Origin of the sequence: Tsukamurella strandjordii (assembly GCF_039525985.1) — a bacterium.
Lineage (GTDB): Bacteria > Actinomycetota > Actinomycetes > Mycobacteriales > Mycobacteriaceae > Tsukamurella > Tsukamurella strandjordii.
In genome coordinates this window covers 392,113-489,449 of record NZ_BAAAII010000002.1, presented here as the reverse complement: position 1 = coordinate 489,449, position 97,337 = coordinate 392,113, and the positions used below count along the sequence as shown (strand labels likewise).

General features: G+C 70.6%; 98 protein-coding genes and 1 pseudogene (1 of these 99 running past the window's edge). 50 read left to right on the top strand and 49 right to left on the bottom strand.

What is annotated here, in order from left to right; genetic code table 11:
• From ABD108_RS03150 to sdhC, 3 genes and pseudogenes are all read right to left on the bottom strand, one after another.
• A pseudogene (locus tag ABD108_RS03150) lies at nt 1-808 on the bottom strand (FAD-binding protein); the annotation flags it as partial.
• A 75-nt stretch (nt 809-883) separates the two neighbouring features.
• Nucleotides 884-1,351 carry a succinate dehydrogenase hydrophobic membrane anchor subunit gene (locus tag ABD108_RS03145; RefSeq protein ID WP_220656341.1) on the bottom strand — a complete coding sequence of 156 codons (468 nt, stop codon included), beginning with the start codon at nt 1,349-1,351 and terminating at the stop codon, nt 884-886.
• 11 nt (nt 1,352-1,362) lie between these two features.
• On the bottom strand, nt 1,363-1,767 hold the full coding sequence (gene sdhC, locus ABD108_RS03140; protein WP_220656340.1) for a succinate dehydrogenase, cytochrome b556 subunit: 405 nt from the start codon (nt 1,765-1,767) through the stop codon (nt 1,363-1,365).
• 242 nt (nt 1,768-2,009) lie between these two features.
• Here sdhC and ABD108_RS03135 point away from each other — a divergent pair, with 242 nt between their 5' ends.
• The gene (locus ABD108_RS03135; protein WP_305110000.1) at nt 2,010-2,411 is read left to right on the top strand and encodes a cytidine deaminase; all 402 of its coding nucleotides are present in this window, start codon (nt 2,010-2,012) and stop codon (nt 2,409-2,411) included.
• Nucleotides 2,408-3,718, top strand: coding sequence for a thymidine phosphorylase (locus ABD108_RS03130; protein ID WP_343929266.1), 1,311 nt, complete (start codon nt 2,408-2,410; stop codon nt 3,716-3,718). The genes ABD108_RS03135 and ABD108_RS03130 overlap by 4 nt, the downstream gene beginning before the upstream one ends.
• On the opposite strand, the gene ABD108_RS03125 is transcribed toward ABD108_RS03130, so the two are convergent.
• Complete coding sequence (locus ABD108_RS03125; protein ID WP_343929264.1) at nt 3,715-4,641, bottom strand: D-2-hydroxyacid dehydrogenase family protein; 927 nt, start codon at nt 4,639-4,641, stop codon at nt 3,715-3,717. The two genes, ABD108_RS03130 and ABD108_RS03125, sit on opposite strands and share 4 nt — an antisense overlap.
• Before the next feature lie 99 nt (nt 4,642-4,740).
• Between ABD108_RS03125 and ABD108_RS03120 the strand changes: the two genes are divergently transcribed.
• The 3 genes from ABD108_RS03120 to ABD108_RS03110 are packed head-to-tail and all read left to right on the top strand — an operon-like array spanning nt 4,741 to nt 7,790.
• Nucleotides 4,741-5,994, top strand: coding sequence for a sensor histidine kinase (locus ABD108_RS03120; protein WP_343929262.1), 1,254 nt, complete (start codon nt 4,741-4,743; stop codon nt 5,992-5,994).
• A gap of 24 nt (nt 5,995-6,018) precedes the next feature.
• Nucleotides 6,019-6,645: a response regulator transcription factor gene (locus ABD108_RS03115; protein ID WP_220656335.1), complete on the top strand. Its 627-nt coding sequence runs from the start codon at nt 6,019-6,021 to the stop codon at nt 6,643-6,645.
• A gap of 17 nt (nt 6,646-6,662) precedes the next feature.
• Nucleotides 6,663-7,790 (top strand): adenosine deaminase, encoded by a 1,128-nt coding sequence (locus ABD108_RS03110; protein WP_220656334.1) that lies wholly within the window; start codon nt 6,663-6,665, stop codon nt 7,788-7,790.
• Between the two features lie 3 nt (nt 7,791-7,793).
• Here ABD108_RS03110 and ABD108_RS03105 read toward each other — a convergent pair whose 3' ends face one another.
• From ABD108_RS03105 to ABD108_RS03095, 3 genes are read right to left on the bottom strand one after another with little or no spacing between them, the layout of a single operon-like run.
• Nucleotides 7,794-9,101 carry a primosomal protein gene (locus tag ABD108_RS03105; RefSeq protein WP_343929260.1) on the bottom strand — a complete coding sequence of 436 codons (1,308 nt, stop codon included), beginning with the start codon at nt 9,099-9,101 and terminating at the stop codon, nt 7,794-7,796.
• A gap of 26 nt (nt 9,102-9,127) precedes the next feature.
• Nucleotides 9,128-10,291 carry a C40 family peptidase gene (locus tag ABD108_RS03100; protein ID WP_343929258.1) on the bottom strand — a complete coding sequence of 388 codons (1,164 nt, stop codon included), beginning with the start codon at nt 10,289-10,291 and terminating at the stop codon, nt 9,128-9,130.
• Nucleotides 10,288-10,605, bottom strand: coding sequence for a hypothetical protein (locus ABD108_RS03095; protein ID WP_343929256.1), 318 nt, complete (start codon nt 10,603-10,605; stop codon nt 10,288-10,290). The genes ABD108_RS03100 and ABD108_RS03095 overlap by 4 nt, the downstream gene beginning before the upstream one ends.
• A gap of 63 nt (nt 10,606-10,668) precedes the next feature.
• Here ABD108_RS03095 and upp point away from each other — a divergent pair, with 63 nt between their 5' ends.
• Nucleotides 10,669-11,298, top strand: coding sequence for a uracil phosphoribosyltransferase (gene upp, locus ABD108_RS03090; protein ID WP_220656330.1), 630 nt, complete (start codon nt 10,669-10,671; stop codon nt 11,296-11,298).
• 4 nt (nt 11,299-11,302) lie between these two features.
• Here the strand turns inward: upp and ABD108_RS03085 are convergent, their stop codons facing one another.
• From ABD108_RS03085 to ABD108_RS03075, 3 genes are read right to left on the bottom strand one after another with little or no spacing between them, the layout of a single operon-like run.
• The gene (locus ABD108_RS03085; protein ID WP_220656329.1) at nt 11,303-11,842 is read right to left on the bottom strand and encodes a hypothetical protein; all 540 of its coding nucleotides are present in this window, start codon (nt 11,840-11,842) and stop codon (nt 11,303-11,305) included.
• A complete protein-coding gene (locus ABD108_RS03080) occupies nt 11,839-13,452 on the bottom strand; it encodes a phospho-sugar mutase (RefSeq protein ID WP_343929254.1) in 1,614 nt (537 codons plus the stop codon). The genes ABD108_RS03085 and ABD108_RS03080 overlap by 4 nt, the downstream gene beginning before the upstream one ends.
• Nucleotides 13,453-14,289 carry a purine-nucleoside phosphorylase gene (locus tag ABD108_RS03075; RefSeq protein ID WP_343929252.1) on the bottom strand — a complete coding sequence of 279 codons (837 nt, stop codon included), beginning with the start codon at nt 14,287-14,289 and terminating at the stop codon, nt 13,453-13,455. It abuts the gene before it with no gap.
• Nucleotides 14,290-14,321: 32 nt separating this feature from the next.
• Here ABD108_RS03075 and ABD108_RS03070 point away from each other — a divergent pair, with 32 nt between their 5' ends.
• The 3 genes from ABD108_RS03070 to ABD108_RS03060 are packed head-to-tail and all read left to right on the top strand — an operon-like array spanning nt 14,322 to nt 17,415.
• On the top strand, nt 14,322-15,032 hold the full coding sequence (locus ABD108_RS03070) for an enoyl-CoA hydratase/isomerase family protein (RefSeq protein ID WP_343929250.1): 711 nt from the start codon (nt 14,322-14,324) through the stop codon (nt 15,030-15,032).
• Nucleotides 15,033-15,034: 2 nt separating this feature from the next.
• Nucleotides 15,035-16,234: an amidohydrolase gene (locus tag ABD108_RS03065; RefSeq protein WP_374758677.1), complete on the top strand. Its 1,200-nt coding sequence runs from the start codon at nt 15,035-15,037 to the stop codon at nt 16,232-16,234.
• Nucleotides 16,231-17,415: an amidohydrolase gene (locus ABD108_RS03060; RefSeq protein WP_343929248.1), complete on the top strand. Its 1,185-nt coding sequence runs from the start codon at nt 16,231-16,233 to the stop codon at nt 17,413-17,415. The genes ABD108_RS03065 and ABD108_RS03060 overlap by 4 nt, the downstream gene beginning before the upstream one ends.
• A 167-nt stretch (nt 17,416-17,582) precedes the next feature.
• Here ABD108_RS03060 and ABD108_RS03055 read toward each other — a convergent pair whose 3' ends face one another.
• The gene (locus ABD108_RS03055) at nt 17,583-18,563 is read right to left on the bottom strand and encodes an ArsR/SmtB family transcription factor (RefSeq protein ID WP_343929246.1); all 981 of its coding nucleotides are present in this window, start codon (nt 18,561-18,563) and stop codon (nt 17,583-17,585) included.
• A gap of 55 nt (nt 18,564-18,618) precedes the next feature.
• On the opposite strand from ABD108_RS03055, the gene ABD108_RS03050 reads away from it, so the two are divergent.
• Both ABD108_RS03050 and ABD108_RS03045 read left to right on the top strand, forming a co-directional pair.
• Nucleotides 18,619-18,837: a hypothetical protein gene (locus ABD108_RS03050; protein WP_343929244.1), complete on the top strand. Its 219-nt coding sequence runs from the start codon at nt 18,619-18,621 to the stop codon at nt 18,835-18,837.
• Between the two features lie 69 nt (nt 18,838-18,906).
• Nucleotides 18,907-19,293, top strand: a complete 387-nt coding sequence (locus ABD108_RS03045; RefSeq protein ID WP_343929242.1) for a hypothetical protein — start codon at nt 18,907-18,909, stop codon at nt 19,291-19,293.
• Between the two features lie 43 nt (nt 19,294-19,336).
• Here ABD108_RS03045 and ABD108_RS03040 read toward each other — a convergent pair whose 3' ends face one another.
• Complete coding sequence (locus ABD108_RS03040) at nt 19,337-19,837, bottom strand: gamma-glutamylcyclotransferase family protein (RefSeq protein ID WP_343929240.1); 501 nt, start codon at nt 19,835-19,837, stop codon at nt 19,337-19,339.
• Nucleotides 19,838-19,926: 89 nt separating this feature from the next.
• On the opposite strand from ABD108_RS03040, the gene ABD108_RS03035 reads away from it, so the two are divergent.
• The 9 genes from ABD108_RS03035 to ABD108_RS02995 all read left to right on the top strand — a co-directional run bounded on the left by ABD108_RS03035 (nt 19,927) and on the right by ABD108_RS02995 (nt 29,364).
• Nucleotides 19,927-21,330, top strand: a complete 1,404-nt coding sequence (locus ABD108_RS03035) for an NAD(P)H-quinone dehydrogenase (protein ID WP_220656321.1) — start codon at nt 19,927-19,929, stop codon at nt 21,328-21,330.
• A gap of 6 nt (nt 21,331-21,336) precedes the next feature.
• On the top strand, nt 21,337-22,194 hold the full coding sequence (locus tag ABD108_RS03030) for an RNA polymerase sigma-70 factor (protein WP_343929238.1): 858 nt from the start codon (nt 21,337-21,339) through the stop codon (nt 22,192-22,194).
• A 78-nt stretch (nt 22,195-22,272) separates the two neighbouring features.
• On the top strand, nt 22,273-23,004 hold the full coding sequence (locus ABD108_RS03025) for an SDR family oxidoreductase (RefSeq protein WP_343929236.1): 732 nt from the start codon (nt 22,273-22,275) through the stop codon (nt 23,002-23,004).
• A 69-nt stretch (nt 23,005-23,073) separates the two neighbouring features.
• Nucleotides 23,074-24,237 carry an aminotransferase-like domain-containing protein gene (locus tag ABD108_RS03020; RefSeq protein WP_343929234.1) on the top strand — a complete coding sequence of 388 codons (1,164 nt, stop codon included), beginning with the start codon at nt 23,074-23,076 and terminating at the stop codon, nt 24,235-24,237.
• A gap of 99 nt (nt 24,238-24,336) precedes the next feature.
• Nucleotides 24,337-26,046: a sodium:solute symporter family protein gene (locus ABD108_RS03015; RefSeq protein WP_220656316.1), complete on the top strand. Its 1,710-nt coding sequence runs from the start codon at nt 24,337-24,339 to the stop codon at nt 26,044-26,046.
• A gap of 35 nt (nt 26,047-26,081) precedes the next feature.
• The gene (locus ABD108_RS03010) at nt 26,082-26,375 is read left to right on the top strand and encodes a hypothetical protein (RefSeq protein ID WP_220656315.1); all 294 of its coding nucleotides are present in this window, start codon (nt 26,082-26,084) and stop codon (nt 26,373-26,375) included.
• Nucleotides 26,376-26,381: 6 nt separating this feature from the next.
• Nucleotides 26,382-27,173 (top strand): DeoR/GlpR family DNA-binding transcription regulator, encoded by a 792-nt coding sequence (locus tag ABD108_RS03005; RefSeq protein WP_343929232.1) that lies wholly within the window; start codon nt 26,382-26,384, stop codon nt 27,171-27,173.
• The gene (gene galT / locus ABD108_RS03000; protein ID WP_343929230.1) at nt 27,173-28,273 is read left to right on the top strand and encodes a galactose-1-phosphate uridylyltransferase; all 1,101 of its coding nucleotides are present in this window, start codon (nt 27,173-27,175) and stop codon (nt 28,271-28,273) included. The genes ABD108_RS03005 and galT overlap by 1 nt, the downstream gene beginning before the upstream one ends.
• A complete protein-coding gene (locus tag ABD108_RS02995) occupies nt 28,270-29,364 on the top strand; it encodes a galactokinase (protein ID WP_343929228.1) in 1,095 nt (364 codons plus the stop codon). Before galT ends, ABD108_RS02995 begins: the two co-directional genes overlap by 4 nt.
• On the opposite strand, the gene ABD108_RS02990 is transcribed toward ABD108_RS02995, so the two are convergent.
• Together ABD108_RS02990 and glpK are read right to left on the bottom strand one after the other, a co-directional pair.
• Nucleotides 29,342-29,983, bottom strand: coding sequence for a hypothetical protein (locus ABD108_RS02990; protein WP_343929226.1), 642 nt, complete (start codon nt 29,981-29,983; stop codon nt 29,342-29,344). The two genes, ABD108_RS02995 and ABD108_RS02990, sit on opposite strands and share 23 nt — an antisense overlap.
• Before the next feature lie 43 nt (nt 29,984-30,026).
• Nucleotides 30,027-31,571: a glycerol kinase GlpK gene (gene glpK / locus ABD108_RS02985; protein ID WP_343929224.1), complete on the bottom strand. Its 1,545-nt coding sequence runs from the start codon at nt 31,569-31,571 to the stop codon at nt 30,027-30,029.
• A gap of 27 nt (nt 31,572-31,598) precedes the next feature.
• On the opposite strand from glpK, the gene ABD108_RS02980 reads away from it, so the two are divergent.
• The 7 genes from ABD108_RS02980 (at nt 31,599) to ABD108_RS02950 (ending at nt 37,425) form a co-directional block, all read left to right on the top strand.
• Nucleotides 31,599-33,398, top strand: coding sequence for a glycerol-3-phosphate dehydrogenase/oxidase (locus tag ABD108_RS02980; RefSeq protein ID WP_255585494.1), 1,800 nt, complete (start codon nt 31,599-31,601; stop codon nt 33,396-33,398).
• 26 nt (nt 33,399-33,424) lie between these two features.
• Nucleotides 33,425-33,844, top strand: coding sequence for a MarR family winged helix-turn-helix transcriptional regulator (locus tag ABD108_RS02975; RefSeq protein WP_220656310.1), 420 nt, complete (start codon nt 33,425-33,427; stop codon nt 33,842-33,844).
• 20 nt (nt 33,845-33,864) lie between these two features.
• On the top strand, nt 33,865-34,308 hold the full coding sequence (locus ABD108_RS02970) for a hypothetical protein (RefSeq protein WP_220656309.1): 444 nt from the start codon (nt 33,865-33,867) through the stop codon (nt 34,306-34,308).
• Entirely contained in the window at nt 34,305-34,574 is a 270-nt protein-coding gene (locus ABD108_RS02965; RefSeq protein ID WP_343929222.1) for a hypothetical protein, read from the top strand. Before ABD108_RS02970 ends, ABD108_RS02965 begins: the two co-directional genes overlap by 4 nt.
• 88 nt (nt 34,575-34,662) lie before the next feature.
• Nucleotides 34,663-35,658, top strand: coding sequence for a DUF418 domain-containing protein (locus tag ABD108_RS02960; protein ID WP_343929220.1), 996 nt, complete (start codon nt 34,663-34,665; stop codon nt 35,656-35,658).
• Nucleotides 35,655-36,782, top strand: a complete 1,128-nt coding sequence (locus ABD108_RS02955; protein ID WP_343929217.1) for a sensor histidine kinase — start codon at nt 35,655-35,657, stop codon at nt 36,780-36,782. Before ABD108_RS02960 ends, ABD108_RS02955 begins: the two co-directional genes overlap by 4 nt.
• A 1-nt stretch (nt 36,783) precedes the next feature.
• Nucleotides 36,784-37,425, top strand: coding sequence for a response regulator (locus ABD108_RS02950; RefSeq protein WP_220656305.1), 642 nt, complete (start codon nt 36,784-36,786; stop codon nt 37,423-37,425).
• A gap of 1 nt (nt 37,426) precedes the next feature.
• Here the strand turns inward: ABD108_RS02950 and ABD108_RS02945 are convergent, their stop codons facing one another.
• Both ABD108_RS02945 and ABD108_RS02940 read right to left on the bottom strand, forming a co-directional pair.
• Nucleotides 37,427-38,020 carry an META domain-containing protein gene (locus ABD108_RS02945; protein WP_343929215.1) on the bottom strand — a complete coding sequence of 198 codons (594 nt, stop codon included), beginning with the start codon at nt 38,018-38,020 and terminating at the stop codon, nt 37,427-37,429.
• A gap of 50 nt (nt 38,021-38,070) precedes the next feature.
• On the bottom strand, nt 38,071-39,591 hold the full coding sequence (locus tag ABD108_RS02940) for an MDR family MFS transporter (RefSeq protein ID WP_344186673.1): 1,521 nt from the start codon (nt 39,589-39,591) through the stop codon (nt 38,071-38,073).
• 179 nt (nt 39,592-39,770) lie between these two features.
• Here ABD108_RS02940 and ABD108_RS02935 point away from each other — a divergent pair, with 179 nt between their 5' ends.
• Nucleotides 39,771-40,214 (top strand): SRPBCC domain-containing protein, encoded by a 444-nt coding sequence (locus ABD108_RS02935; RefSeq protein ID WP_220656302.1) that lies wholly within the window; start codon nt 39,771-39,773, stop codon nt 40,212-40,214.
• A gap of 9 nt (nt 40,215-40,223) precedes the next feature.
• On the opposite strand, the gene ABD108_RS02930 is transcribed toward ABD108_RS02935, so the two are convergent.
• Nucleotides 40,224-40,613, bottom strand: a complete 390-nt coding sequence (locus tag ABD108_RS02930; protein ID WP_343929211.1) for a hotdog fold thioesterase — start codon at nt 40,611-40,613, stop codon at nt 40,224-40,226.
• Between the two features lie 23 nt (nt 40,614-40,636).
• Complete coding sequence (locus ABD108_RS02925) at nt 40,637-45,118, bottom strand: ATP-dependent helicase (RefSeq protein WP_343929209.1); 4,482 nt, start codon at nt 45,116-45,118, stop codon at nt 40,637-40,639.
• 173 nt (nt 45,119-45,291) lie between these two features.
• Here ABD108_RS02925 and ABD108_RS02920 point away from each other — a divergent pair, with 173 nt between their 5' ends.
• Together ABD108_RS02920 and ABD108_RS02915 are read left to right on the top strand one after the other, a co-directional pair.
• A complete protein-coding gene (locus ABD108_RS02920) occupies nt 45,292-46,716 on the top strand; it encodes a carboxylesterase/lipase family protein (protein ID WP_305109978.1) in 1,425 nt (474 codons plus the stop codon).
• A gap of 139 nt (nt 46,717-46,855) precedes the next feature.
• Nucleotides 46,856-47,473: an LGFP repeat-containing protein gene (locus ABD108_RS02915; protein WP_220656298.1), complete on the top strand. Its 618-nt coding sequence runs from the start codon at nt 46,856-46,858 to the stop codon at nt 47,471-47,473.
• Here ABD108_RS02915 and ABD108_RS02910 read toward each other — a convergent pair.
• From ABD108_RS02910 to ABD108_RS02900, 3 genes are read right to left on the bottom strand one after another with little or no spacing between them, the layout of a single operon-like run.
• Nucleotides 47,460-48,665 (bottom strand): low temperature requirement protein A, encoded by a 1,206-nt coding sequence (locus ABD108_RS02910; protein ID WP_343929207.1) that lies wholly within the window; start codon nt 48,663-48,665, stop codon nt 47,460-47,462. The two genes, ABD108_RS02915 and ABD108_RS02910, sit on opposite strands and share 14 nt — an antisense overlap.
• Complete coding sequence (locus ABD108_RS02905; protein ID WP_343929205.1) at nt 48,666-50,315, bottom strand: acyl-CoA dehydrogenase family protein; 1,650 nt, start codon at nt 50,313-50,315, stop codon at nt 48,666-48,668.
• A 21-nt stretch (nt 50,316-50,336) separates the two neighbouring features.
• Entirely contained in the window at nt 50,337-50,948 is a 612-nt protein-coding gene (locus ABD108_RS02900) for a TetR/AcrR family transcriptional regulator (protein WP_343929203.1), read from the bottom strand.
• A gap of 244 nt (nt 50,949-51,192) precedes the next feature.
• On the opposite strand from ABD108_RS02900, the gene ABD108_RS02895 reads away from it, so the two are divergent.
• Complete coding sequence (locus ABD108_RS02895) at nt 51,193-51,693, top strand: HAD family acid phosphatase (RefSeq protein WP_343929201.1); 501 nt, start codon at nt 51,193-51,195, stop codon at nt 51,691-51,693.
• A 37-nt stretch (nt 51,694-51,730) separates the two neighbouring features.
• Here the strand turns inward: ABD108_RS02895 and ABD108_RS02890 are convergent, their stop codons facing one another.
• Nucleotides 51,731-53,494: an N-acyl-D-amino-acid deacylase family protein gene (locus ABD108_RS02890; protein ID WP_343929199.1), complete on the bottom strand. Its 1,764-nt coding sequence runs from the start codon at nt 53,492-53,494 to the stop codon at nt 51,731-51,733.
• A 93-nt stretch (nt 53,495-53,587) separates the two neighbouring features.
• Complete coding sequence (locus tag ABD108_RS02885; RefSeq protein ID WP_220656293.1) at nt 53,588-54,139, bottom strand: NADPH-dependent FMN reductase; 552 nt, start codon at nt 54,137-54,139, stop codon at nt 53,588-53,590.
• A 123-nt stretch (nt 54,140-54,262) separates the two neighbouring features.
• Here ABD108_RS02885 and ABD108_RS02880 point away from each other — a divergent pair, with 123 nt between their 5' ends.
• The gene (locus ABD108_RS02880; protein WP_343929197.1) at nt 54,263-54,829 is read left to right on the top strand and encodes a helix-turn-helix domain-containing protein; all 567 of its coding nucleotides are present in this window, start codon (nt 54,263-54,265) and stop codon (nt 54,827-54,829) included.
• Nucleotides 54,830-55,042: 213 nt separating this feature from the next.
• Nucleotides 55,043-55,780: a nucleoside deaminase gene (locus ABD108_RS02875; RefSeq protein ID WP_343929195.1), complete on the top strand. Its 738-nt coding sequence runs from the start codon at nt 55,043-55,045 to the stop codon at nt 55,778-55,780.
• A gap of 39 nt (nt 55,781-55,819) precedes the next feature.
• Here the strand turns inward: ABD108_RS02875 and ABD108_RS02870 are convergent, their stop codons facing one another.
• The 15 genes from ABD108_RS02870 to ABD108_RS02800 form a co-directional block, all read right to left on the bottom strand.
• Nucleotides 55,820-56,224, bottom strand: coding sequence for a hypothetical protein (locus tag ABD108_RS02870; protein WP_305109968.1), 405 nt, complete (start codon nt 56,222-56,224; stop codon nt 55,820-55,822).
• 43 nt (nt 56,225-56,267) lie between these two features.
• Complete coding sequence (locus tag ABD108_RS02865; RefSeq protein ID WP_343929193.1) at nt 56,268-56,495, bottom strand: hypothetical protein; 228 nt, start codon at nt 56,493-56,495, stop codon at nt 56,268-56,270.
• A 16-nt stretch (nt 56,496-56,511) separates the two neighbouring features.
• Nucleotides 56,512-58,317, bottom strand: coding sequence for an acetyl/propionyl/methylcrotonyl-CoA carboxylase subunit alpha (locus tag ABD108_RS02860; RefSeq protein WP_305109967.1), 1,806 nt, complete (start codon nt 58,315-58,317; stop codon nt 56,512-56,514).
• Nucleotides 58,318-58,448: 131 nt separating this feature from the next.
• Nucleotides 58,449-59,891, bottom strand: coding sequence for a condensation domain-containing protein (locus tag ABD108_RS02855; RefSeq protein ID WP_220656287.1), 1,443 nt, complete (start codon nt 59,889-59,891; stop codon nt 58,449-58,451).
• Nucleotides 59,892-59,900: 9 nt separating this feature from the next.
• The gene (locus tag ABD108_RS02850) at nt 59,901-60,317 is read right to left on the bottom strand and encodes a SufE family protein (RefSeq protein WP_220656286.1); all 417 of its coding nucleotides are present in this window, start codon (nt 60,315-60,317) and stop codon (nt 59,901-59,903) included.
• Nucleotides 60,314-61,207, bottom strand: coding sequence for a sulfurtransferase (locus tag ABD108_RS02845; protein WP_220656285.1), 894 nt, complete (start codon nt 61,205-61,207; stop codon nt 60,314-60,316). The genes ABD108_RS02850 and ABD108_RS02845 overlap by 4 nt, the downstream gene beginning before the upstream one ends.
• Nucleotides 61,208-61,244: 37 nt before the next feature.
• Complete coding sequence (locus ABD108_RS02840) at nt 61,245-62,540, bottom strand: hypothetical protein (RefSeq protein ID WP_343929190.1); 1,296 nt, start codon at nt 62,538-62,540, stop codon at nt 61,245-61,247.
• The gene (locus tag ABD108_RS02835) at nt 62,537-63,796 is read right to left on the bottom strand and encodes a phthiocerol/phthiodiolone dimycocerosyl transferase family protein (protein ID WP_343929188.1); all 1,260 of its coding nucleotides are present in this window, start codon (nt 63,794-63,796) and stop codon (nt 62,537-62,539) included. The genes ABD108_RS02840 and ABD108_RS02835 overlap by 4 nt, the downstream gene beginning before the upstream one ends.
• Nucleotide 63,797: 1 nt before the next feature.
• Nucleotides 63,798-65,186: a glycosyltransferase gene (locus ABD108_RS02830; RefSeq protein ID WP_220656282.1), complete on the bottom strand. Its 1,389-nt coding sequence runs from the start codon at nt 65,184-65,186 to the stop codon at nt 63,798-63,800.
• Nucleotides 65,183-65,878, bottom strand: coding sequence for a VC0807 family protein (locus ABD108_RS02825; protein ID WP_220656281.1), 696 nt, complete (start codon nt 65,876-65,878; stop codon nt 65,183-65,185). Before ABD108_RS02825 ends, ABD108_RS02830 begins: the two co-directional genes overlap by 4 nt.
• Entirely contained in the window at nt 65,875-67,164 is a 1,290-nt protein-coding gene (locus ABD108_RS02820; RefSeq protein WP_343929186.1) for a phthiocerol/phthiodiolone dimycocerosyl transferase family protein, read from the bottom strand. Before ABD108_RS02820 ends, ABD108_RS02825 begins: the two co-directional genes overlap by 4 nt.
• Before the next feature lie 23 nt (nt 67,165-67,187).
• Nucleotides 67,188-68,459 (bottom strand): phthiocerol/phthiodiolone dimycocerosyl transferase family protein, encoded by a 1,272-nt coding sequence (locus ABD108_RS02815; RefSeq protein WP_305109963.1) that lies wholly within the window; start codon nt 68,457-68,459, stop codon nt 67,188-67,190.
• 291 nt (nt 68,460-68,750) lie between these two features.
• Nucleotides 68,751-69,395: a Maf family protein gene (locus ABD108_RS02810; RefSeq protein ID WP_343929691.1), complete on the bottom strand. Its 645-nt coding sequence runs from the start codon at nt 69,393-69,395 to the stop codon at nt 68,751-68,753.
• Nucleotides 69,396-69,409: 14 nt separating this feature from the next.
• Complete coding sequence (locus ABD108_RS02805; RefSeq protein WP_220656278.1) at nt 69,410-69,688, bottom strand: acyl-CoA carboxylase subunit epsilon; 279 nt, start codon at nt 69,686-69,688, stop codon at nt 69,410-69,412.
• Nucleotides 69,685-71,340 carry an acyl-CoA carboxylase subunit beta gene (locus ABD108_RS02800; RefSeq protein WP_220656277.1) on the bottom strand — a complete coding sequence of 552 codons (1,656 nt, stop codon included), beginning with the start codon at nt 71,338-71,340 and terminating at the stop codon, nt 69,685-69,687. Before ABD108_RS02800 ends, ABD108_RS02805 begins: the two co-directional genes overlap by 4 nt.
• Before the next feature lie 77 nt (nt 71,341-71,417).
• Here ABD108_RS02800 and ABD108_RS02795 point away from each other — a divergent pair, with 77 nt between their 5' ends.
• Genes ABD108_RS02795 through ABD108_RS02785 form a run of 3 tightly spaced genes read left to right on the top strand, consistent with a single transcriptional unit; the run spans nt 71,418 to nt 73,513 of the window.
• The gene (locus ABD108_RS02795; RefSeq protein ID WP_343929184.1) at nt 71,418-72,251 is read left to right on the top strand and encodes a biotin--[acetyl-CoA-carboxylase] ligase; all 834 of its coding nucleotides are present in this window, start codon (nt 71,418-71,420) and stop codon (nt 72,249-72,251) included.
• A 9-nt stretch (nt 72,252-72,260) separates the two neighbouring features.
• On the top strand, nt 72,261-72,809 hold the full coding sequence (locus tag ABD108_RS02790; protein WP_343929182.1) for a PH domain-containing protein: 549 nt from the start codon (nt 72,261-72,263) through the stop codon (nt 72,807-72,809).
• Between the two features lie 11 nt (nt 72,810-72,820).
• On the top strand, nt 72,821-73,513 hold the full coding sequence (locus ABD108_RS02785; protein ID WP_220656275.1) for a response regulator transcription factor: 693 nt from the start codon (nt 72,821-72,823) through the stop codon (nt 73,511-73,513).
• A 23-nt stretch (nt 73,514-73,536) separates the two neighbouring features.
• Here ABD108_RS02785 and ABD108_RS02780 read toward each other — a convergent pair whose 3' ends face one another.
• Entirely contained in the window at nt 73,537-74,832 is a 1,296-nt protein-coding gene (locus tag ABD108_RS02780; protein ID WP_343929180.1) for a sensor histidine kinase, read from the bottom strand.
• 27 nt (nt 74,833-74,859) lie between these two features.
• A complete protein-coding gene (locus ABD108_RS02775; RefSeq protein WP_220656273.1) occupies nt 74,860-75,414 on the bottom strand; it encodes a GtrA family protein in 555 nt (184 codons plus the stop codon).
• A gap of 107 nt (nt 75,415-75,521) precedes the next feature.
• Between ABD108_RS02775 and ABD108_RS02770 the strand changes: the two genes are divergently transcribed.
• The 3 genes from ABD108_RS02770 to ABD108_RS02760 are packed head-to-tail and all read left to right on the top strand — an operon-like array spanning nt 75,522 to nt 77,932.
• Complete coding sequence (locus tag ABD108_RS02770) at nt 75,522-76,736, top strand: 5-(carboxyamino)imidazole ribonucleotide synthase (RefSeq protein WP_343929178.1); 1,215 nt, start codon at nt 75,522-75,524, stop codon at nt 76,734-76,736.
• Nucleotides 76,729-77,256: a 5-(carboxyamino)imidazole ribonucleotide mutase gene (purE, locus tag ABD108_RS02765; RefSeq protein ID WP_343929176.1), complete on the top strand. Its 528-nt coding sequence runs from the start codon at nt 76,729-76,731 to the stop codon at nt 77,254-77,256. The genes ABD108_RS02770 and purE overlap by 8 nt, the downstream gene beginning before the upstream one ends.
• 19 nt (nt 77,257-77,275) lie before the next feature.
• Nucleotides 77,276-77,932 carry a dihydrofolate reductase family protein gene (locus ABD108_RS02760; protein ID WP_343929174.1) on the top strand — a complete coding sequence of 219 codons (657 nt, stop codon included), beginning with the start codon at nt 77,276-77,278 and terminating at the stop codon, nt 77,930-77,932.
• Here the strand turns inward: ABD108_RS02760 and ABD108_RS02755 are convergent.
• Entirely contained in the window at nt 77,913-78,821 is a 909-nt protein-coding gene (locus ABD108_RS02755; RefSeq protein ID WP_343929172.1) for an MBL fold metallo-hydrolase, read from the bottom strand. The two genes, ABD108_RS02760 and ABD108_RS02755, sit on opposite strands and share 20 nt — an antisense overlap.
• Before the next feature lie 47 nt (nt 78,822-78,868).
• Entirely contained in the window at nt 78,869-80,467 is a 1,599-nt protein-coding gene (locus ABD108_RS02750) for an HNH endonuclease signature motif containing protein (RefSeq protein WP_343929170.1), read from the bottom strand.
• A gap of 410 nt (nt 80,468-80,877) precedes the next feature.
• On the opposite strand from ABD108_RS02750, the gene ABD108_RS02745 reads away from it, so the two are divergent.
• Entirely contained in the window at nt 80,878-81,258 is a 381-nt protein-coding gene (locus tag ABD108_RS02745) for a helix-turn-helix domain-containing protein (protein WP_220656267.1), read from the top strand.
• Between the two features lie 4 nt (nt 81,259-81,262).
• Here the strand turns inward: ABD108_RS02745 and ABD108_RS02740 are convergent, their stop codons facing one another.
• The 3 genes from ABD108_RS02740 to ABD108_RS02730 are packed head-to-tail and all read right to left on the bottom strand — an operon-like array spanning nt 81,263 to nt 83,343.
• A complete protein-coding gene (locus tag ABD108_RS02740) occupies nt 81,263-81,862 on the bottom strand; it encodes a phosphatase PAP2 family protein (RefSeq protein ID WP_343929169.1) in 600 nt (199 codons plus the stop codon).
• Nucleotides 81,859-82,905 carry a hypothetical protein gene (locus ABD108_RS02735; RefSeq protein ID WP_343929168.1) on the bottom strand — a complete coding sequence of 349 codons (1,047 nt, stop codon included), beginning with the start codon at nt 82,903-82,905 and terminating at the stop codon, nt 81,859-81,861. Before ABD108_RS02735 ends, ABD108_RS02740 begins: the two co-directional genes overlap by 4 nt.
• A gap of 3 nt (nt 82,906-82,908) precedes the next feature.
• Nucleotides 82,909-83,343, bottom strand: a complete 435-nt coding sequence (locus ABD108_RS02730) for a DUF955 domain-containing protein (protein ID WP_343929167.1) — start codon at nt 83,341-83,343, stop codon at nt 82,909-82,911.
• A gap of 295 nt (nt 83,344-83,638) precedes the next feature.
• Between ABD108_RS02730 and ABD108_RS02725 the strand changes: the two genes are divergently transcribed.
• Both ABD108_RS02725 and ABD108_RS02720 read left to right on the top strand, forming a co-directional pair.
• A complete protein-coding gene (locus ABD108_RS02725; RefSeq protein WP_220656263.1) occupies nt 83,639-84,799 on the top strand; it encodes an acyl-CoA dehydrogenase in 1,161 nt (386 codons plus the stop codon).
• An 86-nt stretch (nt 84,800-84,885) separates the two neighbouring features.
• The gene (locus ABD108_RS02720) at nt 84,886-85,503 is read left to right on the top strand and encodes an AMIN-like domain-containing (lipo)protein (protein WP_343929166.1); all 618 of its coding nucleotides are present in this window, start codon (nt 84,886-84,888) and stop codon (nt 85,501-85,503) included.
• Between the two features lie 45 nt (nt 85,504-85,548).
• Here ABD108_RS02720 and ABD108_RS02715 read toward each other — a convergent pair whose 3' ends face one another.
• Both ABD108_RS02715 and ABD108_RS02710 read right to left on the bottom strand, forming a co-directional pair.
• On the bottom strand, nt 85,549-86,259 hold the full coding sequence (locus ABD108_RS02715) for a TIGR03089 family protein (protein WP_343929165.1): 711 nt from the start codon (nt 86,257-86,259) through the stop codon (nt 85,549-85,551).
• Nucleotides 86,247-87,935, bottom strand: coding sequence for an LCP family protein (locus ABD108_RS02710; protein WP_343929164.1), 1,689 nt, complete (start codon nt 87,933-87,935; stop codon nt 86,247-86,249). Before ABD108_RS02710 ends, ABD108_RS02715 begins: the two co-directional genes overlap by 13 nt.
• Before the next feature lie 132 nt (nt 87,936-88,067).
• Here ABD108_RS02710 and rfbD point away from each other — a divergent pair, with 132 nt between their 5' ends.
• Genes rfbD through ABD108_RS02690 form a run of 4 tightly spaced genes read left to right on the top strand, consistent with a single transcriptional unit; the run spans nt 88,068 to nt 91,793 of the window.
• On the top strand, nt 88,068-88,979 hold the full coding sequence (gene rfbD / locus ABD108_RS02705; RefSeq protein WP_425579755.1) for a dTDP-4-dehydrorhamnose reductase: 912 nt from the start codon (nt 88,068-88,070) through the stop codon (nt 88,977-88,979).
• A 4-nt stretch (nt 88,980-88,983) separates the two neighbouring features.
• Complete coding sequence (locus ABD108_RS02700) at nt 88,984-89,895, top strand: glycosyltransferase family 2 protein (RefSeq protein WP_220656259.1); 912 nt, start codon at nt 88,984-88,986, stop codon at nt 89,893-89,895.
• Entirely contained in the window at nt 89,896-90,987 is a 1,092-nt protein-coding gene (manB, locus tag ABD108_RS02695; protein ID WP_220656258.1) for a mannose-1-phosphate guanylyltransferase, read from the top strand.
• 14 nt (nt 90,988-91,001) lie between these two features.
• A complete protein-coding gene (locus tag ABD108_RS02690) occupies nt 91,002-91,793 on the top strand; it encodes an SGNH/GDSL hydrolase family protein (RefSeq protein ID WP_343929162.1) in 792 nt (263 codons plus the stop codon).
• A 16-nt stretch (nt 91,794-91,809) separates the two neighbouring features.
• Here ABD108_RS02690 and ABD108_RS02685 read toward each other — a convergent pair whose 3' ends face one another.
• Together ABD108_RS02685 and ABD108_RS02680 are read right to left on the bottom strand one after the other, a co-directional pair.
• Nucleotides 91,810-92,907 (bottom strand): hypothetical protein, encoded by a 1,098-nt coding sequence (locus ABD108_RS02685; RefSeq protein WP_343929161.1) that lies wholly within the window; start codon nt 92,905-92,907, stop codon nt 91,810-91,812.
• A gap of 625 nt (nt 92,908-93,532) precedes the next feature.
• Nucleotides 93,533-94,198, bottom strand: a complete 666-nt coding sequence (locus tag ABD108_RS02680; protein WP_425579754.1) for an O-methyltransferase — start codon at nt 94,196-94,198, stop codon at nt 93,533-93,535.
• A gap of 234 nt (nt 94,199-94,432) precedes the next feature.
• Between ABD108_RS02680 and sigE the strand changes: the two genes are divergently transcribed.
• The 4 genes from sigE to tatB form a co-directional block, all read left to right on the top strand.
• A complete protein-coding gene (sigE, locus tag ABD108_RS02675) occupies nt 94,433-95,086 on the top strand; it encodes an RNA polymerase sigma factor SigE (protein WP_220656255.1) in 654 nt (217 codons plus the stop codon).
• A gap of 119 nt (nt 95,087-95,205) precedes the next feature.
• Nucleotides 95,206-95,595, top strand: a complete 390-nt coding sequence (locus ABD108_RS02670; RefSeq protein ID WP_304941237.1) for an RNA polymerase subunit sigma-70 — start codon at nt 95,206-95,208, stop codon at nt 95,593-95,595.
• A gap of 9 nt (nt 95,596-95,604) precedes the next feature.
• Nucleotides 95,605-97,107, top strand: a complete 1,503-nt coding sequence (locus ABD108_RS02665) for a S1C family serine protease (RefSeq protein ID WP_305109946.1) — start codon at nt 95,605-95,607, stop codon at nt 97,105-97,107.
• A 25-nt stretch (nt 97,108-97,132) separates the two neighbouring features.
• On the top strand, nt 97,133-97,337 hold the 5' portion of the coding sequence (gene tatB, locus ABD108_RS02660) for a Sec-independent protein translocase protein TatB (protein ID WP_343929160.1). The gene runs 275 nt beyond the window's last position; 205 of the gene's 480 nt are visible here — the first part of the coding sequence; the start codon lies at nt 97,133-97,135; its stop codon lies beyond the right edge, outside the window.

Sequence of the window (97,337 nt, the reverse complement as noted above, 5' to 3'; positions counted from 1 at the left end):
CGCGGGGCGCGAGGTCCTTGATGGTGGGAGCGTAGCGCTCCATGAACCGCTCACCGTCGACGTTGCGGAGGATGCCGCCCTCGCCGCGGACGCCCTCGGTGATGAGGATGCCCAGGCCCGCGAGGCCCGTCGGATGGAACTGGTGGAACTCCATGTCCTCCAGGGGCAGGCCCTTGCGGAAGACGATGCCCATGCCGTCACCGGTGAGGGTGTGGGCGTTGGAGGTGGTCTTGTACATGCGGCCCGAGCCGCCGGTGGCGAAGATGATCGCCTTGGCGTGGAAGACGTGCAGCTCGCCGGTGGCCAGCTCGTAGGCCACGGCGCCGGTGGCGACGGGACCGTCCTCGGTCTCGGTGAGCGCGATGTCGAGCACGTAGAACTCGTTGAAGAACTCCACGTCGTGCTTGACGCAGTTCTGGTACAGCGTCTGCAGGATCATGTGGCCGGTGCGGTCCGCGGCGTAACAGGCGCGGCGCACGGGCGCCTTGCCGTGATCGCGGGTGTGACCGCCGAAGCGGCGCTGGTCGATCTTGCCCTCGGGGGTGCGGTTGAAGGGCAGGCCCATCTTCTCCAGATCGAGCACCGCGTCGATGGCCTCCTTGGCCATGATCTCCGCGGCGTCCTGGTCGACGATGTAGTCGCCGCCCTTGACCGTGTCGAAGGTGTGCCACTCCCAGTTGTCTTCCTCGACGTTCGCCAGGGAGGCGCACATGCCGCCCTGGGCGGCACCGGTGTGGGAGCGAGTGGGGTAGAGCTTGGTGAGCACCGCGGTGCGGGCGCGAGGGCCGGCCTCGATGGCCGCGCGCATACCGGCGCCGCCGGCGCCGATGATCACCACGTCGTAACGATGTTCCTGCATGATGCGGGTGAGTCCTTCCTGGCGCTACTGCGCGGTGGGCACGGAGGCCGGTTCGAACGTGAGCAGCGCGTACGAGCCGAGGCCGACCACGAGGATCATCGACAGGACGAGCAGTGCCTTGAGCCAGAACCGAGTGCGGTCCTTGCGGGCGTAGTCATCGATGATCACGCGCAGGCCGTTGCCGCCGTGCAGCTGCGCGAGCCACAGCATGGTGATGTCCCAGATCTGCCAGAACGGGCTGGCCCAGCGCTGGGCGACGAAGGCGGCGTTGATGCGGTGCACGCCCTCGCTGTCGAGCGCCAGCATGATGAAGACGTGGCCGAACACCAGCACCAGCAGCGCGATGCCCGAGAAGCGCATGAACAGCCACGCGTACTTCTCGAAGTTGCCGCCGGTGGGACGGTGCGGGGAGCGGGGGTTGTCGAGCGAAGCCGGGCGGTCGTACTGCTTGAGCAGCGTCTTCGCGAGCTTGGGCTCGTTCGCGGTGGTCATGTATCGGCCCCCTAGTTCGTGAACATGATGTAGAGGAGACGGGCCGCCATGCCGGCGCCGGTGATCAGGAAGACCACCCACACCGCGATCGACATGGCCTTCTGGTACTGCACGCCCTTGCTCCAGAAGTCCACCAGGATCACGCGGACGCCGTTGAGGGCGTGGAACAGGATGGCCATGACGAGGCCGATCTCGAGCAGACCGATGAGCGGCGTCTTGTACGTCTTGATGACGGCGTCGTAGGCCTCGGGATCGATGCGGATGACCGCCGTGTCGAGGACGTGGACGAACAGGAAGAAGAAGATGGTGACGCCGCTGATGCGGTGCAGCACCCAGTTCAACATTCCCGGGTCGCCCTTGTAGAGGGAGACGCGGCGCGGCTCCTTCGCCGCCACCACCTCAGTAGTACTGCTCATCGAGCCCTGCCTTCGACATCATCGTTGATGGACGCGGCGGGAATCGGCACCTCGGGCAGCTCGTCAGCCCGGACGGCGCCTCAATCCCGACGTGTACCTGAACCCACGCCTTGACCTTAAACCCACGGGAATGTGGAATCGAAACCACGGTCCCGATCCGTTGGGGCCGAATAGAATTAGTTAGGTTTGCCTGACATAAATTGATTCATCGTCAACAGTGTTTCGGAAGGGTGTGGTCCACGGTGCCGGAGATCGACTGGGAGACGTTGCGGCGCACCGCCGTCGAAGCCATGGGACGGGCCTACGCACCCTATTCCCACTATCCCGTGGGGGCCGCGGCTATCACCACCGACGGCCGGCTGGTGTCGGGTTGCAATGTGGAGAATGTCTCATACGGGCTCGGACTCTGCGCGGAGTGCGGACTCGTGAGTGCGCTTCACAATTCCGGCGGCGGCCGACTGCTCGCCTTCAGCTGTACCAACGCCAACGGCGACATCCTCATGCCGTGCGGCCGGTGCCGGCAACTGCTCTACGAACACGGCGGGGGAGAGCTTCTCGTCGATCACCGCTCCGGCCCCGTGCCGCTGAGCCGCCTGCTGCCCGATGCCTTCGGGCCCGACGATCTGGAAGAGGTCAACCGATGAGTTCCGATTCGACCGAGGTGTTCGACGCGGTATCCGTGATCGCCGCGAAGCGCGACGGGAAGGCCCTCACGGACGGCCAGATCGACTGGATCATCGATCGGTTCACCACCGGCGAGGTGGCGGACTACCAGATGTCGGCGCTCGCGATGGCGATCTTCCTCAACGGCATGGACCGCCGCGAGATCGCGCGCTGGACCGCGGCCATGATCGCCAGCGGTGAGCGCATGGACTTCTCCGGCCTGCGCCGCGACGGCGCGCCGCTGGCCACCACCGACAAGCACTCCACCGGCGGCGTGGGCGACAAGATCACCCTCCCGCTCACCCCGCTCGTCGCCTCCTACGGCGTCGCCGTTCCCCAGCTCTCCGGCCGCGGGCTCGGCCACACCGGCGGCACCCTCGACAAGCTGGAGGCCATCCCCGGCTGGCGCGCCGACCTCACCAACGAGCAGATGTTCGACCAGTTGGAGAAGGTGGGCGGCGTGATCTGCGCGGCCGGCTCCGGACTCGCGCCCGCCGATAAGAAGCTCTACGCACTGCGCGATGTGACCTCCACCGTGGAAGCCATCCCGCTGATCGCCAGCTCGATCATGAGCAAGAAGATCGCCGAGGGCACCGCGTCGCTGGTGCTCGATGTGAAGGTGGGCAAGGGTGCCTTCATGAAGACCCGCGAGCAGGCGCGCGAGCTCGCCGAGACCATGGTCGCGCTCGGCCACGACTCCGGCGTGGACACCGTCGCGCTGCTCACCGACATGTCCACCCCGCTCGGCCGCAGCGCCGGCAACGGCCTCGAGGTGGCCGAGTCGCTCGAGGTGCTGGCCGGGGGCGGACCGTCGGACGTGGTGGAGCTGACGCTGGCGCTCGCGAAGGAGATGCTCGCCCTCGCGGGCGTCGACGCCGACCCCGCCGAGCACCTCGCCAACGGGAAGGCCATGGACAGCTGGCGGGCGATGATCGCTGCGCAGGGCGGTGATCCCGATGCGCCGCTGCCCGTCGCGAAGCACACCCGCACCGTGGCCGCGCCGGCCTCCGGCGTGCTCACCGAGCTCGACGCGATGGGCGTCGGCATCGCGGCCTGGCGGCTCGGCGCCGGCCGGGAGCGGCAGGGCGAGCCCGTGCAGGCCGGGGCCGGCGTCACCTGGCATGCGAGCGTCGGCGACACCGTCACCGAGGGCGAGCCCCTGTTCACCCTGCACACCGACACCCCGGAGAAGTTCGACGGTGCGGTCGCCGCGCTCGACGGGGCCGCCGTCATCGGCGGGACCGCGAGCCCGCGGGGTTCGCTCGTGCTCGACCGGGTGACCGTCTAGGGATTCATGACGCGGACGGGCGTGCCCGCCAGGAAGGCGCGCACGTCCTCCGCGGCATCGCCGTAGAAGACCCGGTACTGCTGCTCGGTGACGTAGCCGATGTGCCCGGTGAGCACCGAATTCGGCAGCTCGCGCAGCGGATCGCCGGCGGGCAGGGGCTCGGCGTCGAAGACGTCCAGTGCGAGCCGGATGTCGCCGCGGCGGGCCGCTGCCGCCGCGGCGGCCGTGTCGAGCACGCCCGCCCGGGAGGTGTTGACCAGCAGCGCTCCCGGCCGCATCCGCGCGATGTCCTCGGCACCGACGATGCCGCGCGATCGCTCGGAGAGCACGTAGTGGATCGAGAGCACGTCGGCGCGCGCGAACAGCTCCTGCTTGCTCACCGCGGTCGCACCGGCCTCCGCGGCGCGCGCCGGGTCCAAGTTCGACGACCAGGCCAGCACCTCCATGCCGAAGGCCGCGCCCACCCGGGCCACACGCCGCCCGAGGTTGCCCAGCCCGACCAGGCCGAGCACCGCACCGTCGAGCTCGGTGCCGACGGTGCTCTGCCACCGTCCGGCCCGGATGTTGCCGTCCTCCTCCGGTACGTGCCGCAGCGCGGCGAGGATCAGCGCCCAGGTGTGCTCGGCCGCGGCGGCGGGACGGTACCCGGTGTGGCACACGGTGATCCCCGCCTCGGAGGCCGCTGCGAGATCGATCGCGGCGTTGCGCCGCCCGGTGGAGACCAGGAGCCTCAGATCGGGCAGCGCGCGCAGCACCTCCGCCGGGAACCGGGTGCGCTCGCGCATCGCCACCACCGCGCCGAACCCGGCGAGCTGTGCCGGCACATCGGTGAGCGGTTCGGTGAAGACGGTGACGTCGAGCCCGGAGAAATCGCCGTACCGCAGGGCCACGCCCTGGAAATCGTCGAGGATCGCGATGCGCATGTCCGTCACGCTAGCCGCCCGAGGGTAGTGCTGACACCACCCCGGATCGGGGCCCGCGCTCCCGTGTGCGGGGCTCGACGCCGCCCTAACGTCTCGGGCATGATCGAAACCGCCATGACCCCCACCGGCCCGTACCCGCCCGAAACACCCCGGCGTTCCGCGCTGTTCGCGCCGCTGCGGACCCCGAGTGAACTGCTGGGCTCGTCGGCCTCGTGGCGCGGGCTGGCGTACCTGATCTGCTCGCTGGCCATCGGCTGGGTGCTCTTCCTCCTGTACGTGGTGATCGTGCTGCTGCCGCTCGCACCGGTGTGGTCGTACTACACCGCGAAGCTGGAGCGATGGCGCGTGACGCTGATGCAGGCGGCGCCGATCGCCGACCCGCACCCGCCGCTCGACGGTTCGGTCACCGCGCGCGCCGGACACCGGCTCGGCGAGGCCGCGACCTGGCGCGAGGTGGTCTACGGGCTCATCCTGGCCGCCTTCGGACCGCTGATCTCGCTCGGCGTGATGGTCTACGGCGCCCTCGTCGGCGGATTGATCCTGGCGCCCTGGCTCGCGGAGACCGAGCAGTACAACGTCTTCGGTTGGACCATCGACAACCAGCTCAGCGCCCTCGCCCTGTGCGCGGTGGGGATCGCGCTCGGCGCCGTCGGCGTGTACGTCGCCTACGCGGTATCGGCCGTGAACGTGGCCCTCGCGCAGGCGCTGTTGAGCCCGCGCGAGGAGGAGCTGCGGCGGCTCGTCGCGCGGCTGCAGGCCTCGCGGGGCGTACTGGTGAACTCCTTCGAGGGGGAGCGGCGCCGCATCGAGCGCGACCTGCACGACGGCCCCCAGCAGGACCTCGTGAGCCTGTCGATGCAGCTGGGGATGCTGCAGCAGTCCGTGGAGGACGAGGCCGTGCGCGGCGAGGTGGCCCAGGCCCAGGCCCGCCTGGAACGCGCGATGGCCGGCCTGCGCGACACCGTCCGCGGCGTGCACCCGCAGGTGCTCGACGATGCCGGGGTCGAGGCCGCCTGCGCCGAGCTGGGTGGCCCGCTGCGCGTGGAGGTCATCGCCGGTGAGGGCTGGCCGCAGGGCCGGCGCCTGCCCACCGAGGTCGAGCGCGCCATGTACTACACGGCCAGTGAGGCCGTCACGAACGCGATCAAGCACGGCGGCGCGACCGCGGTGCGTATCGTCTTCACCGGTGAACCGCCCGCGATGACGGTGACCGACGACGGCTCCGGCGGCGCGGATGTGGCCGCGGGCACCGGGCTCGCAGGGCTGGTGGAGCGCGCCGAGTCGATGGGCGCCACCCTCACCGTCCTGAGCCCCGTGGGCGGCCCCACCACGCTGCACTGGTCCCTGCCCTGATCCGCTGCCGCTAGCCTGCAGGGCATGCGCATCGTGGTGGCCGAGGATTCCGTGCTGCTGGCCGAGGGGCTGCAACGCATCATCGAGCGGGCCGGTCACGAGGTGATCGGCCTGCTCGGCGACGCCGATGCGCTCCGGGCGGTGGACACCGGCACCGTCGACCTGGTGGTGACGGACGTGCGGATGCCGCCCGGCCACGGCGACGACGGCCTGCGCGCCGCACTGGAGCTGCGCTCCGCCCGCACCGAGCTTCCGGTGCTGGTGCTCTCGCAGTACGTGGCCGCCGCGTACGCCCGCCGCCTGCTGGACACCGGTGGCGCCGTGGGGTACCTGCTCAAGGAGCGAGTGGGCCGGGTCGGCGACTTCGTGCGCGCGCTGGACACCGTGGCCGCGGGTGGCGTGGTGGTCGATCCCGAGGTGGTGCAGAAGATGTTCACCACCACCGTGCTCGACCGCCTCACTCCGCGCGAGGGCGAGGTGCTCGGCCTGATGGCCGAGGGGCGCAGCAACGCCGAGATCGGCGCCGCCCTCGTGGTGTCCGATGCTGCGGTGGCCAAACACGTGGCGAACATCTTCGCCAAGCTCGACCTGCCCCCGGAGGAGGGGAACCGGCGGGTCCGGGCCATCCTCACCTACCTCGCGGAGCGCTAGCCGGGTAGCGTTGCGGCATGGCTAATCCGGTCGGACCCACCCCCATCGATCTGTCCTCCCTGCGCCGCGCGCCCAAGGTGCTGCTGCACGACCACCTGGACGGCGGGCTGCGGCCGCGCACCGTCCTGGAGCTGGCCGAGGAGACGGGCTACCAGAACCTCCCGGCGAGCACCGAACCCGAGCTGGCCACCTGGTTCCGTGAGGCGGCCGACTCCGGCTCGCTGGTGAAGTACCTCGAGACCTTCGAGCACACCGTCGGCGTGATGCAGACGCCGGAGGCGCTCGCCCGCGTGGCCCGCGAATGCGCGGAGGACCTCGCCGAGGACGGTGTGGTCTACGCCGAGGTGCGGTTCGCGCCCGAACAGCACACCGAGCGCGGCCTCTCCCTCGACGAGGTGATGGAGGCGGTGCTGTCCGGCTTCGCGCAGGGCGAGGCCGCCGCCCGCGAGGCCGGCCGGCCCATCGTGGTGCGCTGCCTGGTGACCGCGATGCGGCACGCCGCCCGCTCCCGGGAGATCGCCGAGCTCACCGTGCGCTGGCGCGACCGCGGCGCCGTGGGCTTCGACATCGCCGGTGCCGAGGCGGGCTTCCCGCCCAGCCGGCACCTCGACGCCTTCGAGTACATGCGGGATCACTCGGCGCCGTTCACCATTCACGCCGGTGAGGCCTTCGGTCTGCCGTCGATCCACGAGGCGTTGGCCTTCTGCGGCTGCGACCGGCTGGGACACGGCGTGCGGATCGTGGACGACATCACGCTCCCCGCGGGCGTCGGCCCCGATTCCAAGGACTTCTCCGGCGCCGAACTGGGCCTGGTGGCCGCGCGGGTGCGCGACGCCCGCATCCCGCTGGAGCTGTGCCCCAGCTCCAACGTGCAGACGGCGGCCGTCGCCTCGCTCGAACAGCATCCGTTCAACCTGCTGGCGCAGTTGCGATTCCGGGTGACCGTGAACACCGACAACCGGCTGATGAGCGACACCTCGATGAGCCGCGAGATGCTCAAGCTGGTGCAGACCTTCGGCTACGGCTGGTCGGACCTGCAGCGGTTCACCATCAACGCGATGAAGTCGGCCTTCCTGCCCTTCGACGAGCGGTTGGCCATCATCGACGATGTGATCAAGCCCGGCTACGCCGTGCTGATCGGCTAGCCGCTACTTCTTGGTGAGGCGGTCCTCGAGATCGTGCTCGAGGGCCCGCCACGCCTCCGCCTCGTTGTCGAACGGGCCCGACGGGGCCAGGCGCCGCGGCTGCGGATCCAGCGCGTAGGAGACGAAGAATCCGAGCGGGGTGGTGGGGCGCAGCGCGTCCCGCACCGAATCGTCGTCCGCGAAGTCGGCGGAATCGAGCAGCAGCTCGACCGCGAGGTCCAGCTGGTCGCGGTCGATGCGCCGCGGACCGTCGGCGATGTCCTCGCCGATGCCGGGCAGCACGTAGACGTTCTCGTCGAGCACGTCCACCTCCAGCGAACCGTCGGTGGCGGCCACCTGCACCTCGTCGAAGGTCGACACGGCCGACAGGTCGCTGTCCGCATCGTCCGCGAGGTAGCGGGCGAGCGCACCGGGAGAGTCGAAGACGTAGATCTTGCCCTTGCGGCCCAAGAAGATCGGGCTGTCGTCGAGGTAGCAGCGCAGCGTGTAGTACTCGCCGTCCGAGGTGATGATCTTGATCGGGTCGATCCCCACCTGGCCCCAGAACGAGTCGTCCTCCTCGAACTCCTCGTCGTCCTCGTCCTCGCCGTCGGCTTCGGCCTCGTCGGCCTCCGCCTCGTCGTCGAGATCGGTGTCCAGCTCGTCGTCGAGGGTGTCGAGGTCGTCGTCCTCGAGCTCGGCGTTGTCGGCGGCGAGGGCGGCGGCCTTCTCGGCGGCCACGGCCAGCTCCTGCTCCGCGGTATCGGTCGCCGAGGCGGCGACCTTCGGGGCGCTCACCACGGTCTCGATGGCATCGACCACGTCGTCCCACTTGCGGCTGATGATCTGGCCCACCTTGTGCCACATCTCAGCGCCCTCGCGGCCCTCGAAGTTGCGGGTGCCGATCCGGACGGTGCCCAGCACGGGGTTGCCGTTGAAGAACTTGGTGACATCGATCAGCTCGCACACCTCGCCGATGAGGCCCACGATCTCCAGGGTGTCCTCGAGCTCCGCGATCACCTCGGGAGTCGGCTCCTCGGCGGCCAGCTCGGGCACCGAGATCAGGTCGAAGCTGCGGTCCTCGCGGGGGAGGAAGGCCTCCGCGGGAAGCGTGGTGAGGGCCTCCCACGCCGGGTGATCATCGAGGTCGTTGGCCGCGCCGCTGCGGGCGAAGGCCACCAGCTCGGCCACGGAGGAGAAGCCGTACAGATCCTCGTCGAGACCGAGGAAGGCCTCCCATTCGTCCTCGCCGTCCCGCCAGCGGGGAGCCCACAGGGTGTACACCGGGCCGTCGGTGAGGCCGAGTTCGATCGGGACGATGTCAGACGCCATGGCGCCCACACTAGTGCACCGCACCGTCAGCCGGTGGGCCGCCAGAAGCCATGGAATCCCTGGCCGATGTTGTCGGTGCGGATCGAGGAGAGCTGCACCGGGTCTCCCGCCTCCACCATCATGCCGTTGCCCACCACCATGGCGACGTGGCCGTCCCACACCGCCAGATCTCCCGGCTGCAGATTCGATGCGCTGACCTGGGAGCCCACCACCTGGTCCACCGCGATCCGCGGCAGTTCGAGGCCCGCCTGCCGGTAGGCCCACTGGGTGAGGCCGCTGCAGTCCAATCCGACGCCCGGGGCGGTCCCGCCCCACGCATACGGGACTCCGATCTGCGTGAGCGCCGCCTGGACCGCCGCGGCGGCCTTCGCGTTCGGTGCCTTCACCACCGAGCCGTCGGGCAGCCGGATCGACACCCCGCCCTTCGCGTCGGTGGTGGTGGCGCTCCCCTTCGTGCTCTTCGCGCTGGTCGCCTGCGCCTTCGACCCGCTCGTGCCCCGGCCGGAGCCGCCCGACGATCCCGTGAGCGCGGCCGGCAGCGTGCTCAACCCGCCGCCCCCGGACGAACCGCCACCGCCGGTGCTCGCGCCGCCGCCGGGCGAGGCGGTGGCGGCAGGGGCGGTCCCGGTGGCCGAGGCCGGCGTGGTGGCCGCACCACCACCGTCGACGGTGCCGGGTGCGGTGGGCGTGCTGGATGCGAGTTCGTTGACCTTGCCGGTCTCGCCGTCGAGCTCGCCGCGCACCCGCTTGAGCACGTCGAGCGCCTGCTGCAGATGATCGGCGGCCAGCGTGAGCACGGCGATGAGCCCGGTGGGATTCGCCAGCGACGGATTCGCCGCCTCGGCCTGCTGGACGAAGGAGTCGAGGATCCGCTGGAGATCGGCCTGGCCGGTGCGCACCTTCTCGGCGGCCACCGTGACCGACTCCTTGAGCGCCCCGGTGTGCTGCGACAGGTCACCGGCCGAGATGCCCCCGGTGCCGATGGTGCGCTGCGCGGCGCCGGCGTCCACGCCCGTCCACGCCTGTCCCACCGAGACGTTCGTGGTGCGGGTCTGAGCGCTGATGCGGTCCAGCTCCGTCTGGATCGCCGTGATCGCCGCATCGACCCCGGCGGTGGTCAGATCACCCGTGCCGAAGGCGTCGAGGAGGGAACGCAGGGGCGCCGCGAGCGCCTGCACGATCCCGTTCACACCGCGTCGCCGATCACGCCGAGCAGCGATGCGGTCCCGCCGGCCTCGGTGGCCGCCGCCGAGGCCACCGTCTGCGCCGCACCCGCCGCGGCGGAGGCGTAGAACGCGGCCAACCGCGCCAACTCGGTATCGGTGGCCGCGACCGCGCCCAGCAGGCCGGCCAGGTAATCGCCGCCCACCACGCCGAACACCGGGGTGAGTGCGGCCCCCGTCGCCGCGCCCGCGCCAGTCACCGCGGTCACCGCCGTGGCGAGCGAGCCCAGCGCGCCGCCGGCGCTCACCACCGACGGCAGATCCATCTGGAATTCCTCCATGCCCGTACCCCCTCATCAATTGGACGGTCCAGATGCCCGCGGGGTTCCCGATACGCTTGCCCCATGCAGATCACCGTGGTCGACCACCCCCTGGCCGCCGTCCGGCTCACCGCCCTCCGCGCGGTCTCCACCGACAACGCGTCGTTCCGGGCCGCCCTCAAGGAACTCACGCAGATGCTGGTCTACGAGGCCATGCGCGATGCGGCCGTGGTCGCCGAGCCCGTGACCACCCCGCTGGAGGTGACCGACGGTGCGCGGCTCGCCGCACCCCCGCTGCTGGTACCGGTGCTGCGCGCCGGGCTCGGCATGGTGGACCAGGCGCACGCGATGCTGCCGGAATCGCAGGTGGGCTTCGTCGGGATGGGGCGCAACGAGGAGACGCACGTCCCCGAGCCCTACTTCCAGTCGCTGCCCGCCGACCTGGCCGGGCGCCCGGTGTTCGTGCTCGACCCGATGCTCGCCACCGGCGGCTCGATGGTGGAGACGCTGGGACTGCTCGCGCAGCGCGGCGCCACCGATGTGACCGCGGTGTGCGTGGTCGCGGCGCCCGAGGGCGTGCAGGCGCTCGCCGATTGCGGCCACCCGGTGCGGCTGGTGACGGCCGCCGTGGACCGCGGGCTCAACGAGAACGCGTACATCGTGCCGGGTCTCGGCGATGCGGGCGATCGCCAGTTCGGCCCCCGCTGGACCTGATGTCTCAGCCGGCCCAGAATCCGGTGGCCGGCTCGGTGAATTCGCCCGTGGCGGTGGAGATCACCAGCCCTTGCGGGGTGATGTTGATGGTGGCGTCCGGTGCGCGTGCCACCCAGCCGGGCCCGGCGGGCAGCACACCGTCGATGCGGGTGCCCACGCCGGTGTCGGAGCGCCAGCCCGCGTAGTACAGCGCATCGCCGCGGGCGCACACCACCGCCTGCGAGGTGGCGGTGAGCACGATCATCCGGGCGGGATCGGCATCCGCGCACCGGGCCGGTGTGCCGATGAATCCCTGCCGGTCGGTGCCCGGGACCGTGGGTGCGGGCGGCTCGGGGGTCGGCACGGCCGGGCTCGTCGACGCGGTCGACGGTGCCGCCTGCACGGCGGAGGACGACGACGGTGCCGCGGTCGGCGCGCTGTCCTCCCGACCGTTGACGAAGGCCGTCGCACCCGCGGCGGCGGCCACCACGATCAGCACGCCGACCACCACGGCCACCGCGATCACCCGGGTGCGGCCGGAGTCGGAACCGCGCGGCCCGCTCACGCGAGCTCCGCCCAGCCGCGCACGGTCTCCGTGACGGCGGACAGCCGCGCCCGCGCACCGTCGACCGCGGCATCGACCCGGTCGTCCGACACCGGCTCGACCACTTCCAGGTAGAACTTGGCCTTCGGCTCGGTTCCCGAGGGCCGCACGGTGACTCGCACCCCGTCGCCGCGGAAGACCAGGGCGTCGGTGGCCGGACGGGCCTGCTGCAGGTCCTCGCAGACGACCGGGGTTCCGGCCACCTCGGTGGGGGGATCGGCGCGCAGCCGGGCCATGATCGCGGCGATCCGCGAGACGTCCTCCACGCGCAGCGAGTACTGGCTGGTGAGGTACACGCCGTGCCGGCGGTACAGATCGTGCAGGGCGTCGAGCAGCCCGCGGCCGGCCGCCTTGAGCGACGCCGCGTAGGAGGCGGCGACCACGGCCGCCGAGATGCCGTCCTTATCGCGCACCGCGGCCGGGTCCACGCACAGGCCCAACGCTTCCTCGTACGCGAAGACCAGACCGGACCCGGCGCGAACCAGGTTCTTGAAGCCCGTCAGGGTGCGGGCGTACCGCGCTCCGTGGCTCTCCGCGATCGCGCCGAGCAGTTCGGAACTCACGATGGTCGTGGCCACCAGCGCATCCGACGGTGCGCCGGGCAGCGGCGAGGCGAGCAGGTGATCGCCGAGCAGCGAACCGGATTCATCGCCGGTGAGCATCCGCCAGCCGTCGGGGCCGCGCACGCCGAGGGCGCACCGGTCGGCGTCCGGGTCGAGCGCGACCGCGAGGTCGGCCTCCACCCGTTCCGCCAGCGCCAGCAGCAGGTCGGCCGCGCCCGGCTCCTCGGGATTGGGGAAGGTGACCGTGGGGAACTCGCCGTCCGGGACGAACTGCTCCTCGACCACGTGCACATCGTCGAAACCGCTGCGCCGCAGCGCCTCCACCGCGACCGCGCCGCCCACCCCGTGCATCGGCGTGAGTGCGATCCGCAGCGGCGCCGCCGGTGCGCCGGTGAGCGAGGCGACCCGGTCCAGGTACGCGGCGATCACCTCGGTGGCGCGCGGATCCTGCGGCACCGCAGCGCGTTCGATCGAGGATGCGCCGGGCGCACCGTCGATCAGCTTCTCGATCTCCGCATCCGCGGGTGCCACCAGCTGGGCGCCGCCGTCGAGGTACACCTTGTAGCCGTTGTCGGCGGGCGGATTGTGCGAGGCCGTGATCTGCACGCCCGCGACGGCGCCGAGCGCCTTGGTGGCGAACGAGACCCACGGCGTGGGACCGGGTTCGGGCAGCGCGACCACGGCGAAGCCCTGCGCCGCGAGCACCTCGGTGGCCGCCGCGAAGAAGGCCTCACTGCCGCGCCGGGCGTCCCGGCCCACCACCACGGTGCCGCCGCCCAGGCACTTGCCCTTGAGCCATTCGCCGAGTGCCCAGGTGGTCCGGGTGACCACCGCGACGTTCATCCCCGATGGTCCGCCGCGCACCGGCCCGCGCAGCCCGGCGGTGCCGAAGGTGAGCGGCGCGGCGAAGCGCTCCGCGAGCTCCTCGGCGCCGAGCGCCTCCAGCTCGGCACGGGTCTGCGGATCGGGGTCGGCGGCGATCCAGGCCAGTGCCTGCGGCGTGCTCACCTACATCGCCTCGATCACGTCGGCGAGCAGGCCACCCATGCGTGCCGCCGCCTCGCGGCCCGCCTCCAGTACTTCCTCGTGGTTGAGCGGTTCGCCCGTGATCCCCGCCGCCAGGTTGGTCACCAGCGAGATGCCCAGCACGGCCGCATCGGCCGCGCGGGCGGCGATCGTCTCGTGCACCGTCGACATCCCCACCAGATCGGCGCCCAGCGTGCGCAGCATCCGGATCTCGGCGGGCGTCTCGTAGTGCGGGCCGGGCAGACCCGCGTACACGCCCTCCTTCAGCGTCGGATCGACCGTGCGCGTCAACGCCCGCAGCGCGGGGGAGTAGGCGTCCACCAGGTTCACGAACTCCGCGCCGACGAGCGGCGAGCGGGCGGTGAGGTTCAGGTGGTCCTCGATGAGCACGGGCTCGCCGACGAACATGCCCTCGCGCAGACCGCCCGCGGCGTTGGTGAGGATCACCGTGGTCGCTCCGGCCGCGCAGGCCGTGCGCACCGGGTGCACCACGCGGGACAGGTCGTGGCCCTCGTAGGCGTGGGTGCGGCCCAGCAGCACCAGCACTCGCTTACCGCCCACGGCCAGCGCGATCGCGGTGCCCTTGTGACCGGCGGCGCTGGGCGGTGCGAAGTGGGGGAGATCCGCCATCGGGACGGACCCGATCGCGGTGCCGCGCGCCGTCAACGCCTCCGCCGCGGGCGCCCAGCCGGAGCCGAGCACCACCGCCACATCGAAGGGTTCACCGCCCGTGGCGGCGGTGAGCGCCGCGGCCGCTTCGCGGGCCGCAGCGGAGGGATCGTCGATGCCGGAGTCGCGTGCCGAGTGCAGTTGCGCCATGGCCCCAGATGCTAGCGGCTATCGTGATGTCCATGCCTTACGTCACGCGGACCGACGACGTCTTCACTCTGTTCCTGGGCGATGAGGGCGTCGAGCTCTCGGAGACCAACCCGGAGAACCGCTTCTCCCCGGACTGGGTCGATGCGGTGCACGCCCGCCTCGACGAGATCGAGGCGCAGGCGGCCGGGTCGCCGGCCGCGCTGGTCGTCACCGCCACCGGCAAGTTCTTCTCCAACGGTCTCGACGTGATGTACATCCTGGCCAACGTGGGTGAGCTCCCCGCCTACCTGGACCGGGTGCACACCGTGTTCAGCCGACTGCTCACCTTCCCGATGACCACCGTGGCCGCGGTGAACGGCCACGCCTTCGGTGCCGGCGCGATGCTCGCCCTCTCCTGCGATTTCACCGTGATGCGCGAGGATCGCGGATTCTTCTGTCTCCCCGAGGTGAGTCTCAAGATGGGCTTCACGGTGGGCATGGCCACGCTGCTCCGTTCGCGACTGCCGTACCAGACCGCCGTCGAGGCGATGACCACCGGACGGCGCTACGGCGGCGGCGACGCGGTGGCCGCGGGCATCGCCCAGGCGACCGCCTCGGAGGCCGAACTGCTGCATTCCGCGACGGCGCGCGCCGCCGCGAACGCCGCGGCCGACGGCCCCACGCTGAACAAGATCAAGAACGATCTGCATGCGCCGCTGATCGCCGATCTCGCGGTGCCCACGACCGAAGTCAAGTTCGGCTGACGGTGCCGGTGCCCGTCACCTCCACCCTCGCCCGCCTGACCGAGACGGTCGACGCCGCAGCGCCCGAACTGGTGGCGCTCAGCCATGCCGTCCACGCGCGGCCCGAGCTGGCCTTCGAGGAGCACTACGCCTCGGGACTGGTCGCGGATGCGCTCGCCGGGCACGGCTTCGCGGTGACCCGCGGCATCGCCGATCTCGAGACCGCCTTCGTCGCGCGCAGCGGCTCGGGGCCGCTCCGGGTGGCGGTGTTCGCCGAGTACGACGCCCTCCCCGGCATCGGTCATGCGTGCGGGCACAACATCATCGCCGCCGCGGGCGTCGGCGCGGGCCTCGCGCTCGCCTCCGTCGCCGACGAGCTCGGGCTCACCGTGGAGGTGTACGGGACTCCGGCGGAGGAGTCCGGCGCCGGCAAGGTACTCATGCTGCGGCGCGGCGCCTTCGACGGTGTCGCCTGCGCGGGGATGGTGCATCCCGCCCCCTTCGACGTGGTGCGCACGCGCACCCTGGCGCTCGCCGACCTCGCGATCGCCTTCACCGGACGCGAGGCGCACGCCTCCGCGGCCCCCTGGGCGGGACGCAATGCGGGCGACGCCGCGACCGTGGCCCAGGTGGCGCTGGGGCTCCTGCGCCAGCACCTGGAACCGGGCCAGCAACTGCACGGCTTCGTCAGCGAAGGCGGTACCGCGCCGAACGTGGTGCCCGCCGCGACCGAACTCCTGTACTACCTGCGCGCGGAGACCGCGGAATCCCTGGAGCGGCTGGCCGCGCGGGCGGACGACTGCTTCGCGGCGGGGGCGCTGGCCACCGGCTGCACCCACGAGGTCCGCGAGGTCTCGCCGAGCTACTCCGAGCTCCGCAGCGACGACGCCCTGGCCGACGCGTACCGTGCCGCGGCCATCGCGATCGGTCGCGATCCGGTGGCGCCCGAGTACGAGCGGGCGGTGCCCCTGGGGAGTACCGACATGGGCAATGTGAGCCACGCTGTACCGTCGATCCATCCGCTGATCGGCCTGGAGACCGACGGTGCCGTGACCCACCAGCCCGAATTCACGGCCGCCGCCGCGAGTCCCTCGGCCGACCGGGCCGTGCGCGACGGTGCGCTCGCCCTGGCCGCCGCCTTCGCCGCGGTCGCGGAGGACGAGACGGAGCGCGCACGGCTGCAGGACGGGGCCGAGCGCCGGGGAAGGAACGGCGGACAGTGAGCGGCACGACGGGCGCATCGGCCCGGGTCGACGAGTGGTTGCAGCGCAAGAGCGACTGGCTGCGGGACTTCCGCCGCGATCTGCACGCGCACCCCGAGCTGTCCTGGCGCGAGCAGCGCACCACGAAGGTCGTCTTCGAAGCACTCACGGCCGCGGGCCTGCACCCGCGCAAGCTCTCCACCACCGGGCTGGTGTGCGACCTCGGTCCCAGCACCGGCGAGCGGGTGGCGCTGCGCGCCGATATGGACGCGCTGCCCATCCACGAGGCCACCGGCCTGGACTTCCAGTCGGGCAATCCCGGTGTCTCGCACGCGTGCGGGCACGATGCGCACACCACGATCCTGCTGGGTACCGCGCTCGCGCTGGCCGAGGCCGATGCCGCCGGCGAGCTGGCGGTGGGGGTTCGGCTGATCTTCCAGCCCGCCGAGGAGGTCATGCCCGGCGGTGCGCTGTCCGCCGTCCGCGACGGCGTGATGGACGGTGTCTCGCGGATCTACGCGCTGCACTGCGACCCGCGGATCGAGGTGGGGAGGATCGGCGTGCGGTCGGGTGCCATCACCTCCGCCGCCGATCACGTCGAGGTGATCCTGCACTCACCGGGCGGTCACACGTCGCGTCCGCACCTGACCTCGGACCTCATCTACGGGATGGGCACCGTGATCACCGGGCTGCCGGGCGTGCTTTCGCGCCGGGTGGACCCGCGATCGGGCACGATCATGGTGTGGGGAGCGGCGAACGGTGGCTCCGCGCCCAACGCGATCCCGCAGATCGGTGCCCTGCACGGCACCGTGCGCACCGGGGAGCATCACATCTGGGCCACGCTGGAGCCGCTGGTCCGCGACATCATCGACGGGCTGCTCTCGCCGCTGCGGATCAAGTACGAGGTCAACTACACCCGCGGCGTGCCGCCGGTGATCAACGAGGAACGGGCCACTGCGATCCTGTCGGCGGCGGCGCTCGCCGTCTCGCCCGACGGCGTGACCGACACCCCGCAGTCCGGCGGCGGCGAGGACTTCTCCTGGTACCTGGAGGAGTCTCCCGGCGCCATGGCCCGGCTCGGCGTGTGGTCGGGCGAGGGACGCCAATACGACCTGCACCAGCCGGATTTCGTGCTCGACGAGCGCGCGCTGGAGATGGGTGTGAAGGTGCTCACCAACGTGGTCTTCGGCTCGGCGGAATAGCCGTCCGCGGAGTTCCGGGCGCGGCTTCGGAGCGCCCGGGGTGAGGGGCGTTCGTCCCCCGCGCGGCGCCGATCCGCGGTGAATTCACTCCGACCCTCATCGGAAGCACATCGTGCGGTGGGGGAGGCGAGGTTCCGTGGGGGAGGCCGTCGTCCCCCACGCGGCGATCATCGGCGGGTGACGAGGGCGTCCCCGATCGCGGTGCGCCGGTACAGGACCCGGCGGCCGTAGCGAGCACTGTCCACGATCCCGTTGGCGCTGAGCACCTTCAGGCTCTGCGAGATCGCCGACGGTGACACCCCCAGAACGCGAGCCAACTCACTGACCGCCGATGGTTCCTCCAGTGCCACCAGCAGGTCCGCCTTCGCCGCACCGATCAGCTTGCGCAGCGCGTCGGCGGCGACGGGCGGTGCGGATTCGGTGAGCGTCGCCGACCCGCGGGCCGGGTAGCCGATGTGCAGCGGTGCGGTCCGCGGATCGTGGGCGACCACCACTGCGCCGACGAAGACGCTGGGGATCAGGGTGAGACCTCGACCGTCGGAGGAGAACTCGCCCGATCCGTTCGAGCAGGCCAGATCCACACGGAGTTCTCCGGTGCGGCTCCATGCGACGTGCGGGGTCAGCGATTCGAAGAGTCGGGCCGGACCGCCCGCAGCGAGTTCGCGACCGCGGTAGGTGACATCGGCCTCGAGTATGCGCTCCAGGGTGGGCCAGATCGGCGCGATCGCAGCGCGGTAGTAGCAGTCGAGCGCATCGGCGATGGCGGCGGCGGGGTCCCTGTGCGTCAGTAGGGCTTCCAGCGCGGGTGACGGCGTGGTGGTCAGCTCCGCGAGCGCGGCGCGGGCGACCTCCGGTTCGGTCTGCGCGATCAAGCGCACATGCTCGTCGAAGGAGGGCCGCGGGTCGGACGTGGGTATCGGCGTGAGGAAATCGGGGATCTGCTTGCCGGACGGCGACACCAGCGCATCGATGGTGGCGTGGTCGAACCGGGCGCGCTGGGCGAGTGACTCCTCCCGCCACCGCGCGAGGTGCGGTGCCCGCGGATATGCCGTGCGGAGGTGGAACAGGCTGAGCGCGGTCTCGTTCAACGGGGACAGCACGAATCGGGCGTCGGCCAGATCGCCGACGTCCAGCACGTAGGTCAACATGTAGGCGCCACCTAAATCGTTGGAACCTTCGCCGCGGTTCGCGTGTACTCGGGATATGAGCGGATATCGAGAACACTGGAACCTGACATCGGATCCACCGGTAGCAGCAGTCTATGCCCGGCTGGCGGATCTGCACGACGAAGCGACGACACGGCACCGCGAGGATCGTCTGCGGCCCGGGTTGCGGCTCACCGTCGCCGGCGCGCTGCGGCGCCTGGCGGCGGCCATCGAGCCGGCCCCGTCGGCGAAGGCCTGCGGCCCCGAGACCGCCTGACCTCGGTCGCACGCGCGATCACAAGCGTCCGGCAATCGTGCCTTAGGCGCGCCCGCATAGCTTTCGGGCATGCCAGCAGCACCCTCCGCCATCAGGATCGAGCTCGACCGAGTGCTGGGCGCCGTGCCGATGGTGGTGGTCGACGGCATGATGCAAACCGCGAACCTGAACTGGCTGGTGGTTCCCGTCACGCCCGGGGTGCATCGCGTGGCCGTGACCGAGACCTATCCCACCACGCAGGGCTGGGTGAACCTGGACGTGCCAGTGGCACCCGGGCAGATGGCCACGGTCTACTACACGAGCCCGCACATGGGCATGGGGTACGGGCGGATCGGCCTGGTGCCGCAGTCGCGTCCCGGCGCGGGCACAGCCACGGTGGTCTGGAGCCTGGCCGCGATCCCCGCTGTGATGCTCCTCGCGGTCATCGCCATCGCGCTGTGGATCGTCCTGGCCTGACTCGTCGGCCGACGCGCCCGCCGACCTCCGGAGCTGACTGACGTCAGGCCTCCGGCGGACCGTCGGCGGCGGCGCCGGGACCGGGACCCACGTTGCGCGACTCACGGGTGCGGATGTCCAGGACGTACTCCTGCGGGGCGCCGGCGATGTACGCGGCGTCGGCCATCACGCCGAGGTACCGGGCCGAGGGCAGGCCGCCCTCGAAGGCGTCCACCACGTACAGCCAGGCGAGGGTGGAGCCGCCGTCGGTGAGTTCCACCCGCACCTTGAGTTTGACGTGAATGCCCAGCTCGGAGCCCTCCCAGCGGTCGAGGGAGACCTCGTCGTCGGTGGTCACGTCGTAGAGCACCACGAAGACCTTGGCGTCCGGATCGGACGGGTCCTCGGTGACGGTGGCGAGCGCGCCCTCCCAGCCGATGTCCTCGCCGGAGAAGGTCAGGCGCCAGCCGTGGATCCACCCCGTGCCGTACATCGGCGAGTGCGGGGCGCGCTCGGCCATCTGGTCGGGGTGCATGTTGGAGCCGTAGGCGGCGTAGATCGGCACAGGTCAGACTTTAGCGCGCCCGCCCGGGTGGGCGGTCGGGTGCGATGGTGCCCGCACGCGTCGCGGCGGCGGACGATAGCGTTGGACCCATGACGAACATCGTGATCATCGGCGGCGGTCCGGCCGGGTACGAGGCGGCGCTCGTGGCGGTGGCGCACGGCGGCGACGTGACCGTGATCGAGGCCGACGGCATCGGCGGCGCGTGCGTGCTCTACGACTGCGTGCCGTCGAAGACGTTCATCGCCTCGACGGGCATCCGCACCGAGACCCGGCGCGCGGTGGACTTGGGCATCGAGCTGCACTTCGAGCGCGTCGAGATCGACGTCGAGCGGATCAACAGCCGCGTCAAGGACCTGGCCGCCGCGCAGTCGGCCGACATCCGCGCCCGGCTCGCGGGGGAGGGCGTGCGGATGATCCGCGGCCGCGCCTCGTTCGCGCCCAGCAGCCCGGGCATGGCGCAGCACGTGGTGAACGTGGTGACCCCGTCCGGCGGGGAGCAGACGCTGGAGGCCGATGTGGTGCTCGTCGCCACCGGCGCGTCGCCCCGCGTGCTGGAGTCCGCACAGCCCGACGGTGAGCGCATCGTCACCTGGCGTCAGCTCTACGACCTGGAGGAGCTGCCCAGCCACCTGGTGGTGGTGGGCTCCGGTGTGACCGGTGCCGAATTCGTGCACGCCTACACCGAGCTGGGCATCAAGGTGACCCTGGTGAGTTCGCGCGACCGCGTGCTGCCGCACGAGGACGAGGACGCGGCGCTGGTGCTGGAGGACGCGCTGGTCGATCGCGGTGTCTCGCTGGTCAAGCGCGCCTACGCCGACAAGGTGGAGCGCACGGAGGACGGCGTGATCGTGCGGCTCACCGACGGGCGCACCGTGGAGGGCTCGCACTGCCTGATGACCGTGGGATCGATCCCGAACACCGAGGGCATCGGCCTCGAGGACGTGGGCATCGAGCTGAACAAGGGCGGCTACATCCCCGTGGACCGCGTCTCGCGCACCAAGGTGCCGGGCATCTACGCCGCCGGCGACTGCACCGGCGTGCTGCCGCTGGCCTCGGTGGCCGCGATGCAGGGCCGCGTCGCGATGTACCACGCGCTCGGCGAGGGCGTCTCGCCCGTCAAGCTCAAGACCGTGAGCTCGGCCATCTTCACCCGCCCCGAGATCGCGACGGTGGGCGTCTCGCAGGCCGCCATCGACGAGGGCACGTACCAGGCCCGCACCGTGATGCTGCCGCTCGCGACCAACCCGCGCGCGAAGATGTCCGGCCTCAAGCGCGGTTTCGTGAAGGTCTTCTGCCGTCCCAACACCGGCATGGTGATCGGTGGCGTGGTGGTGGCGCCGAACGCCTCCGAGCTGATCCTGCCGCTCACGCTGGCGGTGCAGAACGGACTCTCGGTCGACGATGTGGCGCAGACCTTCTCGGTGTACCCGTCGCTCGCGGGTTCGGTCACCGAGGCCGCGCGTCAGTTGATGCGTCAGGACGATCTGGCGTAGCCGCCCGTGCCGGACACCGCGCTCGACGCGTTCACCCGCGCCCGCCCGCGGCTGTTCGGCATCGCCTACCGCATCCTCGGCTCCGCACCGGATGCCGAGGACGTGGTGCAGGACGCGTGGCTGCGCTGGGCGGGCGGCGACCGCACCGGCGTCCGCGATCCCGAGGCCTTCCTCGTGGTGACCGCGACGCGGCTCGCGCTCAATCTCGCCCAGTCGGCGCATGCGCGGCGCGAGGCCTATGTGGGCCCCTGGTTCCCCACCCCCGTGGACACGGAGTCCGATCCGCAGCTCGGGGCCGAGCGCCGCGCTGCGCTGGAACTGGCGGTGCTGCACGTGCTGCAGCGGCTCGGTCCGGCAGAGCGCGCGGCGTACGTGCTGCGGGAGGCCTTCGACTACCCGTACGATCGGATCGCCGAGATCCTGCAGATGCGCGAGCCCGCGGTGCGGCAGGCGGTGAGCCGCGCTCGCAAGCGGGTCGACGGTGAGCGGCGCACTACCGCCTCGCGCGACCGGCTGCGCACGCTGCTGGACGCCTTCCTGGCCGCCGCGCACGCGGGCGATGTCGCCGGCCTCGAAGCGGTACTGGCCGCGGACGTGGTGAGCGAGACCGACGGCGGCGGTGTGCGCCGGGCCGCGCGCCGCACGGTGGTGGGCGGCAACGACGTGGCCCGGTTCGTCGCGGGATTCTCCACCCGGTTCTGGCCGGACGCACAGGTGCGGATCGTGGAGGCCAACGGCCAGCCCGCGGCGCTGTTCCTGCACGACGGGCGGCCCTCCGCGCTGCTCTGCGTGAGTGCCGACGACAGCGGGATCTCGCAGCTCATGTGGGTCATGAACCCGGAGAAGCTCACTGATTTCGGCTGAGCTGTCACAGACCGCGGCGCCGTCCGGTCCTTGATGCAGAGCCCGCGGACGTCGGGCCGGCACAGAAGGAGAAGCGAGATGGCGAAGTTCGTGGTGATCGGCGGTACCGGACTCATCGGTTCCCAGGTGGTACGCGTGCTGCGGGGCGACGGACACGAGGTGATCGTGGGCGCGCCGAGCACGGGGATCAACGCCGTGACGGGGGAGGGGCTCGCGGGCGCGCTCGACGGTGCCGATGTGGTGATCGACGTGGCCAATTCCCCGTCGTTCGAGGACGACGCCGTGCTGGAGTTCTTCACCGCATCCACCGGCAACCTGTTGGCCGCGGAGAAGGCGGCGGGAGTACGGCACCACGTCGCGCTCTCGGTGGTGGGCACCGATCGGCTCGCGGAGAGCGGGTACTTCCGCGGAAAGATCAAGCAGGAGGAGTTGATCCGTGACGGTGGTGTGCCCTACTCGATCGTGCGGGCCACCCAGTTCTTCGAGTTCGTACCGGGCATCGCCGCCGCGTCGACCGTCGACGGTGTGATCCGCCTGCCGGGCGCGGGCATCGCGCCGATCGCCTCCGCGGATGTGGCGGCCGCGGTGGCCTCCGCCGCCACGGCCGCGCCGCTGGGCCGCTTCGCCGAGGTGGCCGGGCCCGACACCTTCGCCCTCGACGAGCTGGTGCGGCGCGCTCTTGCGGCGAACGGCGATGAGCGCGAGGTGGTCCGCGATCCGCAGGCCACCTACTTCGGCGCGCACCTGGACGACGGCACCCTGCTCCCCGGTCCCGACGCGGCCATCGCGGGCACCAGGTTCTTCGGCTAGCTTACTGCGTGTCTCATTAGTTGGGATATATTTCTCGCAATCTGAACTCTGGTCTGTCAGAGTTCTCTCATGGCGACACACGGAAAACTGGGGTCGGCGGCCGTGCGCAATGTGCGCGGGTCGGCGATCCGTGACCTACTCGCGATCACCGACCGGCCGGGGGTGATCTCGCTCGCAGGTGGCCTGCCCGCACCCGAATTGCTTCCCACGGAGCGGATCGCCGCGGCCGCGGCGCGGGCGCTGGCGGCACCGTCGAGCCTGCAGTACGGATTGACGACGGGCGCACCCGCGCTCCGCGAGGTGGTGCACGCCCGCGAATCGGCGGCGATCGGGCGCGATGCCGGCTCGGTGGTGATCACGCACGGCTCGCAGCAGGCGCTCTCGCTGTTGGCGCAGGTGCTGCTCGATCCCGGCGACACGGTGGTCGTGGAGGACCCGGGGTACACCGGGGCGTTGCAGGTGTTCGCCACCGTGCGAGCGAACATCGAGGCGGTGCCGATGGACGGCGACGGCATGTGCGTCGACGCGCTGCGGCCCATCCTCGAACGCGGCGGTGTGCGGGTGGTGCACACGGTCTCGAACTTCCACAACCCCGGCGGCGCATCCCTTTCCGGCGAGCGGCGTATCGAACTGGCGAGGCTCGCCGACGAATTCGGGTTCTGGATCATTGAGGACGATCCGTACGGCCGTCTGCGGTTCCGGGGTGACGAGGTGGCGCCGGTTGCCGCGCACACCGACCGGGTGATCCGGCTCTCGAGCGCATCGAAGATCATCGCGCCGGCGTTGCGCGTGGGGTGGATGCACGGCGATCCGGCGGTCCTGGCACTCGTCGAACGGATCAAGCAGGGTGCGGACCTGTGCGGGTCGAGCCTGACGCATGCGATCGCCGCCGATGTCCTCGCGGACGAGCCGTGGCTCGACGCCCACGTCGCGCGGATCCGCTCCGTCTACGGCGAGCGCGCGCAGGCCCTGCACGCAGCGCTGACCGAGCGGTTCGGCGACCGGCTCACGCTGACCGAACCCGCTGGGGGCATGTTCCTCTGGGGCGAGTTCGGCGACGGCACCGACACCGCTGCGGCGCTCCCCGCCGCGGCCGACGCCGGGGTCGCGTACGTCCCGGGTGCCGCGTTCGCCGTGGTGGGAGGGCATTCGACGGCCCTGCGGTTCTGCTTCACCACGGCCGAGCCGGAGGTGCTGTTCGAGGCCGTGAAGCGTCTTGCGACCGTTCTCTGACACTTCTGCCGCACAAATTCAAACAATCTTCATCGTTCCAGTGTTTGAGCCTGTTAGATTCCGTGGACTCATTGCTGCGACTGAAGGGGACTATCGGCCATGAACCTGGCGATGGACGCTCCGCTCCGACTGAACGTCGGATTCCTCGATTACTGGTTGATCGCGATCTACTTCGTGTTCGTGCTGGGAATCGGCTACCTGGCCCGGCGGCAGGTGGCATCGAGTCTCGACTTCTTCCTGTCCGGTCGGCGGCTCCCCGCATGGGTCACCGGCATCGCCTTCGTGTCCGCGAACCTCGGCGCCGTCGAGATCATGGGCATGTCGGCGACCGGCGCCCAGATCGGCATGTCGACCTTCCACTACTACTGGATCGGCGCCGTGCCGGCCATGGTCTTCCTCGGCCTGGTGATGATGCCGTTCTACTACGGCTCGAAGGTCCGCAGCGTCCCCGAGTTCATGCGTAAGCGGTTCGGAACCGGTGCGCACCTGGTGAACTCGATCAGCTTCGCCGTGGCGCAGGTGCTCATCGCCGGCGTCAACCTCTTCCTGCTCGGCACCGTGATCAATGTGGTCCTCGGCTGGCCGCAGTGGGTTTCGCTGCTCGTCGCGGCCGCGGTGGTGCTCACGTACACCGTGCTCGGTGGTCTCTCGGCCGCGATCTACAACGAGGTGCTGCAGTTCTTCGTGATCCTCGCCGCGCTCGTCCCGCTCACGGTGATCGGCCTGATCAAGGTGGGTGGCTGGAGCGGCCTGCGCGAGAAGGTGATCGAGACCCGCACCGATAAGGGCGTCACCGCCACCGTCTCCGAACAGTTGCACACCTGGCCGGGCCAGGCGCTCAGTGGATTCGAATCCCCGGTGTGGTCCGTGGTCGGCATCGTCTTCGGTCTCGGCTTCGTGCTCTCCTTCGGCTACTGGACCACCAACTTCGTCGAGGTCCAGCGGGCCATGGCATCCGATTCGATGTCGGCCGCCCGCCGCACTCCGATCATCGGCGCCATCCCGAAGATGTTCATCCCCTTCGTCGTGGTGGTTCCGGGCATGATCTGCGCCGCCGCGATCGGCGACATGATGAATCTCAAGAACAACGGTGCGGCCGAAGGGGTCACGTACAACGACGCGATGTTGCTCATGATGCGCGACATCCTGCCCAACGGCCTGCTCGGCGTCGCGGTCGCCGGCCTCATCGCCTCGTTCATGGCGGGCATGGCGGCCAACGTCTCCGCCTTCAACACCGTCTTCAGCTTCGACCTCTGGCAGCAGTACGTGGTCAAGGACCGGGAGGATTCGTACTACATCAAGGTGGGACAGGTCGCCACGGTGATCGCCGTGCTGCTCGCCGTCGGCACCGCGACCATCGCCGCCGGGTACTCCAACCTCATGGACTACCTCCAGACCCTGTTCGGCTTCTTCAACGCCCCGCTGTTCGCGACCTTCCTGCTCGGCATGTTCTGGAAGCGGATGACACCCACCGCGGGCTGGGTGGGCCTGGTGGCCGGCACGCTGGCGGCCATCACGGTGTTCATCCTGCAGAAGACCGGGGTGATCGACCTCCCCGGCCAGGGCATGGCCTTCGTCGCCGCCTCCGCGGCGTTCGTGGTGGACATCCTGATCTCGGTGGTGGTCTCGTACTTCACCATGCCCAAGCCCGAGGCCGAGCTCAACGGCTACGTGTACTCGCTCACCGATAAGGCGATCCTGCGCGGTGCCGAGGAGTCCGATGCGGTCGCTCCGTGGTACGCGCGTGCCGTTCCGCTGGGCATCGCCGTCCTCGCCACCACCCTGGTGCTGGGCATCATCTTCCGCTGATGAGCCACAATGACTTCGACGACAGGAGCACACCGATGACCGATTCCTCCGGTACTCCCAAACAGGGACTGCTGACCCGACTGTTCGACATCCGCAACGTGATCGCAGCCCTCCTCGGCCTCTACGGGATCGGCCTGCTGATCGCAGGACTGCTTCCGAGCGTCGCCGAGGCGGGCGCCGGCCAGGCACAGCGCGGCCAGAATCCCATCGACATGGCCGCCGGTAGCTCGGCGAACCTGTGGGTGGGGGCGGGGATGCTGTTCTTCGCCGCGGTGTTCGCGACCTGGGCGGCGCTCAAGCCCCCGCGCGACGACTCCGCGCAGGGCTAGCCCCGAGTGCTCGCAGCGGAGCGACGACGACACATCCTCGCCGCGGCGATCGCGCACGGCGCCGTGCGGGTGAACGACCTCGCCGAGGACCTGGGCGTGTCCGAGATGACCATTCGCCGCGACCTCGACCGGTTGGAGGAGGGCGGCGAGCTCACGAAGGTGCACGGCGGAGCGGTCCGCACCGCCGGCGCCCCGTCCGGACGGGGCCTGGAGCCGACGTCCGCGCTCAAGGCCGAACGCGCCACCGTCGAGAAGCGGGCCATCGCGAATGCCGCCTCGGCACTGATCGAGGACGGGATGACGGTGGCCCTCGGTGCGGGAACGACCACGCTGGAGCTCGCCCGGCTGCTCCGCGGGCGGGCCATCGCCGTGGTCACCAACTCGATCTCGCACTTCCACGTGCTCACCGATCCCGCCCCGGACCTCGTTGCCGGGGGCGCCGTGCAACTGACCGGCGGCCAACGCACACCGTCGGATGCCCTGGTGGGCCCGGTGGCCAACGCCATGCTCGAACGCGTGCGCTGCGATATCGGCTTCCTCGGATGCCACGGCATCGACCCAACCGCCGGATTCACCACCCCGAACATCGGCGAGGCGGAGACCGACCGGCGCCTGATCGGGGCATCACGGATCACCGTGATGCTGGCCGACCACACCAAATTCGGTGAGATCGGCGCGCACCTGTTCGCGGAGTTCTCCGCGGTCGACCAACTCATCACCGACGGCGGTCTCGGACCAGCCGCGCGCGAGGCGCTGTCCGGCGTCGTCGCACTCACCGTCGCCGAAGGAGGCGTGTAATGACCCGATCGCTGCCGGACCCGACCGCGGGGCATCTGGCGGACGGCCGGGAGATCCTGCTGTTCGAATTGCCCGACGCTCCGCGGCCGGTGCTCGGAACCGATCGACGGGCCCTCGCGCCGCGGCCGGACGGCCCCGTCACCACCGTGCGCCGCGATCCGCAGACCGGCGATCGCGTGATCGTGGCGCCGGCCCGCCAGGACCGCACGTACAAGCCACCCAAGAACATGTGCCCGCTGTGCCCGGACCCCGAGGGCCGCTCCAGTGAGCTCCCGGTCCAGGACTACCGCGTCGCCTCGTTCGAGAATCGATTCCCCTCACTGTCCGGCGCGGTCGCGACCGCCGTCGATCACCCGGGCGGGAGCCTGCGCGTGGAGGATCCGGGCGTCGGGCGCTGCGAGGTGGTGTGTTTCACCAGCGCGCACGACGGCGCGTTCGCCCGGCTCACCGAGGAGCACGCCCGCCTGGTGGTGGACGTGTGGGCCCACCGGACCACGCAGCTGCTGGAGCGCGACGACGTGGCGGAGGTGTTCTGCTTCGAGAACCGCGGCGAGGAGATCGGTGTCACCCTGCCGCATCCGCACGGTCAGATCTACGCCTTCCCGTACCGCACGCCGCGCACCGAGGCCATGCTGCGCGAGGCGGCAGCGCACCGTTCCCGCTCCGGCACAGATCTGTTCGAGGACATCCTGGCCGCCGAGATCGCCGACGACGAGCGGATCCTGGTGCGCACCGAACACGCCACCGCCTTCGTGCCCTTCGCGGCGCGCTGGCCGGTGGAGGTGCACGTGTACCCGAATCGCCACGTGCACAACCTCGCCGAGCTGACGGCCGCGGAGGCCGACGATCTGGCCCGGGTGTACCTCACGGTTCTCCGCGCCTTCGACGCGCTGTACGGTTCGCCGTTGCCCTACATCGCCGGGTGGCACCAGTTCCGGTCCGGCTCCGACGAGGGCTGCCTGCACGCCGAACTCTTCTCGATCCGGCGCAGCGCCGACAAACTGAAGTACCTCGCCGGTGCGGAGTCCGGACGGGACGCCTTCGTGACCGATAAGACTCCGGAGACGATCGCGCAGGAGCTGCGGCAGGTGATCGAATGACGGTGCGCGCGTATGCCCCCGGCCGCATCAACCTGATCGGCGAACACACCGACTACAACGACGGCTACGCGATGCCGATCGCGCTGCAGGTGGGAACCTCCGCGGTGTTCGAGCCGGACGGTGGAACCCGGCTCACGGTGAGCTCCGACGGTGAGAGCGGCACGGTCGTCATCCCCCTCGACACCGCGCCGGGCGATGTCGAGGGCTGGGCCGCGTACGTCGCGGGATGCATCTGGGCGCTGAGGGATCACGGCATCACGCCGCCGGGCGGACGGATGCACCTGACCTCGCAGGTCCCGGTGGGCGCCGGCCTGTCCTCCTCTGCGGCACTGGAATGCGCGGTGCTCGGCGCCCTGATCGAGGCCGGTGGCACGCCCGCTCCCGACCGGACCACCGTCGCCCGCATCGCGCAGCGCGCGGAGAACCACTACGTGGGTGCCCCCACGGGACTACTCGACCAGATGAGCAGCCTGTACGGCCGCGAGAACGAGGCGATGCTGCTCGACTTCCGATCGCTCGAAGTCGGCCGCATCCCGCTGGAGTTGGAGCACGACGTGCTGCTGGCGATCGATTCCCGTGCGCCGCATCAGCACGCGGGCGGCGAGTACGGCAAGCGCCGCGCGGCGTGCGAGCGCGCCGCCGCCGAACTCGGCGTCGCCTCGCTGCGCGATGCCGCCGACGATGCGTGGGAGCGGCTCTCCGACGACGAGACCCGGCGCCGTGCGCGCCACATCCTCACCGAGAACCGCCGGGTGCTCGACGGCGCCGCCGCGCTACGGAGCCGGGATCACGCCGCCTTCGGTGTGCTCATGACCGCCTCGCACGCCTCGATGCGCGACGACTTCGAGATCACCGTTCCCGCGATCGATCTCATCGCGGCGACGGCCGAGGAACTCGGAGCGTACGGGGCCAGGATGACCGGTGGCGGCTTCGGCGGCACGGTGATCGCGCTCGCCCCGCGCGCCGCCGCCGACCGAATCGCGGCTGAACTGCCCGGGTCCGTCGAGGCCGCCGGGCACCCGCGCCCGGAGGTCACCGTCATCCGCCCGGGCGAGGGCGCCCACGGGATTAGGGAAGTCCTGTCTCCTTGATCACGATCGGCTCCGATTCGGAATCTGGATAGGCTGCCAGTCTCAGCCCGTCCCAGACGCCCACGGTGTGCACTGAGACTTGATCACCGGACGGTCCGGTACAGGTGAACGGGAAGTCCCTCTTCGTGACCACCTGCGTGAACATCAGCGCCCATTGACTCGTCGCCGCATAACCTTCCGGGTGCAGGCCCCGACGGTTCGCGATGTCGATGCCATCGTAGGTGGCGGTGAAACGTGTTTTCGCTCCGCGTGATTCCGGCGGGATCACCACGCTCATCGCTGCTTCACCGTTCCCATCGATGACGGGCGAAGCATCAATGGTCACATCCTTGGTGTACGTGACGGTCGAGACGGTCAGTGACTGCGGCGAAGCGAGGAGCCCGCCTCGATCGCGTCCGGTGTCCCGTCCGGGTCCCGTGCGGCGGCAGCGCTGACCGGCGGGGGCGCCGATCGTATTCAGGCTAGCGACGAACTCGTCGGCAGCCAGATCGGTCAGCGTCGACACGTCCGACACCGTGCTGATCCGAGGCGGGGTTCGCGGCGCTGCTTCGGGGGTGTCGCACGCGCTGAGCGGATAGCACGCGGCAGCTACCACCACGCCGATCATCACCCGTTGCATGAGGTTATTCAACGCCGCAAATAGATGACGGTCAACGGTGCGATCAAGCCCAGTTGAGGGTGCGCTCCACCGCGCGGTTCCAGTCCGAGTACAGGCGGGCGCGTTCGTCCTCCGGCATCTGAGGGAGCCAGCGGGCGTCCTCGGCCCAGTTGGTGCGGATCTCCTCCAGCGTCCACACGCCGGTGGCGTAACCCGCGGCGTAGGCGGCACCGAGCGCGGTGGTCTCGATGATCCGGGGGCGGATCACCGGGACCCCGAGCACATCGGCCTGGAACTGCATCAGGGTGTCGTTGACCACCATGCCGCCGTCCACCCGCAGCTCGGTGAGGGGGATGCCGCTGTCAGCGTTCATCGCCTCGATCACCTCGCGCGACTGATAGGCGGTGGCCTCCAAGGCCGCCCGTGCGATGTGCCGCTTATCCGAGAACCGGGTCAGACCCACGATCACGCCGCGCGCGTCGGGGCGCCAGCGCGGTGCGAACAGGCCCGAGAACGCGGGCACCACGTACACGCCGCCGTTGTCGGGGACGCCGGTGGCGAGGTCCTCGATCTCGGGCGCCGTCTTGATGATGCCGAGATTGTCGCGAAGCCATTGCACCAGTGAGCCGCTCACCGCGACGGAACCCTCGAGGGCGTACACGGTGGCCTCGTCACCCAGCTTGTAGCAGACCGTGGTGAGCAGCCCGTGCTCGCTGAAGACGGGCCGTTCGCCGGTGTTGATCAGCAGGAAGTTGCCAGTGCCGTAGGTGTTCTTGGCGGCGCCCTCGTCCAGCGCGGCCTGTCCGAACATCGCGGCCTGCTGATCGCCGAGGATGCCGGCGATCGGGACGCCGCCGAAGACGCCCCGCTCGCGCACCTCGCCGTAGACCTCGGCGCTGGAACGGATCTCGGGCAGCATCGACATCGGGATGCCCATCGCCGCACAGGTCGCCGGGTCCCACGCGCCCTCCGCGAGGTTCATCAGCATGGTGCGCGAGGCGTTGGTGATGTCCGTGATGTGCATCGGGCGGCCGGGGCCCGAGCTGTCGGCGTCGTCGGTGGTCAGGTTCCACACCAGCCACGAGTCAATGGTGCCGGCGCAGAGTTCGCCGCGCTCGGCACGCTCGCGGGCGCCCGGCACGTTGTCGAGGATCCAGGCGATCTTCGGGCCCGAGAAGTACGAGGCGAGCGGCAGGCCGCAGGAGGGCTTGAACCGGTCGCGGTCGGGCGTCTCCAACCCGACGGAGGCCAGTTCCTCGCACATAGCCTCGGTGCGGGTGTCCTGCCAGACGATCGCGTTGTGGATCGGTTCGCCGGTGGCGCGATCCCACACCACGACCGTCTCACGTTGGTTGGTGATGCCGACCGCCGCGATATCGGCGGCGGTGAGGTCGGCGGTCGCGAGCGCCTGCGCGCACACCTGGCGCGTATTCACCCATATCTGCGTGGCGTCGTGTTCCACCCAGCCGTTACGTGGGAAGATCTGATCGTGCTCCCGTTGCTCGGCGGCCACGATGGTGCCACCACGATCGAAGATGATGCACCTGGTGGAACTGGTGCCCTGATCGATCGCGGCGACGAATTGCGGGTCACGATGTGAAACTGCCACGAACGAATACTGACATGGTGATGCCCGATGAATGCTGCCAACCCTGAAACCGTCACAACTCCGGGTGCTCTCGGAGGGCTGTCCTCGGCCGCGACGCTGCTGTCGCCGGCCTACCGGGCACAGGCCTGGGAGAAGCTGGGGACCGACGAGTTCGACGTGGTGGTGATCGGCGGCGGCATCGTCGGAGTCGGTGCGGCCCTCGACGCCGCCACCCGCGGCCTCAAGGTGGCCCTGGTGGAGGCCCGCGACTTCGCGTCGGGCACCAGCTCGCGCAGCTCCAAGATGTTCCACGGCGGCCTGCGCTACCTGGAGCAGCTGGAATTCGGCCTGGTCCGCGAGGCCCTGCACGAGCGCGAGCTCTCGCTCTCGACACTGGCGCCGCACCTGGTCAAGCCGCTGCCCTTCCTGTTCCCGCTCACCAAGCGCGTCTACGAGCGGCCGTACATGGCCGCGGGCATGTTCCTCTACGACACGATGGGCGGCGCGAAGTCGGTGCCCGCGCAGAAGCACCTCACCCGGTCCGGCGCGCTGCGCCTGTCCCCGGGGCTCAAGCGGGACGCCCTCGTGGGCGGCATCCGGTACTACGACACCGTGGTCGACGACGCCCGGCACACCATGACGGTGGCCCGCACCGCCGCGAACTACGGCGCCGTGGTGCGCACGTCCACCCAGGTGGTCGACTTCCTGCGCGAGGCGGACCGGGTCTCGGGCGTAGTAGTCCGTGACAGCGAGACCGGCGAGACCACCGAGGTCCGCTCCACCGTGGTGATCAACGCGACCGGCGTGTGGACCGACGAACTGCAGGCGCTCTCGCACCAGAAGGGACGCTTCCGGGTGCGCGCATCGAAGGGCGTGCACATCCTGGTGCCGCGCGACCGGATCGTCAGCGATGTGGCACTCATCCTGCGCACCGAGAAGAGCGTGCTGTTCGTGATCCCGTGGGGCATCCACTGGATCATCGGCACCACCGACACCGACTGGAACCTCGATCTCGCGCACCCCGCCGCGACGGCGACCGATATCGACTACATCCTCGATCACGTCAACAAGGTGCTCATCACCGAGCTGACCCGGGACGACATCACCGGCGTGTACGCCGGGCTCCGGCCACTGCTGGCGGGCGAGTCCGACGAGACCAGCAAGCTGTCCCGCGAGCACGCCGTGGCCGCGATCGCGCCCGGACTGGTGACCATCGCCGGCGGCAAGTACACCACCTACCGGGTGATGGCCGCCGATGCCGTGGACGCGGCCGAGGCCTACCTGCCGCACAAGGTGGCACCTTCGTGCACCGAGAAGGTGCCGCTCGCCGGGGCCGACGGCTACTTCGCGCTGAGCAACCAGACCACCTCGATCGCGGCGGAACACGATGTGCACCCGCACCGGGTGACGCACCTGCTCAACCGGTACGGCTCGCTCATCGGCGATGTGCTCGCGCTGGCGGACAGCGATCCGGGCCTGCTGGAGCCCCTCGCCGGTGCGCCGCAGTACCTGCGCGTGGAGGCCGTGTACGCCGCGCTGGCCGAGGGCGCGCTGCACCTGGAGGACGTGCTGGCCCGCCGCACCCGGATCTCGATCGAGTACCCGGATCGCGGGCTCGAAGCGATGTCCGAGGTGGCCGAGCTGATCGCGCCCGTGCTGGGGTGGTCGGACGCCGACGTGGCCCGCGAGCTCGACACCTACCGCGCCCGCGTGGACGCCGAGGTGCGCTCGCAGGAGATGCCGGACGACGGCAGCGCCGATGCACTGCGTGCCGCGGCCCCCGAGGCCCGCGCGGAGATCCTGGAGCCGGTTCCCGTACCGGGACAGGACGCCAAGGCGATCTCGTAGTCTCCGGGCCTCGGTAGCCTGCTGGCATGTCTGCTCCGCCGCCGTTCAGCCCCACGATCATGCTGCTCACCCTGGGGCGCACGTGGGACGCGGAGTACGCGGAGGCGCTCAAGCCCTTGGGGCTCACGACCCGGAAGTACGGTCTGCTGGGGCACATCCGGGCAGTGCCCGACATCTCCTTCAGTGAGCTGGCGCGGCGCTCGCGGATCACGGTGCAGAGCGTGCACACCGCCGTCGCGGGATTCGTGGCGGCCGGTCTGGTGGGGGACGGCACGGCGCAGGCGGGGTCGGCCTCCACCCTGCGGATCACCGCCGCCGGTGACGATCTGCTCAACCGCGCCGCGACCGAGGTCGCGCGCCTCGACGCCGATTTCGCCGATCGGTACCCCGAACTGACCGCGGCCTTCCGGGCCGAGATGGCCCGGGCGTGGGAAGCCGCCCGCTGACCTTCAGTTAAACTGAAGGTATGGAATCGCTGCTGTTGTCCGTCCACATCGTGGCCGGGATCCTCTTCGTCGGCCCCGTCGCGGTCGCGGCGAGCCTGTTCCCCCGCTTCGCCCCGGTCCCGGCGGCGGCCGGCGCACCGTCGCCCGACGGTGACGAGCGCACCGCCCGGCTGCTGCACCGGATCACCCGCGGCTACGGCCTCGCCGCGCTCGTGGTGCCGGTACTCGGCCTGGTGCTGGCCGTGGTGCAAGGCCGCGCCACCGACGTCTGGGTGATCGTGGCGATGGCGCTCACCGCGGTCGCCGGGGCGCTGCTCGCCCTGCAGATCGCGCCCTTGCAGGCGGAGGTGCTCGAGTCCGGCGCCGATCACCTGCGGCGCCTGGGGATGCTCACCGGGCTGTTCAACGTGCTCTGGGTGATCGTGGTTGTGCTCATGGTGGTGCGTCCCGGAGCCGTCGCGTGAGCGCCCCGATCCGCGCGCTCGGCGCCCTCTCCGCGCTCGAGACCGTCAGCGTGGCGATCCTTCTGGTCAATCTCGTCACCGTCCACGATCCGGGCATCACGCGGGTGCTCGGTCCCGCACACGGCGCCCTGTACCTCGCCGTCGCGGTGACCGCCGCGTTCGCCCGCGGCCTCAGTCCCGTCACCCGGATATGCGCCTTCCTGCCGGTGTTGAGCGGACCGCTCACCGTCGTCAACCTGCGCCGAGAGCGCGCCCGCGCCCGCTGAGCCCCCTCATCCGTTCGGCCGAGGCGGACGGGAAGGGACCGGCCGTTCGCGGGATTCGGCGGGCGGCGATCCCGGTCATCGTGGAGGCATGAGATATCGCTTCCTCGACAGCCTGCGCGGCTTCGCCCTGCTGGGCATCCTCCTGGTGAACATCGTCGACCTGGTCGGCACCGCACAGGATGCGGCGGGACGGTCGGCGCTGGACCTGCTGGTCCAATCGCGGTTCGTCCCGATCTTCACCCTGCTGTTCGGCGCATCGCTCTACCTGATCGCCGACGGTGCGCGGCGCCGTGGCACGGCGGGCTGGGTTCCGCTGGTGTGGCGGATGGTGGGGCTCGGGGTGATCGGCGTCCTGCACTCCCTGGTCTACGACGGCGACATCCTGCGCATCTACGCGGCGATCGGACTCTTCGTGATTCCGCTGGTGGTGTGGCTGTCGCCGCGCTGGGTGCTGCTGATCGGCGTGGCGCTCACCATCGCCTCCTTCACGCTGGGAGCGGGAGCGACCGACTCCACGCCGGGGCTGATGCTGGTGGGCGCCGGCGCCGCCGGCATCGGCGTGCCCGCGCGGCTGGAGCGCTCGCCGAGGGCGGGGCTGTGGCTGGCCGGAGTGGGGCTCCTCGCCGCCGTGCCGCTGCTGCTGGCCTACTCGTCGATCGGCGGCGACCCGCGGTACTCCGTGGAAGGGACGCGAGCGGGAGTCGCGGCGGCGATCGTCTACATCGGCGTCCTCGCGATCGCCTGGCACTGGCGACCGGCCCGGGCGGCACTGCGCGCCGTCTTCGAACCCCTCGGCCGGATGTCGTTGACCAACTACGTGACCGCCTCGGTCGTCGTGGTCGTGCTGAAGGCCGTGGGCGTGCTGGGGCCGCAGACCCCACTGGCGACGGTGCTGGCGGTCGCGGTCGCGATCATCGCGGCGCAGTCGGTGGGGAGCCGGGTGTGGCTGTCCGGGCTGCGCTACGGTCCACTGGAATGGGTGCTGCGCGCGGTCACCTGGCGGTCGGTGCCGCCACTGCGTCGCGAGCGGCCCGCTGGGCGCGACTTCGACAGGGGTGGAAGCCGGATGACGACGTGGTCATGACGCGAGCGAACCGGATCGTGGTGATCGGGCTGCTCATCCTGGGATGGGCCGTCGGCACGCTGCTCTCGATCGCCTCGACGTCGTCGGACCTGGGACTGCTCGTGAACGGCGTGGGGTCGGTGGGTGCCCTCATCACGGTGATGGCTCTCCTGCGCCGGGCGCCCGCCGCCGCGGCCTGGAGCGGGATCGTGATCGCGGCGGCCGCGTTCGTCGCGGGCGCGGTGGTGGCGCCGGACCCGATCTGGCCGGCGGGGGTGTGCTGGGCGTTCGTGATCGCCGCGGGGCTCGCCGCGGCGCAGGCCGACACCGCGGCCGACGGTGCGCTCGAGGCCGTCGCGGCCCTGCTCGCCGTGCTCCCCGTGGTGCCGGTCGCGCTGCAGGACACGGGCATGTGGCTGATCGCCGTCCTCGCCGCCGGTGCGGTGTACGTGTCGATCATGTTCGGGCACAAGCACAGAACAGCGGAGCGACGACTCGAGCAGACCCGATCGGAGGTTCAGATGACGGAGCGAACGGCGATGGCGCGCGAACTGCACGACGTGATCGCCCACGAGGTGACGGGCATCGTGGTGCTCGCCCAGGCCGGGATCGCCGCGGGCGCGGACGCCGACGGCACGCTGGCCCGCATCGAGCGCAGCGGTTCGCGCGCCCTGGCCGACATCCGAGCCATGGTCGGCACCCTGCGCGAACCGGGCGAGGCGCCGCCGCCGCTGGCCCCGTCCGCCTCCGGATCGGAGCTCTCGGCCTCGCTCGGCGAACTGGCCCAGACCGGCGTGGACGTCACCGTCGATCCGGCGGTGGACACCGACGACGTGCCCGACCTGGTGCGTCTGGTGGCGCACCGGGTGGTCGCGGAGGGACTCACCAACGCCCGCAGGCACGCACCCGGCAGCACCGTGCGGGTCACCGTCGGGCGGGTCGACGGTGACCTGCGGGTGGACGTGGTCGACGACGGTGCCTCCGCCGACGCTCCGCCCGGCCCCGGACCGGGCGGTGGCACCGGACTGATCGGCCTGGCCGAGCGGGCGGCCACCGTCGGGGGCACGGTGACCTCCGGCCCCGATGGACCCGAGGGCGCCGGCTGGCGCCTCACCGCACACCTGCCGATCGATGGAGGTTCCTGATATGCCGATCACGGTGGTGCTCGCCGACGATCAGGAGATGGTGCGGATGGGGTTCGCGATGATCCTGGGGGCCGCTCCCGACATCGAGGTGGTCGGTCAGGCCGCCGACGGTGCCGAGGCGATCTCGGTGATCGCGCAGACCCGGCCGGACGTGGCCCTGCTCGACATCCGGATGCCCCGGCTGGACGGTATCGAGGTGTGCCGCCGGGTGACCGAGGCCGGCACCCGGGCGGTGATGGTGACGACCTTCGGCGAGCCGGACTACGTCGACGATGCGCTGGCCGCAGGGGCGTCGGGCTTCCTGCTCAAGGACGCGGGGCCGGAACTGCTGGTGGCGGCCGTCCGCGCCGCCGCCGAGGGCGATGCCTTGATCAGCCCCGAACTCACCGTGGATCTCCTGGCCCGGAACCGAGGAGCGGGCTCCCGGGGCGCGGCCGCGGACGCGATCGCCGGACTCACCCCGCGCGAACGCGAGGTGGCCTCCTGCGTGGCCCGCGGACGCACCAACGCCGAGATCGCCGACGAACTGGTGATCAGCCTGGGCACGGTGAAGACCCACCTCAGTGCCATCGGGCAGCGGCTCGGCGCCCGCAATCGGGTGGAGATCGCCGCGGCCATGTGGGCCGCGGGCGCGATGGACTGAGTTAGCGCGCCGCGGTGGTGGTGGTCGCCGGTGCCGCCGAGCTGGTGGCCGTCGGGGCCGCGCTGGTGGCGGGCAGGGTGCTCACCGACGGAGCGGCACTCGCCGACGGGGCCGTCGAGGCGCCGGAACCGGTGAGCACGAAGGTCCAGGTGCGGTTGTTCGCCGCATCGGTCAGCACCAGCTCGGAGCCGGAGCGCGACCACTGCCGCAGGCCGGTGAGCGCCTCGCGGATGGCGGTCTGAGTGCCCTTCGGATCGGGGCAGTACTTCTGGGTGCTCGCGACGCCGGCGCCGAAGTCCACCTTGTCGGCGGCGTTGGTCAGCGCGGTCGCGGTGCCCGAGAAGGCGTTGCAGGAGTCGTTGCCCGAGATGTTCGAGCCCTGCACGCGGAACCATGCGACGGGGTCGCTCTTGAAGCGCCACTGCGAGCCGACGATCGAGCCGGGCTTGGCGGGGGCCTTCGCGGTGGTGGGGGCGGCCGAGCCCGACTTCGACGGTGTCGCGGGGTCGGCTCCGGCGTAGCCGGCGCACCCGGCGGTCAGCAGTGCGGCGCCCGCGACGAGCGGGGCGATGAGGGAGGCGGTCTTGCGCGTCATGCGCACAAGTATGCCGCCTCCCTCGTCACAATGGAAACTTCAGTAACACCTCAGTTGGTCTTTTCGCCCGCCGGTTCCATGTCGAGCGTGGTGCGCAGCGGCCGGTTCGGCAGCAGCGCCACCGCGATCAGGGTGACCACCGCACAGGCGGCGGCGACCAGGAAGATGCGGCCCGTCGCATCGCCGTACGAGGCGCGGATGATCTCCTGGATCGGGCCGGGGAGCGCCGTCAGGTCGAGCTGCGCGCCGCTGCCCGAGCCGCCCGCCGGAGCGTGGATGCCCAGCTTGGCCAGGCCGCTCTGGGTGAGATCGGAGACCCGCGAGGTCAGCACGGCGCCCAGGGCGGAGACGCCGATCGCGCCGCCGAAGGTACGGAAGAAGGCCACCGAGCTCGACGCCGAGCCGATGTTCTGCACGCTCACCGTGTTCTGCACGGCCAGCACCAGGTTCTGCATGAGCGAGCCGACACCGAGGCCGACGATCGCGATGTACAGCATCACGGTGCTCAGCGGGGTCTCGTGGTCGATGGTGCCCAGCAGGGTGAAGCCGATGACCATGATCACCGCGCCGCCCACGACGAAGGGCTTCCACTTGCCGGTGCGGGTGATGAGCTGGCCCGAGGCCACCGACGAGACCAGCATGCCCAGCACCATCGGGATGGTGAGCACGCCCGCCATCGTGGGGGAGTAGCCGCGCGAGGTCTGGAAGTACAGGCCCAGGAAGGACGTGGCGCCGAACATGCCGACACCCACCGCGATCGAGGCGATGATCGCGAGCGCGGTGGTGCGCTCGGTGATGATGTGCAGCGGAATGATCGGATCCTTGGCCCGCGATTCGACGTACACGGTGAGGCCCAGCAGTAGGAAGCCCGCGATCAGGTAGGCGGCCGAGGTGCTGGAGATCCATTCGTAGTTCTTGCCGGCGAACGAGACCCAGATCAGCAGAACCGAGACGCCCGCGGTGAGCAGGGTGGCGCCGAGCCAGTCGATCGAGACGTCGTTCTTGCGCTGGGTGGGCAGGTGCAGGGTGCGCTGGATGAGGATCAGCGCGCCGACGGCCAGCGGGACGCTCACGTAGAAGCACCAGCGCCAGCCGATGTGGTCGGTGATGACGCCGCCCAGGATGGGTCCGCCGGACATCGAGACGGCCATGACGGCGCCCATGTAACCGGAGTACCGGCCGCGCTCACGCGGCGGGATGATGCTGCCGATGATGGCCACGACCAGGGCGGTGAGGCCGCCCATGCCGATGCCCTGGATCACGCGGGCGCCGAGGAGCACCTCGACGTTGGGCGAGGCGCCGGCGATCACCGAGCCCGCCACGAAGATGACGATCGCGGCCTGGACCAGGACCTTCTTGTTGAACAGGTCGGCCAGCTTGCCCCAGATCGGGGTGGACGCGGCGTTGGCAAGCAGCGCGGTGGTGATGACCCAGGAGAACGCGGTCTGCGAGGCGTGCAGGTCGGCGATGATCCGCGGGAGTGCCGTGGACACGATGGTGGTGCTCAGCAGCGCGGTGAACAGTGCGGCGAGCAGCCCGGCCATGACCTCGAGGATCTCTCGGTGGGTCATGGGGGCGGACGATGACTGATGTGGGGGTGCCTCCACGGTGTCCGACATCGCTACCTTCTTCCTTCAAGTTTCTAAGCAATAACGTGCAGGGTGCAACTGTAACGTTCGCGAAGATATTCCTCAAAGGAAATGACTGTGACTCGGGTCGCAGTAGTGAAACGTGTTCTAGATTGGTGCGTATGGCCTTCGTCATCGATCACACCCGCGAGATCGCCGCCCCCGCCGCCCTGGTGTGGCAGGCGCTCACCGACTTCGACAGCTACGGCGAATGGAACCCCTTCGCCGTCTCGGCCCGCTGCGATCTGCGGCCCGGCGGCGTGATCTCGATGCGGGTCGCCCTGTTCCCCGGCCGGGTGATGACGCAGAACGAGATCGTGGTCTCCGTCCAGGAGGGCCGCGGCTTCTCGTACCGGATGAAACCGGCCCCCGCGGGGCTGCTGCGCAGTATCCGGGACCAGCGCATCGACGATCTCGGGGACGGCCGCTCGCGGTACACGTCCCACTTCCAGCTCGACGGTCCGCTCTCGCCCGTGGTGGGAGCCCTTCTCGGGCCGAGCCTGCGGCGCGGCTTCGACGGCAACGTCGACGGGCTCGTGGGCCGGGCGGAGCAGCTCGCCCGCTGATCCGGACCGCTACTTCGCGCGCACCCGCCGGTTGAAGCGCGCGGTGGCGCGGGCCACGATCTCACCCGCGGGATCGGTCACGCGGACCACGAAGATGTCCTCCTTCGGCAGCCGCTCGGCCACCGATGCATCCGCGTGCAGCGTGTCGCCCAGGCGCGTGGGGCGCAGGTAGTCGATGTGGATGGAGCTGGCCACACCGGTGTGCTCGTCGTCGTTCGCCGCCGCGGCCACCGCGGTGCCCACCACGGCGAAGACGAAGGCTCCGTGCGTGGTCTCGTGCGGATTGAGGTGATCCTCCGTGACCGTGACGGTGGCCTCCGCGCGGCCGCCGCCGTGGCCGGTCACCTCGATCCCGAGATGCTGGGCGTACCGGTCGACGGGAGGCTGCGCGCTGCTCATGCCTCCATCCTCCCCGACGCGGATCAGCGCACGCGCAGCCCCTTCGGCGTCTTCGCGAATCCGGCGGCCGCCAGCGCGGCGGCCAGGGGCGAGGTGAGGGCCGGCGCACCGTCGACCTTCTCGATGGTGAGGCCGCCCAGCCGCGGCGCCGCCTCCGCGAGCGCTGCGAAGGCCGCCTCGGGAGCGTCGGTGAAGGTGAGCAGCGTGCGCCCACCCCGCTCGACGAAGGCGGCCAGCGCACCGTCGGCCAGCACCACGACGGCTCCGGGCTTACGGCCGGGCCGCGCCCCCGGGCCCTCGCCGGACGACGGGCGTTCGGGCCACGGCAGGGCGGCGCCGAACGGATTGGCCGGATCGGTGGCCGCGAGGACCAGCGGCGGCGCGGGCTCGCCGCGATCCTCCGCCTGCTGCAGCGCTGCCGCCGCCTCGCGCAGCGCGTCGACGGTGCCGTTGCGCGCGAACTGGGCCGCCCCGAGCCGCTCGATGAAGTAGCCGCGCCGCGCCTTCCCGGATTCCTCGAACGCGGCCAGGGTGCGGTACACCCGGGCGAAGCCGCCCTCCACGTGCTCGGCCATCACGGACCCCCGGGTGACCACGCCGTACCGCTCCAGGAGCTGCTCGGCGATGGTGTGCGAGCGGGCCGTCGGATCGTCGGCCTCCGGCGGTGCGGGCGGCAGCGACCACCGGCCCGCGACCATCGGCGGCGACTGCTCCACCGGCATCCGGAACCGCGCCCGCGGCGGACGGCGGGGGGAGCGGTGCGCGGTGGCGCGACGGCCGCCCGCGAGCCGGGCCCGCACCGGCGCGAAGGTGTCGCCGGAGAGGCGGCCCGCCCACACCAGGTCCCACAGCGCGTCCGGGGTGGCGCCGGTGAGCTGCCGGTACAGGTAGGCGCCGCCGCCGCGCACCGCGTCCTCGATCGCCTCGTGCGCGGCGGTGAGGTCGAGCTCGTCCGGCGGCGGGACGGTGAGCGGTGCGAGATCGGCGGGATGGAAGGCGATCCAGCCGTCCTGGGCGCCGATCGCGCCGTGGCCGGTCCACACCACCTCGCCGGAGGTGGTCAGCTCGTCGAGCATCGCGGGCGAGTAATCCCGCACCCGCTGCGGCAGGATCAGCGATTCCCACGCCGACGCCGGGATCGGAACGCCCGCGAGTTGATCGATCACGGTGGCCACGCCGTCGATCCCGCGCAGGGGCGACCGGAGGTGGTGCCAGTCGGCCAGGAACTCGCTGTAGGCGCGCTCGGGCACCGGCTCCACATCGTGTCGCAGCCGCGCCAGGCTGCGCTGCCGGATGCGCCGGAGCACCTCGGCATCGCAGAACTGCGGCGCATCAGCGGCATCCGGATCGTCGATCGCGATGAAACGACCCTCCACCACGCGGCGCGCCCGCACGAGATCGGTGAGGGTGCGGTGCACCACCGCGACACCGAGCCCGTACCGCCGGGCCACCTGCGCCGCCGTGAACGGACCGTGGCGGCGGGCGTACCGCGCGATGAGATCGCCGATCGGATCGGGAACCGCCTCGGTGAAGACCTGCGCGATACCGGGCTGCAGCGGTACGCCGAGGCCGTCGCGCAGACGGGCCGCATCCTCCACGGCGGCCACCCACTCGTCGCCGTACGCGAATGCCCTTCCCGCGTCGATCAGTTCGTCGACGGCGTGCCGGGCGTCGACCCCCTCGGACCGGTCGGCGATCTCGGTGCGCGTGAGCGGCCCGAGCTCGCGGATCAGATCGGCCACCTGCTCCAGGGTGCGAGCGCGGTACCCGGATGCGGTGCGCTGCAACTGCGCAGCCACCTCGGCCAGGATGTCGGCGTCCAGCAGCTCGGTGAGCTCGACCCGGCCCAGCAACTGGGACAGCACCGCCGGATCGAGGCTCAACACCGCCGCCCGGCGCTCGGCGAGCGGCGCATCGCCCTCGTACATGAACGCACCCACGTAGCTGAACAGCAGCGATGCGGCGAAGGGAGAGGGGGAGGCGGTCTCCACCTCGGCGATCCGCAGCGATCGTGATTCGAGCGAGCGGTGCACCGCGACGAGCTCGGGCACGTCGTACACGTCCTGCAGGCACTCGCGCACGGCCTCCAGCACGATGGGGAACTGCGGGTAGCCGCGCGCCACCTCCAGCAATTGGCTGGCCCGCTGCCGCTGCTGCCACAGGGGTGAACGCTTGCCCGGATCGCGGCGCGGCAACAGCAGGGCGCGGGCGGCGCACTCGCGGAACCGGGAGGCGAACAGCGCGCTGGATCCCACGGCCTCGGTGACCAGGCCATCGATCTCGTCGGGGTCGAACCGGAAGAGTTCGGCGCCGGGCGGCGCATCGTCGGTATCGGGCAGCCGCACCACGATCCCGTCGTCCGTGGCGGTGACGGCGCCGCTGAGCCCGAGCCGCTCGTTCAGCCGGGCGCCGACCGCCAGTGCCCAGGGCGCGTGCACCCGCATGCCGAGCGGGGAGTGCAGCGCCACCCGCCAGTCGCCGAGCTCGTCGCGGAAGCGTTCGACCACCAGCGTGCGATCGGTGGGCAGGACCCCGGTGGCCTCCTGCTGCTCGTCGAGCAGTGCCACCAGGTTGTCGGTGGCCCACTCGCCGAGGCCCACGGCACCCGCCCGCGCCGCCCGTTCCGGCCCGGAGAGCGCGGTGAACTCGCGCGTGAATCTGCCGATGGCGCGGCCGAGTTCGGCCGGACGGCCCACGGTGTCGCCCACCCAGAAGGGCAGCCGGCCGGGCTGGCCGAAGGCGGGGGAGACCAGCACGCGGTCGTGGGTGATCTCCTCGATCCGCCAGCTCGTGGCGCCCAGCGCGAAGACATCGCCCACCCGGGACTCGTACACCATCTCCTCGTCGAGTTCGCCCACGCGGGAAGCGCGTTCGCCCACCATGAAGACGCCGAACAGGCCGCGATCGGGGATGGCGCCGCCGGAGGTGACGGCGAGCCGACCGGCGCCGGGGCGGCCGGTGAGCGTTCCGGCATCCCGGTCCCACACCAGCCGCGGGCGCAGCTCGCCGAAGTCCTCCGACGGGTACCGCCCGGAGAGCAGATCGAGCACCGCCTCGTACGCCGAATCCGGCAGCGCGGCATAGGGATGGGCGCCCCGCACCAGGGCCAGCCACTCGTGCACGTCGAGCACGTCCATCGTGGCCGCCGCCACCGTCTGCTGGGCCAGCACGTCGAGCGGATTGCGCGGCACGGTGAGCTTCTCGATGGCGCCCTCGCGCATGCGCTGCACGGTGACGGTGCTGTGCAGCAGGTCGGTGCGGTGTTTGGGGAAGAAGACGCCGCGGCTGGGCTCGCCCACCTGGTGGCCGGCGCGGCCCACCCGCTGCAGGCCGGCGGCCACCGAGGGCGGCGCCTCCACCTGGATCACCAGATCGACCGCGCCCATGTCGATCCCGAGTTCCAGGCTGGACGTGGCCACCACGCAGCGCAGCCGCCCCGATTTCAGATCGTCCTCGATGATCGCGCGCTGTTCCTTGCTCACCGAACCGTGGTGGGCCCGCGCCAGCACCGCCTCGGCCCCGTGCGTCTGCCCGCTCGCGAGGACCTGGGCGGGGGCTCCGCCGGCGACGGCGGGATTGGGGCCACCGGCGCTCACTCCCGCGGCCAGTTCGTTGATCCGCGCCGTGAGCCGCTCCGCGAGCCGCCGCGAGTTGGCGAAGACGATGGTGGAGCGGTGCCGGTCGATGAGGTCGACGATCGCCGATTCCACGTGCGGCCACAGCGACCCCTGCTGCACGGGCTCTTCACCGTCGCCCGCGATCACGTCCAGCTCCGTCATGTCCGGGACCGGCACGGTGACGGTGAGCTCGAACTCCTTCTCCGACGGCGGGCGCACCACGGTGGCCGGGCGCGGACCGCCGAGGAAGGCGGCCACCTCCTGGGCCGGTTCCACCGTGGCGGACAGGCCGATGCGCTGTGCGGGCCGCTCCAGCAGGGCGTCGAGCCGCTCCAGGGAGAGCGCGAGGTGCGTACCGCGTTTGGTGCCCGCGACGGCGTGCACCTCGTCGACGATCACGGTGTGCACGCCCGCGAGGGTCTCCCGGGCCTGCGAGGTGAGCATGAGGAACAGTGACTCCGGCGTGGTGATCAGCACGTCCGGGGGAGTGCGCACCAGCTGCCGCCGCTGCTGGGCGGGGGTATCGCCGGACCGGACCCCCACCGTGATCCCGGGCGCCGGCTCGCCCCGCCGCTCGCGGACCCGGGCGATCCCGGTGAGCGGTGCGCGCAGGTTGCGCTCGACATCGACGGCGAGGGCCTTGAGCGGGGAGATGTACAGCACGGACGTGCCGGCCGGGCGGTCCGACGGTGCCGTATCGGCCAGCCGGTCCAGCGCCCAGAGGAAGGCGGAGAGCGTTTTGCCCGATCCGGTGGGCGCGACGACGAGGGTGTTGCGGCCCTTCGCGATGGACGCCCAGGCCTCGGCCTGCGCCGCGGTGGGGGCGGCGAAGGATTCGGTGAACCACTCGGCGGTGGCGGGCGTGAACGCCCGGAGGACGTCCGGCATGGATCCATCATGGCGCAGACGTCCGACAGATGAAGTTGTCCCCGTTTGTCCCGGATCGGCACTGGTTCGGCCGCAAGCCACGATGCTGTGCCGCAACTGGTGATTGAATCGCAAACGACAGAGTCCGAACGGGTCGACCCGTACTACGGGCGGCCCTCGTGAAGGTGGTGGAGATGGGCGAGCCCAAGGTCGAGTGTCCGGCCGGCGAGATCAGCGGTGCAGTGGTGGGAGGTGTCGCGCGGTACCTCGGGATCCCGTACGCGAAGCCTCCGGTGGGTGAGCGCCGGTTCGCCCTGCCCGAGCCCGTGGATCGGCTGCCGGGCGTCTTCGAGGCCACCGCGTTCGGGCCCACGCCGCCCGCGTCGATGGAGCTGCCCGCGCCGTACACCTATCCGGTGATCGAGGGCGACGACTGGCTCACGCTCAACGTGTGGACCCCGCCGGACGCGCAGCCCGGCGCGAACCTTCCCGTGTACGTGTGGTTCTACGGCGGCTCGTTCGCGATGGGCAGCACGGCGCAGTCCCTGTTCGACGGCACCACCTTCGCGCGGGACGGCGTGGTGTACGTCTCGGCCAACTACCGCGTGGGCCTGGAGGGCTTCACCCATCTGCCCGACGCACCGGACAATCGCGGCCTGCACGATCAGATCGCGGCACTGCAGTGGGTGCAGGCCAACATCGAGTCCTTCGGCGGCGATCCCAAGCACGTCACGATCGGTGGCGAGTCCGCGGGCTCGATGAGCGTGTCCACCCTGGCCACCACGAAGTACGCGGGAAGCCTGTTCCATCAGGTGATCTGCGAATCGGGTATCGGTGTGGCGGCGCCCGTGGAAACCGCCAAGCAGGCGGCCGAGCCGCTCAAGCCCGCCCTGGGCCTGCACCTGACCGCGGCGGCGCTGCGCGATAAGGACCCGCGTGAGCAGGCGGCGGCGGTGGCGAAGGTGATGCGCAAGCTGAGCCCGCACAACGTCCTGACCCTGTTCCCGCCGGTGGTCGACAACGATCTGGTGCCGGTCAATCCCGTGAGCCGGCTCAACCGCGGGCCGGTGCCGGTGCGCATGCTGATCGGCAACAACCAGAAGGAGTCCGACTTCTGGCGCGTCTTCGGCGAGTTCGTCCCGGGGGAGCACACCCTCAAGACGCTCGATGTGCTGCTGCGGCCGCTCGGGGTCACCGAGCCCGTGGTCACCGCCTACAAGAAGGTGTACGGGGGCACGCTCACGGCGGGCGAGATCTTCCTCGAGCTGTTGTCCGACGGTGCCTTCGGCGGACCCACGTACGCGGCGCAGACCGGCCAGGCCGAGAACTGCTACGCCTACTACTTCACCTGGCCGTCGAGCATCCACACCAAGACGCCGATGCACACGCTCGACCTGGGCTTCGCCTTCGACAACATCGCCGATCCCGGTTTCACGATGTACGCGGGCGATGGCGCGCCGCAGGCGTTGGCCGACGACATCCACGGCCGGTGGCTGCAGTTCATCAAGACCGGTGTCCCCGGTGACGACTGGAAGCCCTTCGGGTCGGAGGACGATGTGCACGTCTTCGGCCCGCCGGCGGCCCGCAACACCGAGGCGCTCAAGGCGTGGTCGTACTGATCGCCTGAGCGTCACCCGGATCGAACCGGCCCGAGGGCGTGTCGGTGGTGCGCGTCACCGCCGACACGCCCTCTCTTATTGTTGCCTGTGTGACTCATGTGATTCATGATGAATGTGAGGTTGAAACTAAGGAGTAGGCATGACTACGCACGCCACGCATCTCAGCCAGCGCCGCACCGCCCTGCGGGTCGCCGTCGCTGCCGCCGCCCTCGCCGTGGGGATCAGCGGCACCGTGACCGCCGTCGCCAAGGCGGATCAGCAGGTGGGCCGCTTCCTGGTGAAGGGCCAGATCGAGGTCTCCTACTTCGCGACCGGCGGCTGGGCCCGCTGGGGTGTGCCCCTGATCGCCGAGTCGAACGCCGCCCGCGGCGGCAAGTTCCAGACCTTCAAGGAGAACACCTCCTTCTACTGGCACCCGAGCGTCGACGGCGGCAATGCTCACCAGATCGGCGGCGCCATCCGCGCCAAGTGGGGCGAGAACCGCTGGGAGAACGGCCCGCTCGGCTACCCGATCACCGACGAGATCCAGGCACGCGGCCCGTTCAACAGCGTGAGCGGCGCCATGAACGCCTTCCAGGGCGGCGTCATCTACTGGTCGCCGACGAGCGGCACCTGGCCGGTGTGGGGCGAGATCCTGGTGAAGTGGAGCGCCGACAAGCGCGAGTCCGGCAAGTACGGCTACCCCACGGGGCCGGAGATCCGCACGGGCAACAGCTTCTCGCAGACCTTCCAGCGCGGTGTGATCACCTGGCCGTGACGCCGTCCGGCTCCACCCGGCGGGCGTGCCAGCCCGCGGCGGCCACGAAACCGATGAGCAGGGCGAGCATGATGCCCGCCGCCAGCACGAGCGGGACCTTCGTGAGCACCACGACCACGGCGAGCACCGCGGTGATGCTCAGGCCCACGTAGACGATCACGCGCTCGGTGCCGTCGATGCCGCCGGTGAGGTACACGAACAGCGTGAGACCGACGAGGTAGAGCAGCGGGCCACCCACGATCGCCGTCCCGGTGGCGAGCCGGGTGGCCTCACCGGGGTGCGCCATCATCAGTTCGGTGCCCACCGCCGTCACCAGGATCGCGCCCACGATCAGCGCGTGCGAGTAGGCGTAGCCGTGCAGGCCCATCCGGGTCATCTCGGACGAGCCGCGCATCCGGTCCAGCGCCTGCGCGGAGTGCCGGGCGAAGTACAGCCACCACAGCGCGCCGCAGGTCACGAAGCCGATCACGAGGGTGCCGAGCGTGCCCCATCCGGGCTCCAGATCGGCGTAGGTGCGTCCGGCGGAGAGCACCGCCTCGCCCAGCGCGACGATCACGATCAGCCGGCACCGTTCGGCCAGGTGCCCCGGTGCCACGGGCCAGGATTCGAGCGGTACCGCGCCGCGGCCGGGAAGCCGGAACCGGAAGATCGGCCCCGCCAGTTCGATCGCGATCGCGCCGCCCCACAGGGCCAGGCGGGCACCGTCGTGCTGGAAGGCCCCCGCGATCCACAGCGCTCCGGCGACGATCGACCAGACCGCCAGGCTGTGGAAGTACCTGCCCTCGGGCCGGTTCCGCAGCGCCACCACCATGTAGGCGGGCCGCAGCACCTGCATCGCCGTGATGGCGATGGCGAACTCCAGCCCGCGGGATTCGAAGGCCTCGGGGATCGCCGACGCCATGATCAGCGTGAGCAGCATGAGCGTGAGGAACAGGCCGCGTACCGGGAGCGCCCGCGGATTGTGCCAGACCGCGGTCCAGGTGGTGTAGTTCCACGCCCACCAGGCGGCGGCGAACATCACCGTGGCCTGCAGCGCGCCGATCCCGGTGAGGTTCTCCACCAGGAACTTGGCGAGCTGGATGGCGACGAAGACGTACACCAGGTCGTAGAACAGCTCCGTGGAGCTGACCTCGGGATCGTCCTTCTCGCGCCGCAGTGATCCCGTCACCGCCGCCAGGTGTTTGCTGCCCACTCAGCCGATCTTAGGGGTGGCACGGTCGATCAGCGTGCCGATGTCCAGGCCCCGCGGCAGGGTGCCGAAGACGCCGCCCCAGTCCGCGGCGAGGCGGGTCGCGCAGAAGGCGTCGGCGGCGGCCTGTTCGCCGCGGGTCACCAGCAGGGCGCCCTGGATCGCCAGCGCCGCGGCCTCCACCACGCGTCGCGCTCGGAATTCGAGCTGATCGACGTCGGAGAGTTCCGCCTTGAGCCGGGCCACCGCCGCGTCGAGCCGCGCGTCCGCGCCCGCCGCACCGTCGAGGAAGCCGAACAGCGCGGCCACGCTGGCGGGCTGGCGCGCAGCAGCCCGCAGCACGTCGAGCGCGGCCACGTTGCCCGAGCCCTCCCAGATCGAGAGCAGTGGCGCCTCGCGGTAGAGCCGCGGCATGCCCGACTCCTCCACGTAGCCGTTGCCGCCGAAGCACTCGATGGCCTCGGCCGCGTGGATCGGCCCGCGCTTGCACACGTGGAACTTGCTGACGGCCAGGGCGATCCGCCGCAGATCGGCGGCCGACGAGCCGTCGGGCATGGTGGCACCCGCCTGGGCGAGGTCGGTGAGCTCGGCCAGCCACATCGAGACGGCGGTGGCGGCCTCGGCCTCGGTGGCCAAGTCGGCCAGCACGTTCCGCATGAGCGGCTGGTCGATCAGTGCCGCCCCGAAGGCCTGACGGTGCGCGGCGTGGTGCGCCGCCTGCTGGGTGCCGATCCGCATGAGGGCCGCCGATCCGATGGTGCAGTCGAGGCGGGTCATGTTCACCATCTCCACGATGGTGCGCACGCCCGCACCCTCCTCGCCCACGAGATGGCCCACGGCACCGTCGTATTCGATCTCCGAGCTGGCGTTGCTGTGATTGCCCAGCTTGTCCTTGAGGCGCTGCAGGTGGAACCGGTTGCGCGTGCCGTCGGGCAGGATGCGGGGCACGAGAACGCAACTCAGGCCGCCCGGCGCCTGTGCGAGGGTGAGGAACATGTCCGACATCGGGGCGGAGGTGAACCACTTGTGGCCGGTCAGCAGGTACGTGCCGTCGGGCTGCGGGACCGCCCGGGTGGTGCCCGAGCGCACGTCCGAGCCGCCCTGCTTCTCGGTCATCGACATGCCGGCGGTGAGGCCGGGCTTGGTGGAGGGCACGCGCAGCACCGGATCGTAGATGCGAGTGCTGAGCAGCGGCTCGTACTGCGCGGCGAGCTCGGGGGCGTGCCGGAGGGCGGGAACGGCGGCGTAGGTCATCGAGATCGGGCAGGTGTGTCCCGCGTCCACCGCGGTCCACACGGAGAACTTCGCGGCACGCGTGAGATGGGCGTGCGGCGAGTCGGACGCCCACGGCGCGGCGTGCAGGCCCTGATCGATCGCGGCACTCATCAGCTGGTGATAGGCGGGATCGTACGTCACCTCGTCGACCCGGTTGCCGAACCGATCGTGCGTCTTCAGAACGGGCGGATGGGCATTGGCCAGCTCGCCCCAGTCGATCGCCTCGGCGCTGCCCGCGCGCCGCCCGGTCGCGTGGATCTCCTCCAGCGAATCAGTGGCTCCGGCGGACCGCACCGCATCCAGCAGCGGCGGGTACTGCGCGGCGTCGTAATCGACGAGTGGGGTGGCCTGATTGAAGACGTCGTGGGTGGCGGGCATGGGAATCATCTCCTGGAGCGGTTATTCGGGGGTGGCGCCGACGGCGCGAAGACAGAAGGCGATCGCCTCGTCGATGGTGTTCTCGGGCGGCTCCGCGGCGGCGCCGGGGGACAGGGGGCGCACCAGGGTCTCGGCGATGGCGCCGACGATCGCGGCGCCGGTGACGCGCGCGTCCTGGGCGGGGAAGTGGCCGGAGGCGACCCCGGCCGAGATCCGCTCGGCGGCCAGCGCGGCGTGCCCGTCCCGGTAGCTGCGGCGCAGCTCCTCGATGACGGTGCCGGCCGGTTCCAGCAGCAGGGCCCAGGCCAGGACGGGGGCGCGCAGCGCGCGCGTCCCGAAGCCGTGGACCTGGGCGATCACGGCCTCGCGCGGATCGGTGGGCTCTCGCAGATCAGCTGCGGTGCGCTGCAGTTCGCGTTCGGCGAAGACGGCGAAGACCTCGGCGTGCACACCGTCGATGCCGTCGAAGTGGCTGTACACCGAGCCCACGCCCACGCCGGCGGCCTGTGCGATGGCGCCCACCTTGGCATGGCCGAAGCCGCCCTCGGCCACCAGGCGGCAGGCCGCATCCACGATGTCGGCGCGGCGCTGCGCGAGCCGCGAGGCCACGCGCTCCGTCTGCCGGTAGGCCATCGATCCTCCAAGTTTCGAATTCGGATTCAGAGTATCGCGTGGCCCGGGTCACACACAAGAGTTCGGGCGAAGTGGTGGTGGTGCCGTGGTCGCACGCGGTGTTCGACTCGTGTTCATCGGCGTGCTCGTGGCTGTTCCCGCCGGAGTGCCGTCCCGGTCTTAGCGTGCCGGTATGAGTATTTCCCTACACTCTCGCGCTGTACACAGGCTCGCGGCGACCGCGCTCGTGGTAGCCGGTGCCACGATGTTCACGCCCGCCGCGGCTCATGCCGAGCTGCCGAGTTACGCCACCTGGCGGGCCGACGTGAAGGCCGCGATGTCGGGCGGGACTGCGTGGCTCGATCAGCGCAAGGCCCAGGGAGGAGAGCGGCTGGCGATCGTCCTCGACATTGACAACACTGCCCTGCAGACCGACTATCGGCCCGGTACAGCCACCCCCGAGGTGCTCGAGTTCGCCCGACACGCCAAGGACATCGGCTTCTCGGTGCTGTTCGCGTCGTACCGCACCAGCGCCGACAGTGCGACCTCCGCCGTCACCGCCGTCGGTTACCCGGTGGATGCGATGTGCCCGCGTACGCCTCGGGAGGCCCGGCATGCCACCGACAGTAAGCAGGCGTGCCGCCAGAAGTACGTGAGCGAGGGGTACACGATCACCGCGAACGTGGGCAATCGGCCGGGGGATTTCACCGGCGGCAACTACGAGAAGGCGTTCAAGCTTCCGGACTACAACGAGACATTGCAGTAGGCGCGTCGGCCACCCGGGCGAAGGCGCCGTGCCGGTATCACCGCGCGCCGGCCCGGAGGTAGTGACCGGTCTGCTGGTCACGACCGTAGCCCGGGACGAATTCGCCGAGCCGGAACACCACGCGGCCACCGATCGCAGTGGCGACCACCGTCGCGTCGTTGCGGTTGACCATGCGCGAGAGACCGTCGAAGAACGGTGCGGCCGCCTCGTTGTAGGCGTCCACGGCATCGTCGAGCTTCGCCGGATCGATGATCACGAAATCGGCTCGGTCCCCCTCGCGCAGGTGGCCGGCATCGAGGCCGAACCAGCCGGCGAGCTCGCCGGTGAGGCGGTGCACGGCGCGCCCCAGCGGCAGTACCGTGGCACCCCGCTGTTCCGCGTCGCGCATCCGCTTGAGGAAGCGCAGCGGGAAGTTGTAGAAGGCCATGTTGCGCAGGTGCGCACCGGCATCGGAGAAGCCGAGCTGGAAGTTCGGGTCCTTCGCCATCTCGTCGAGCACCGCGGGGCGGTGATTGCCCACGGTGGTGGTCCACCGGACGTTCTTCTCGCCGTTCTCCACGAGCACGTCCAGGAAGGCGTCCAACGGGGCGATGCCGCGCTCGTCGGCGATCTGTGCGAAGTTCTTGCCGATCAGCGACGTATCCGGACAGTCCACGATGACCGCATCGCGGAAGTCCTTGTGCCACAGGCCGGGCTTGTGCTTCTTGAGCGCGAACTCGCGGCGGAACCGGCGCCGGTACTCGGTATCGGCCATCAGCTCGTTGCGGTCGAGTTGATCGCGGATGTGCAACGCCGCGGTGCCCGCGCCGAACTCCTCGAAGACCGGCAGATCGATGCCGTCGGAGTACAGGGTGAAGGGGAGCGGCAGATGCTGGAACTTGATCTTCGAGCGGAAGATCCGGTTGCCGAGCGCCGCGCCCAGGCTGAGCACGCGGTGGGCGCCCTTGGCGGACTTGGAATCCGCCGCGACCAGCAGGCTGACCGGCACGGTCCGGCGGCGGGAGAACAGCCGGTTACCGGAGGCCAGGAAGAACATCACCACGGTGAGCGGGTTGTTGATGTTCGGTGCGCTCTGCAGGATGCGGCCTCGCTCGCGCAGCACGTTGATCAGGCGCCAGCGCTCGTGCCACCAGGCATAGGTCGAGGGCAGGGCGCGGGAGCGGTAGCGGTCACCGTCGAGCTTGTCGATCGGCGCGTCCATCCCGGACATGCCGAGCATCCCGGCGTCGAGCGCCCGGTCGAGCATCTGCGCCATCCGGTCCAGTTCGGCGCGGCTGGGCAGCGACCTGTTCTCGGTGGCGCGACCCAGGCCCATGACGGCGGTCCGCAGGTCCGAATGTCCCACGAAGGAGGCGATGTTCGGGCCCAGAGGCAGGGAATCGAGGCGCTTGATGTAGCCCTCGGGATCGGTCCAATCGCGGAAGTCCTCGAGCGCGGCGATCACGTGCTTGCGCGGCACGGCCTCCACGCGGCTGAACAGATCGGCCGCGTCCTCGGAGGTGGCGTACACCGTGGACATCGAGCAGCAGCCGAGCACCACGGTGGTCACGCCGTGCCGGACCGATTCGTCGAGGCCGGGGTTGAGCAGTATCTCGGCGTCGTAGTGGGTGTGGATGTCCACGAAGCCCGGCATCACCCACCTGCCGGCGGCGTCGATCACCTCGGGGCATCCGGCCTCGTCGAGCGGTTCGGCGGAGACCGTGGCCACCCGGCCGTCCCGGATGCCGAGGTGCGCGCGCCGGGGCTCGGCGCCCGTGCCGTCGAACCAGAGCCCGTCACGGACGATGAGGTCGAAGCTCATGAGGCCCCCTTGTCGCCGATACGATTAGCAGTGTAATCGATCGGCGGGGTGCGCGTCGGGCCTCGGGATCGGCGCCGAGGCCCGACGGCGCTGCTAACCCAGGTTGCGCGCGGTGGCGGCGGTCAGCTCGTCGAGCACGCCCTGCAGCTCGGCCTGGCGGCGATCCAGCGGCGCGAAGTTGCCCTCGCCGTCGAAATCGGTGAACAGGCCCAGGCTCACCTGCGAGCGGGCATCGACCATGGAGAAGTTGGCGGTGATCTGGCGCCAGTGCTCCACCGCACGCACGCCGCCGTCGGCGCCGTAGGCCACGAAGGCCACGGTCTTGCCGGCCCACTCGGGTCCGATGGAGTCGAAGGCGTTCTTGAAGGCGCCGGGCACCGAGTGGTTGTACTCGGGGGTGACGAAGATGAAACCGTCCTGCGCGTCGACGGCCTGGCCCCAAGCGGTCACGGCCGCGTTGTCGTACTGACGGTTCGCGGCACCCGGCACGGTGGCGGAGGTGAGCAGCGGGACGTCGTACTCCTTGAGGTCGAGGACGGTGACCTCGACGCCCTCGCGCGCGCCGGCTGCGGCAGCGACCCACTGCCCGATCTGCTCGGCCTTGCGTCCGTCGCGGATGGAGCCCTCGATGACACCGATCTTCATGGGAAGTCCTTTCGTGTGCTCAGCCCGGCCGGTCCGGGCGACTCCACCACGGTAGCGTAACGGACCGCGGTCCGCTAGGCGAGGTTCCGGCAAACCCGATTGCCGAGTCGGCACAATGGGGGCATGACCGAAGCGACCGATCCGGTACTGGCCCAGGTGGGTCCGCGATTGCGCGCCATCCGCCAGGAGCGCGATATCACCCTCACCGCCGTCGCCGAGGCCACCGGGATCTCGGTGAGCACCCTCTCCCGGCTGGAGGGCGGCTCCCGCAAGCCCACCCTGGAACTGTTGCTCCCGCTCGCGCGGACCTACGGACTGCCGCTCGACGAGCTCGTCGACGCCCCCGAGACCGGCGATCCGCGCGTGCGGCTCAAGCCCGTCCGGCACGGCGACCGCACCATCGTCCCGCTCACCCGCCGGGCCGGCGGACTGCGCACGTTCAAAGAGGTGATCCGGCCGCAGCCGGGCACGCGGACCCACACCCAGGTCTCACATCCGGGCTATCACTGGGTGTACGTGCTCGACGGGAACCTGCGCCTGATCCTCGGCGAGAAGGACATGATCATCAAGCCCGGCGAGGTGATCGAATTCGACACCCGGCTACCGCACTGGTTCGGCAGCGCCGACGACAAACCCGTTGAGTACCTGGGCATCTACGGGCCGCAGGGCGAACGTGCCCATCACGTCTAGGGGGAATGACGGCGCGCTTGCAGCCGTTCGTCCGAGATAACCGTGTCTCGGTCGCAGTTTCGTCTCAGCACTGCCGAGCCGGTCATGTTCGGGCACAATCAGATCAAGGAGCCCGCGACTGCAACATTGCAGCGCGTCCAACCGGTTCAGCCGACCGGGCGGAGCGGGTGACTGGCCGTGCGCCCAGCGCTGTGCGCGACGGAATCACTACCGATGTCGATGTTCCCGGGACCACGGAAGTGCGCGTCAGCGATCGCGCTCCCCGCGCTCGAGCGTTCGTGCTCGCGCGTTCATGCCCGCGCGTTCATGCCCGCGCGAGGGACTTCATCCCGGAACCACCTGCAAGGAGGCCCCATGACGCTCTCGCGACGCAGCCTGTTCCCCGCCGCCCTCACTGTCACCGCCGCCTCGGCATTCGCAGCGACCAACCCCGGCGCCGTCTTCGCAGCTCCCTCGCCACCGCGGGTTCGCGACGCATCGGCACTGTCGGGTGCAGATCGTGCGTACCACGAAGGTTTCATGCGCCAGGCGGTCGCCGAAGGCCGGAAGAACGCCAGCTATCCCTTCGGCGCGGTCATCGTCGATCGACGCACCGATGCGGTGGTGGCGCGCGGGGCCAACTCGTCGAAGACGAACCCCATCCTGCACGGCGAAATAGTCGCGATCAACGACTACGCCGATCGAGGGCTGAGCGCGTGGGCCGACACGACCCTGTACACCACGGGAGAGCCCTGCTCCATGTGTATGAGCGCCATGGCGTGGTGCGGCATTCGGACCATCGTGTGGGCCACCTCGATCGCAGGCATCCGAGCGGCAGGCATCTCGCAGATCGACCTGGACGCGGTCGATGTCGCGAGTCGATCCGCCGAACTCAATCCGCGTGGTTTCGATCTCATCTCGGGAGTCCTCCGAGAGGAGACGGATGTCATGTTCCTCCAACGGAAACGGTGAATCGAGCACCGACGCCGCCCCGAACGGGCCGCGAGTCGCTCAGTCGCTGCTGAGGCCGGTGGCCTTGCGGAGGTGACTGACGCCGGGGAGCTTGTTGACGCCCTTCTGGACGTCGGTGAGCTTGTTCGTGACCTCGACCAAGGGCGGGAGCACCGCGTCGAGGGTGTTCAGCGCGGGATCGGCCACCGCGGTCATCCGCTCGACCCGGTCGATCACGTTGTTCGCGCGCTCGATCATGTCGGCCATCGCGAGCATCATCTTCGGCAGCTCGGAGATCAGCTCGATGGTGTCGGGCGGGACGGTGCTGAGCTTGCCCACGCTGTTGACCGTGCGGCCGGTGTTGTCCATCGCGCGGGTGGCCGCGGAGCGCACCGAATCCACCAGACCGGTCATCGAGTCCGAGATGGACGGGGGAACCTTCTCGGGTTCCTTCTTCTTCGCCATGCACAGATCATCGCGCGGCGCGGGGCCGGGCGGGGCGATTTCGCTAGAGCGAGGCGCCGAATCGCGTCACCGCATCGCGCGCGGTGCGCAGGCCCTCGGAATCGGGACCGTCGACGGTGACCTCGCCCGACGGCTGCAGCGTGACCTCGCCGATCGAATCACCGGTGGTGTTCACGCGGACGGCCCAGGCGTAGGCCTCATCGGCCAGCCAGGCGTCGGGGCGCAGTTCCGTGAGGTACCACGCCCCGACGTTGAGGCCTATCGGATCCACGATCCGGTTCTTCCAGCTACTCCGCGGACTTCAGCTCGAGGAGCACGGTGCCCTGCGTGACGGCGGTGCCCGGCTCGACCGACAGGCCGGTCACGACACCGTCCTTGTGCGCGGCCACCGGGTTCTCCATCTTCATGGCCTCCAGGACCACGACCAGCTCGCCGGCCTTGACCTCCTGGCCCTCCTCGACGGCCACCTTGACGACCGTGCCCTGCATCGGAGCGGTCACCGAGTCACCGGTCGCGGCCACGCCGGCGCTCCGGTCACGGGTGCGCGGCTTCGGCTTGCGGCGGATCACCCCGGCGCCACCGGCGTTGCCGCCGCCGCCCAGCGACAGCTCGCCCGGGAGCGAGACCTCGACGCGGCGGCCGTCGACCACCACGACCACGTTCTGGCGGGGGAGCGAGTCGTCCTCCTCGATGGCCTGGCCACCGGCGTAGGGCTCGATCGGGTTCTCCCAATCGGTCTCGATCCACTTGGTGTAGATGTCGAACTTCTCGCCGTCGCCGATGAAGGCGGGGTTGGAGACGATGTGGCGGTGGAACGGGATGACCGTCGCGAGGCCCTCGACCTCGAACTCGGCCAGCGCGCGCCGCGAGCGCTCGAGCGCCTCCTGGCGGGTCGCGCCGGTCACGATGAGCTTGGCCAGCATCGAGTCGAACTGGCCGCCGATCACATCGCCCTGATCCACGCCGGAGTCGACGCGCACGCCGGGGCCGGTGGGCTCGCGGTACACGGTGATGGGGCCGGGGGCGGGCAGGAAGCCGCGACCGGCGTCCTCGCCGTTGATCCGGAACTCGAAGCTGTGACCGCGCGGAGTGGGATCCTCCGTGATCGTCAGCTCCTTGCCCTCGGCGATGCGGAACTGCTGGCGCACCAGGTCGATACCCGCGGTCTCCTCGGTGACCGGGTGCTCCACCTGCAGGCGCGTGTTCACCTCGAGGAAGCTGACCAGGCCATCGGCGGCCACGAGGAACTCCACGGTGCCGGCACCGTAGTAGCCCGCCTCGCGGCAGATGTCCTTGGCGGACTGGTGGATGCGGGCGCGCTGCTCGTCGGTGAGGAAGGGTGCGGGCGCCTCCTCGACCAGCTTCTGGAAGCGGCGCTGCAGCGAGCAGTCGCGGGTGCCCGCGACCACCACGTTGCCGTGCTGATCGGCGATGACCTGCGCCTCGACGTGGCGGGCCTTGTCCAGGTAGCGCTCCACGAAGCACTCGCCGCGACCGAAGGCCGCCACGGCCTCACGGGTGGCCGACTCGAACAGCTCGGGGATCTCCTCGATGGTGTACGCGACCTTCATGCCGCGGCCACCGCCGCCGAACGCCGCCTTGATGGCGACGGGCACGCCGTACTCCTTGGCGAAGGCGACGACCTCGTCGGCGTCCTTGACCGGGTCCTTGGTACCGGGGGCCATCGGCGCGTTGGCGCGCTCGGCGATGTGCCGCGCGGTCACCTTGTCGCCCAGGTCACGGATCGACGACGGCGACGGGCCGATCCAGGTGAGGCCCGCGTCGATCACGGCCTGCGCGAAGTCGGCGTTCTCCGACAGGAAGCCGTAGCCGGGGTGGATCGCATCGGCACCGGACTTCGCGGCGGCGTCCAGGATCTTGTCGAAGACCAGGTACGACTCGGCGGAGGTCTGGCCGCCCAGCGCGAAGGCCTCGTCGGCCAGGCGCACGAACTTGGCGTCGGCGTCGGGCTCGGCGTAGACGGCGACGCTGGTCAGGCCGGCATCTCGCGCGGCCCGGATCACGCGAACCGCGATCTCGCCGCGGTTGGCGATGAGCACCTTCTCGATCTTCTTATCGGCGTGCGCTGCCACTCAATCTCCTCGTTCCAGGCTGCGCGAGGGTGCGCGCGCAGCCGTCTGTGTACACCCGTTGTCGGGCCAGGCTCCAGACGGAGTCTATGCCTCACCCGCTGTGGCGCACGCGACAGTCCCCCGCGAATGGGTTACCCGCGAGTAACCGTTGCGTCGCCGATCTCGGTCAACATCGACCGTAGCGCGCCGAGGTACAGCGTCATGCTGCGGCGCGCGGTGTCGAAGCCCGGGAACCGCGCCGCCACGTGCAGTCCGGTGGGCGTGCGCAGCATCCACAGATAGACGTCCTCCAGCGAGTAATCGCGCGAGCGGAGCGCACCCGCGCCACCCGCGTCGTTGACCGCCGAACCGGGCGCCGAGCGGGTGTCCATGAACGAGACCACGAACCGCGGCGGGGGCGCGGAGCCCAGCACCTCGCCGATCCGCAGGTAGGGCAGGGTGCTGCCCACCTTCGAGTGCCGCCACTGCTCCTGCGAGCGCTGCGCCAACTCGCCGAAGGTGCGGGTCCCCGTGGTGTCCAGCCGGAAGGGGGCGATGCCCACGAACCAGCCGAGCGCCGCGATCCACTGCTCCGCGTCGCGGGTGTGCCGGGTGACCGCGCACCGGAACACCGGGCCGAAGCCCAGATCGGTGTTGATCTTCGCCATGCACGCGAGCACGCCGGTCACCAGCGTGGCGCCCGCCTCGGAACACACGCGGGTGAAGTTGTTGGCCCGCTCGTCGTCGAGCAGATGGAAGTTCAGGGCGTTCTGCGGCATCCGCGGCACCCCGTCGGGGTCGAGGCTGAGCGCGGCGAGCGTCTCGTCCGCCAGCACCTTGGCGCTCGGCGGCAGCAGCGGCATGGGGAACGGCTCGGGCTGGAAGGAGGTCTCGGTGAGGTACTCCTCCCACATCACCGCCGCCGGATGATCGGCGGTGGCACGGTCGGCGGACTGCCGGTCGGTATCGGAGTAGTTCACGTAGCTGCCGGCGGGGATCAGCCGCGGCTCGTCGCCGTGCACCGCCTCGCGGTACAGCTCGCGCAGCTCGTACGGGCTCAGGATCAGCGAGTAGCCGTCCAGCAGCGAATGATCGGCGGCGAAGAACAGCGTGAACGAGTCCTCCCGCGCCACTGTCGAGAACATGTACGCGGGCCAGGTGAGCGGCGCCGTGGCCCTATCGAACTCACCCAGCAACTGCTCGGCCAGGGGCTCGGTACTGCTGTAGGTGCCCACCGTCTGGACCTTGAGGTCCACGGTGTCCGGCAGCGCGCTGCGCCGCCGCGGAACGCCGTCCTCCAGGAAGACGTGGGTGCGCAGCACCTCGTGCCGATCGATCCAGGCCCGCAGCGCGGTGCGCAGACCGGGGATGGACAGCGGCTCGTCGAACTCGATCCCCAGGCCCAGCCAGGACTCGCGACCGCCGTCGATGTGCCGGCGCTGCAGGATCGACAGCGCGCCGCGCAGGTGCGCCTCGTGCACGTGCGAGGTGGCGCGCGGGTCGTCGCGCCACCGGGAGGCCGGGCCGGTGGTGGGGATCCAGTTGCGCAATTCGCCGGGGCGAAGCGGATACGTGGCCAGCTCGGTGAACTGCATGGCGGCTCGCTACGCCGCGAGGCGACGCTTGATCCGGGACAGCATGGCCGACATACCGCGCAGCCGTAGCGGACTGACCACGGAGTCCAACCCCAGCGCGTGGTGGAAATCGTCGGGGACGGCGGCGATGGCCGCCGCCGACTGGCCGTCCAGACCCTGCGCCAGGATCGACGCGAAACCGCGGGTGGTGGGCGCCTCCGGCGGCGCGCTGAAGTACAGCCGCACCGCGCCCGGATCGGACGCGTCGACGTCCAGGAACAGCGGCGATTGGCACTCGGGCACCGGCTCCATGGCCGCCGCGGTCAGGTGCTCCGGCAGGTCGGGCAGCTCGCGGGAGAACTCGAGCAGCAGTTCCAGCCGGTCCTGCTCGCCGAGACCGGCGAAGTCGTCGACGATCTCCGCGAGCGGCGCGGGCAGGCTGCTCACGCGCTCGGGACGGGGCCCGGCTCTTCGCCGCGCGCGATCGGCGCACGCACGGTGTTGCCCCACTCCGTCCAGGAGCCGTCGTAGTTCTTCACATCCGCGAAGCCCAGCAGATGCGTGAGGACGAACCAGGTGTGGCTCGACCGCTCGCCGATCCGGCAGTAGGCCGTGACGGGCGCCTGCGGATCGAGATCCGCGTAGACCTCGGTCAGTTCGGCGTGCGGCAGGAACCGGCCGTCCGACCGCGCGGCCTTGGCCCACGGGATCGACACCGCGGTCGGGATGTGCCCGCCGCGCAGGGCGCCCTCCTCCGGGTAATCGGGCATGTGGGTGCGCTCGCCGGTGTACTCCTGCGGCGAGCGCACATCGACCAGGGCGCGGGTACCGAGATCGGCGCGCACCTCGTCGGCGAAGGCGCGGATCGCGGCGTCGTCGCGCTCGACCACGGGGTAGTCGCTGCGCGGATAGTCCGGGCGGTCCAGCGAGACATCGCGGCCGTCGCTGATCCACAGATCACGGCCACCGTCGAGCAAGCGCACGTCCGGATGGCCGAACAGGGTGAACACCCACAGCGCGTAGGCGGCCCACCAGTTCGACTTGTCGCCGTAGATCACCACGGTGTCGTCGCGGCTGATGCCCTTGGCGCGCATCAGTTCCGCGAACGCCGCGCCGTCGATGTAGTCGCGCGTGACGGCGTCGTTGAGGTGCAGGTGCCAGTCCACCTTCTGCGCGGTCGGGATGTGCCCGATGTCGTAGAGCAGCACGTCCTCATCGGACTCGATCACCTTCAGGCCCGGCACACCGAGGTGCCCGCTCAGCCAATCGGCGGTGACGAGGCGTTCGGGGTGCGCGTAGTCCTGCAGCTCGGGGCTGGGATCGGTCTCGATGGCCACGCGGCAAGCCTAGCGGTCGCGCGGGACCGGTGTCGGCTCAGACGGGGGAGCGGTGCACCAGTTTCGCCACCGCATCGTCGACGACCCCGGGCAGATCCTCGGCCGCCGCCAGGTTGGTCGCGGCGAACACGGACATCTCGTCGTCGGTTCCGGTCCAGCCCACGTACAAGTACGGCGGCCGCGGTCCCGTCTCCCGCCCCGGCAGATCGGACCAGGCCAGGCGGAACCAGGCGCGATCCGCGGGCGTGCCGTCCGGCGAGCGCACGGGGGCGGGCAGCGCCCCCACCCCGGCGCACGTGGTCACCGGACGTGCGGGGTCCGGTGGCGCGTCGATCAGTGCGGCGAGCGTGCGGCGCGGCAGCAGCGTGATCAGCGGGCCGAAGACGTCGAACCGGCCTCCGTCCCCGAGCCCGGCCAGCAACCGCTTCACGGTGCCGCGCAGCGCGGCGATGCCCTCGGGGCCCGCGGCGGGGTCCACGGTGAGCTCGGCGTCGACGATCGCGTTGCCCCGCAGGTCCCCGTCGGTGCGCCGGTTCACGGACAGGCCGAGGACGGCGGCGCCGTCGGCGGGTTGCACCCAGCCGAGCGTCGAGGCGATCGCCGCGGTGACCCCGAACAGCAGGGTGGTCTCGGTGCCGCCCAGCGCCTCGGCCCGCTCGGTGAGCAGGGCGCGGTCCAGGTGGGCGACCGTCCACCGATCGGGCCCGACGGGGTGCGGTTTCGCGGTGCCCGTGGGCGCCAGCCGTCCCTTCGCCAGCCGGGACGCGGCCGCGGCGGCCCGGATCGCGGCCGGGATCTGCCGGGCGGTCAGGGCGGCATCGCGGGGGATGGACCGCCACAGCGGCGGAGCCTCCCGCGGGTAGGGGAGCTCGCGGGCGGCGCCCAGTGCGGCCTCGGCGGCGGCGGTGGCGGCGCCGACACCGTCGGCGAGGACGTGCGAGACCACCAGCGTCACAGCGGATCCGCCGTCGGTGAGCGGGAGGACTCCGAGGTGCCAGCCGGGGCCGGACCACGGGTCGATGGGTACCGCGGCGCGCCGGTCCACCCAGGCGTCGATCTCCTCCCGCGGACGGGGCTGCGCGGCCACGGAGATCTGCGCCGCCGCGGTGCTGGCCACCCAGCGGTCCCGCCCGAAGGGCAGGGGCGATGCCGTCACGCGGCGGCCCAGCAGGCCGCGGGTGAGGGACCGGCGGAACTCCTCCAGTCCTTCGAGGTTCACGCCGTGGTCGTACACCCAGACGATCTGGATCAGGGAATTGCGGCCGGTGGCGCGGGTTCCCGCTGCAGCGCCCTGATCGACGAAGGCGAGCAGATCGGCGGAATCGTCGGTCATGCGGCGGCTCCGACGGGTGCGGTGAGTGCGGCCTCGATGCGGGTGCGGATGCGCTGCACCGCCTCCGGGCTCAGGGTGCCCGGGGCGTAGCGCAGCTCGATCGAGAGGCGGCCACCGAAGGTGAGGGCGTGGTAGTGCAATCCGACGAGCGGGGCGAGCGCCTCGGGCGGCGCGCTGTGTACGAGCGCACGCACCCGGTCGATATCGACCTCGGAGCTGGTGTGGAAGTCGAGCACCGTGACCTCCTCGGGTGCGGCGGGCGCGGGGATCGCGCCGATGTTGCTCAGCCGCACGGGCGCCCCGCCCGTCACCTGCACGCCGGCCGCGCCGGTGAGGGCGGCGACCACGGTGCCGTCGGCGAGATCGGACTTGAGCCGGTCCAGCACGATCCGGCCGATGTCCTCCGGGGCGGCATCTCCGCGCACCGCGACCGGTGCGGTCGAGGAGCCGGCGAAGTTGGTGACCGCGGCGGCCTCGACGGGCGGATCGCAGCGCCCGCGCAGGTCCACCGGGCTGAAGACGGCCATGCTCACGGCCTCGTCGGTGGGACGGTCGAGTTCGGCGCGTTCGGCGGTCACGATGAGTCCGGCGAGCAGGCCGTGCACGCTGACCCCGGCCGCCTTGGCGCGCTGCCGCACCGCAGCGGTGGCGGCCTCGTCGATCCGGATCCGCTCGAACCCGAAGGTCCCGTCGTCCACCGCCGCGGGGGTGGGCACGACGCCGGCCGACTCGACGGCGACAGCGGTGAACTGCCCGGGTGTGCCCGAGGCGCCCAACCGGTCCGCGAGATCGAGGGGGCCCGCCGGAAGATCGGTCACCGGGCCCGCGTACGCGGCGGGATCGGTGTACAGCTGCCACAGGCGCAGATTCAGGAACAGCGCGTGCGCACCGTCGGCCACGGCGTGGTTCACCCCGAGGGTCACCCGGTGCAGGTCGCCGTCGGAGACCAGTTGCACGGCGGCGAGCGCCTCGTCGGGCTGCACGCCGAGCGCCACATCACCCGCGGCGAACGGGCGCTGTTCGACGATCACCGGGGCGCTCGCCTCGTCGAGCGGTACATCGGGTGTCACGAGGTCGAAACCGAAGGCCGTGGCCTCGATCCGGCCGGTCAGCTCGGGGTACTCGCGGCGCAGGGCCGCGTACGCCGCGGCCAGCCGATCGGCGTCGATCGGCCCGCGGGCGATGAAGCTGCCGCTGGAGGTGGTGTTGGTGACGACGTACGGCACCTCCAGCGGAGTCAGTGCACGACGGGACATCTCACACCTCCATGGCTTCCAGCGGCAGCGCCGCCGGGGCGGCGAAATCGACGGTGGCGGGGGCGGAGATGGTGTCCACCAGCCGGCCCGTCACATCGACCCCGTCGTCCTCGGCGATGGACTCGATGATCAGCGCGGCCCGGCGGGCGGGGATGTCGCCCAGGTCGATCAGCGACGAGGTGCGCTGTGCGCGCCGCCGGGTCGCGGGATCGAGCAGCTTGTCGAAGGCCGCGTGCAGGCGCTCCGGGGTCATGCTGCGCATCGGCAGGCACGCGCCGACGCCCAGATCGGTGACCCGCGCGCCCCAGAAGGGCTGATCGGCGAGCACCGGGCAGATCAGCGTGGGCAGTCCCGCGCGCAGCGACGCCGCGGTGGTGCCGGCGCCGCCGTGATGCACGGCGGCGGCGCAGTGCGGCAACACCTCCGAGTGAACGACCTCGTCGACCACCCGGATGTGATCGCCGAGATCGGCGCCCTGGAGATCGCTCCACCCGGCCACGATGAGTCCGCGGCGGCCGCGTTCCTTGCACACCTGCGCGAAGATGCGGGCCTTCTCATCGGGGTCGGCGATGCGCATGCTGCCGAAGCCCCAGTAGATCGGCGCGTCGCCCTCCTTGATCCAGCGCATCAGGTCGGCGTCGGTGCGGGTCTGCTTGCCCTCGCGCAACCACGCGTCCGACGGGACCTCCAGGAAGCCGAGCATCGGCCGGGTGCGGCTGAACTCGGGCACCAGATCGGGCGTGAGGGCGGGATCGTAGAGCTGCAGGTCGACGATCTCGTTCGCGTCCCGGTTCTTCGCTCGACGCGACCGGTACGGCGCCTCGCCGATCGACATGCGGTGGAAGTTCACCGCGTGCCGCACGTGCGTCCAGGTGAAGGAATCGCCCAGGGCCCAGGTGGCGCGCTTGACCATCCGCGGCGACCGCGAGAGCACATCGCTGGTGAGACCGGCGGGCGTGTACTGGGTCATCGGGTACACGCTGTTGGTGGTGCCCGGGAAGAACCGGTAGCTGATGATCGAGGCGCCGGTGCGGCGGGTGACGGGCAGCGCGAAATCCACGGCGTCCGAGTGGGTGAGCACCACATCGGCGTCCCGGCACACGGTCTCGATCTCGTGCGAGATGGTGGCGATGTTGCGCACCAGGAAGCGGCCGTAGGCACGCATCCGCTCCACCGGCCGATGGATCACCTCGCGGTAGTCGTCGTCGTAGTCGGGCACGATCTCGTTGAGCCGGTGCCCTTCCAGGCCCGCGGAGCGGATCAGCTTCACCAGCGGATCGCCCATGGCGGCGATCGTCACATCGTGTCCGCGATTCTTCAGGGCAAGCCCGATCGCGATCGTCGGCTGGACATCGCCTCGGCTGCCCATGGCGAGGATGCACACCTTCATGATCGGTTCGTCCTTTCGACGTTCTTCGGTGACGGGGTCAGGGGACGGTCGGGGGTTGCCAGCGCAGCCCGGACGGGGCGGAGCAGCAACAGGGTGATCGGCGCGATCGGCACGGCCACCAGCAGGGGGATCAGCTGACAGGCGACCACCGCGTAGTCGATCGGCAGGGCCAGCGCCGCGGTGACCGAGGCGCCGGTGCTGACGGCCACGGCCACCAGCCACAGCGGATCGATGGCGGAGACGGCCCGGACAGTGGTGGGGGACACCCGCACCCGGCGGTTCCAGGCCTGGGCGCGCTCGGCGTCGCCGCGGACGGTGAGCCGCATGATCAGGGTGGCCACCGCGCGGCGGCGCAGCACCAGACCGGCGACGATCGCCACGAACATCAGCCCGCCGATGCTGGTCTCCACCAGCAGGATCACCCGCGGGCTGCCGGAGACGGCGGCGGCGATGATCGAGCACGTGAGCAGCGAGAGGGTGAAGATCTCCAGCGGATCGGTGGCGCGACGGCGGAAGGTGCGCACCAGGATCCGGGTGGCGACCAGCGCGGTGCCGGTGACGAGGGCCACCAGCTGGCCTGCGCCCACCAGGTAGCGGAGTGTGAAGTACACGCCGAGCTGGATGGCGACATCCACCAGCAGCGCCACGGGCGGGGCCGGCGGCGATTCGGTGTCGGCGAGGGGCACGCTCATGCGGCCGTCCCGAGTTCCAGTAGCGCGAGCGCGCCGGCCTCGATGCGGCGCAGGATCCGGGTCCGGGCCTCGTCGCCGAGAGTGCCGGGCAGCACCCGCATCTCGATCGAGAGCCGGTCGCCGAAGGTGGAGATCAGGTACGACGAGCCGATCGGGACCGGCGCGGCACCGTCGCCCTGCCAGGTGGCGGCGTGCTCGCGGATGCCTGCCGCGCTGCGCACGATCTGCGAGTGGAAGTCGAGCACCTCCAGGGCGGCGGGCACGGGGAGGGCGGGGAACTCGCCGAGGTTGCTGATCAGCACCGGCGGGCCGTGGCGGCGGGTGGCCAGGTCGGGCATCGGGCTCACGGCGGTGCGCAGCACGGTGCCGTCACGGACGTCCGAGCGGATGGTGTCCGCCACGATGCGGGCGATCGCCTCCACCGCATCGTCGCGCACGGCCACGTAGGAGAACCCGCACAGGGCGGTCACCGAGCGCAGCGGGATGGGCGGCTCGATGCGGCCGCGGAAATCGACCGGCGTGAGCAGGGCCAGGGCCGAATCGTCCTCGGATTCAGCCAGTTCCGCACGGGCGATGAGACCGCTCACCAGGGCGTGGGTGGAGAAGCCGTGGGCCCGCGCGGCGGCGGCGAGGGCGGCGGTGGCGGCGGCGTCGAACCGCACGCGGTGCGCATCGTCGGCGTCCGGAGCGTCGGGAGCCTCGTCCGCCGGGGCCGGGACCGCGCCGTGCCAGCGGGTGCCCGCGAGGCGCTCCTCGTAGTCGAGCTCGCCGGGCATGTGACCGCGCGCCGCCATCACCAGATGCGGCTCGGCCGGGAAATCGCGGGCGGGCCGCACGATCGGCGTCGCCCCGCTGGCGAACGCCGTGTACAGCTCGAACAGCCGCACCGAGATCGCGACGATGCCGGAACCGTCGGTGGCGGCGTGGCTGGCCCACAGGGTGAGCCGGTACCGCTCGCCGAGGCCGGTCAGGGTGAGCGCCGACAGCTGTTCACTGCCGACGAACCACGGCGGCGTCTGGTCGTAGCCGGACCACGGGGCGGAGACGTCCTGGAATCCGATGGCGGCGGCCACGGCCGCATCGCCCGGCGCGAAATGCGGCTTACCGCCGAGGGTCACGATCCGCGCCGACAGCACGGGGTACTCCTCCAGAAGCGCGCCGTACGCGGCGCGCAGCGCGGTGGTGTCCACGGCGCCCCGCAGCTCGAACGAGGTGCCGATCACCTCGCGGGAGGTGGGCCGCACGAAGGAGGCCTCCGAGAAGGTGAGTGCGCGGTAGGTCTGCATGACGTCTCCTGGGTTCGATCCGGTCAGGCCGCGGGGGCGAGGCGGGCGGCGGCGTGGACGAGGGCGGCGATCCGGTCGGCGACGGCGGACCGCGCGGCGGGGGAGGCGGTGCCGCCCAGCGTGATCGCCTCGATGCCCAGGCGGCCCTGGAAGGTGGAGGCCTGGAAGATCGTGGCCGAGGGCGATGGTCGCCGCTGCCCGGCGTGGCCGTGCAGTCCGGCGGAATCCATCGACATGAGCGGGCGTAGGTGCTCGGCCTCCACGGTGTCGGGAAGGTCCAGGGCGAGGGCGCCGAGGTTGCTGAGCACCACGGGCGGCTCCGCGGGTCCGGGGGGAGCGGGTGCGGCGAGCACGGCCAGGCTGCGTCCCGCGGCGACATCGGCGCGCACGGTGTCGGCGATCGCGGCGCCCACGGCGATCGGATCGGCGAGGGCGGTCAGCTCGGGCGCGGCGAAGGACGCCCCGACGAAGTTGGTGACCGCGGTGGCCGCTAGCGCCGGCTGGATCCGGCGTCGCATATCGGCCAGGGTCATCGCGCCGATCCGGATCGACTCCGCCGGATCGGCGTCGAGGAATCCGACCCGCTCGGCGCACAGCAGCACACCGGAGAGCAGTGCATTCATGCCCACGCCGCTGGCCGCGGCCGCGAAACCGGCGGTCACGTCCTCGGAGAAGCGGAGCGAGGCCACCTCGGGCAGGCGCGGCGCGGCCGGCGCACCGTCGGCGTCCAGCGTGGGAGCCGCGCCGTACCAGCGGATGCCGTCGAGCCGCTCGCGTCCGGTATCGGCGACGGTGGCGACCTCACGCAGGACCTCCTGCGCCGAGGACGGGAATTCCTGCGGGCGGGCCGCATCGAGGCCGCCGGTGCGCACCAGGGCGGTGTAGTGCGCGAACAGTTGCGAGAACAGGGTGAACAGGTAGGTGCCGTCGCCCAGCGCGTGGTTGATCGCGAGCGAGACCCGGTGCCGGTCGCCCGCGGTCACCACGTGCAGTCGGCCCAGGGCCACCCCCGGGTCGACCAGCGGCGGCACCGCGATCTCCGGGAGGGTGTCCACCCGGTCCACCGTGAGCGCCGCGCCGGTCGCCTCCGCGGGCACGACGAAGGCGAAGTCCTCGCCGTCGGCGACCACGGCGGCGTCCAGGGCGGGGTGAGTGCCGCGCAGCGCGGTGAGCGCATCGCTGAGGGCGGCCAGATCCAGATCGCCGCGCAGCGTGAGCTCGAAGGCGACCGTGGTCGGGTACGGGCCCACGAAACCGCGCTCGGAGAGTGCGAGCGGGCGAAGCGTTGCGTTCATGCGCGGTTCCTACCTGTGGGCGGTTACCTGGTTCGCCATGAACGCTAAAGGCCTGTCCATTCCCTTCGCGAGCCGAAGGAGTGGTGTCGATCGTCACTGTGTTGCACCCTTGACCGGGGTTGCGTTAACCGGCGCGCGTGCTGGGTTCGGTGAAACTTCGCTGACTGAACGGTGTTTTGTTACTCGCGAGTTGCCATGGGTTCCGAGCTGGGGAAACGTTCCGCTTCCGTGGAGTTAACGCAATGCTTACGCGCAGAACACGCCGAGAATGTGACGTCGGACACCCGCAGCTCAGGTTGTGCGCGGCGATCCCGCCCACAGCGAGACCACATCGACGCCGAGATCGCAGAGCAGGCTTCGCATCAATGGCAATGAAATGCCGATCACCGAACTCGGGTCGCCGTCGATCCCGTCGATGAACCAGCCGCCGAGGCCGTCCAGAGTGAAGGCGCCCGCCACCTCCAGGGGCTCGCCGGTCGCGACGTAGGCGTCGATCTCGGCGTCCGACGGTGCGCCGAAGCGCAGCACCGTATCGCCCGTCCCGACGGCCTCGTGGGCGAGCGCACCGTCGACCAGCAGTAGCGCGCAGTGCCCGGTGAGCAACCGCCCGGAGCGGCCCCGCATCGCGTGCCAGCGCTCCCGTGCGACCGCGGGCGTGTGCGGCTTACCGACCAGGGCGCCGTCGATGGAGAGCATCGAATCGCAGCCGATCACCACCGAGGTGCGCCCGCGCTGCGAGGGCTCGCCGACGAGACGGGCGGCCACGTCGTGCGCCTTGGCGCGGGCCAGCGCGGTGACCGCATCCTCGTGCGGCACAGTGCTTCCGAGGTCGGCGAGGATCGCGTCCTCGTCGACCTGCGAGACGATCACCGCGGGCTCGACCCCGGCGGCGCGGAGCACACCGAGCCGCGCCGGCGAAGCCGACGCGAGGACCAGCCCGACCGGGCCGGTTACGAGCCCTTGGTCCAAAAGACGGGGGTCTGGCTGGTGAAGGCGTTGGGCCCGTTGAAGTACTGCGGGCGCATCCGTTCCTTGTTGTTGCCCCACAGGGAGTTCAGCGGAGCCCCGGCCTGCGGCGCAGAGCTCGACGCGGCGGCGAGCACCGTGACGATCGCGGCGACATCGGCGGCCGAGGGGTTGCCCTTCTCGAACCGGATCGCGGCGCGCAGCTTCTCCGCCTCGGCCTCGGGAACCTTGGTGGCCTCCACCGGCTTCTCGGCGGCGCTCACAGCGGGATGTTCCCGTGCTTCTTGGGCAGCGTGATGGCCACCTTGCGCTCGAGCATGTTGAGCGCCGTGACGATCTGGCCGCGCGTCTGCGAGGGCGGGATCACCGCGTCCACGTAGCCGCGCTCGGCGGCGACGTACGGGTTCACCAGGGTGTCCTCGTACTCCTCCTGGAGCTTCAGACGCAGGGCCTCGACGTCCTCACCCTTCTCGGCCGCCTCCGCGAGCTCCTTGCGGTACACGAAGCCGACGGCGCCCGAGGCACCCATCACGGCGAACTGGGCGGTGGGCCACGCCAGGTTGATATCGGCGCCCATGTCCTTGCTGCCCATCACGCAGTACGCGCCGCCGTAGGCCTTGCGGGTGACCACGGTGATCTTCGGAACGGTGGCCTCGCCGTAGGCGTACAGCAGCTTCGCGCCGCGGCGGATGATGCCGTCGTACTCCTGGCCGGTGCCGGGCAGGAAGCCGGGCACGTCGACCAGGGTGATGATCGGGATGTTGAAGGCATCGCAGAAGCGCACGAAGCGCGCGGCCTTCTCCGAGGCGTCGATGTCCAGGCAGCCGGCCAGCTGGGTGGGCTGGTTGGCCACGATGCCCACGCTGCGGCCGTCGATGCGGCCGAAGCCGTTGATGATGTTCATCGCGCGCTGCGGCTGGATCTCGAGGAACTCGTCGTCGTCGAGCAGGCGACGGATCACCTCGTGCATGTCGTAGGGCTGGTTCGGCGAATCCGGGATCAGCGAATCCAGTTCGCGGTCCTCGTCGTTCACCGACTCCTCGATCGACCCGGTGAGCGGATCGGTGGGCACGAAGCGCGGCGCCTCGGTGCGGTTGTTCGAGGGCAGGTAGGTCATCAGCTCGCGGACGTAATCGAGCGCGTCCTGCTCGCCGGACGCCACGTAGTGCGCGGTGCCCGACTTGCTCATGTGGGTCTGGGCGCCGCCCAGCTCCTCCTTGGTGACCTCCTCGCCGGTCACGGACTTGATCACGTCCGGGCCGGTGATGAACATCTGGCTCTCGTGGTCGACCATGACCACGAAGTCGGTGAGCGCGGGGGAGTACACGTGGCCGCCGGCGGCCGCGCCCATGATCACCGAGATCTGCGGGATGACGCCCGAGGCCTGGGTGTTGCGGAAGAAGATCTTCGAGTACAGCGCGAGGGAGACCACGCCCTCCTGGATGCGGGCACCGGCACCGTCGATGATGCCGACCAGCGGGCGGCCGGTCTTGGTGGCCAGGTCCATGACCTTGACGATCTTGTCGCCGTAGACCTCGCCGAGCGAGCCGCCGAAGACGGTGGAGTCCTGGCTGAAGACGCACACCTCGCGGCCGTCGATGGTGCCGTAGCCGGCCACCACGCCGTCGCCGACCGGACGCTTGGCGCCCATGCCGAAGTTGGTGGAGCGGTGCTGCGCCAACTTGTCGAGCTCGACGAAGGAGCCCTCGTCGAGCAGCGCCAGGACGCGCTCGCGGGCCGTGAGCCGGCCCTTCTCGTGCACGCGGTCGATCGCGGCCTGACCCATGGGGGCCAGGGCCTGCGCATCGCGCTTACGGAAGTCGGCCAGCTTGCCAGCGGTGGTGTGGATGCTGGGCTCGGCGCCAGCGGCGTCGCTGCCGCCGGCTGCGCCGTCGGTGGTGGAGGCACTCGTCATACCCCCGACTCTAACCAATAGAGTCGGTGTCGAACTGCAGGGTCGCCCCAGTGGCCGACACACGTGATCCTGCCCGGGTGAAGGAGAGGGCCCCGATGATCCCCGATCAGGCGGCGATCGCCGCGGCCGTGCGCGGCACGCGCTGGTACGACGTGGCCGTGGTGCCCAGCACGGGTTCGACCAACGCCGACCTGGCCGACGGGGTGCGCGCGGGCGACGAGCCCGGGCGCGTGCTCATCGCCGACGTCCAGACCGCCGGCCGCGGCCGGCACCTGCGCCCGTGGTCGGCGCCCGCCGGCACCCAGCTCTCCATCTCCGTCACGGTGGCCGTGCTCGCCGCGGCCGCCCCGCGCGCGGGCTGGCTGTCGCTGGTGACCGGGGTCGCCGCCGTCCGCGCGGTGCGCGAGGTGACGGGGCTGCAGGCCGGGCTGAAGTGGCCCAACGACGTGCTGCTGACTCCTGAACCGGGCAGGCGCGGCGGGAAGACCGCCGGCATCCTCTCCGAGCTCGCGACCGATCCGCACGGCGGGCTCGTCGCCGTGATCGGCACCGGACTCAACACCACGCTCGCCGCCGCCGATGTACCGGTCGAGACCGCCACGTCGCTCGAACTGGCCGGTGCGGTCGACCCGGACCGCACCGCGCTCGCCGTCGCCTATCTGCGCCACCTGGACGCGGGGCTTACCACGTGGGCCGGTGATCCCGCCGCCGCGCGCACCGACTACTTGGACGTGTGCGTCACCGTCGGGCAGCGGGTGACCGTCTCGCTCCCGGGTGACGAGGTGCTCACCGGCACCGCCGTCGACGTGGACGTGGAGGGCCGGATCGTGGTGGCCGACGACGCCGGGCAGCGGCACGTGCTCTCGGCCGGCGATGTGACGCATCTGCGGCCCGCCCGGACCGACACCTAGGCTGCGCGCATGGGCTTCCCGGACAAGGTGCTCGTCGACGACGAGCAGGTGCTGCTGCACACCCGTCCGCACGCCAAGCGGATGATCACGCCGGTGCTGGTGCTGTTCCTGGCCTCCGCGCTCGCCGGCGTCGCCGGCGGCCTGGTGACCCGGTCGAACGTCTCCGGCCAGACCGCGGGCTGGTTGACGCTGGCCATCGTGGCGGTGTGGGCGGCCGTCGTGGGGTGGTGGACGGTGCGCCCCTGGGCCGTGCGCCGGGCCACCCACCTGGTGGTGACGGACCTGCGGATCATGTTCCGCGCGGGCCTCCTGCGCCGTCGCGGCATCGACATCCCGTTGCGGCGCATCAATTCCGTGCAGTACCACCAGCGGCTGGTCGACCGGATGCTGCGCTCGGGCGTGCTCACCGTGGAGTCCGCGGGCGACGATCCGCTCGACTTCCCCGACGTTCCGCGGATCGCCGCGGCGCACGCCCTGCTGGTGGATGCGCTCGACGATGCCGCCGATCAGGGCTCCGCCGAATACGACCGCCGCGGCGAACGGTGGCGGGCGGAGTAACCTGGGCGGTCATGACCACACGGGTTCTGCTGGCCGAGGACGATGAGGCGATCGCGTCGCCGCTGGCGCGCGCGCTCACCCGCGAGGGATACGACGTGACCGTGGCCGCGACCGGCACCGATGCCTTGCGTCGCGCCCTCGACGAGGAGTTCGCACTCCTCATCCTCGACCTCGGGCTGCCCGAGGTCGATGGGCTGGAGGTGTGCCGCGAGGTGCGCGCCGCGCGCCCCGAGGTGGCGGTGCTCATGCTGACCGCCCGCACCGACGAGATGGACTTCGTGGTGGGTCTGGATGCCGGCGCCGACGATTACGTGGGCAAGCCCTTCCGGATGTTCGAGCTGATGGCCCGCACCCGCGCCCTGCTGCGGCGCAGCGCCCCCGTCGCCGATGCGGTCGATGTGCTCGACGCCGGCGGTATCCGGCTCGACGCCAAGGCCCGGCGGGTCACCGTCGACGGGGCCGATGTGTCCCTGGCCAACAAGGAGTTCGAGCTGCTGCGGTTCCTCATGGAGCACGCGGGCGAGCTGCTCTCCCGGGAGGCGATCCTCGCCGATGTGTGGGGCGATTCCGACCTGCGCGGGTCGAAGACCCTGGACATGCACATCTCCTGGTTGCGCCGGAAGATCGGCGACGACACCGGGCCCCACGGTCCGCGGCGCATCGTCACCGTGCGCGGTGTGGGTTTCCGCTTCGACGCGGAGTAGTGCGACCGGAGTAGTTCAGCAGCTCAGCGGGGTTCCGGTTCCCGCGGGGGAGCGGCGGGCGGCTCGTCGGGATCGACGGTCGGCAGGAAGATCGCGAAGGTGGTGGGGCGGCGGCTCTGCAGTTGCAGGCGGCCACCGTCGCCCTCGATGAAGGCGCGGGCCAGTGCCAGTCCCACCCCGGTCCCGTCGCCGCCGGAAACGCCGCGACGGAAGATGCGCTGCGCGTCGGCGTCCGCGATGGCCGAGCCCTCGTCGGCCACCGTCACCAGCACCGTGTGCGCCCCGGCCGTGCCGAGAGTGACCGTGGCCGTGCCGGTGCCGTGTTCGAGCGCGTTGTCGATGAGCACTGCCGCGGCCTCGCGCAGCCGGGCCGCCGTGGCCCACGCGATCAGCGGACCGTCGGCGCGGTCGGCCAGCTCCAGCCGGCGCCCGGCGAGCGCGAAGGACGGTGCCAGATCCGCGACGAGCGGTTCCAGCTCGTCCCGGACGTCGACCTCGGTGCGCGGATGCGAGACCGAACGCGAGGCCTCGACCATCTCGGTGACGGAGGCGGTGAGCCGATCGACCTGATCGAGCGCGGCCTGGGCCTCGGTGACCACATCGGGGTCGGCGTGCAGGGTCAGCTCGTCGAGCCGGATGTGCACCGCGGTGAGCCGGCTGCGCAGTTGGTGCGAGACCTCACCCACGATCTGCCGCTCGCGTTGCAGCCGGTCGGCGATCTCCACGGTGGCGGCGTCCAGCACGTCGAGCACCCGGTCGAGTTCCTCCACGCCGTGCCTGCGCGGATCGGGCCGGAAATCGCCCCGGGCGAGGCGCTGGGCGCGGTCGGCGACCTCCTGGACCGGGTCGGCGATGCGGCTGGCGGTGATCGCGGCCACCACGAAGCCGGCCGTGAGGGCGAGCGCGATCACGACCGCCTCGATGGTGAGTGCCTGGTACTGCTGGGACCGGACCTGCGACATGGGCTTCTCGATGCGGAGCGTGCCGGCCTCGCCGAGGTTCAGGCTTTCGACCATGGGGTCCGCGACCCGATCGCCGATCGCGAATTCGAGGGGTTCGCCGTCGGCGTCGCTGTAGCTGAGCACGAGCCGGCCGCCCTCGGGAACCAGCAGCCGGAGTCGGTCTGCGGGTGGCGCTCCGACGCGACCGGACTGTTCCTGCGCGAGCACGTCCGAGGAAGCGCGCTGGACGCGGTGCTGGAGGTCGGTGCGGGCGGAGTCACCCAGCCACAGCCAGGTGGAGACCATGAGCGGCACGCCCAGGAACAGGACCGTGACTGCCACCACGGCGATGGTGGAGCGGAGGATGCGCAGGCGCACGGGGATTCCAGCCGGCGGGGCCGGCTGCTACCGCTCTGCGGCGGCGTCCCGCTCGGCGTCCTGCGGGTCCGCCGGGATGGACTCCTGCTCGGGGGCGTTGCTCATGTCCTCGGGGAAGGCCCAGCGGCGCAGGGCCCAGAACCGGAAGGCCATCTGCAGCAGGTTGCCCACGATGTAGTTGAGCACGAAGTCGAGCACGATCAACGTGGTCTTGGAATCGGTGGCGCGCAGGTTGAAGACGTTGTTCGCGATGAAGATGGGGGCGGCCATGATGAGCACGCCGATGCCCGAGATCACGAAGAACAGCAGCGCCTCGTGGTGCCGCTCGCGGCCGCCACGGTTCTTGAAGCTCCACTCGCGATTGAGGATGTAGGAGAGGATCACGGCGCAGACGCCGGAGAAGATCTTCGCGACGGTGGGCTTCTCGTCCAGCACGGTGAAGACGAGGGCGTAGTAGATCGCGAGGTCGAAAACGCACGTGGTGGCACCGACGATCGCGAACTTGATCAGCTCGTGATGCTGCATGACAAGTCCGCGCAGGGGTGCCGGGGTGCGATCCATGATCGACTCGATGAAAGCCACGACGGCCAGTCTAGCGGAACTACTGAGCATACCTTTGGGAGTGTGACCAGGTCGTGAAGGGGGCGGTCCAGCGCGGCGCGCGCCCGGCGGCCTGCGATTATGGACCCATGGTTGGTGCACGCAGGCCCGTGGTGGCGATGGTGGGCGGCGGACAGCTCGCCCGGATGACGCATCAGGCGGCCGTGGCGCTGGGCCAGAGCCTGCGGGTTCTCGCCGCTTCGCCCGACGAGCCCGCGCCCCAGGTGGCCCCCGATGTGGTGCTCGGCGATCACGATGTGCTCGACGACCTGCGCCGCGTCGCCACCGGCGCGCACGTGCTCACCTTCGACCACGAGGGCGTTCCCACCGAGCACCTGCTGGCGCTGCAAGCCGAAGGCGTCACCGTGAACCCGCCGCCGCAGGCGCTGCTGTACGCGCAGGACAAGCTGGCCATGCGCCGCCGTCTCGCCGAGCTGGGTGCCCCGGTGCCGGGCTACGCGGAGATCGAGTCGGTCGACGATGTGCGCGACTTTTGGGAGCGGTTCCCCGGTGCCGTGGTGCTCAAGGCCGTGCGCGGCGGGTACGACGGGCGGGGCGTGTGGCTGCCGGACACGCTCGATGAGGCGCTCGCCGTGGCTGCCGCGCAGTTGGAGGCCGGGGTTTCGCTGCTGGCGGAGCAGCGGGTGGAGCTGGCGCGGGAGCTGTCGGCGATGGTCGCGCGGTCGCCCTTCGGGCAGGGCGCGGCCTGGCCCGTGGTGGAGACGGTGCAGCGCAACGGGCAGTGCGCCGTGGTGCTGGCCCCGGCGCCGAACCTGTCCGACGAGGACGCCGCCTTCGCCGAATCGCTCGCGCTGCGGTTGGCGAACGAGCTGGGCGTGGTGGGTGTGATGGCCGTGGAGCTGTTCCAGACACCGTCGGGCGAGCTGTTGGTGAACGAGCTGGCGATGCGGCCGCACAACTCCGGCCATTGGTCGATGAACGGCTGCGTCACCAGCCAGTTCGAGCAGCACCTGCGGGCCGTGCTCGATTACCCGCTGGGCGGCACCGCCGCGACCGCGCCGCTCACGGTGATGGCGAACGTGCTGGGGGCCTCGGTGAATCCCGAGATGAGTGTGGACGAGCGGCTGCATCACCTCATGGCGCGGATGCCCGAGGCGCACGTGCACATGTACGGCAAGGAATTCCGGCCCGACCGCAAGGTGGGGCACATCAACATCGTCGGCGGGTGGGGCGGTGACCGGAACGATCCCGATTACGTGGCGGAGCTGCGGGAGCGGGCGGAACGCGCGGCGCACTGGATGGCGACCGCGGAGTGGACCGATGGATGGAGTGTGCATGGCTGAGACTGCTGGCGCCCGATCGGCCGGCCCCAGGGTCGGGCTGATCATGGGCAGCGATTCGGACTGGCCCGTGATGGAGGTCGCCGCCGAGGCGCTCGCCGAGTTCGGTGTGCGGTTCGAGGTGGGCGTCGTTTCCGCGCATCGCACGCCGCAGCGGATGCTCGATTACGCCCAGGCCGCCGCCGGCCGGGGGATCGAGGTGATCATCGCCGGTGCCGGCGGTGCCGCGCATCTGCCCGGCATGGTCGCCTCCGCGACGCCGCTGCCGGTGATCGGCGTGCCCGTGCCGCTGAAGTACCTCGACGGCATGGACTCGCTGCTGTCGATCGTCCAGATGCCCGCCGGGATTCCGGTGGCGACGGTGTCCGTGGGTGGCGCCCGCAACGCCGGGCTGTTGGCAGTGCGGATCCTGGGTGCCGCCGATCCCTCGTTGCAGCAGCGGATGGTCGCCTTCCAGGACGGTCTGGAGAAGATGGTGCTGGAGAAGGACGCCGCCCTTCGGAAGAAGCTCCTGGAGGACTGAACGCGACTAGCCTGAGTCCGTGACCGGACAGGTGCGCGTACACAATTTCTCGATCTCGCTCGACGGCTTCGGCGCGGGCGAGGGCCAGACCCAGGAGGCTCCGTTCGGCCACGCCGGCGGATCGTTATTGAACTGGTTCTTCGGCACCCGGATGGGCGCCGCGATCCACGGCCTCGAACCCGCCGCTCTCGGTGTGGATGATGCCTTCGCCTCCGCCTGGGGCGATGGAATCGGCGCCGAGATCATGGGCCGCAACAAGTTCGGCCCCCAGCGCGGACCGTGGGAGGGCGAGTCGTGGCGCGGCTGGTGGGGCGAGGAGACGCCCTTCAAGACGCCCGTCTTCGTGCTCACCCATTATCCGCGGCCGTCCATCGAGATGGGCGACGGCACCGTCTTCCACTTCATCGACGCCACGCCCGCCGAGGCGTTGGCGCAGGCCCGTGAGGCCGCCGACGGATTGGATGTGCGGATCGGCGGGGGAGTGGCGACGGTACGCGAGTTCCTCGCCGCCGACCTCATCGATCACATGCACCTGGTGGAGGTGCCGATCGTGCTGGGCCGGGGCGAGCGGCTGTGGGACGGACTCGAGGGCGTGCAGGAGCGGTTCACCGTGGAGTCGGTGGCGAGCCCGATGAGCGGTGTGGTGCACCGCAGCTTCAGTCGGCTACCGCGCTGACCCTCGGCCGATCGTTCTCAATCGTCACGCGGAAGGGTGCCTGCTCGGTGAAGTGCGCGGGCAGGAGGAGCAGGTCTTCCACTGCGCACCGGCGGAGCAGGGCATCACGGGTGGTGCGCGCCGCGTGCGGGTCCGCATCGCCGCCCTGAACGAGGTCGGGGTGGAGCAGCTGGATGGGGTGATGGATCGCATCGCCGGAGATGATGGCGCCGCCCTGTGGGCTGGTGATCTCGACGGCGAGGTGTCCGTGGGTGTGGCCGGGCATCGCGAGCACGACCACCTCGGTGCCGTCGTGTGCGGCGATCGCCTCGCCGTCGGTCACGGCGCGCCAGTGGCCCTCGCGGAGCACCGGACCGACGCTGTCGAGATAGGTGCGGGCGAGATCGGCCTCCACGCCGTCGAGGTTGCTGGTGGCCGCGAGCCCGGCGAGGGCGTCGGGCTCGGACTGCGCGAACAGGTAGGTGGCGTACGGGAAGGTCGGAACCCACTGCCCGTCCTGCAGGCGTGTGTTCCAGCCGCAGTGATCGGGGTGCAGGTGGGTGCTGATCACGATGTCGACCTCGTCCGGGGTGACGCCCACTGCGGCGAGACGATCGAGGAAGTCGGTGTCGAACATGTGGTGCGGCAGCAGATTCGGCCGCTGCTTGTGGTTCCCGTTGCCGGTATCGGCGATGATCACCGTGTCGCCGAGGCGGATGACGTAGGTGTGGATCGCGAGCAGCAGATCGCCGTTGTCCGGATCGATGGAGCCGTCGCCGAGCTCCTCCTGCGCCTGCGCCGCCACCCCGTCCGGGATCGCCGGGAACAGGGCGGCCGGTGGAAACGCCCACCGCTCCAGCTCCGTCACCTGATCCACCCGCGCACTACCGACCGAGATCGTGAACGTCATGCACGCATTGTCGGCCGCAGATCTACCGGGCGCAGCGCAACTCCCCGTCAGGCCGCGGGGCGGAGGCCGCCGGGCGACGACGATCGCCACGCGTCCTCGGCATCGTGTTCGGCGAGAAGCGCTTCGAGCAGGGGCGGACCGTGCGGACCGTCGAGCAGGGCGTCGATATCGGCGTAGGCCGACCCGATGCGGTCCTGGTACTGGACCCGCAGATCCTCCGCGCGCCAGGCCCGCCGCATCTCTTCCCGGCGGCGTTGCCAGCGCTCCAGCGCCTCCCGATACAGCTCCGCGGCGTGGTGGGAGTGATTGACGCGGTGGCCACCCGAGGCGTCCGCCCGGCGGCGCCAGCCGATGCGGCCAGCGAACTCGCCGGTGGGCACCACGATGGTCTCCATCCCGGTCGGCGTCGGAGTGACCTTGCCGTGGTGGGCATCGCAGGCCAGGGTCAGACCGGTGATGTCGGTACGCCCGCCGCCCGCCCACTCCGTCACGTGATGCACCTGGGTGCGGGTAGCGGGCGCATCACACCCGGGGGCGGAGCAGCCCTTCTCGCTGCCGTACAACGCGATCCGCTGATCCGTGCTGGCGAGCCGCTTCTCCCGGCCGAGGAACAGCGGCCGCTCCGCGAGATCCAACAGCAGGAAGTAGCGCGGGTTCGTACCGGCCATGCGCACCGCGTCGGCGATCGGGAGCCGGCCGCCGGTCGCGGTGGTGGCGATCCCGGTCTCCGACTCCAACTGATCGATCCCCATGGTGATGATCGGGACGCACGGCACGCCACGGTGCTGCCCGAGTGCTCCCGACCCGACGGCGATCCGCAGCGCCGCCACGAGCGCGTCGTGATTGCGCTGGGCCGCGGACCGTCGATCCCGTTCCGCTGCATCGGCGAGCGCCTCGGCCGAGGCACCCTCACCCGGGCACTCCGGATCGTCGGGATTGTTCACGCCCGGCCGGGCGAGCTTGTCGAGCACCGCATCGAGCAGAGCCCGCCCCTCGGCCGACAGGCTGCCGCCGAACTCGGACATCAGATTCGCGTCCTGCCGGCCGATCTCCAGTCCGCGCGAGCGGCGCGCCTTCTCCGGATTAGGCTCGGCGCCATCGGGATCGAGCAGTTCGACGGCCCGCCTCCCGATCTTCGCGACCTCCTCCGGCGTGACCTCCCGCGCCGCGGTGACGAGGATGTCCTCCAAGACCTCCGGCTCGGAAAGACTCGGCGGGCAGTGGCGGAAGACCTGCTCGACGGCCAGGGCGTGCCGTTCGCTGATCGCGCCCTCACGCTGCGCGGCCGCCGCCACCGCGAATCGCGGCGCAGCCACCCCGGACGGGAGGTGCTCGACCGCCCGGTTCCTCGCGCCGTGAACACGGTCTCGCGCTTCGGTTCCGGCGAGCCGCAGCTGATCGGTCAGCAATTCCTTCATCCCGGTGTAGCCGAGGCTGCCGGGCAGGCCCTGCTCGTGCGCGACCTGCGTGAGCGCGTGCTGTGCGGCCGGTACCTTCCGGGCGGCGGCCTCCAACCGGCGCAGCCCGCCGAGCACCTCGGGTGACGACAGCAGAACCGGATCGGCATCGGCCAGGGCATCGGCGGCGTGTTCGAAAGCGGCGAGCGCGGCGAGGTATCCCTCCGACGTGCGGATTGTCGCGTTCATCGCCGCCTCCCTTCTTCTTCGATTGTACCGAAAGATTCGAGACAGCAACACTATTCGAACACAGTTTCTACAGTGCCGGATGGGGCGTATGGAGGCCGACGGGTGCGGCCGTGACGACGGCGGAGTCGCGCAGGCAGAGACGCGCGACCGCGGCGAACCGTTCGCCCCATTCCGGCAAACGGGCCGCCGCGGCCGCGGACGTCGATGCAGCGGACGAACCCGGCCCCGCAGGGGTGCGGCAGGGCCGACCCATGTCTTTCGGGTGGGTAACGTCCGTCCGGTCAGCACGCTACAGCAAGTTGCGAGAGAGATCTACCCAGGTCCCCGGCGTGGGCTCCACGATCGACAACACCGGCAGTCTGTAGACTCGCTACACGCATCCGGTGAGAAGCCACGAGGGGAGGGCCGGCATGAGCGAGACACCGTCGTCATCGAGACCGCTCTCGGAGCGGCTGAGGTTCCTCTTCGAATACGTCTACCCGCGCGGCCGCGAACCCTTCACCCCCACCGAGGTGGTGGACGCGATCCGTCGCGAGGGCGGCTCCATGACCACCGGTCATCTCAGCCAGCTGATGTCCGGTAAGCGATCGAACCCCGGGCTCGGCGTGCTCCTGGAGCTCGCCGGGTTCTTCCACGTTCCCCTGGACTACTTCGCGGACGACGAACTCAGCGAAGAGATCCGGTCCGACATCATCGCCGGTGCCGCGGTGCGCGATTCCGGGAACCCCGGCATCGCCGCCCGCCGCTACGACCCGTACCGCCGCTACGCGGAATGGACCACCGGCTCCTAGCGCATCACAGGATCGGCAGTGCCGCCGCGGCCGAGACCAGACCGCAGACGAAGCCGACCAGCACCTGCATCGGCGTGTGGGCGCCCAGCTTCACCCGCGACCAGCCGATCAGCGCCACCCACGCGAACAGCAGGAGCCACAGCCAGGATCCATCGGCGAGCGCCAGGAAGGCGACGATGCTGGTCGCGACCGCCACGTGCAGGCTCACCTTCCACTTCAACGCCGCCGTGATCACGCCGGTCACCACCAGCGTGACCACGCCGACCACGGTGAACGCGACCACCACCGTGGGCGCCCCGACCGCGACCTCCACGACCACGCCGACGATCTGAATCAGCAGGATCAGCAACAGGATCAGCGGGCGCTGCGACCGATCGGAGACATGGTGATCGCCACCGCCCCGCACCTTCATCGCCGCGAAGATCAGTGCCATCGGCAGGATCGCCGTGAGCAGCACCAGCACGACGCCCCAGACGACCGACCGGGCGAGTACGCCGACGGCGATGCTGCCCAGGATGTTCGATACCCACGGCGCACCGATCTCCGTGATCACCTTCGCGAACCGCACCGATGAATCCGGCTGCGCCACCGCATCGTCCGTCACTGCACACTCCATTCGTCGGCGATGCTCTCCACCCAGTCCAGCGCGTCGGTCCCCTCCGGTGCCGCGAGCGCGTCGATCGACATCGCCTCGGAGCCGGAGGCCGCCAGCCACGCGGCCACCTCACCCGGGGTGCGGCGCGGGCCGGCCGCCGGGATCCCGCGCAAGCGCCCCTCCATGTACAGCGCGTCCAGCACCTCCACCGAGCGGTCCTCGACCTGCTCGATCCGGGTGGCGCGCCTCCACGAATCCCGCTGCACACCCGGCCACAGCGCCACGAGGTAGTCGTGCAGCCCGCGGATCCGCCGCCGCGCGCCGGTGGCCCGGATCCAGTCGTACACCGTCGAATAGATCACGCCACTCAGCAGCCCCAGCGCACCCACGTAGGCCAGGATCGGGGTGATGTCGTAGACCACCTGCGCATCGCCGTGCAGGTACGGCGCCGCCAGCGCGTAGCCGCCGCGCAGGGCCGCGTACACGGTGCTCACCCCGGCGCCGACGCAGAGGAGGATCACGCCGTAGTCGCGCGGCGAGCGCACCATCTTGAGCAGCGGGACGAACACCAGGAAGATCGCGAAAGCCGCGAGGAACGGATAGATCTCGGACACCGCGTATGACAGGCCGTACGGGCCACCCTGCCGCACCGCGACCCGCTCGAAGACGGCATCGTCGAGCACCGGAAGCCGCGGCCGCGCGGCGAAGAAGAGCGCCGTCGCCCCGAGGAAGCCGGCGGTGGCGAGGCCGACGTGGATCGCGATCCACCGCCGCGACTGCCCGACGAACGCCGGAACCGCCGCCGAGGCCACGATCGCGGCACCCATCGCGGCGGCACCGTCGGAGGCGAACTTCATCGGCACCGTGCCGTTGCCGATCACCCCGTGCAGGGCCGCCTCGACCGCGGGGATGTTCAGGGTCACGTGCGCGGCGAAGCCCCAATACAGGATCGCCTGGCCCAGCACGACCGGGGAGTACCGCCCCGTGGACAGTCGCCAGAACCGTTGCGCCCCCACCGCCCACAGGACGGTGGCGAAAACCATCGAGAACATGACCTACCTCAGGAAATCGCTCAGCAGAATGGCGGACCGCGGGTCGGCGACGCGCTGCGTCCGCCGCAGCCTGCTCAGCAGGCGCCGGGCGAACATCTCCGCCGCCGCCTCCTCGGCCACCGCGCCCTGGTCGGACTCCCGGCACAGCATGAAGTTCACGACCTCGGCCGAGGGCCGGTCGCTCCCCAGCAATTCGGTCAGGTCCGACCCGCCGCGGTGGCCGAGCAGTACGTGGCCCAGCTCGTGCGCGATCGTGTGCGCCTGCGAGGGCAGCCCCGGCGGGACCACGATCACGTCGTCGTCCGCCTTCGCCAGCCACCAGCCGAAGACCCCGGCGGGGAGGTCCTCGTCGAACTCTATGGAGAGCGGGCGCTCCCGCATCCGGGCCGCGGCAGCGACCAGCCCGGGCAGGGTGCGCGCCTCATCGGCGCTGCTCACCGCGAGCAGCCCGTTGAGAGCGGCGTCAACGTCGCTGGGGGAGCAGCCCCGTGCTCCGCGTCGCCCTCGGCTTCCGGCCATCACTAGCCCTTCCGTGAATGTCAGATAGCGATCGTAGCTAACGAATAGCGGAATCGCGTCCTCACCATCGCGACGAATCGGGCATCGGACCGCACATTGTTCCCGGGAACAACGGAAAGGCGCTTCTCTAGTTACGGGCGACTAACTGACCCCCGCACCGGCCCGGATAGAATGATCAGCGGAAACGACCCGTACTTGCTGATGGAGGCCGTCAATGGCAGGCAATCCCGACTTCGATCTGTTCCAGCTCCCCGAAGAGCACGAGGAGCTGCGCACGGCGATCCGGGCGCTGGCGGAGCGCGATATCGCGCCGCACGCCAAGGACGTCGACGAGAAGGAGCGCTTCCCGCAGGAGGCCCTCGACGCCCTCGTCGCCAGCGGTTTCAACGCCATCCACGTGCCCGAGGAGTACGGCGGCCAGGGCGCCGATTCCGTGGCCACCTGCATCGTGATCGAAGAGGTCGCCCGCGTCTGCGGCAGCTCCTCGCTGATCCCCGCCGTGAACAAGCTGGGCACCATGGGCCTGATCCTCAACGGCTCCGAGGAGCTCAAGCAGCAGGTGCTGCCCTCGCTCGCCAACGGTGAGGCCATGGCCTCCTACGCCCTCTCCGAGCGCGAGGCCGGCTCCGACGCCGCGTCGATGCGCACCCGCGCCCGCAAGGACGGCGAGGACTGGGTCCTCAACGGCTCCAAGTGCTGGATCACCAACGGCGGCAAGTCCACCTGGTACACCGTGATGGCCGTGACCGACCCCGAGAAGGGCGCCAACGGCATCAGCTCCTTCATCGTCAACAAGGACGACCCCGGCTTCTCCGTGACCGGTTACGAGCACAAGCTGGGCATCAAGGGCAGCCCCACCGCCGAGCTGGCCTTCGAGGAGTGCCGCATCCCCGGCGACCGGATCATCGGCGCCGAGGGCACCGGCTTCAAGACCGCGCTGCAGACCCTCGACCACACCCGCCCCACCATCGGCGCGCAGGCCGTGGGCATCGCGCAGGGCGCGCTCGACGTGGCGATCGACTACATCAAGGATCGCAAGCAGTTCGGCAAGTCGATCTCCGAGTTCCAGGGCATCCAGTTCATGGTGGCCGATATGGCGATGCGCCTCGAGGCCGCCCGCCTCATGGTGTACACCGCCGCCGCCCGCGCCGAGCGCGGCGAGAAGAACCTGGGCTTCATCAGCTCCGCGTCGAAGTGCTTCGCCTCCGATGTCGCGATGGACGTGACCACCGACGCCGTGCAGCTGCTCGGCGGCGCTGGCTACACCCGTGACTTCCCGGTGGAGCGCATGATGCGCGACGCGAAGATCACCCAGATCTACGAGGGCACCAACCAGGTGCAGCGCCTCGTGATGAGCCGCCAGCTGCTCCGCTGAAAGATCAGGAAATCTCATCACATAAATACATTGCAATTACATAACGAGTCGTGCCGGGGGTCCGGCGCGTCCGTAATGTCGCATGTATGACGTTCAGCAAAGCCACTCTTGGTGATCTCAAGACCGCGGCCGCGGTGACGGCCACGGTGCTGGCGCTCGGCGGCACGCTGGTCGCCTGCGGCAACGAGACGAAGAAGGAATCGGCACCGTCGACGTCCAGCGCCGCCGCCAGTCCGGCGGCGGCGGGCGTGACCGGTGCTCCGGTGACGGCGACGGTGACCGCGGCACCCCAGGCCCCGGCCTCGGGGCCGACGATGCTCTCGGACCTGCGGACCGGCCGCAGCGACGATGCCGATCGTCTCGTCCTGCAATTCACCACGGCGGTGCCCAAGTACACCGTGGTCCGGCAGTCCGGTCCCATCCAGGACTGCGGATCCGGGGCCACCGTGGGCGATGTCGGCGAGTACCTCGTGGTGAAGGTCGAGCCGATCGCGCTGTTCGACGACAACGGCAATCCGGCCTACAAGGGCCCGAACAGCATCCCGGGACCCGGCGGTGGCGCGATCGACCGCGCGACGATCTCGTGCGCCTTCGAGGGGCAGCTGCAAGTCGCCGTGAAGCTCGCGGACGGCAAGGGCGCCAAGACCTCCAAGGACTTCACGCTCACCGGTCCGAGTCGGATCGTGCTGGACGTCAAGGGCTAGCGGCCCGGCGCCTCACGTGCCCGCCGCAGGGCGGCCGCGCACCGCTCACGCGAGCCGCGCGGTCGCCTTCTCCACGGAGAACTTCTCCATCAGCTTGTCCGCGTCCGGATTCGACACGTGGATCACCGACGCCGGCGCCGCGAACGGGGCCAGCAGGCCCGCGTAGACATCGTCGACGGTGCGCCACTCCCGCGTCGAGAGCACCCGGTCGCCCTTCGCGTACCCGGCCGAGGCGGCGAGCGCGGTGGAGCGGGCCAGCACGATCTCCACCGGATCGCCGTCGAAGACAGCGATGTCCGATCCCACCGGCCCCGGAATGAAAGCGTCGCCGTGCCCCCGGACCTCGGTGGTGTAATCGTCGATACCGGGCGGCAATTCGCGCACCGGCTGGCCGAAGGCGTCCAGTCCCACGGCGAGGATCTCGTCACCGTCGGCGTCGTCGATCAGGTCGGGGGAGACGAAGGTGACCGACCCGGACTCGCCGAACCGCACCTCGCACCCGGCCCACCACGCGCCGAACAGGATGCCCGCGGTCTGCCAGTGCGCGGGCAGCAGCACGCCCACCGGATCGCCCGGCCTCAGGCCGTACTGATCGCGCAACAGGTTGCCGCACTTGGCCGCCCAATTGCCCAGCGTGATCGCCGACAGGCCCATCCGGGCGCCGGAGGCATCGTCGTACCAGGTGAACCGCGGCGTCGACGGATCGGCCTGAACGATCGGCACCAACAGCTGATCGGTCACCGTCAGTCCACGCACGGCACGCCCCCGTCCTGCGATGCGGTGTACCCCGGCCGGTTCAGCAGCGAACTCACGCGCGCCGCCTCGCTCGGGTCCATCGCCTCCGTCATCCCCGGCGGGATCGACGTGGTGGTCGAGGCGCCCTCGTTATCGCTCGACGAACCGGGGCCCTTGTAGCCGTCCTTGAGCAACACCTTCACGTGCCCGGACTGCACCGACGAGTTCGCCACCACCGGCAGGCCGCCGAGCAGGGCCGCGACGGCCTTCGCCGACTGGTCGTTCGCGGACGAGGCCAGTACCGCGCTCTTGCCACTGGTCGAGGAGTCCGACGAGCTGGCGTTGCCCGTGGTGCCCTGCTGGAACTTCTCGCCCGTGAGGAAGGTCGAGACGCTGCTGGCCAGGCCGGGCGTCGAGCCGGCGTTCACCACATCGACGGTGGTGGCCGAGCGGTTCACCGACGGCACCGCGGGCGCGCTGCTGCTGGGCTTGGCGGGGGTCGAAGAACCGGGCTTATCGCCGAGCAGCGAGCGCACGTACGCCTGCACCTGCTTGGGATCGACCACCACCACGGACTGCTGGCCGTCGTCGCTCCAGCCGTCGTCGCGCACCACGGGCACGGTCGCGAACTTCACGCTGCCCGCCGAGAGGTTCGCGAGCTCCTTGGCGAAGTTCATCACGTCCCAGTTCGCATCGAGCGTGACCGAGGTGGTCACCGCGCTCTGCAGCTGGTTCACCTTGCTCGGGTTGGTGAGCGTGCCCGCCGAGAGGATCTTGTTCGCCAGCGAGGCCATGAACACCTGCTGCCGGGTGATCCGGTCCAGATCTCCGCGCGGCAGGCCGTGCCGCTGCCGCACGAAGCTCAGCGCCTGCGGGCCCTTGAGAGTCTGCTTCCCGGCGCGGAACCGGGCACCGGAGAAGGAATCGTTCACCGGCCGCTTGAGGCACACCTCCACGCCGCCCACCGCATCGGTGAGCCGGGAGAAGCCGACCAGGCCGATCTCGGCGTAGTTGTCCACCGAGACGCCGGTGAGGTTCGCGACCGTCTCCTGGAGCGCCTTGCGGCCCTCCTCGTTGCCGGCCTGCACCGCCTCCTTCTCGGGCTTCCCCTCCGCGATCAGCTTGTCGCGGGTCACGTTCGCGGCGCCCGCGAAGGCCGAGTTGATCTTGCCCTTACCCTGATCCGGAATCGCGACGTAGGCGTCGCGGGGGATCGAGATGGCCGTGGCCGACTTCCCGTTGTTCGGGATGCGGATCAGGATGATGGTGTCGGTGTTGAGCGTGCCGTCGTCGACGCCCGCGTTCAGCCGCGCCAGCTCCTGCTGGGTGAGCGGATTGCCCTTGGCGTCGGTGCGGGAATCGGTGCCCACGAGCAGGATGTCGGTCGCGCCGTCGGGCTGCTTGTTCGACAGCCCCCCGGTCCGGGCGATATCGCCGCCGAGCTGGTAGAACTGCGTCCACGCGACACCGGTCGTGACCAGCACGACAGCGGCCAGCAACGCGATGGTCGTCTTACCGGTCCGCGTGATCCGGGCACGCGTCTGATCCGACAGATCGGCCGCACCGGGCACCCGTGACCGGGTGCCGGACTCGCCGGTCGAGGCCGCGCCCTCGTTCTCCGCGCGCACGCTGCGCCGGGGCGGCTTACCGCTGCCACGGGAATGCCGGGCTCCGCGGGGACCAGGGCTGTCGCTCACCAACTCTCCTTCTCGCACACGACGGTCGACACACCAGTATCGCAGGGCTCGGCCCCGCCACACCGTGGGTCACATTCCCATAACGGTACCGACCCGCCGCGCGATCCTGCCGCAGCGCGCCGTCGCGTAGCCTTGTGCGACGTGAACGTGGTGATCACCGGAGCCGCCGGTCAACTCGGATCCGCCCTGGTGGCGGCCGCTGCCGCCCGCGGCATCACCGTGCGTGCGCTGACCCGCACCCAACTCGATGTGACCTCGTCACATCAGGTCGGCGCCCTCGACCTCGACGCCGACACCGTGCTGATCAACTGCGTGGCCCACACCGCCGTCGACGCCGCCGAATCCGAACCCGAGGCCGCGGCGGCCCTCAACACCGACGTCCCCGCCCGCCTGGCCCGACGGTGCGCGGAGACCGGCGCCCGGCTCGTCCACGTCTCCACCGACTACGTCTTCGGACCCGCACCGACCCCGCCGCGCCCGTGGGAGCCCACCGACCCGACCGGCCCCGTCGGCGTCTACGGCCGCACCAAACTGGCCGGCGAGCAGGCCGCCCGCGAAGCCGACCCGCGCACCGTGGTGGTGCGCACCGCCTGGGTGTACACCGGCCGCACCCCGGACGGGGCCTGGGCCCGCGACTTCGTCGGCACCATGGGCCGCCTCGCCGACGACGGCGTGGACCCGAAGGTGGTCGCCGACCAGACCGGCTCGCCCACCTACGCCCCCGACCTCGCCGCGGGACTGCTCGACCTCGCCACCCTGCTCGCCGCCGCACCCGGCCGGCCCGGCACCGTCCTGCACGCCGCCGGGGGCGGGGCCGCCACCTGGTTCGACGTGGCCCGGGGCGCCTTCGCCCGCACCGGTGCCGACCCCGACCGGGTGGCGCCCTGCACCACCGACGAGTTCCCGCGCCCCGCGCCCCGCCCCGCGTACTCGGTGCTCTCGCCCGCCTCCTGGACCGCTGCGGGCCTGGCGCCCCTGCCCGACTGGCGCGACGCGCTGGACCGGGCGCTCGGGGCGGTCGCAAACCCCGACCCGGTAGCCTGACCGCGTGCCCGGTACCGACGACTCGACCCCCGCGCGTGACATCACCCTCGCCGTGGTCACCGTGACCTACTCGCCGGGCGAGCATCTCGAAAACTTCCTGAACAGCATCGACGGCGCCTTCTCGGGGGCCACGCCCCGCGTGATCATGGCCGACAACGGCTCGACCGACGGCTCCCCGGAGGCCGCCGCACAGGCCCACGACGAGGCGGAGCTGCTGCGCACCGGCGCCAACCTCGGCTACGGCGGCGCCATCAACTACGCCGTCGCCCGGGTCCAGGACGACCCCGACTTCCTGCTCATCAGCAACCCCGACGTGGTCTTCGGGCCCGGCTCGATCGACGAACTGATCGCCGCGGCCGGACGGCACCCCGACGCGGGCTCCCTCGGGCCGCTGATCCACGACCCCGACGGCACCGTGTACCCGTCCGCCCGCAGCGTGCCGAACATGGTCTCCGGCATCGGCCACGCCCTGCTCGGCACCGTGTGGAAGTCGAATCCGTGGACCCGCGCCTACCAGCAGGCGCAGGCCGAGATCACCGAGCGCGAGGCCGGCTGGCTGTCGGGCTCCTGCCTGCTGGTGCGTCCCGCCGCCTTCGAATCCATCGGCGGCTTCGACGATCGCTACTTCATGTACATGGAGGACGTGGACTTCGGCGATCGCCTCGCGCGGGCCGGGTGGCGCAACGTGTACGTCCCGTCGGCAGAGATCGTGCACGCCAAGGGACACGCGGCGGGGAAGGTGCCCGAGCTGATGCTCCCGGCGCACCACGAATCCGCCTACCGGTTCTTCGCCGACCGCCACCCCGGTCGGGCGGCCGCACCGCTGCGTGCGGCGATGAAAGTGGGCCTCGCCGTGCGCTCGAAGATCAGCGTGCTCGCGGCGGTCCGCGCGCGTGGAACGGACAAGGGGGAGTAGATGACCGAACCGGTGCAAGACCTCAGCGACGTCGAGGCGGTGATCCTGGTCGGCGGCAAGGGAACCCGGCTCCGGCCGCTCACCCTGTCGGCGCCCAAGCCGATGCTGCCCACCGCGGGCAAGCCCTTCCTGACCCACCTGCTCTCCCGGATCCGCGACGCCGGCATCCGGCGCGTGGTGTTGGGCACCTCCTTCAAGGCGGAGGTCTTCGAGGAGTACTTCGGCGACGGATCCGAACTGGGACTGGAACTGTCGTACGTGGTGGAGACCGAACCGCTGGGCACCGGCGGCGGCATCCGCAACGTGCTGCCCGCGCTGCGCGCCGACAACGTGCTCGTGTTCAACGGTGATGTGCTGGGCGGCAGCGATATCCGCGCCGTGGTGCAGACCCACCGGGACAAGAACGCCGACGTTACCATGCACCTGGTGCGGGTGCCCGACCCCCGTGCCTTCGGCTGCGTGCCCACCGACGCCGACGGTCGCGTGACCGCCTTCCTGGAGAAGACGCAGGATCCGCCCACCGATCAGATCAACGCCGGCTGCTACGTCTTCAAGCGCTCGGTGATCGAGGAGATCCCCACGGGCCGACCGGTCTCCGTGGAACGCGAGGTCTTCCCCGCCCTGCTCAACGAAGGCCGCAAGCTGTACGGCCACGTGGACTACGGGTACTGGCGCGATATGGGCACGCCCGAGGACTTCGTGGCCGGCAGCTCCGATCTGGTGCGCGGCATCGCCCCGTCGGCCGCCCTCGACGGCGCCCGCGGCGAATCGCTCGTGCACCCCGGCGCCTCGGTGGCGCCCGGCGCCCTGCTGATCGGCGGCACCGTGGTGGGCCGCGGCGCCGAGATCGGCGCGGGAGCCCGGCTCGACGGTGCCGTCATCTTCGACGGTGTGCGGGTGGAAGCCGGGGCCATCGTGGAACGCTCGATCGTCGGCTTCGGCGCCCACATCGGCCCGCGGGCCCGCGTCCGCGACGCGGTGATCGGCGACGGCGCATCCATCGGGGCACGCTGCGAGCTGCTCGACGGGGTGCGGATCTGGCCCGGTGTCGAGCTGCCCGACGGCGGAGTGCGATTCTCGACCGATGTCTGAGCACCAGCGGGCCGATGTCTGAGTACCAGCGGTACGTCGCGATCGGTGACTCCTTCACCGAGGGAGTCGGCGATCCCGATCCGACCGGCACCCACGAGTACCGCGGCTGGTCGGACCGCGTCGCCGAGGTCATGGCCGCGCGCGACCCCGGATTCGGCTACGCCAACCTCGCGATCCGCGGCAAGAAGATGGACCAGATCGTCGACGAGCAGCTCGACGCCGCGCTCGCGCTGCAGCCCGATCTCGTGACCGTCTACGCCGGTGCGAACGACCTGATCCGCCCCTCCGTGGACGTCGACGCCGTCGTGCAGACCTACGACGCCCTGATCGCGCGCCTGATCGACGCCGGTGCCACCGTGCTGATGTGGACCGCCGCCGACAGCCACGGCAGCGGCATCTTCGGCGCGCTCCGCGGCCGCTTCGCCGTCTACAACGAGCTGGTGCGCGAGATCGCCGACCGCCGGGGCGCGCTGCTGCTCGACTACTGGCGCATGAAGGAGTACCGCGACCTGCGGATGTGGGAGTTCGACCGCATCCACATGTCCGAACCCGGCCACCTGCGGATGGCGATCGAGGTGCTCGACGTGCTCGGCGTGCCGCACACCCTCCAGGTGCCCGACCTCGGTCCGGTCCCCGAGATCAGCGCCGCCGAGGACCGCGAGATCAAGCGCAAGTGGCGCCGCGAATTCGCCTACCCGTGGGTGGTCCGCCGCGTGCGCGGAATCTCCACCGGCGACGGCCTGCCCCCGAAGTACCCCACGCTCATGCGGCCCGTCGGTGTGGAGCAGGAACGCTCCGCGCCGTAGCGGTCGCGCGGGTGGTTCATACTGTCGGCCATGCTTTCCGCCCCTGCACCGCGTCGATCGCTGCGCCGTGAAGTGCGGTCAGAAACGCTCGATCACCGTCGTCCTCCTGGTTGGACGGAACCGACATGCCGAACAACGTCACGACGTGCTCGGCGTCGAGCCAAGCCGCATACCCATAGCCGCCGGTGACCAGCATGGTGCCGCCTTTCCCGGAGAACGTGACGAGCCTCTGCAGGTGCCCGCCGGGCGGGTTCGGGATCTCATCTCCGGTACAGATTCCCGCCAGCTGGGGGTGGCGCACGACCATCATCGGTGTGGTGGACGGTGTCTCGGTCGATGGGGACGGAGCGGCAAGTTCGCGTGCTGCCGACGGCAGAGTCAGCGCGGACACGATGACGCGGAACACGCCTACGCGGAGCACTATGGAGTCCACCGCGGCGCCGATGACGTCGCCCAGTCCTGCGATGGCGGCCACGCGTTTGGTCTGCGCGGAAGAGTAGTCGAGCTCGGACTCGCCGATCACCGCGATCGCTTCAGAGATCTGTTGTGCAGTGATCACTGCGGGCGGCGCGAGCACCGCGTCGAGGCCGCCGGGCAGGGTGCTGGCCCATCTGCGGAATGCCGCCGGATCGAAGACCGCGATCGGTCCTCCGGGTATCCGCTCTCTGGCGGCTAAGCGGCCGAAGACACACGCCAGTGCGGCGGTAATTTGCATTTGGGCGTCGGTGGGCAAGTGCGGTTCGTCGGCCACCGGCGGCGATGGCGGATAGATGCCGAAGATCCGGCGGATCATCTCGTCCTCGATGACATCGAACACCGGTCGTTCGACCACCCACAGTCCACTTTCCCAGGAGTAGTCCCAGACGTCTTCCGCACGATCCAGGTCGAGCATGAGTCCGCCGTACTGGTAGTTAGGGAAGACGACGAGGAGGCGGCTATCGTCCGGCCATGCCGCGCGGTCGAACTCCTCAAGCTCGGTACCGTCGCTGCTATTCAGTCGTCCTGCGATACCCCCGTTGCCATCCATGTTGTCCACGCCGTCGGCGTCACTGAACCGGTGCATCCCGGCAATCGATGTCAGTCCGTGGCCGAGTGTGCGGCCCCAGTCAGTCATGAAGCCATCGTGGAGGTCTGTATACAGGCGTCGAACGCGATCCGGGATTTCGTGCCAGCGTGCCGTCGACTGTGGCCAGTGACCGGATTCCCAACTTCCGATCCGTGACTCTGCGTCCGTGTCCGCGACCGGCTGGCCCCCGAAGACGAAGTCGAACCGGACTCCACTATTGCTGTAGTCGGGAAGAAAATCTGTTGTCCGGGCGAAGGCGTACACGAGGACAACCTCCGGGGTCGGAACGCGCCCCGTGATGAGGGCCGGAAAGACATCTACGCAGTGATCGGCTAACACCTGTCGGACGTGGCTAAACGAGTCGGGGAATGTTCGGAGCCACATTTGTACTGCTCGCGATACGGATTCGGAACCTGATACTGCCGCGATGTCGGCCCATATCTCGGGGGTTGGATAGTCCGACCTTGCGAGGTGTTGCGTGCCGATGGGCTCGATCGCGAGGTCACCGAATGATCCCTGAAGCTCGGAGAGGATCTCTTCGCGATCGTAGGTCGGGTGAGGTTCCGGCATGGCGGTGAGCGTAGGTCACGCGCACATACGGAGGCGATCACCGACCGGGACCGGCCTATCTCGATGACTACCGCGCGGAGGGCTGCCTGCAGCTCGGGGTGGGCTACTCGTCGTCGGGGACGAAGGCCTTGGCCGCGGCCACCAGGCCGCCGGCCAGGGGGAGCACCACCGGTAGCAGCGACTCGTCGGCCGCGATGAGCTGCGTGGCCTCGCGGGCGGCGATCGCCTCGTCGTCGACCGCGTTCGGATCCGGCACGCGGTAGCCCGCATCGCCCAGGTTCACCACGAGCACCCCGCCGGGACGCAGCAGACGCACTGCGTCGGCCACGTAGCGCGGATGGTCGACGGGCTCACCGTCGATGAAGATGAGGTCGTAGGCGGCGTCCGCGAGCCGCGGCAGCACGTCCAGCGCGTGACCGTTGATGAGCCGGGTGCGATTCGGCGCCACCCCGGCCTGCTGGAAGCCGATCTTCGCGGCGGCCTGGAACTCCGGCTCGGTCTCGATGGTGGTGAGCACCGAATCGGGGCGCATGCCCGACAGCAGCCACAGGCCGCTGATCCCCGCGCCCGTCCCCACCTCGACCACGGACTTCGCACCGCCGGCCGCGGCCAGCACCGACAGCAGGGCCCCCACCGAGGGCGCCACGGCGTCGACCCCCAGGTCGGCGGCCCGCTCGCGGGCGGATGCCATCGCCTCGTCCTCCACGATGGCATTCTCGGCGTAGGTCACCAGGGCGGATGTGGCGGCGGCGTTCGAGTCGTTGGACACGGGAAAAGCCTAACCGGTCGCCCGCCGGTAACCGGGCCGTGACTCGATCGTTAGCGACCGCGAAGGATGCACAGGCAACACTCAGGGAGGAATCAGCACTCCCACACTCCGCCAGGGAAAGGTATCGGTCAGTGAAGAACACCCGTCGCCGGGTTCGAGAAGGAACAAAACGGGCGGGCGGTCGGTTCTTCTGTAGGACCCCAGCCGAGCGGCCGGGGCACGAGGAGGAGAGCAATGGCCCTGGCCCGAAAGGCCGGACCCCAGCAAGAGCCTGAGCAGACGGCTCGGTACGCGACGTTCGACGATGAGCGCGCGGCCGATACGACGGGCACCGCCGCCTTCGACGCGACGGGTGACCGCTCGGTCATGCCGTCGTGGGACGAACTGGTCCGGGAGCACGCCGACCGTGTGTACCGGCTTGCCTACCGCCTCTCCGGCAACGCGCAGGACGCCGAGGACCTCACGCAGGAAACCTTCATCCGCGTCTTCCGCAGCCTCCAGAGCTACGAGCCCGGCACCTTCGAGGGCTGGCTGCACCGCATCACCACGAACCTGTTCCTCGACATGGTCCGCCGCCGCAACCGCATCCGCATGGAAGCGCTGCCCGAGGACTACGAGCGGGTTCCGTCCGACGATCCGGACCCCGGCCAGATCTACGCCGACGCCAACCTGAACCCGCAGCTGCAGACCGCGCTCGACGCGCTCTCGCCCGAGTTCCGTGCCGCCGTCGTGCTCGCCGACATCGAGGGCCTGTCCTACGAAGAGGTCGCGGCCACGCTCGGCGTCAAGCTGGGCACCGTGCGCTCGCGCATCCACCGCGGCCGCAAGTCGATCCGCGAGGCCCTCGAGAATCAGGGCCTGACCAGCAGCGCCTCGCTGTCGTACTGACGCGCGCCGAGCACGTCACACCAGGGAACCGTGGCTCCGGTCCGTTCGTTGTCCGTACAGTGGCAGGTACCCTGAGAACAGGGTCACGATTCCAGCGATACGGATAGAGGGGAGGCGCGATGGAGCACCTCAGCGGCAGCTTCAAACGGGCCTTCGCCCGTCGCCCCGGCGAGTTCTCGTCCACCGAGCACCTCGCCTTCGAGGCCGTGGTGGCCTTCGTCGACGGTGAGCTGCGGATGAACGCTCACCTGCGCGCCGGCACCCACATCGCCCAGTGCCCCATGTGCGCGGCCGAGGTCGACGCGCAGCGCCAGGTGCGCAACACGCTCCGCGAGTCCGGCGAGATCAGCGTGCCGAACCGGCTGCTCGGCCAGCTCGCGCAGATCCCCACCGAATGTTGCGGAGACCAGGCCGGTCCCGCCCCGTTCGAGGGATTTCCCACGTTCAACCCCGAGTCCTCGCGACGCGACGAGCGCAACAAGCGCGGTCGGCGGCGGAACGCTCGGTAGATTCGAGCCGTGACGTCCGACCCGAGCGACCAGTCTCAGCCCGCGAGCGATGCGGCGCGCCCGCGGCTCGAGCCGCGCCCCACGCACCGTCCCTCCGTCTCCGAGGGCGAACAGGTGGTCTTCGGCCGGCCCGACGGGCTGTCCGGCTCGTTCGAGCCCCGCTCCGCCCGGAACGGCGACGGTGCGCGGCCCCAGCCGCGCGCGGCGGCCCCGGACCCCGTGCTGACCGAGGCCTTCTCCCGGCCCCCGGGCAGCGTCGACACCCTGCAGCGCGATCCCTACGCGGCCTCGCTCGACCCGGAGAAGCCGGAGGAGCCCGCGGACCCCTGGCGCGATACCGACAGCCCCGCCGCCCTGGGTGATCCGGGACTCGACGCGCCGCCCAAGCCCGAACCGAAGCCCGATCCGGGCAAACTCGGCGTGAGCGATGTGCTGTTCGGCCGCCGGATCGACAACCGCGCGCTCATCGTCCTCGGATCGATCGCCCTCATCATCGGCCTCGTCGGCGGACTGCTGGGCGGCGTCATCGGCCGGGTCACCGGCACCACCGTGCAGCAGCTGACCGATAAGCGCGTCGCGCTGCCCGTCGACGATGCGAAGGTGCCCGACGACGGGGCCTACGCCGCCCTCGCCGGCTCGGTCGCCGCCAGCGTGGTGACCCTCGAGATCTTCACCAAGACCGACGGATCGCAGGGCTCGGGTTCGGTGATCGACGCCGGCGGCGGCTACATCATGACCAACAACCACGTGATCGACCTGGCGCAGCAGAACAAGGACGCGAAGATCGAGGTGGTCTTCTCCAGCGGTCAGCGGGTGCCGGCGAAGCTCGTCGGCGCCGATCCCGCGACCGATATCGCCGTGGTCAAGGTGGCCGTCGACGGCCTGAAGCAGATCACCATCGGCGATTCCGACAAGCTGGTCCCCGGGCAGCCCGTGATGGCCGTCGGCTCGCCGCGCGGCCTGCGGCAGTCGGTGACTACCGGCGTCGTCTCCGCCATCCACCGTCCCGTGCTGGCACCGCCGCTCGGGCCGAACCCGCCCGCCGTCTTCGACAGCGTGCAGACCGATGCGTCGATCAACCCCGGTAACTCCGGTGGCCCGCTCATCGACCTGCAGGGCCGGCAGATCGGCATGAACACCATCATCCGGTCGGCGTCCGGCGGCTCGGAGGGCCTCGGTTTCGCCATCGCCTCCAACGTCTTCCAGCCCATCGCGCAGGCACTGATCCGCGGCGACAAGATCGTGCACGCGGAGATCGGCATCAACGGCCGCGAGGTGCGCAACGAGACCGCGCAGGGCGTCCAGGTGGAGAACGTGAAGAAGGGCGCCGCCGCCGAGAAGGCGGGCATCCGCGAGGGCGACGTGATCACCAAGGTCGGCGACAAGGAGATCGACGATTCCGCCGCGCTCGCCGTGGAGATCCGCGCCGTGGGTGTGGGCAAGGAGACCACGGTGACGGTGGTGCGCGACGGCCGCCAGGTGCCGATCAAGGTGACGCCGACCGCGGCCTGACGCCGGACCCGGCTACCATGGCAGGGTGTTCTCGAATCTCGGTATGGGGGAGATCCTCATGCTGGTCGTGGTGGGCCTGGTGATCCTGGGTCCCGAGCGACTGCCGGGTGCCGTGAACTGGTTCTTCACCGCGCTGCGCCAGGTGCGCGAGTACGCGACCGGCGCCACGCAGCAGCTCAAAGACGATATGGGTTCCGATTTCGATTCCCTGCGCGAGCCGCTGCAGCAGA

Coding starts and splice junctions, on each gene's coding strand:
- ABD108_RS02785 (WP_220656275.1), top strand. CDS start 72,821: ATGACCACACGGGTTCTGCTGGCCGAGGACGATGAGGCGATCGCGTCG.
- ABD108_RS02880 (WP_343929197.1), top strand. CDS start 54,263: ATGACCGAAGCGACCGATCCGGTACTGGCCCAGGTGGGTCCGCGATTG.
- ABD108_RS03095 (WP_343929256.1), bottom strand. CDS start 10,605: ATGGAGGAATTCCAGATGGATCTGCCGTCGGTGGTGAGCGCCGGCGGC.
- ABD108_RS03110 (WP_220656334.1), top strand. CDS start 6,663: ATGGCTAATCCGGTCGGACCCACCCCCATCGATCTGTCCTCCCTGCGC.
- ABD108_RS02820 (WP_343929186.1), bottom strand. CDS start 67,164: ATGCAGACCTACCGCGCACTCACCTTCTCGGAGGCCTCCTTCGTGCGG.
- ABD108_RS02950 (WP_220656305.1), top strand. CDS start 36,784: ATGCCGATCACGGTGGTGCTCGCCGACGATCAGGAGATGGTGCGGATG.
- ABD108_RS02900 (WP_343929203.1), bottom strand. CDS start 50,948: ATGGCCTACCGGCAGACGGAGCGCGTGGCCTCGCGGCTCGCGCAGCGC.
- ABD108_RS02670 (WP_304941237.1), top strand. CDS start 95,206: ATGGAGCACCTCAGCGGCAGCTTCAAACGGGCCTTCGCCCGTCGCCCC.
- ABD108_RS02875 (WP_343929195.1), top strand. CDS start 55,043: ATGTCGATGTTCCCGGGACCACGGAAGTGCGCGTCAGCGATCGCGCTC.
- ABD108_RS02815 (WP_305109963.1), bottom strand. CDS start 68,459: ATGAACGCAACGCTTCGCCCGCTCGCACTCTCCGAGCGCGGTTTCGTG.
- ABD108_RS03010 (WP_220656315.1), top strand. CDS start 26,082: ATGACCGATTCCTCCGGTACTCCCAAACAGGGACTGCTGACCCGACTG.
- sdhC (WP_220656340.1), bottom strand. CDS start 1,767: ATGAGCAGTACTACTGAGGTGGTGGCGGCGAAGGAGCCGCGCCGCGTC.
- ABD108_RS02935 (WP_220656302.1), top strand. CDS start 39,771: ATGGCCTTCGTCATCGATCACACCCGCGAGATCGCCGCCCCCGCCGCC.
- ABD108_RS02925 (WP_343929209.1), bottom strand. CDS start 45,118: ATGCCGGACGTCCTCCGGGCGTTCACGCCCGCCACCGCCGAGTGGTTC.
- upp (WP_220656330.1), top strand. CDS start 10,669: ATGCAGATCACCGTGGTCGACCACCCCCTGGCCGCCGTCCGGCTCACC.
- ABD108_RS02960 (WP_343929220.1), top strand. CDS start 34,663: ATGAGATATCGCTTCCTCGACAGCCTGCGCGGCTTCGCCCTGCTGGGC.
- ABD108_RS03045 (WP_343929242.1), top strand. CDS start 18,907: ATGCCAGCAGCACCCTCCGCCATCAGGATCGAGCTCGACCGAGTGCTG.
- ABD108_RS03025 (WP_343929236.1), top strand. CDS start 22,273: ATGGCGAAGTTCGTGGTGATCGGCGGTACCGGACTCATCGGTTCCCAG.
- ABD108_RS02895 (WP_343929201.1), top strand. CDS start 51,193: ATGTTCACGCCCGCCGCGGCTCATGCCGAGCTGCCGAGTTACGCCACC.
- ABD108_RS03120 (WP_343929262.1), top strand. CDS start 4,741: ATGATCGAAACCGCCATGACCCCCACCGGCCCGTACCCGCCCGAAACA.
- ABD108_RS02750 (WP_343929170.1), bottom strand. CDS start 80,467: ATGAACGCGACAATCCGCACGTCGGAGGGATACCTCGCCGCGCTCGCC.
- ABD108_RS02870 (WP_305109968.1), bottom strand. CDS start 56,224: ATGGCGAAGAAGAAGGAACCCGAGAAGGTTCCCCCGTCCATCTCGGAC.
- ABD108_RS02930 (WP_343929211.1), bottom strand. CDS start 40,613: ATGAGCAGCGCGCAGCCTCCCGTCGACCGGTACGCCCAGCATCTCGGG.
- ABD108_RS02720 (WP_343929166.1), top strand. CDS start 84,886: ATGACGTTCAGCAAAGCCACTCTTGGTGATCTCAAGACCGCGGCCGCG.
- ABD108_RS02745 (WP_220656267.1), top strand. CDS start 80,878: ATGAGCGAGACACCGTCGTCATCGAGACCGCTCTCGGAGCGGCTGAGG.
- ABD108_RS02735 (WP_343929168.1), bottom strand. CDS start 82,905: ATGTTCTCGATGGTTTTCGCCACCGTCCTGTGGGCGGTGGGGGCGCAA.
- ABD108_RS02800 (WP_220656277.1), bottom strand. CDS start 71,340: ATGACGAGTGCCTCCACCACCGACGGCGCAGCCGGCGGCAGCGACGCC.
- ABD108_RS02825 (WP_220656281.1), bottom strand. CDS start 65,878: ATGAGCGTGCCCCTCGCCGACACCGAATCGCCGCCGGCCCCGCCCGTG.
- ABD108_RS02890 (WP_343929199.1), bottom strand. CDS start 53,494: ATGAGCTTCGACCTCATCGTCCGTGACGGGCTCTGGTTCGACGGCACG.
- ABD108_RS02905 (WP_343929205.1), bottom strand. CDS start 50,315: ATGCCCGCCACCCACGACGTCTTCAATCAGGCCACCCCACTCGTCGAT.
- ABD108_RS03015 (WP_220656316.1), top strand. CDS start 24,337: ATGAACCTGGCGATGGACGCTCCGCTCCGACTGAACGTCGGATTCCTC.
- ABD108_RS03050 (WP_343929244.1), top strand. CDS start 18,619: ATGAGCGGATATCGAGAACACTGGAACCTGACATCGGATCCACCGGTA.
- ABD108_RS02835 (WP_343929188.1), bottom strand. CDS start 63,796: ATGTCCCGTCGTGCACTGACTCCGCTGGAGGTGCCGTACGTCGTCACC.
- ABD108_RS02725 (WP_220656263.1), top strand. CDS start 83,639: ATGGCAGGCAATCCCGACTTCGATCTGTTCCAGCTCCCCGAAGAGCAC.
- ABD108_RS02855 (WP_220656287.1), bottom strand. CDS start 59,891: ATGCAGTTCACCGAGCTGGCCACGTATCCGCTTCGCCCCGGCGAATTG.
- galT (WP_343929230.1), top strand. CDS start 27,173: ATGACCCGATCGCTGCCGGACCCGACCGCGGGGCATCTGGCGGACGGC.
- ABD108_RS02770 (WP_343929178.1), top strand. CDS start 75,522: ATGGTTGGTGCACGCAGGCCCGTGGTGGCGATGGTGGGCGGCGGACAG.
- ABD108_RS02685 (WP_343929161.1), bottom strand. CDS start 92,907: ATGACTGACTGGGGCCGCACACTCGGCCACGGACTGACATCGATTGCC.
- ABD108_RS02790 (WP_343929182.1), top strand. CDS start 72,261: ATGGGCTTCCCGGACAAGGTGCTCGTCGACGACGAGCAGGTGCTGCTG.
- ABD108_RS03020 (WP_343929234.1), top strand. CDS start 23,074: ATGGCGACACACGGAAAACTGGGGTCGGCGGCCGTGCGCAATGTGCGC.
- ABD108_RS03115 (WP_220656335.1), top strand. CDS start 6,019: ATGCGCATCGTGGTGGCCGAGGATTCCGTGCTGCTGGCCGAGGGGCTG.
- ABD108_RS02980 (WP_255585494.1), top strand. CDS start 31,599: ATGAATGCTGCCAACCCTGAAACCGTCACAACTCCGGGTGCTCTCGGA.
- ABD108_RS02885 (WP_220656293.1), bottom strand. CDS start 54,139: ATGAAGATCGGTGTCATCGAGGGCTCCATCCGCGACGGACGCAAGGCC.
- ABD108_RS02690 (WP_343929162.1), top strand. CDS start 91,002: ATGTCTGAGTACCAGCGGTACGTCGCGATCGGTGACTCCTTCACCGAG.
- ABD108_RS02970 (WP_220656309.1), top strand. CDS start 33,865: ATGGAATCGCTGCTGTTGTCCGTCCACATCGTGGCCGGGATCCTCTTC.
- ABD108_RS02840 (WP_343929190.1), bottom strand. CDS start 62,540: ATGACCGACGATTCCGCCGATCTGCTCGCCTTCGTCGATCAGGGCGCT.
- sigE (WP_220656255.1), top strand. CDS start 94,433: ATGGCCCTGGCCCGAAAGGCCGGACCCCAGCAAGAGCCTGAGCAGACG.
- ABD108_RS03125 (WP_343929264.1), bottom strand. CDS start 4,641: ATGCGCATCGCGATCCTCGACGATTTCCAGGGCGTGGCCCTGCGGTAC.
- ABD108_RS03105 (WP_343929260.1), bottom strand. CDS start 9,101: ATGGCGTCTGACATCGTCCCGATCGAACTCGGCCTCACCGACGGCCCG.
- ABD108_RS02920 (WP_305109978.1), top strand. CDS start 45,292: ATGGGCGAGCCCAAGGTCGAGTGTCCGGCCGGCGAGATCAGCGGTGCA.
- ABD108_RS03035 (WP_220656321.1), top strand. CDS start 19,927: ATGACGAACATCGTGATCATCGGCGGCGGTCCGGCCGGGTACGAGGCG.
- ABD108_RS02995 (WP_343929228.1), top strand. CDS start 28,270: ATGACGGTGCGCGCGTATGCCCCCGGCCGCATCAACCTGATCGGCGAA.
- ABD108_RS03130 (WP_343929266.1), top strand. CDS start 2,408: ATGAGTTCCGATTCGACCGAGGTGTTCGACGCGGTATCCGTGATCGCC.
- ABD108_RS02945 (WP_343929215.1), bottom strand. CDS start 38,020: ATGACGCGCAAGACCGCCTCCCTCATCGCCCCGCTCGTCGCGGGCGCC.
- ABD108_RS02975 (WP_220656310.1), top strand. CDS start 33,425: ATGTCTGCTCCGCCGCCGTTCAGCCCCACGATCATGCTGCTCACCCTG.
- ABD108_RS02915 (WP_220656298.1), top strand. CDS start 46,856: ATGACTACGCACGCCACGCATCTCAGCCAGCGCCGCACCGCCCTGCGG.
- ABD108_RS02940 (WP_344186673.1), bottom strand. CDS start 39,591: ATGACCCACCGAGAGATCCTCGAGGTCATGGCCGGGCTGCTCGCCGCA.
- ABD108_RS02955 (WP_343929217.1), top strand. CDS start 35,655: ATGACGCGAGCGAACCGGATCGTGGTGATCGGGCTGCTCATCCTGGGA.
- purE (WP_343929176.1), top strand. CDS start 76,729: ATGGCTGAGACTGCTGGCGCCCGATCGGCCGGCCCCAGGGTCGGGCTG.
- ABD108_RS03070 (WP_343929250.1), top strand. CDS start 14,322: ATGCCTTACGTCACGCGGACCGACGACGTCTTCACTCTGTTCCTGGGC.
- ABD108_RS03055 (WP_343929246.1), bottom strand. CDS start 18,563: ATGTTGACCTACGTGCTGGACGTCGGCGATCTGGCCGACGCCCGATTC.
- ABD108_RS03075 (WP_343929252.1), bottom strand. CDS start 14,289: ATGGCGCAACTGCACTCGGCACGCGACTCCGGCATCGACGATCCCTCC.
- ABD108_RS02830 (WP_220656282.1), bottom strand. CDS start 65,186: ATGAAGGTGTGCATCCTCGCCATGGGCAGCCGAGGCGATGTCCAGCCG.
- ABD108_RS02990 (WP_343929226.1), bottom strand. CDS start 29,983: ATGCAACGGGTGATGATCGGCGTGGTGGTAGCTGCCGCGTGCTATCCG.
- ABD108_RS03145 (WP_220656341.1), bottom strand. CDS start 1,351: ATGACCACCGCGAACGAGCCCAAGCTCGCGAAGACGCTGCTCAAGCAG.
- ABD108_RS02755 (WP_343929172.1), bottom strand. CDS start 78,821: ATGACGTTCACGATCTCGGTCGGTAGTGCGCGGGTGGATCAGGTGACG.
- manB (WP_220656258.1), top strand. CDS start 89,896: ATGACCGAACCGGTGCAAGACCTCAGCGACGTCGAGGCGGTGATCCTG.